The following is a 115,343-nucleotide window of genomic DNA, read 5'->3' as shown; positions in this document are numbered from 1 at the left end:
AGGGTTCGCTTGAATGACTTTTAGTGTGCTGCTACCGATTGACCCGGTCGCGCCCAAAATGGCAATCTGCTTCATGGTCGACTCAATATCGGTTGATTATGCGAGTAAAAAATAGCACAGCGTAAACATAGGAAACGCTGCCATCAAACTGTCAATGCGGTCCAATACTCCACCATGCCCAGGGATCAAGTTGCTGCTGTCTTTAATATTTGCAACACGTTTAAACATGCTCTCAACCAAATCACCCATCACCGAGATAACAACTGTAGCCAAAATAATCACCATCATGGCAGGTGTGCTAGAGAAATCGAGAGACAGCAGATCCGTAAAGACAAAACCAACAATGATCGCAGCAATGATGCCCCCGACTAAACCTTCTATGGTTTTATTGGGGCTAACGCGCGGTGCCATCTTATGTTTACCGAGGCTCTTACCGGCAAAGTAGGCGCCACTATCAGCACTCCATACAAGCAGGCAGACAAACAGGACCATCTTGGCGCCGTAATAAACGTTCACGTCGTAATCAATGGCTCGAAGTACCGCTACGCTCCAAAGAAATGGCATAAGTGAAATAAGACCGAAAATGCCTTTAAGTAACGGCGAATCTTGCCAATGCTTTGCTGAAGATGGGTAGGTAATGGTCATCAGGCTCGCGATGAGCCACCAAATAACACCACTTAAGATGAAGCTAAAGCTACTTTGTCCAAAAGCGCCTAATTCGTAGGGTTGCATAGGCATTATCGCTACACAGGCGAGCGCACCAGCCAGTAAAAAGAATAAGCTCTTATTGCGAGCTTTTGGCGTCACAAACTGCGACCACTCCCATAAAGAGAGGCCAACAACACCGAGCAACATCAATACAAAGTAGAAAAAGGGTAACAAGAAAATGCCAGCAATGATGAGCGGCGCAAGAATTAGCGCGGTAATAATGCGTTGTTTCACGTATTAGAATCCTTTTTCTGTGGTCATAAGGGCTTTTACCTGTTCGCCAGTACAACCAAAGCGACGTTCTCGGTTAACAAACCAACTCACGGCTTCAATTAAGGCATCTTCGTCAAAGTCTGGCCAATGGCAAGGGCAAAAATAGAGCTCTGCATAGGCCATTTGCCACAGCATGAAATTGCTGATTCTCGACTCACCACTAGTCCGGATCATAAGGTCCACTTCGGGTAAGTCGCTTAAGCTCATGTGTTTAGACAGCAGTGCTTCGTCAATTTCTTCAACACTGACCTCACCCGTTTCTATCTGTTTAGCGATGCGTTTGGTCGCCTGAGCGATGTCCCACTTGCCACCGTAATTAGCCGCAACGTTGACTTGCATGCCTTTGTTGTTTTCGGTGATTGCTTCAGCTTCTGCAATCTTGTCTTGTAATCGTTGACTGAACGCACTGGTGTCACCGATCACTTTTAACTTTAAGTCATTCTTATGAAGTCGTTTAACTTCATTAGTTAACGCGACCATAAACAGCTCCATCAACAAGCTGACTTCTTCTTCTGGTCGTTGCCAATTTTCACTACTAAACGCAAACAAGGTCACAGCCTTTACACCCAACCGGGCTGCAGTGCGAATGGTTCGTCTAACTGATTTCACACCGGCCCTGTGTCCAAACACACGCGGCTTGCCTTTGGATTTAGCCCATCGACCGTTGCCATCCATGATGAAAGCAATGTGTTGAGGCAGCTGCTGTGATGATAATACTGTGTCTGACATAAGGTTTACGTTAGAAAATTTTAGCTGTGGATAATAACACAAAAACGCTGCCTGTAAGAGGCAGCGTTATACTCAGGTGCAAACATTTGCGCATTGGTTGCTCAATTGAGAAGCACCCAGGCTGTATCGGTCAATAATCCGCCGCAATCAGCAGGTTATCTTACCAATCAGAGAGAGAAAGCTTACACTTCCATCAACTCTTTTTCTTTCGCCGCTAAGACTTCGTCTACTTTTTTAACCGCTGCGTCAGTCAACTTTTGGATCTCATCTTGACCTTTACGATCTTCATCTTCAGAGATTTCTTTGTCTTTAAGCAGTGCTTTAAGATCGCCATTTGCATCACGACGAATGTTGCGAATCGCTACACGTCCACCTTCAGCTTCACCGCGAACGATCTTAACGAGGTCTTTACGACGCTCTTCCGTGAGTGGAGGCAGTGGAACACGGATAACAGTTCCTGCAGACATTGGGTTAAGACCCAAATCAGATTGAAGGATTGCTTTTTCTACTTTTGGAGCAAGCTCTTTGTCGAATACTGTAATGGCCAGTGTACGTGCATCTTCTGCAACAACGTTAGCCACCTGGTTTAGCGGAGTCGGTGCACCATAGTACTCAACCGACAAGCCAGACAATAGGCTTGGGTGCGCACGACCAGTGCGGACTTTTGATAAGCTATTTTTTAGCGCTTCAACACTTTTTTCCATGCGCTCTTGCGCGTCAGTTTTGATTTCGTTAATCACGAGTTCACCTTAAGTTCAAAAATTAGTCTGCGTATTAAGCTTTAGCGCTGCTCGCTGATGCTTGTTCGCTAATCAGTGTGCCTTCTTGCTCGCCCATAACAACGCGGCGAAGTGCACCAGGTTTGTTCATATTGAAAACACGGATAGGCATGTTGTGGTCTCTTGCTAGAGTGAATGCAGCAAGATCCATAACTTTAAGCTCTTTATCCAAAACCTCTGTGAAAGAAAGCTTACCATACAATTCAGCGTCTGGGTTAGCAACTGGATCGGCATTAAACACGCCGTCCACTTTGGTTGCTTTTAGTACCAAATCGGCTTCAATTTCAATGCCACGTAAGCAGGCTGCAGAGTCGGTAGTAAAGAATGGGTTGCCTGTACCAGCAGAGAAGATAACCACTCGACCTTGACGCAATTCACGAATAGCATCTGCCCAGTTGTAATCGTCACAAACACCTTTTAAAGGAATCGCCGACATAACACGTGCATTCACATAAGCGCGATGCAGTGCGTCACGCATAGCAAGGCCGTTCATGACCGTAGCCAACATACCCATGTGGTCACCCACAACGCGGTTCATACCAGCTTCTGCTAGACCAGCTCCACGGAAAAGGTTACCACCGCCGATGACCACACCCACTTGTACACCTAGCTCCACTAACTCTTTAACTTCTTGAGCCATACGATCCAATACAGCTGGATCAATACCAAACCCTTCTTCGCCTTGCAGAGCTTCGCCACTTAGCTTTAACAAAATACGTTGATACGCTGGTTTTGGACTTGTAGTCATGGAGATACCTTTTTTAGTAAAAGTCATATTAACGGTCAGGAATAACAGCGCGCCTATTTTAAGCAAATTAGCCTAATTTGACGCTCTTATTCGTCACAGTTAATCGATTACATCGTTCAATAAAAATAATAGGCCGTTCATAAAAAGACCGCAGCATAGCCACGGTCTTTTTAATTACGAATTCAAAAAGAATTAACCTTTTTGAGCCGCTGCTACTTCGTCTGCGAAGCTCATTTCTTCGCCTTTATCGATACCTTCACCTACTTCTAGGCGAACAAAGGTAGATACAGAAGCACCACGCTCTTTTAGGATGTCGCCTACAGATTTCTTAGGCTCCATCACGAACGGTTGACCAGTTAGAGAGATTTCGCCAGTGAATTTCTTCATACGGCCGATAACCATTTTCTCTGCGATTTCAGCTGGTTTGCCTTCGTTCATTGCGATTTCAACTTGAACCGCTTTTTCTTTTTCTACTACGTCTGCTGGTACGTCTTCTGGGTTAACAAACTCAGGACGAGAAGCAGCAACGTGCATTGCAACGTGCTTAAGTGTTTCAGCATCGCCTTCACCTGCAACAACAACACCGATTTTCTCACCGTGACGGTAAGAAGCGATAGCAGCACCTTCAACGTACTCTACGCGACGGATGTTTACGTTCTCGCCGATTTTAGCAACAAGAAGAACACGCTCTTCTTCAAACTTAGCTTTAAGCTCTTCAGCAGTCGCTTTAGTTGCTAGTGCGTCAGCCGCTACTTTCTCTGCGAATGCAGTGAAGTTTTCGTCTTTCGCTACGAAGTCAGTTTGACAGTTCACTTCAAGAAGTGCAGCAACGCCGTTTTCTTCTTTGATGATGATTGCGCCTTCAGCAGCTACGTTGCCTGCTTTTTTAGCAGCTTTAGCAGCACCAGACTTACGCATGTTCTCGATCGCTAGCTCAACGTCACCGTTAGTTTCAGTTAGAGCTTTTTTACAATCCATCATACCTGCGCCAGTACGGTCGCGCAGTTCTTTAACTAGAGCAGCAGTAACAGCCATTCTCTATTCCTCAGTTGATTCTAATTTGGGTAAAAATCAGGGGCCATTTTACTGGCCCCTTAGCATACTAGCACTTAGTTTGACTTATGCAGTTCTATACTGCGCAAACTAAGAAAGGGCGACAGCCGCTATTACTCAGCTTCTTCTACGAAACCGTCTTTCTCAGAAGCAACAGCAACGTCTTGGTTACGACCTTCGTTTACAGCAGTTGCTGCAGCGTTAAGGTACAGTTGAACCGCACGGATTGCATCGTCGTTACCAGGGATGATGAAATCAACACCGTCTGGATCAGAGTTAGTATCTACTACAGCGTAAACTGGGATACCTAGGTTGTTTGCTTCTTTAACAGCGATGTGCTCGTGGTCAGCGTCGATCACGAATAGCGCGTCAGGAAGACCGCCCATGTCTTTGATACCACCAAGAGATTTCTCTAGCTTCTCCATTTCGCGAGTACGCATTAGAGCTTCTTTCTTAGTTAGTTTCTCAAAAGTGCCGTCTTGAGCTTGAGCTTCAAGATCTTTAAGACGCTTGATAGACTGACGAACAGTTTTGTAGTTAGTAAGCATACCACCCAACCAACGGTTGTTTACGTAGTATTGGTTGCTTGCGATAGCCGCTTCTTTAACAGCTTCAGACGCAGCGCGCTTAGTACCAACAAAAAGAACTTTACCTTTTTTCTCACCGATTTTGCCTAGCTCAGCTAGTGCATCGTTGAACATTGGTACAGTTTTCTCTAGGTTGATGATATGAACCTTGTTACGAGCACCAAAGATGAATGGCTTCATTTTTGGGTTCCAGTAACGAGTTTGGTGACCGAAGTGAACACCAGCTTTTAGCATATCGCGCATTGATACGTTTGCCATTTTAAATTCCTCTATGGGGTTAGGCCTCCACATTCCCCGTAGCTCCGACCTTATTTCAGGCACCCCGGATTACGTGACGAAATGTGTGTGAGTTTAATAAAAATTTAATTATGAAATCATCTGCTAACGCCACAGTGCAAAACTGGATGGAGATAACAGTACAATTTCTGGCGCGCTTTATACCATATTCAGCCAAAAAATCACAGTTTTTATCGAAAATTACTGCCTTGGTTTAAGGAAAGCGACCTTCCTCCTGACACTTAATTAACCCTTTTTGAGCGAGTCGCGTAGATACACAAATTGCACAGTTCTTGATATAGTAGCGCCAACGAAACGAGAATTAGTTACAAACCTATGTCAATTAAGATAAAAACTGAAGCCGAAATCGAACGCATGCGCATTGCTGGTAAGCTAGCTGCCGACGTTCTTGAAATGATTGGTCCCCACGTGAAAGCTGGGGTCACGACTGAAGAGTTGGACCGCATTTGTCACGAATTCACCGTCGAAAATGGCGCTTACCCTGCACCGCTTAATTACGGTGGGTTCCCTAAATCTATCTGTACATCAATCAACCATATTGTTTGTCACGGTATCCCTGCTAGTGTAGACGAAATGGGCACAACAGGTAAAAGTAAGCCAGCCGTTCTTAAGGATGGCGATATCGTCAACATTGACATTACAGTAATCATTCCGGACGAAGACGGCGTAGATTTAACTGAGCGTCCACAAGGGTACCATGGGGATACATCGAAAATGTTCTTTGTTGGTGATGTTAGCCCAGCAGATAAACGCCTCTGTCTAGTAGCCCAAGAAAGCCTTTACTTAGCTATGAAGAAAGTGAAGCCGGGTGCGACAGTCGGTGATATTGGCACCACTATCGAAAAATACATCAAAGAAAACAACAAAAAGAACCCTCGTACTAAGTTCTCTATTGTTAAAGATTTCTGTGGTCACGGCATTGGCAATGAGTTCCACGAAGAACCGCAAGTGGTGCACTACAAAAACAATGACCGCCGCATCCTTAAAGAAGGCATGTGCTTTACCATTGAGCCGATGATTAATGCCGGTAAATTTGGTTGCAGTATCGATGCCGAAGATGACTGGACCGTGTATACGGGAGACGGAAAAAACTCAGCTCAATGGGAACATACCATTCTCGTGACCGCGACCGGTTGTGAAGTATTAACATTGCGCAGTGATGAATCGATCCCTCGCATCATGAATAACGCTTAATCTATTCAGTTAAACACCACGTAATTGGGCGCACTATTGCAGCGAATTACCTTGTAAAATAGTGCGTCTAGTGGCCTTTTCAAAATTATCCACCAAAGATTAACCCACTGAAAAACCTAGGATTCCATTCATAACTCCAATGTGATATTGATCACCGAAGTGCATTTTGTGCACAAGGACTAATCACTCACGGAGACTCTATGACCGATCCGCAATCATCTCAGCAAAGCCTCTTTCAATTTGAACGGGTTACCCGTTTCAACTTCTCTGTCTGGACTGTACTGACTGGCACATTGCTAGCACGAACCAGTTATTTTATGGCTTGGCCATTTCTGATTGTTTTCCTCTACAACGATTATGGCGTGTCGGCTCTCGAGGTCGGTATTATGCTCTCAAGCTCGGCGTTAGTTGGTTCATTAACCGGCCTTTATTCGGGCTATCTGTCGGACAAGTTTGGCCGCAAAAAAATCATGGTGTGCGGGAGCTTGTTAGCATCGTTAACCTATGCGGGCATCGGTGTCGCCACACAAGTGTGGCAATTTTACATATTAGTGCTGATAACAGGGTTAATGCGACCAATGATCGAAGGCCCCGCCAAAGCCGTTTTAGGTGATAACCTTGCTGATAAAAAAGACCGAGAGCTTGCGTTAAACATCCGTTACTTTCTTTTGAACTTAGGTGGAGCAATTGGTCCGCTAATAGGCATAACGCTTGCGCTGCATAAACCTCAAGCACTCTTTATTGCAACGGGTGTGACTTATCTCGTTTACTCGCTATGGCTTTATATTGGTTTAGAGCGAACTCAGTATAAAAGGACCGTTTCCGCTGAGGCTTTACCCAATTTTGCACGGACGCTTGGGATCATTGCGAAGGACTCTGTCTTTATTCGCTTAATGATCGCGAACTTTCTAATGATGTTTGTCTACGCACAAATCGAATCCTCCATTCCTCAAGTTATTGTGCGTTCTGGCATCGAGCAGGCAACGAAAATCATTGCGGGGTTAGTGTTAGTCAACACCATAACGATTATTGTGTTTCAATTTCCAACCCTAAAACTGCTAGAAAAACAGCCTCTATTTTTCCGAGCACGTTTAGGGATGGCGTTGATGGCTGTTGCTCAATTAGGGTTTTTATTTACACCGGAACACTGGCCCGCTGGCTGGCTAATTGCCTGCTTTGTACTGAGCATCGGTGAAGTGATTGCGTTCCCCACGCTCAACGTTCAGATTGATAAACTCGCACCAGAACATTTACGAGGTTCCTACTTCGGCGCCGCCACACTTTGCGCACTCGGTTTTGCTGTCGCTCCTTTGGTCGGTGGATTGATGATCGGAAGCTTAAATTCAAATTGGCTGTTTGCAGGATGCTTTGTTGTCTGCCTCATTATGATATGGCTCTATTTTAAAGCCGAAAACAAGGCAAAAGATCTGCACTTGCAAACCGCAGAGCAATCACTTTAACGGTAACGATTGCTTTGTTCTAACGCTCGCTTTATCTTGACCATATAGATTGATAAAGTGCTTACATTGCATTGCGCGTACAGGGAACGATATGTCACTGGCATTACTAAAAAACATTGATACAACCACGATGGCTCCAGAAGCCATTCGTAACATTCTGGACCAATTTTCTGACTATCAAAAACAAGCATTTTTGAGTTCTGCAAACGTCTCTGAATTAGTGTTAGAACGCAGCCAGTTTATGGATGGACTGCTGCAGTTGATGTGGCAACACTTTGGCTTTGATCAATACAGCGATGCCTGTCTAGTTGCGGTTGGCGGGTACGGCCGTGCTGAGCTGCACCCACTGTCAGATATCGATATATTAATTCTGACACGAAATGCCGCCAATCCGGCCATGTGTGAAAAGGTTAGCGCTTTTATTACCCTACTTTGGGACCTTCGCTTAGAGGTTGGTCACGCGGTGAGAACAGTCGCCGAGTGTGCCAAGATTGGCGGAGAAGACTTAACGGTTGCTACAAACCTTCAAGAAGCTCGTCGGATCTGCGGCAGCGAGCACGCCTTTAGTGAACTCAACGCGGTCATTGAATCGGCAGAGTTCTGGCCTAGCGCAGAGTTCTATAAAGCAAAACTGCAAGAACAGCGCGATCGTCACGCCCGCTATCACGACACAGGCTACAATCTCGAGCCGGACATTAAATCCAGCCCTGGTGGACTGCGAGACATTCATACGCTGAGTTGGATCGCACGCCGCCATTTTGGTGCAACCTCACTGCTCGAAATGAGCCGTTATGGCTTTTTGACCGACGCTGAATACAGAGAGCTTGTTGAGTGCCAAGATTATTTGTGGCGAGTACGTTTTGCACTGCACATAGAACTAAAACGCTACGACAACCGTCTTGCCTTTGGGCATCAAGCGATGGTGGCTGAGCACTTAGGGTTTACTGGCGAGAAAAATCAGCCCGTAGAGCGCATGATGAAAGAGTTCTATCGAACCTTACGTCGAATCTCTGAGCTCAACAAAATGCTGATCAAACTGTTTGATCAAGCCATCTTAAATCGTGGAGTGGTTCCCGAAGCCGAAATCATCAGCGCAGACTTTCAGCGTCGTGGCGCATTGATTGAAGCTCGTAAGCCCGCTCTATTTCAAGCACGTCCAGAAACCATTTTGGATATGTTTATTCACATAGCCAACGATTCAAGCATTACTGGCGTTGCACCAGCAACCATGCGTCAATTGCGCACCGCACGCAGACGGCTAAATCGCTACCTTAACGCCATTCCAGAGGCGCGCGAAAAATTCATGCAACTGATGCGCCATCCCAATGTGCTAACGAAAGCCTTGCCATTAATGCACAGTTTGGGCGTTCTTGCGTCGTATCTTCCCCAATGGAGTCAAATCGTTGGGCAGATGCAGTTTGATCTGTTCCATGTGTACACCGTCGATGAACACAGTATTCGACTGCTCAAACACATTCATGGTTTTAGCTTTGCTAAAAATCACGACAAGCACCCTATTTGTTGCGAACTCTTTCCGCGCATGCAAAAGAAAGAGCTGCTACTGTTAGCGGCGATTTTTCATGACATTGGTAAAGGCCGCGGCGGCGATCACTCTGAAATTGGCGCTATTGAAGCCTATGAATTTGGCATCGAACATGGATTGTCAAAACCAGAAGCCAAGCTTATCTCTTGGCTAGTCAAAAACCACCTTCTCATGTCTGTGACCGCTCAAAAACGCGATATTCATGACCCAGAAGTGATTACCGAATTTGCTAAAACGGTTCGTGACGAAGAGTACCTCGAATACCTCATTTGTTTAACGGTTGCCGATGTAAATGCCACCAACCCAGAGCTGTGGAACAGTTGGAAACGAACCCTGCTTTCAGAGCTGTATTATTCAACCCAGCGCGCTCTGCGTCGCGGGCTTGAAAATCCTGTGGATGTCCGCGACCGTATCCGCCACACGCAGCAACTGGCGTCGGCTAAACTGCGTAAGCTTGATTTTACCCCTCGCGAAATTGAAGTTTTATGGGGTCGATTTAAAGCCGACTACTTCCTACGCCATACCCCTGACCAGATTCGCTGGCACTCACAGGCGATCTTAAATGCCCCAGAGCCACATAATGATCCTCTTGTACTGGTCAGTAAAAAAAGCAGTCGCGGTGGCACCGAAATCTTTGTCTACGCTAAGGATAAACCTGCGCTATTTGCCGATGTCGTGGCAGAGCTAGACCGGCGAAACCTCAGTGTTCATGATGCACAGATCATGACCAGTAAAGATGGATTTGTACTAGATACCTTTGTGGTACTCGATCGCGATGGCAACCCTGTAGACTCAGAGAGGCAATTGGTGATTGCTAACGCGGTTTCAAGCGTTGTCTGCAGCAATACCCCCAAACCGCTACGTGTTAGGCGTACCCCTCGAAATTTGAAGCACTTTAAAGTGAAAACTCGTGTTGAGTTTCTACCGACTAAAACCAATAAACACAGTTTGGTTGAGTTCCAAGCCTTAGACACTCCAGGCTTACTGACTAAGGTCAGTTCTGCTTTTGCCGACTTGGACATTCATCTGCACGCAGCCAAGATCACCACCATTGGAGAGCGCGCAGAGGATCTGTTCATTCTCTCATCCACCAGCGGCTGTAAGCTTAATCAGCAAGAGGAAGAGGAACTTCGCGATCACTTAACCGATGTGGTTGAAGAACTGTCCCCAAGCTAATCGATCCAACGCACAAAAGAACGCCATTTGTAACAAATGTGCTACCTTAAAAGGGTAGCACTTGTTACAGTGTAAGTGTCTGCTTTTATAATAAAAAACACGTCATTCCATTTGACTTCAAAGTGAGGTTTTTATGTTCCAACACCTGCAAGGTCTAGGCATACACAATACCAAAGAGATTGAACGCTACTCAGTACGTCAAGAAGCGCAAAAAGACGTTCTAAAAATCTATTTTAAAAAGCAAAAGGGCGAGTTGTTTGCTAAGAGCGTAAAGTTTAAATACCCACGCCAAGTGAAGAAAGTGCTCATGGATGACGGTAGCGGTCAATATCGCAATAAAACCGAAATCAATCGCAATTTAACCTTGGTGATTGACGAACTAAACCAAATCACTAAACCTATTGCTGCCGCGCCAGTGGACGTTAAACAGAAGATCTTATCTGACCTTCGCCACCTAGAAAAAGTGGTTGCCGGTAAAATTGCCGAGATCGAATCAGATCTTGAGAAGCTCAAATAACATAGCGTGAAATATGGGGACTGAGGCGCTGTTCGCCTCAGTACTCGTCCTGCTCAAATGCGTGTTGCCACCCAAACTCTGTCACCAAACGGTGCCAGGTCTCATCCAATTTAGCTTCTAAACAGAGTTGTACGCCGGTAAATGGATGTTCAAACTCCAATCTTGCTGCATGCAACATCAATCGATGACAGTCGAAGTTATCTCTAAACAACCGATTATGCTTACCATCTCCGTGGGAAGTATCGCCGACGATAGGGTGCTTCAAATGTTTTAGGTGTCGTCTAAGTTGGTGCTTACGTCCCGTTAAAGGCTTTAGCTCGACCAACGCATAGCGCGAAGTTGGGAATCGCCCCGTTGATAAAGGCAACTCAACTTTCGCTAATGGCTGATAATCGGTCACGGCCGATTGGGGCTCTTTGTCTTGTGTGGCAAATTTATCGGCTATTTTATCAAGCTCGACTTTAAGTGGGTAATCGAGTCGGCCCCCCTCTTCTATCCACCCACGCACTAGCGCCAAATAGGTTTTCACCATCTGATGCTCAGCAAACATCGGCATGGTTTTAGAGGCAATCTCACTAGACAATCCAAACACCAATACACCAGAGGTAGGTCTATCCAAACGGTGCAATGGAAAAACATGCTGACCAATCTGATCTCGCAGCGTTTGCATCACAAACTGAGTTTCGTGTTTATCTAACCAAGATCGGTGGACTAACATGCCAGCGGGCTTATTCACTGCAACAAAGTAGTCATCTTGGTAAATTATCTCGAGCATTTAAGCGCACTCTTTATCAATGTGAGACAAAATGAGTAGCAGCTCACGATACTGTGTCTGAGCCTGCCACACCTGTTCAAAGTAAGGGGTAATTTCAAATCCACTTGGCAACGCTTGTTGTGAATGGATGAGCAGCATCATTTTTGGCAAAAATACCCACTGTAACCATTCTGAGGCAGACAATGTATCTACAGCAAAAGGTTGCGAGCTTGCGAGGCGCTCTGCACTCGGCGGAGATTGCTGCCACTCGTCCAACAAAACTAACTGACTCTTAAGCTCTTCGAATAATTGAAGTAAGCGCCGAGACCTATTTGTATCAAATACTACGCTCATCACGTCGTTACCCTTGAATTTTGGCGCAAGATTACCATGTTATAGGGTAGTAATCTAAATCTAACAGCAGCAAACACCATGGACGCCATCAAAACCATTAGCCAACTTCTTACCCAAAGTGGGTGTGACTACGCCATCTACGATCTCGGGCGCCGAATCGAAGTTATTCCCAATCAGGAGTTTGAACAGGTTGAACAAAGCCGGCTCCCATACCCATATCCGGTTCAGCGGCAGGCGCAATTTGCCATTACTTATTGGAATGAAGCTGGCGAGCCTTGGTTTTGGTTCTTAAAATTTGATCTTGACGAGCGCGGGTTGTTAAACAGTGCGGATCTAGGCAACTTCCTAAAATACGTAGTTGATGCCATGGGAAGTCGATTGCAAAAAAACTTGACCGACGAACAACAAGAACAACTGGCCAACAATCCTTACACCGTTAAACCCAAGGAAGATAAGTTGGCGATGTTCAACTCAATAGTTAGAACACGATTGGATCTTCCAGCAAGCCAGTACCTTGATCACGCTGACCACTACTTTCAGGGTCAGTTAGGTTGGGACAACTGGCAAACTGTCGGCCTACAAGGCATTACCGACTTGGCTGCCCGTCTTTCATTTGCTCAAAACGAGCGCACCATAAAAAAAGCGTTGTCTCATCTACCAAACCAACCTTTGTATGCACTGTTGGGCGCGCTAGAGCACTGTCAGATCAGCTCTTCATTGGCGAATAGGTTACTGGATAGGTTTGACGACGAGCTTAAAAAGCCAGAAGTGGATCTCTTTTTGGTCACTGCTTTACTGCGCGCTATGGCCGGCGATAAGAGCGATGCGTTACCCACAGCGCTAAATACCGTTTTGAGCCGCCCAGAGCTGTGTCATCCAGAAATGATGATTGCCATTGCAGGACGTAGCTGGTCTCCCCTTGGCACAGAGTCAGTGGCCGAGCAATACCTAATTCGACTCGCTCAAACCCAACAGCAAACATTGTTTAATCAACTGTTCGCGGATCTGGTCATGATTCCTAAATTACGTTTGGTGCTGCTACCATTGTTAAACCAAGCCCCCTCAGCCGAATTAGAGCAAGCACTGCTTGCTTTACAACGCACAACGACTCAAGGAAGCTAAACGTTGATGTCCGATCTACTCGCCATCCTAGGGGTGGCCTTTGCAGCCTACCTTTTTTGGCAGCAGCGAAAGCAATCCGAATTTGCCAAAAAAGCGGTTGCACATCACTGCGAACAACATGGATTGCAGCTTGTCAGTGTGGCATTTGGCGCACACAAATTTAAGAAGCTACGAGGCAGTTGGCGCTGGTATACTCAGTATCAATTTGAGTTTTCCTCGTTAGGGGATGATTGTTATCAAGGGGAATTGATCATGCGTGGCTTCCACGTGTCGCACTTCCAAACCCCACCGTATCGCATGTAAGGATCCACAATGCTCACCCAAGATGTCACCGATGAATTAAACCGTGTCTTTGAACAGCTCGCAGCGCAGGGCAAAGAACCAACCTTGGCGCTGGTTAAGGCAAGAATGTCCACTAGCGTACCTATGCCAGCCCTTATTGCTGCTATCAAAAGCTGGAAATCGAGTAATAAAGTGCCAAAAATCGAAGTAGCCGCTGAGACTACCACCACCGAGCTTGAGCGCATCGAGAAATTGGAACAACAAATTAATCAACTGCAGCAGCGTATCGCCGCACTAGAAGCAAAACAATAGGCTCCCAATGGCAAAAATATTAGTAGATGCGGACGCGTGTCCCAAGGTTCATCGTGAAACCTTAGTAAGAGCCTCAGAACGTACTGGTGTGCATTGCGTATTCATTGCCAACCATGCTATTCCCTTACCCAAACGTGCCACCATTACTTTTTTGCAAGTCTCTAGTGGCTTTGATATCGCCGACCACGAAATTGTGCAGCGAGCAGAGGCAGGTGACTTAATCATTTCATCGGATATCCCACTGGCCGATGAAGTCATTGAGAAAGGTGCATTAGTACTCAATAGCCGTGGCGAAATGCTGACCAAAGAAGTAATAAAAGCCAAGTTAAACATGCGCGATTTTATGGAAACTATGCGTGCAAGTGGCGTACAAACAGGCGGTCCCAACGCCTTATCACAAACCGATAGACGCGAATTCGCCAATCAGCTCGACCGCTGGTTAGCCAGAAATAAACCATAATTGGGCCGACCTCAGTCGGATTTCATTTTGTGCGGTGCGGGCTGGCCATATTCTTCAATGAACGCTTTAAATATCTCATCGAGTTTATCTTTATCGGCATAGTGATCGAGGTTTTCAAGCAATATGGTCAGCAAATAATTATTGCTAAAATGGTACTGCTCATTAAGCTCTCGCAACGCCTGATACCCTTTTTCAGACGTTGCAGCGCTAAAACGTTTAGGGAGTGGATATCGTTTCGCCATTACTTTAATTGATCCCATGATATGTTTGACACAATACGACAAGCGTCGCACTTAAAATGGAAAATGTCATGGGCGGGCTCTTCAAGTAACCACTCTCCGTCACATTTAGGGCAGCGACGCGCTTTTTCTTCCGCCAAGCTTTTTCCGCCTACGCGATATTGATAGTAGTAAGTCGGGACCTTGGTGATGTATTCGATTCTCCCTCTTAAGTCCCAACCTCGACGAAACAGGTCTGATCCAATATCGGTGATCTCACGCAACGCGGCATGTTCAGCTTTGCATCCACCCGCCATCTGAATCTCATCGCAGGCTTGCCATTCCGTTTGCCACTTAATCACTGCTTTATGATCGCCATTCAGCGTCGGTGGGTTTCGATACAAAGGAATGGGCAACAATGTATCGCCACTGCGAAGCGGCGAGCAGGTGTGCACGTAGGTGGTGTAAAGCAGTTGCCAACTTGGCCGTTCACCTTCGCAAACAGAAGGATCGCTTGCTTGAGAATTGAGGTCTTGACCTACTAGGCGTACTTTAGGCGCCAGTAGCTTGGCCTCGCTGAGCTTATCTACTGCAAAACGCACATAATCAGAGTGATTGCGAGGATGCAAGCTCTCTTGCTCTGGGCACACCACTCGTGTCAAAAATACGCCCTCGCCCATTGCGATAGGAAACTCTCGCCCTAAAATCTGCCCGTTAAATCGTAGTGCTTCGTACAAGCCGTTGATCGCCTTTTCAACCGCAGTAATGGTGGTGTTATCGAAACATTCGAACTCAATATCGACTAAAAACACTTACACCTCGACCTGATCTAAAAAGCTAAGTAAATCGGGGGCAAGGACATCACGATTACTGGTGCCTAAACGCTCCAAAATCACTTCTCCGGTCAAATTGCATATTGAAATAACATCCAGCTCTGCATCAGTAACCCCAATAAACACCGTAGGCTTGAGTTTCAATCTGCGCTGCGTCACTAGATGACCAAGAATATTTTCTTGTAAACGGTCAAAGTCGTCATCACTCCAAACTTGCAACAAAGTGAATGGGTTGCCTTGCCAGGAGAACGCCATGTCCGCGCAGTATTGAACGCCATAAAACGCTTTAATGCTGGATTGTAACTCTAGCTCAATCCCCTCCTCCACATTGCTGAAATCTCGGTGTGGTTGGCAAGGTTTGGGTAACCAAGCATCGCCTGCGAGGCATGGGGAGTCCACACCCTGTAAATCGTCAGGAATAGGCAAACCACTGTCTTTCGCTTGTTTTTTCTCCAATACACGTTGCGTGAGTCGCTGCAATGCAAGTTCTATGTCTTGATTCATGGGAAAGTTTTGTCCTTTGGCTCATCAACAGATGACTTTGAAAGAGGCATTCTGTAAAATTTGACCTTAGTTTAATCCAATTCCCCCATAATGATGAGCAAATATTCAGACGCAGAAGCACTACAAGGTTTAACCTTAGGCCAATCGACCGCCTATACCAGCGAATACGACGCAACGTTACTGCAGTCTGTCCCACGTAGTCTCAATAGAGACGACCTAAATTTGCCTGAACCATTGCCTTTTTTTGGGTGCGATATTTGGACTATGTACGAGCTGTCTTGGCTTAATAATAATGGTTTACCGCAAGTAGCCATCGGTGAAGTGAGACTTCCTGCAACCTCGCCAAACTTAATCGAATCAAAGTCATTCAAGCTTTACCTAAATAGCTTCAATCAGACCAAGTTCGATAGTTGGGACATTGTTCAACAAACCTTACAAAAAGACCTAAGCCAATGCGCCGGAGAATCAGTATCGGTGCAGTTAAGCGCCCTACACTCTTTTACTGGCCAAGGCGTTGCAAATTTTGCGGGTGAATGCATCGACCATTTGCCGGTGGTTATCGATAATTACGACTTTGACCCTGCGCTGCTTAAATTGGACGCATCGGGTGAGAGTGTTGAAGAAACACTGCACAGTCACCTACTGAAATCAAACTGCTTGATCACGAATCAGCCTGATTGGGGTAGCGTAGAGATACACTATCGAGGCGCGAAAATTGACCATGAAAGCTTGCTCAAGTATTTAGTCTCGTTTCGTCAGCACAACGAATTTCATGAGCAATGTGTAGAGCGGATATTTACCGACATTATGGCGTTATGCCAACCGACAGAGCTCACGGTGTACGCTCGGTATACTCGCCGGGGAGGCTTGGACATTAATCCATACCGCTCTACGAGTGAGGAAACACCATCGCACAATATTCGAATGGCCAGACAATAACTCTTATGGTAGCAATCAACGCTCTCATTCAAGGCTTAAAACGTGTAACAGTACGCCATGTAGGTGTGCTTTATATTCTCGTCATCTCAATATCGCTAACACCATTTGCCGCGACCGCGCAGCTTAGTGATGCCAATACACCCAAAATCCTCACGGACGCTAATAAGCTGGTTGTGTTGTCGCCTAGTCAGGCTCGCCACTTCGCCATAACGTATCTTACTGAAAATAATTTATTGTCTCGAGAAAGTCGCGATCGTAAAGAAATGGCATCAGAGCCACAGCAAGTTCGCAATGCTATTTACGCTCATCAAGTACTGGCGATCTCCGAGTACTTATTGCGTAACCCACGCCAATCTAAGTTGGAAATTGATACTGCGATTGAGCTCGCTCAGCAACGTAACACTCAGCCGCACCTCATTGATTCGTTGCTTATAAAAGCGCGCTTACAGTTGGAAATGAACACCAGCAAAGAAGTCGTGCAAGATACCTTGACGCAAGCACAGGAGCGTTACTCGCAATGGAAATCCAGCTTGCCGGCGGGGGCTCTAGTGAGTGATCATTTGGTCTTCAAGTCACAATACCTAAGACAGTCAGCAGAGCTGTACTCCATGATGAATAACTCGACTTCCTCCGATGAGTTATTTGAGCAGCTGAATCAACTGCTAGAACAATCGTCCAATGAGATGCAATCCATTCTATTTGGACTCAGTTACGGTGAGCATTTGCACAGGCATAAACGATACAATGAATCCACCAAAGAGCTGATCGAAGCGTATTGGCGGGCTGTAGAGTTTGATCAGGCTGAGTTTTTAGCGCGAGTAAACTACCAGCTTGGCAAGCTGTATGCCGACAGGGGAACCTACGAGTTGTCGGAGGCTCATTTTGAGCAATCGGCCAGTTTTTACGGGGCCTACGAGACCTCCCCTTATTATGCAGGAGTAATCAATCGGCTGGCTGATGTGTACTTTGTTCAGGGTAAATATAACCTTGCGTTGGTACAGTATTTTAACGTCTTGGAACACCAAATTTCGCAAAGAAATTTGGAGTCGATCATCAATATTCGCTTACGGCTCGCGCGCACTTACATAAACTTATTCAACTACGCATTGGCAGAGCAGTATTTAGAGCGTGCGAAAGAGCTGCTTATATTTAGTAATACCGGCAATGGCCGTTTCGAAGCGAATATCATTGAAGCGACACTCTATAACCTTCAACAGCAGCCAGAGAAAGCGATTCAAGTACTTGCACGTCAATTCGAAGAGGAGCGTGGCTCTTATTCAATTGAGCATCAGGTTGAAGCAGCCCAAGTACTGACAACCGCTTATGACGAAACAGGTCAAGCCGAAAAAGCGCTTGCAGCACTTCAGCTGCACAATCAGCTAGTGAACGCTCAAATCATGGAAAAAAGTGCACTAGCCAAACTCACGCTATTACGCCAAATAGAATCCTATGAAAAAGCGATCCACTACAAATCTCAAGTACTGGAATTAGAAAGCGCACAGACCGATCAGGACAAATTCAGGAAGATAGCATTGGGACTGTCATTTGGAATCCTAATTTTTATTCTTTTCTATATTCAAAAATCTATTGCCTATCACTCAGCAAAAGACAAATTGGAGCTACTCTCTGAAGAGCTATACACGCATCCACGCTCTAAGCTGCAAAACTTAAGAATGATTAACGCCAGTTTGCCACCATCACTGGCCAAAAGTAGCGCCAGCTTTGAGCAGTGGCACTTGGGGGAGCTCATTAACGAGCCACTGAGTGATCGCCTTCGCTTCGCGTTATTGGACGTTTCGATCATTCGAAACGTATACAGTGACAAAGGGTATCAAGTGGGTCTTAAGATCGAAAAAGCGTTTGGTCAGCACTTAAGGGATCAGCTGCAACAAGGAGAACGGTTGTATCACTTCTCTGACGGTATGTTTTTGTTTATTCAATCGAAATCTGAAGATTCTCCGTCTGTAGAAGCACTGTTTGAACGCTTTGTAGGCTGGTTGGAAAGCTTTACTCGCCATTCGACGCAAGAGCCAATGCTTAGAGTCAGTTTTGTTGACTACCCGTTTTTGCCACGCGCATTAACCGCAATTGACGACAAAGAGCTGATTGATATATTGCTGCTCAGTAACAATATTGCTAAGCAAATACAGCTGCAGCAACCAGGAGAGCATTGGGTGCACTTGCAAGCAATCACTCATGCACCTGCGGCCAGCTTTGCTGGCGACAATATTAGAAAATCCTGTGTGCAAGCAATTGCGCAAGGTCTGATCAAAGTTCATTCATCTTGTACATCAGAAGAAATCATAAAGAGCATATCGTACGATTGACGATATAATCTTTGCCCTATACTATTAGACAATTGAGCATGCGGTAGAATAAGTACAACTAACGTTGAATCTTCCTACCAGTGTGACAACCGATGAATACAAGGATATAGCAGTGTAATGGGGATTGTTGAGTCAGACATCCAAAAGCAGATTGCAAAGTTAAGTAAGCAGTTGGAAAGTGCCAAGCTTGCTCAACGTGACGCGACTCTGAAATCCTCACGTGAATCCGCCGCGCTTAAGCGACTTATCATTACTCTAGCGGGTGAATATCGCACCGAGTCAGATGAAACCGAGCAGCAGTTAACTGCGCTGCGTGTCGAGCTAGAGAATAATTCAGACTTGTCAAAAGTCATGGCAAGGCTTGCCATCGTTGAACATGTATTACGACAAGATGCACAGCACTATCATCAGAAGAAAAACCATTTCGATGAAACCGTTCAGCAAAGTGGCGAGTTTTTACAACGCTTTCCAATACTGCCGCGTAATCTAAAACAAGACCTGCGCGCATTGATGACGCGCCCACACTACAGCTCTGGGCATATCGTGGCGACCGCAACGCGGCTACTGCAAATCTATGAGAGCGGTCTAAAGGCCTGCGTCCATAAAAAAGGCGTTCCGCAAACACACCCTGATTTTGACACTGGACTGCTGAAACAACTTAATCAAGAGCTACAAACGTTAATCACCCAAATAGACTTTGCCGGTGATGCAGGAGAAATGCTAGCCGATATTCGAGCCAAACTGATGCTTGGCTGCTCGGGAGAAGAGCTGCTGCGAGTTACGTTAAGCGTACTAAAGCTTGTTTTAGACGGTACCGATTATGAAAGGCGCACTTCAGAAACATTTTTAACGCAAGTGAATGAGTCGCTCACCAGTATTGAAACCTCGACAAAGAACAGTTTAGAGCAAGCACGCTCTTCAGCAACTCAGCGCGAGGAGCTTAATCAAGAGCTTCAAGACACCGTTGGTAAAGCCAAAAAGCTGACCATCTCTTTGGAAGATGGTGCCAAAAAAGTCATGACACCGACGGTTCAGCAACTGGCTAACTTGGCCGACCGATTTGTACAATCCAGTCAACGTGAACAGCATTTAATTGAGCAACTTCAATTTGCAGAGTCACAACTGGCTGCATTAAGTGATGTCACTCAAGACTATCGTCGCCGATTGGATGATCAGCAGCAACGAGCCAAAAAAGATCCATTAACTCAGTTGTACAACCACTCTGCCATTATCGACATTGTGGCGGTGGAATATCAGAAATGGATCCGCTCGCAAAGCTCTATTCATTTAGCACTGCTTGATATTAATCGATTTAAAGAGATCAACGACAGCTTTGGTTTTACCGCTGGCGACAAAGCCCTCACCATCATTGCCCGTACAGTCAGAGATGAAGTCGGCCATATAGGCGAAGTTGGCCGATTTACGGGTGAGAAGTTTTTAATTTTGATCCGCAATCAAAATCATAAACAGTGCCGTGCGATTTTAGAGAGCATTCGCACCTCTATTGCCGCACTGCCGTTTCGATTTAAAACCCAAGATATTCGGATCAGTGCTTCCATCGCTTGTACACAATTCCACGAAAGTCATTCTTCGGAAGAAAGTATCGAACGATTGGCACAAGAAATATCAGCCATTAAAAAACAAGGCTCAAACGATATACACTGGCTCTAATTGCCTCTATCTCAATACTGCACTTTTATAAAACAGTGACTTAGCATATATTGTTAACTAAGGGTTACAAAACCCTAGTTAACAATAGCGATAACTATAATTATAAGGTGCCTTTATGATCACAAGCATTAGTCCTGCCGGAAGCCTCGAGCTTCTCTCGCAACTTGAAGTAGAACGTCTCAAAAAAACCGCCTCCAGCGATCTCTATCAACTCTATCGAAATTGTACCCTCGCCGTCTTAAACTCGGGTAGCCATACTGACGACTCAGAAGCGTTGCTAAAAGAATACCAATCCTTTGATGTTGACGTTGTGCAACGCGAGCGAGGTGTCAAGTTGGTTCTGTCACACGCTCCAACACACGCCTTTGTGGATGGCGTGATCATCAAGGGAATTCAAGAACACTTATTCTCTGTTTTACGAGACATTATTTATGTCAACTTACAGATTGAATCCAACCCTCAGATTAATTTATCCAATGCTGTCCATATCACTAACACCGTGTTTCGGATTTTGCGCAATGCAGGCGCAATGAAGATGGGCGTCGATCCAAATTTAATTGTCTGTTGGGGTGGTCACTCCATAAATCCGGTGGAGTATCAGTACACGCGAGAAGTCGGGAACGAACTTGGGCTTCGCGAGCTTAATGTATGTACTGGTTGCGGACCAGGAGCGATGGAGGGCCCAATGAAAGGAGCAGCCATTGGTCATGCAAAACAGCGATACACACAGCCGCGATACATTGGACTGACTGAGCCTTCAATTATTGCCGCTGAACCGCCAAACCCGATCGTCAATGAATTGATCATCATGCCGGACATTGAAAAACGCTTGGAAGCCTTTGTCCGCCTAGGACATGGCATTATCATTTTCCCTGGTGGCCCAGGCACGGCCGAAGAGCTGCTTTACATTTTAGGTATCATGCTTCACCCAGATAATCGCGATCAACCCATGCCGATTGTGTTAACTGGTCCTAAAGAGAGCGAAGCCTATTTCCGCTCCATTGATCTTTTTATCCGCGAGACCTTAGGCGAGGAAGCAGCAAGTCTTTACGAAATCGTGATTGATGATCCAGCTAAAGCTGCACAAATCATGAAAAACGCGATGCCTAGAGTAAAAGAACACCGCAGAAGCAAAGAAGACTCCTACAGCTACAATTGGTCATTAACTATCGAGCCTGAGTTTCAAATGCCGTTTGAACCTACACACGACAGCATGGCAAACCTCGACTTACATCTGGAGCAAAAGCCTGAAATTTTAGCCGCAAATATGCGCCGTGCATTCTCAGGCGTTGTTGCAGGGAACGTTAAAGCTGAAGGCATTAGAGAAATCAAAAAGCACGGACCGTTTATATTGGATGGCGACAAATCGCTAATGACTAAAATGGATCGTTTGTTGGGTGATTTTGTGGAGCAACAACGTATGAAGCTCCCAGGCTCTACCTATACACCTTGTTATAAAGTAAAGACCTAAAATCACCACTAAAGTCATCCTTACTTAATACTCTGTAACAGGATACAATGGGGCTTCGGCCCCATTTTTCGTAACATAATCATGGCACTACATCTGGTTATAATTGATGCGCTAAACCTGATCCGCCGCGTCCACTCAGCGCAGCCGGATCCTGCGGATATTCAACGAACCATTACCACTACCTCACGGACATTAAATCGAATTTTTGATGAAGCAAAGCCGAGTCACATCATTGCGGTTTTTGATCATCACCAACAGGTACGTGGATGGCGGGCCGAACGATTCCCAGCTTATAAGCAAGACCGAAAACCAATGCCTGTCGAGCTGCAAAATGGCCTCGATGCCATTCAACAAGCCTGGTGGGAGTTAGGGATTGACTCACTGCTGTCTGACGGTGACGAGGCCGACGATCTTGTCGCAACCTTGGCGGTGAAAGTGGCAAGCCAGCAACAACAGGTCACCATTATTTCAACCGACAAAGGCTACTGCCAATTACTGATGCCTACCCTGCGTATCCGCGACTACTTTCAGCATCGTTGGTTAGATGCGAACTACGTAGAAAAAGAGTTTGGCGTCAAAGTATCTCAGTTAACCGATTATTGGGGACTAACAGGCATTAGCGGCACAGGGCTAAGTGGCGTACCCGGTATTGGCCCCAAGGCGGCTCAAGAGTTGCTTGGTTTATGTGAAAACATCGAACACATTTATAGCCACGCCGATATTCCCAACAAGTACCAGAAAAAGTTAGAGGGCCAACAGCAACATGCGTTGCTTTGCCGTGAACTGGCCCAGTTAAATACAGACCTTGAGCTTGGGTTTAATTTGCAGGATTTAAGATGGAAAAAGCCGCACTCATAATGACTGCGGCTTTAGACGATATGTACTGAGCGAAACGACGATTACCAACCTAACTTAGTATGCGCCTGCACATGGACCGTGATCTCTTCTCGGTCGTGGTATAGGTGCTTAGCTTGGAGCGTAAACTTAATGCCGTTTTCTTTTAAGAAAATCTTTAAGTTTTCGATATCTTCTAGCACTTCTTCATAGCGACCTTTCATTGGCAATTTGAGGTTAAAAATCGCTTCTTTACACCAACCTTTAATCAACCATTCTCCCATCAACTGAGCAACGCGAGATGGTTTCTCGATCATATCGCACACCAACCAAGTGACATTCTTACGAGGTGGTTCAAACTTAAACCCATCAACCTGATGATGCTTAACTTGCCCAGTGTCCATCAAGCTATCTGCCATCATTCCATTATCAATAGCGTGAACAAACATAGAACGCTTCACCAATTGATAAGTCCAGCCGCCAGGACAGGCGCCTAGATCGACGGCCCACATACCAGAAGACAACCGTGTATCCCATTCTGACTTGGGTATAAACACGTGAAACGCCTCTTCCAATTTAAGCGTCGAGCGACTGGGTGCGTCTGCTGGAAACTTAAGTCTTGGGATCCCCATAGCGAACGCAGAGTTATTACCATTGTACGAGTAACCAACAAAGCAATGACCCGACGCGACAAAACAGGCGTGCATGACAGGTTTATTGGCATGCTCTTTTTTCATCAGTACCGATTTACCGCGCAACGCTTGTCGAAGTGGCACGGTAAATTTACGACAAAACTTAGACAATTCTTTTGCTTCGTTGGTGTCTGGAGTTTCAACACGTAACTCGCCACACAGTGGAATGTTATCGTGCTCGGAAAGTGCATCCAAAATCGGGCTAATACGATCATCAGCAGGCAGCTCTTTAAGCTCAGCTAATACCGCAAAAATTTGCCGTGCAAAAATCAGCGTTTGAAACTCAACCTGCTTAGCAAGCTTATCGGCGTCCCCATCTTGATAACATTCAAACAGCACATATCCGCTGTTACGCGTCATACGAGGAAACCCATACACTTCGAGTGACGTCGCTTTATCTTGGATCTCTCCAGCACACTCTTTTTCAAAACCGGGGCGACAATAAAGCATTAAGTGTTTCAAACCACACCTCTTAAACAAATCGATAAATAATAAACAGGCGGAGCATAGCACATTCCGTCATGTACGGACGGCCTAATATCCAAACCGTATACGGCTAGGCCGTCTCTTCTTCACTGCTGAAGGCTTGTAACTCTTTAGCAGCGGTACTAAGCATCCAATCACGAAACGTAGCAACACGCCCCATATCGGCCTGATTAGGATGACACACAATATAGAATGCGTTCTTACTGATTAGATGCTCGTCAAAAGGCGCGATTAGCCGCCCAGCATCAATCTCAGGCTGCGCCAGTACGTTGTTACATAACGCCACACCTTGACCGTGGATAGCCGCTTGCAGCACCATCGTTGAGTGGCTAAAAATCGGCCCTTGATTAATTTTGACCTTATCGAGCTGAAACTGCTTAGCAAACTGCTTCCAATGCTTGCGCGATGTGTCATGCAGTAATGTGTGTTGGCTAAGGTCATCAATCGAGTTTAACGGCTTATTCCCCTTTAGCATCGCTGTGGAGCACAGAGGTATCAAAAACTCTTGATACAATTTATCGGCTCTAACACCAGGCCAATTTCCACGGCCATAGTAAATGGCAACATCCACATCATCGGTTAATGAACCTTCATCCATATCGACCGCTTTTATTCGAACATCGATGTCAGGTTGTTGTGCATTAAAATCGGCTAACCTAGGGACCAACCACTGAATGGCGAAGCTTGGTTGAAGACTAATGGTTAAGGAGCCCTTCTCACTGCGCTCTAGAACCTTGTCTGTTGCCTCAGAAAGTGCGCTAAACACATCTTTTATATCCAGGAAGTAACTCTGTCCTTCTTCGGTTAACAGTAACGATCGGTTTCGCCGACGAAACAGTTTAAGCCCTAGAAATTCTTCTAATGACTTAACCTGGTGACTTACCGCAGCCTGAGTAACGAACAACTCTTCAGCTGCTCGTGTAAAGCTTAGGTGTCTTGCTGCTGCTTCAAAAACACGCAATGAATTAAGTGGTGGTAGGCGCCTAGACATCCGCTTTGTTCCTATTAGTTTTTCTTATGCGAAACATTATAAATTGTCGATTGAGTTCAGGCTATAGAAATTCTATATTTCACCCCAGCAATACTGGTCTGAACGGTTTGTTTTGATTCCTCTGAATCAGCAAATGATGAGTTATTGCAATGTTGTGTTTGCACGCTCGTTATTCGAGCAAGGTAGATTCTACCAACTGTTTTGAACCCTACCGTTCGAGACATACTTCCTGTTTAAAGACTTGTCTGTCTATTATACCGCCATTTTTTGGCGGTATTTTTTTAGCTATTACTTTTGGTTTAATTCTCGTTTGTGGATAAAAAGTAGAATTAAAAAAGCCTTAGCTAGGCTAAGGCTTTTACAAAGCAGATACAATGTACAGAACAGCTCGCTTACGGGCGATATACTTTTACATTGTTAAAGCCCTGCTCCTTGAGATACAGCGCTTGTAAGCGACTCATAACGCCGCGATCGCAGTAGAGCAGATAAGTCTTCGACTGATCCAAGTCGCCAAATTTAGTCGACAATTTAAAGAACGGGATATGCTTCACGTCCACGCCCTCTAACTCTAGCGGATTGTCATCTTCTTCATCCGGGCTGCGGATATCCAACACAATACCGTTGTCTTCAAGTTGTTGAACCTGTTCCACTTCTGGTGCTTGTTCAAGGCTTTCTTTAGCAATATCACGAATATCCATGATGCGAGCATCACGGACAACTTGTTCCAGGATAGATAAGTCAAAATTACCCTCTTCCTTTTCAAGCTTTTCTTTCACCGCTTTAACCGTTGGCTTACGCGAAATAACGCCACAATACTCTGGCATCACTTTGGCAAAATCTTCAGTACCTATTTGACGAGCGACATCGATAATGTCTTCTTTGTCCCAGTTGATCAGTGGACGCAAGATTAATGTATCGGTCACGGTGTCGATGTGACGAAGGTTAGTCAGAGTCTGGCTAGACACTTGCCCTAGAGCTTCCCCTGTAACCAATGCTTCGATGCCAAAGCGCTCTGCCACCATGCCACCAGCGCGCATAAACATACGTTTTAGCACAACACCCATCTGACCGTCGGCGACGTTTTCAAGGATCGCTGCAACCACAGGTTCGAAGTCTACCGAGATGAACTTCACTTTGGCTGAAGAGCCGTATTTTTCCCACAAGAAGTGAGAAACTTGCTTAACACCAATCTCGTGCGCAGGACCGCCAAGGTTGAAAAACAAGAAATGCGTCTTAGAGCCGCGTTTAATGTGTAGGTAGCTCGATACACCCGAGTCAAAACCACCAGAAATCAGACTTAAAACGTCCTCTTGGGTTCCTAATGGGAATCCACCCAATCCTTTATGGCGTGCAAGCACTTGATTCAGTTTGTCACCAGCAACTTCAACGTTGATAGTCACATCTGGGTTCTTCAGCTTCACGCTTGCACTTTCAACCGCTTGATTTAGACCACCACCAACATAGCGTTCAAGCTCGATGGAGGTGAAGTCGTGTTTTCCGCGACGTTTGGCACGTACTACAAAGGTTTTGTTTTCCAGCTTAGAAGCCGACAGTGCATTCACTTGCTCAAAAATGTCATGCAAGTCGGTAAACTCTGACTGCTGAACTTCGAGAACGTGATGGATACCTGGTGTGCGAGTCAAAATTTCTAGAACCTGCTCGCGGTACTCAGCATCGGGTGCTGCGACTTCTATATGATCGCGACGGTTAAAAACGGCCACCGACTCAGTACGGCGCTGAATGATGATTCGAAGGTTACACTCCAATATTTTAGTGAATCGCTTACGCACTGATTCACTTTTCACAAAAATTTCTGGATGTGGCTTTACAATAAATTTCATCTCAACGACCGTTTCATTAGCTAGGAATAAGAACTTCTACTCTGATAGAGCCAGTGTAGTTCAAAATTAAGGCGCGCATTATATACGCAAATTGGTCGCAGATAAAAAAATAAGTGACCAAAGCCACTTATTTTATGTAAATCCTATGCAATTTAGCGAACGCTGACCTCATCACTTAGCTTCGCTTTGCCTTGCATGATGTTGATCTCTACTCGACGGTTCAACGCTCTAAGCTCGCGTGTGCTGTTGTCGTTAAGCGGCTCGGTATCTGCCATGCCACGAACTCGCAGTCTGGCGTGGTCAAACCCTTTCACTTTTTCCATCTCATGGGCAACCGATACAGCTCGCTGCGACGACAAATCCCAATTTGAACGATACAGCTCGGAATCCAACTGGCGATTGTCGGTATGACCCGAAACCATAATGATTCCAGGCACGTCTTTCGCTAGATCGGCAATTTGTCTCACCAGTGGTCGGAACTTGGGTTGCAAATAGGCGGATCCTTCAGGGAATGCACCATTTTCACGAATGCGGATAATCAGCTGTTGGCCAAGGTTTTCAACGTCAATGGCACCTTGCTCTATTTCGCGCGCGAGGGCTTTTTTGATCGACTCTAACAAGTGATTAGTTTCTTCTGACTGAGAGTCGGCCTTATTCTGATTTTGCTGTTGCTGCTGCTGTTGATCTTCGTTGTTTTGGTTCATCTTTGTCGATGACTCAGGAGACTGCCCGCCAGTTAGCGTGCCTGCATCACGGCGTGTTCCACCTGCTCGATCCGACTCCCCTTCGTGAAAATCCAGAGTTTGCCTCGTCATATCGATGGTTTGCTGCATGATCACATCGATAGGAGTCGGCTCTGGACGACCAGGACGAAACTCCTGCGCTATTACGCTGGTGCCTTTAGGGATGTCTTTTACTTCAATTTGATTTTGCACACCAAACGCAAACTTCATCGAGCCTGCGATCTGTTTGAACTTCAGTACGTCCATCTCAGAAAATGAGAGCAGCAGTACAAAAAAGCACATCAACAGTGACATTAAGTCAGAAAACGTCGCCATCCATAATGGCGCGCCTGGTGGTGGGCATTTACACTTCTTTTTTGCCATAATTTGGCCTACTCAGCATCAACGTCAAGTGCGCGTTTAGTCTCATTCAAATAGTTCTTAAGGTATGAATCAATAACGCGAGGGTTCTGACCATCTTGAATGGCTAATACCCCATCCATAATCAGATTTCGATTGAGCACTTCTTGTTCACGGCGCAGAGTCAATTTATCGGCAATAGGAATAAAGATCATGTTTGCCAGCATTGCACCGTAAAGTGTGGTTAAAAGGGCGATTGCCATCGCAGGACCAATTGATTTGGGATCATCCATGTTTGACAGCATTCCCACCAAACCGATCAAGGTGCCGATCATTCCCATCGCTGGGGCAACATCACCAAACGCCTTAAACACTCTCGCGCCTTGATCATGTCTGGCATCGGTTAAATCAATGTCTTTTTCTAACGCGGTACGCACTACATCGGCGTCGTGACCGTCCACCAGCATGTCGATGCCTTTTTGCATAAAAGAGTTAGTGATTTCCATCTCTTCAAGCGCCAAAAAGCCACCTTTACGCGCCGCATCTGCCATCTCTACAATACGAGTAATGAGATCATCAGGGCGATCCACTTTAAACATGAAGGCTTTAACTGCGATTTTCGCCGCTGCAAAGAACTGACCCATTTCAAATTTCATCATGACGACAAAAAATGAACCGCCCACAACGATCAACACTGATGTGGTATCGGCGAACAGCATCAAGCCCCCACCAATGACCATCGCCATGACGATAAACGCGAACGATCCTAGTAATCCAATTAAGGTTGCTAAATCCACTCTAAACCTCTTTGAAATGGTAACAAAGTTAATTTCCTACTGGTGTTATCGGCCAAAGATCCAATTCTTTAATCCCTTTTTACTCTTTTCCTACCTCTAAAGTGAGCAATACAACATCCTCAATGAAATCACATTGAAATATCAACCACCCACAATGTTCACTTTAGGCTGTGAAAAAGTAACAATTTCAGCACATTCGATTTGACCCTGTCCCTTAGCTCATGTACCTTGCACTGATTCTATTTCGAACCCTAAAAAGTGCTCCCATGGCTGTGAAAAAACCAGAAAACATGTCCTTTGAAGAGTCGCTTGGCGAACTTGATCGAATAGTCAATCAGCTAGAGCAAGGTGACCTAAACTTGGAAGACGCGTTGAAGCAGTTTGAGCGCGGCATTTTGTTGGCAAGAGCCAGCCAAGGAAAGTTGAGTGATGCGGAGCAGCGGGTAGAAATATTGCTCGAAAACAGCGAGCAACTCAGTCAATTTGAATCTAATGTCACACCACAAGATAGCTAATGCCGCACTTTTTAACGCCTTATCAAACTCGCAGTAATCAACAGCTCGAAGCTTGGGTAACGCAGCACCCCTTTGCTGACCATCAACTCCTAAAAGCAATGCAATATGCACTGTTATTAGGAGGCAAGCGTATACGCCCCTTTTTGGTCTATGCCGTCGGCGAAATGCTTGGCACTCAGCCTGAAGATCTAGACACACCTGCGAGTGCTATTGAATGTATTCATGCTTATTCGCTAGTACACGACGATCTTCCCGCTATGGATGATGACGAGCTGCGACGCGGTAAGGCTACCTGTCATATCGAATTTGACGAAGCAACCGCGATATTAGCGGGTGATGCCCTGCAAACTCTTGCGTTTAGTGTACTCGCAGATGGCGAACTTGCCCCATCGGCCGAGCCCTTCAGAATAAACATGATCAGTGAGTTGGCCAAAGCCAGTGGCGCTGCGGGAATGTGTGTTGGCCAAGCGATGGATCTTGAGGCCGAAAACAGAGCTGTAGACATTGCTCATTTGCAAGCTATTCATCAGCATAAAACGGGTACCTTGATTGAATGCGCAGTAACATTAGGGGCGTTAGCCAGTGGCGAAAAAGGCCAACAAATTCTTCCAGCCTTGAGTGAATACTCAAACAAGCTTGGATTAGCCTTCCAGGTACAAGATGACATTTTAGATGTGGTCAGCGATACTGAAACATTAGGTAAACCGCAAGGGTCTGATTTAGAACTGAATAAATCAACTTACCCATCTTTATTGGGTTTGGATGGTGCACAGCAAAAAGCTGACACACTTTTGCAACAAGCGCTTCATGCGCTCGCAACAATCCCTTACAATACCCAACTATTAGAAGACTTTGCTCGATACGTTGTGCAAAGAGAGTACTAAGAAGTATTTTATGAGTTTAGATATTGCCAAATACCCTCTTTTAGCGGCCGCCAACACGCCCGACGAGTTGCGTTCGCTTCCTAAAGAGCAACTGCCACAATTATGTGAAGAACTGCGCACCTACTTACTAAACTCGGTGAGTCAATCTAGCGGCCATCTAGCCTCTGGTTTGGGAGCGGTCGAACTAACCGTAGCAATTCACTATGTATACGAAACGCCCTTCGACCAATTGATTTGGGATGTTGGCCACCAAGCCTACCCACATAAGATACTGACTGGCCGTCGCGAGCAGTTGCCAACGATTCGACAAAAAGATGGCTTACACCCTTTCCCTTGGCGTGAAGAAAGTGAGTATGACGTGCTGTCTGTTGGGCACTCATCGACGTCCATCAGTGCCGGTTTAGGCGTAGCTATCGGCGCCGCCAAAGAAGGCAAAGACAGAAAAGTGGTCAGTGTGATTGGCGATGGCGCGATAACTGCGGGTATGGCTTTTGAAGCCATGAACCACGCCGGCGACATTCATCCCGACATGCTTGTGGTTCTTAACGACAACGAAATGTCGATTTCAGAAAACGTTGGAGCCCTTAACAACCATCTGGCACAAGTATTATCAGGCAACTTGTACACCTCGATTCGAGAAGGTGGCAAGAAAGTGCTTTCTGGTGTTCCACCGATTAAAGAGCTGGTGCGACGCACTGAAGAACATTTAAAAGGCATGGTCGTTCCTGGAACCATGTTTGAAGAATTTGGCTTTAATTACATTGGCCCTATCGATGGCCATGATGTATTAGAGCTCATCAAGACACTAAAAAACATGCGAAACCTAAAAGGCCCGCAGTTTTTACATGTCATGACCAAAAAAGGCAAAGGTTACGCACCAGCGGAAAAAGATCCCATTGGTTACCACGGCGTACCAAAATTCGACCCAAACCACGACTCATTACCTAAAAGCGGCGGCGGCAAGCCAAGCTTTTCTAAGATATTTGGTGATTTCCTGTGTGACATGGCCGCAATTGATCCAAAACTCATGGCGATCACTCCTGCCATGCGTGAAGGCTCGGGTATGGTTCGTTTCTCTAAAGCCTTTCCTGAGCAATACTTTGACGTTGCCATTGCAGAGCAGCACGCCGTCACCCTAGCAAGTGGACTGGCGATATCAGGAAATCATCCCATCGTGGCGATTTACTCTACGTTCTTACAACGAGGGTATGATCAGCTTATTCACGATATCGCTATCATGAACTTACCGGTAATGTTTGCCATAGACCGTGCTGGACTCGTTGGAGCCGATGGCCAAACACACCAAGGTGCGTTCGATCTAAGCTATATGCGCTGCATTCCCAACTTAGTGATTATGGCACCAAGTGATGAAAACGAATGTCGTCAAATGCTCTATACTGGGCATCAGCATCAAGGACCTAGCGCGGTTCGTTACCCTCGTGGTAACGGCATGGGTACCGAGCTGCAAACAGAGTTCACAGCGCTTGAAATAGGCAAAGGCCGAATAATTCGCCAAAGTGACTCAAACAACATCGCAATTTTAAGCTTTGGCACCATGCTGCCTTACGCGCTAGAAGCGGCGGACGCACTTGATGCCACGGTCGCCGATATGCGCTTTGTTAAGCCTCTCGATGAAGCGTTAATCCGTGAACTGGCCGAGCAGTACGACCTGCTTGTGACAGTGGAAGAAAACGCGATAAAAGGTGGTGCAGGCTCTGCGGTAGTGGAATATCTGATGCAGGAGAAGCTGCTCAAGCCAACCCTAAACATTGGTTTGCCAGATCACTTCGTAGCACAAGGCACTCAAGAAGAGATGCATGCCCTACTGGGTATTGATGGCGCGGGTATTATCAAGCAAATACAACAATACCAACAGAAGTAGCACTGACTAAAAAAACAAAAAGGTGAACCGAGGTTCACCTTTTTTGTGTCTGATACTTTTTGTGTCTATCACTTTTTATGATAGTACAGCTCTTATGCTTTGAGGCTTGCTCAAGCTTAGCAACGGATAGTTAAAGCCACCCAGCCGCCAATCCCACGATATAAAGTGAAATACCGGCCATGATTCCAGCGACGATATCGTCAATCATAATGCCCAGCCCACCGTGAATGCGCGCATCCAGCCAGCCTATTGGCCATGGCTTAACCATGTCGAAAAATCGAAATAACACAAACCCTGCGATCAACCACTTCCACTCATCGGCGGGTAATTTAAGTAACGGTACGATCAGCATGGTTAGCCACATACCAACAAACTCATCCCAAACAATAGAGCCGTGATCGTGAACGCCCATGTCGTCAGAAGCGACCTGACAGATTTTTATCCCGATGAAAAAGGTGACAATCAACACCACGATGTAGGCACTGACTGGCAACTGCACCAAGAGCAAGTACAGAGGAATTGACGCAAGTGTCCCCATAGTGCCAGGAACAATAGGCGATAGCCCAGAACCAAATCCTGTTGCGAGCAGGTGCCAGGGGTTTTTAAGTGAAAGTAATGCGATTGGATTAGTCATTATTATTAAAGTGGTCAAAACCGGATAACGTCCAGTTTAGCGGCTCACCGCTAGCATGTAAAACGATGCCTGAGCCCGACTGAATCTGACCAATGCATGTGATATGAGTACCAATATTCGCCAACTCGATTTCTATACTGCCTCGATGAAGCTCAGGCACAATAAAGCACAGCTCGTACTCTTCACCGCTAGTAAGTGCATACTGCTGAGCCTGTTGCGGATCACTGCAGTACTCTTGAAGCTCTGCAGATAATGGCAACGCATCGACATCCAACCGAGCACTGACACTTGAGTGAGACAGTATGTGTGACAGATCCGCATACAGGCCATCTGAAATATCAATTGCAGCCGATGCTCGATTAAGCAGCTGTTGCCCCGCGTAAATACGTGGTGTACTTTCAAAGTGGCGTTTTTCAAGTACCTTTAAAAGCGCACTTGGCTGAGAGGCAACGCCACCGTGAACGGTATTAAGGATGACATCAAGTCCAGCTTTTGCATCACCGAGATTCCCAGTCACGTAAATCCAGTCGCCTACAGAAGCACCACGTCGAGTGAGTGCTTTGCCTTCAGGAAGCAAGCCTTGAACTGTGAGCGTAATGCTCATCGGTCCTTTCGTGGTATCACCGCCAATTAGCTGGATATCATAGTAGTCGGCAAACTGGTGGAATGCGTCACTAAACGCCTTTAACCACTCAGTATCCATTTCAGGCAACGTCAGGGCTAAAGAGACCCATGCCGGCACTGCGCCCATTGCCGCAAGATCAGATAGATTCGAAGACAGCGCTTTTCGGGCTAACCAAGCAGGATCGGCATCAGCTAAAAAGTGTGTACCCGCGACCATGGTATCGGTACTCACGGCTATCTGGCTAAATTCAGGAGGCTTAACTAACGCACAATCATCACCAATGGATAACAGAACGTCCTTTCGAGAGGTTTGTCGTTTGGAAAAGAATTGCTCGATAAGATCGAACTCGCCTGCCATGATTTTCGATTCCTTTGAAATGCAGATAAAAGAAAGGTCAGCAAATGCTGACCTTAGGAATTACTTCTTGCGAACATGCGGTGCGGCTTTATCTAGCACACCATTCACAAATTTGTGACTGTCTTCAGCACCGAACACCTTAGCCAGTTCGATGGCTTCGTTGATCACTACTTTGTACGGCACTTCTTGGCAATGCACCATTTCGAACATTGCTAAACGAAGTAGCGCTAGCTCCATCATATCCAAATCTTGCATAGGGCGAGATAGGTATGGACGCAACTTGCTGTCCAGTTGCTGATGGTTTAGAGCCACGCCGGTGAACAACTCACGGAAATAAGCGACATCGGTCTCTTTTTCGTTAAGAGACGGCTCTTCCGCGTGATGCTGTTCTTCGTCGTACTTTTCGCCAGCTAGAAAGCTTTCTTCTATGTTAGCGATATTTTCTTTAGTAATTTGCCACGAGTAGATCGCTTGTAAGGCAAATTGACGTGCATTTCTGCGTGCGGCTGGTTTCACACGGCCTCCCTTAGGAATCGATTTCAGATAGAACGTTGATCATCTCTAGCGCACTCAATGCAGCCTCTGCACCTTTATTACCAGCCTTGGTTCCTGCGCGCTCGATCGCTTGATCAATGGTATCAACAGTAAGGACACCAAACGCGACTGGAAGACTAAACTCCAACGACACTTGCGCCAAACCTTTGTTGCATTCGCTACACACATAATCAAAGTGAGGTGTACCACCACGGATAACGGTACCTAAAGACACGATCGCATCATAACGACCGGTTTTAGCTACACGTTGTGCCACAAGAGGTAACTCAACCGCTCCAGGACAACGAACAACAGTAATGTTATCTTCGCTGACTTGGCCGTGGCGCTTTAAAGTATCGATAGCACCAGACAATAAGCTTTCGTTAATAAAGCTGTTAAAACGAGAAATAACGATCGCAATTTTCGCGTTTGGAGCTGGGAATCCACCCTCGATCACTTTCATAAGCCTTCCTTAAACCAATTTGATAAAGTGAGAATCGCAGGATTCTAGCACAAATTTGTGAGCGATATCCAAAGATTCTCCGATGTAAATAATAAAAATCGGTGTTAATCGATTACCACAACAAGGCAACTGCACCGATTCGTAAAATCTCACTATGATCTGTTGTGCGACTAGGCAAAACCATTACGTTGTAAAAATTCTAAACTGATGCTGGACTCGGGTTTATCACCTTGCGCTTTCGCGTCTAAAAGTCGTTCCATATAGCGTGCCAACACATCCACTTCCAAGTTCACGCGGTGACCGACAGCAAACCGATCAATAGTGGTTTCGCTCGATGTATGCGGTACAATGGTTAGCTTAAACGCATTCTTTCTTAACGCATTCACTGTTAAGCTTATACCATCGACGGTAATAGAACCTTTCTCGGCAATATAGCGCATAAGTTCGGCCGGTGTTTCAACCCAAAACTCTATGGCTCGACCTACAGCAAGGCGCTCGATAATCGTCCCGACACCATCTACGTGTCCAGAGACAATATGACCGCCAAAGCGAGTGGTCGGTAGCATCGCTTTTTCTAAGTTCACATAATCACCGGCTTGGTAATCTGCAAAGCCCGTCTTATTAAGCGTTTCGACGGAAAGGTCGGCGGTATAGCTGTTTGCATCAAAAGCGGTGACCGTTAAGCAAACACCGTTAGTCGCTATGCTGTCGCCTAATGCGACATCGCTCATATCGAGGCTCGTTGATTCGACACAGATTGAGACGTCTTCACCCGTAGGGGTTAATGAGCGCAATCGGCCGACGGCCTCTACAATTCCAGTAAACATGTTTTTTCCTAGCAAGTTGAGTTAGCGTAGCGAGCAGCTCAGTCGAATATCTTGGCCAATCAACCGAATATCTTCAATATTGAGGTCAATGGTATCTGCCATGTCGCTAATGCCGGTAAGTCCGAGCAACGAACGAGAATCTTGGCCCATGAATTTTGGCGCAAGATAAAGAATGAGTTCATCCACAACTTGGTGCTGAATGCATTGACCGGCAAGCGTAGCACCTGCTTCAACCCATACATCATTAATTGAGTGCTCAGTGGCTAAAAAGCGAAGCAGCTTAGGCAGGTCAAATTGATGAGCTGCATTAAGTAAGTTGTGTTGCATCGCCAATGTGGAGCCGAGTATAAGTCGATCACCTGCAGATTGGAATAATCTTAGATCATTAGAAAGACGATTATTCGCGTCCAAGATAACTCTGAGTGGCTGCCTTAGAGAAGACTCATCGAGCGTCGAACGAACACCGTCTGGCAGTTCGTCGTAGCGAACATTTAACGATGCATTGTCATCAATCACCGTCTGCGCCGTCGAAAGGATTGCACTTGATTTAGCACGATAGACTTGGACATCCGTACGAGCATTCGCGCCGGTGATCCATTGGCTTTTACCGTTTGCCAATGCTGTTTTGCCATCAAGAGAAGCCGCCATTTTTAATGAAACAAATGGCATGCCTGATTTCATTCTTTTAATGAAGCCGCGATTGAGTTGATTAGCCTGAGGTTCAAGCAAACCCACCTCCACTTCAATACCGGCATCTTTTAACATGGCGATCCCACGCCCTGACACTTGAGGGTTTGGGTCTTGCATCGCGCAGATGACTTTAGACACTTTTGCTTCAATGAGACCTTTTGCACAAGGCGGCGTTCTTCCATAATGCGAGCAAGGCTCTAACGTTACGTATGCAGTAGCACCTTCGGCTTGCGCGCCCGCTTCGCGAAGTGCATGAACTTCTGCGTGCGGCTCTCCCGCTTTGCGATGGTAGCCTTGACCAATGATCTGCTGATCCTTAACGATAACGCAGCCTACATTGGGGTTAGGAGAGGTCGTGTATTGCCCTAGCTTGGCAAGAGAAATAGCTTTGGCCATCATTTGATGGTCAATTGAGGAGAACCTATCGCTCATTGATTAATCTTCCAACCTTGCGATCTCTTCACCAAACTCGCGTATATCTTCAAAGCTACGATAAACCGATGCAAAACGGATATAAGCAACTTTATCCAGTTCTTTGAGTTGCTCCATCACCAAATTGCCGATCATATCGGTTGGGACTTCCCGCTCACCGGTGGCGCGGAGCTTGGATTTAATGGTGCTGATAGCCAGTTCAATCGAGTCGGCGCTCACAGGACGCTTCTCTAAAGCGCGCTGGATCCCACCGACCATTTTATCTTCGTCAAACGGTTCGCGATTGCCGTTGGTTTTAATCACTTTAGGCATGACTAACTCGGCACTCTCAAAGGTGGTAAATCGCTCACGACACGCTAGGCACTCTCTGCGGCGGCGCACTTGATGACCATCAGCCACCAAGCGTGAATCAATCACTTTGGTATCATTTTCTGAACAGAATGGACAATGCATATTCAATAACCTTCGACTTAACGCGTTAACTTGTTGAAACTATAGTACTAGATATTAGTGAACTGTGCGATTTTGTATCAAAAAAACAAAAGGCCCAACAGGGCCTTTAACTACATCATACCGATTTATGGTCTTGGCAGATAATCTGCTTTACCGACCCACTTGTAACTGGTGAGTTCTTCCAGTCCCATTGGACCTCGAGCGTGCAGTTTTTGTGTAGACACTGCAACTTCAGCACCAAGTCCGAATTGTGCACCATCGGTGAAGCGTGTTGACGCATTGACGTACACTGCCGCCGACCCGACTGAATTAATAAAACGCTCTGCATTGTGCAAATTGTTGGTCATGATAGCGTCTGAGTGACTCGCATTGTGAACACGCATGTGTTCAATCGCATGCTCTACCGAATCGACAATGCGAATGCCTAAAGTAAAGCTTAGCCATTCGGTATCAAAATCGCCTTCCGCTACCGCTCGCACATCGCTCGCTTTGGCTGTTAGCGCAAGAGATTCGGGGCACGCCACAATCGCCACATCGTTTTTAATCTTCTCAATAAGTTGAGGGATAAAGCTCTCGGCAATATTTTTATGTACTAGCAACGTATCGAGAGCGTTACACGCTGAAGGTCGTTGCACTTTCGAGTTCACGACCACATCGACAGAACGCGCTAAATCCGCGCTTTCATCAACGAAAACGTGGCTGATCCCAAACCCGCCAATGATGACAGGAATGGTACTGTTCTCTTTACACATTTTATGCAGACCAGCACCGCCACGAGGGATAATCATATCCACATAGTCATCGAGCTTGAGCAGTTGAGACACTAATTCGCGATCAGGTTTTTCGATATATTGAACCGATGCTGCAGGCAATTTAGCTTTAGACAACGCAACTTGAATCACTTTCACCAGTTCCATGTTTGAATGGAAGGTCTCTTTGCCACCACGCAGTATGCTCGCGTTGCCGGTTTTTAAGCACAGAGCAGCGATATCGATGGTGACATTTGGGCGTGCTTCGTAAATAACCCCAACCACACCAAGTGGAACGCGACGTTTGCACAGTGCCATGCCATTTTCCAACACTTTACTGTCAAATTCACTGCCTACTGGGTCAGGCAATGAGATGACATTTCTGACGTCATTTGCAATACCGTGAAGGCGCTGAGGATTCAGCAGCAAACGGTCAAGCAGTGCATCCGTTAACCCGGCAGAACGACCCGCTTCGATATCTTTGGCGTTAGCCGCCAAAATGGACTCAGCATTAGCTTCAAGCTCATCGGCAATCAGCGTCAGTGCCAGGTTTTTGGTGGCCGTCGTGGCCGTCGCAAGTTCAAAAGCAGCGTCTTTGGCAGCGATGCCCATTGATGTAAGTTCGGTTGTCATAGTCTATTCCTGTATCACCACGAGGTCGTCGCGGTGGATCACTTCCGATCCATAATTGTAGCCAAGGGCTTGCATGATGTCTTTACTATGCATCCCTTTGATCTTGTGTAAATCTTCGCTTGAGTAACTGGCAATCCCTTTTGCAACGAGCTGAGCGTCGCCATCAACGATGCGAGTCACTTCCCCCCGCTCAAAATGCCCTTTCACTTGGATAACGCCTTTAGCCAATAAGCTGCTACCCGACGCTTGAACCGCTTTAACAGCGCCATCGTCAATCACCACTTCTCCAGTCGCTGCGGGGCCCGCTAATATCCAGCGTTTACGATTTTCCAGCGAGTCTGGCAACGCTAAGAACTTTGTCCCTTGTGGAGAATTGCCAACGGCATCCAGTATCACGTCATTAGCACTGCCTGCGGCAATCACCACTTCAATTCCAGCTCGCCTCGCGATGTCTGCGGCTTGCAACTTAGTCGCCATACCGCCCGTGCCCAAAGAGGTTCCACTGTCGCCCGCGATGCTTCTGAGGGTTTTGTCGATCGTGGTGACTTCTTTAATCAGCTCAGCATCTGGATTGTTACGAGGATCCGCGGTGAATAAGCCAGGTTGATCGGTGAGTAAAAGTAGCTTGTCAGCGCTGCACAGTATGCCAACCAGCGCCGATAAATTGTCGTTATCACCAACTTTTATCTCGGTGGTGGCAACGGCATCGTTTTCATTCACGATGGGCAGTATTTTGTTATCGATAAGTGCATTGACTGTATCGCGAGCATTGAGAAAGCGCTCTCGGTTATCCAGATCGGCTCGTGTCAGTAGCATTTGACCCGTTTTTACACCATAAATAGCAAACAGCGATTGCCAAACTTGAATAAGCTGAGACTGTCCAACAGCCGCCAGCAACTGCTTGCTCGCCATAGACTTAGGCAGTTGTGGGTAGTTTAAATACTCGCGACCCGCGGCTATCGCGCCAGAAGAAACAAGCACCACTTTGTGCCCGTCTTTTTGCAACTGTGCACATTGCCTAGCGAGCTCCACCATATGGGCACGGTCGAGGGCGAGTGTGCCTCCCGTTAAGACACTGGTTCCTAATTTAACGACTATGGTTTTTACTTTCATCTAGTACTCGACTTGATTTACCTTGCTCAGCGCACGCTGAGTAGTTATTCACGTAGGTTGATAATTCACTTTTTATCAGGCTGAGGCGGCTTCCACAAGTAAAAAGGCGCCTTTTCAGCGCCTTCGATATCAATTACGTTCAAAATCTCTAAAATAGAGAGTTACGCTTACGCGAATTCACTCAGCTCTTGTGTGGTCGTATATTCAATACCATGAGGTTCTAGAGCGGCGGTTAGTTTACTTAAAAAGTCCTGCTGCGTTTTTTCAATTTCTGATTGATGCGCTTTATCAACTGGGCTGGCTTCCCACTCACCGGCTTTGTTGTATACCCCAAGATAAAACTTGGCTTCACATTTATCTTCTGACAATCGCGATAACTCCATCCACCAACCGTAAAACTCTCTCAGCTCAGGGGATTTTTTTTCGTCGACACACACCGCTAAACAGTCGAAGAAATAGTGCAGTTCATTACACTCTCCTTCACGCAAGTAGGGGCCGATTTTTTTTAGCGCAGATTGAAGACGAAAATGAGTAGGGTTTTGAAACTTTCCTGCCATACCTTTTACTCCACTTATAAGAATTATTATGCCACTGATTGACTCAGCTAAGCTCTATAATTCAACAAGTTGAATAAAAAGTCACCTATTTAATTCTTCTTGGAGCCATTTTGCGGCCAAATCCAGCGATTCTGCATAGCCTTTGAACAGCTCTTTAGACGATATTTTTTGCGCCTTTCCATATTGGCTATAGGTGGCAATTAACTGATTATCGCTATGTGGTGAGACCGGATCGCCTTCCATAGACATAGCTAAAATAGGCACTGTTGTCCGTCGGCTAGAAAGAATACCTTGAACTTTCAATGACCAAGCCATCATTTGAGAAGATAAGCTACCAATGTCTACCGCCCCTTTACCCAATCGAGACGCTAACACGTCCAAGTACATCTTTGACATGGACGCGACTTTTTGCGGCGACGACAACACATCGTGTACCGGTGCACCAATCGCTACACAGGCTTTAATTTTTTTAGGCTCTAGAAACGACAGTCTCACCAACGCATTACCGCCAAAACGAAATCCAAGCAGACCGACTTTAAAATGATCGATCCAAGGCAAGTTCGGCAGGTAATTTAACACTTCCTGATGCAATACACTGGTATTTTGAGTCAATTCCCAATGGGAATTTTGTCCCACAGAAGGCATATCAACCGTCAACATACCAATGTTATAAGGCGCGAGATAATCTCTATAAAAACGCCACAGATCGGTTTGTAAACTATCCAGTCCCGCACTGACTAACACGACCGGTAAGGGTTTTTCAGTATGTGGTAAATGCAAGTGACATTGAATCGTTCGCCCTTCATATGGCACCTCAATTTTTTTATGCCAATGAGAGCTTATTTCTGCTGCTTCCATATACGCGTGACTGGCCAATAATTGCGCCTGAATCGCTAAGTTGTCCCCTTTTAAGTGAGGGTAGCCGGCGACACTAAAGCTAAGGGACGCTTTAAATAACCATTCGGCAGCCTCATCACCGTTTAATTTGGCTGCCTTTTTTTGATACTCGACACCCAATTGCGTCCACTCGTAAGCCCAATTACCAGAGCGATATCCGGTAACAGTATCAAGCCATTCATCTTTACTGCGCTCATGCTTGGACGATGTAATCCGCGCCAGCACTTGCTCTTGGTCGATGGGATCAAGCCCTTGCCACGCCCATTGCAAACGACGGTTGTTACGATACCAGGGGTATTGAGGTTTCTGCTCTAGCTGGGTAAGGCTGCTTGGTAAGTACGGCGTTAAGATTGAGGTTTCTTTCGCTTGAAGGTTCTTTGCAAACAGTTTTTCTGAAAGGTTTTTACTCGAATCTTGGGTCATATTGCGCTCTGTACCTATGGCCAATGAAGTTCTACATAGTGTAACAAATAAGCCCCGCATTTGCGGGGCTTTTGATTATTTGCGTTTGCGGTTAACCGGCTCTACATATTGTAGCGTCATGTCCCACGGCTGCTCTATCCAAGTATCTTGAGCAATATCAACCACATAGTCATCTAGCAACTCAGCTCCTGACGGTTTAGCACACACCGCGATCAATTTCGCTTTAGGGTACAATTCGCGCAGCTTACGTGCTGTGTCACCACTGTCGACAAGATCTTCTACGATCAAATAACCTTCGCCATCGCCCTCAGGGGCTTTAAGCACAGTCATGTCTTGTTGATGATCATGATCGTAACTAGAGATACAGATGGTATCTACATAACGGATGCCCAGTTCACGAGCTAGGATTGCACCAGGTACAAGGCCACCACGACTTACTGCCCAAATACCTTTCCACTGCTCTGCTGGCATCTGGCGCTCGGCCAAAGTGCGGCAATGCATGTGCATAAGATCCCAACTGATGATGAATTTTTGAGTCATATCTCAACCTACAATTTTTAGTTAGCCAGCAAAAACATATTTTAGTACGAAAATAGCCGCCAATACCCAAACACTGATGGATACTTCGCGTCCTTTACCGCTAAATGCTTTGATAGCAGCATAAGAAATAAAGCCCAGTGCGATACCTTCCGCAATTGAATAGGTTAAAGGCATCAATAGACAAGTGACAACAACCGGTGCGGCTTCAGTAAGGTCGTGCCAATCGATATTAACCAGACCCGACATCATTAGAATCGCGACGTAAAACAGAGCACCTGCTGTTGCATAGGCAGGGATCATACCTGCTAATGGTGAGAAAAACAGTGCTAGTAAGAATAAAATTCCGACAACAACTGCGGTTAGACCTGTGCGGCCACCGGCAGCAACACCAGCTGTCGACTCTACGTATGACGTTGTGCTTGATGTACCTAGAAGAGCACCGATAGAGGTTGCCGTAGAATCAGATAGTAGCGCACGGTTTAGACGAGGCAACTTACCATCTTTTTCAAGCAGTTCGGCTTTCGTCGCAACGCCGACCAAGGTACCCGCAGTATCGAAGAGGTCGACAAACAAAAACGCGAAGATAACCGAAATCATACCAATTTCAAAAACGGCAGAAAAATCAAGTTGCATAAGCGTTGGAGCAAGGCTTGGCGGAGCAGACATGATGCCCGTATATTGCACATCACCTAATAAAAGACCAATGCCTGTCACGATCAAAATAGCAATCATCACCGCGCCACGAACATTTCGGTAAACAAGACCAATCGTCAGAAAGAAACCAAGAGCGGCTAGAGCTGGCTTTAGTGACGCCACGTGACCTAGTGAAACCAATGTCGCTGGATTATCTACAACGATGCCCGCATTTTGTAGACCGATGAACGCCAAAAACAGACCAATACCTGCTGAGATACCAATACGTAGCGCTTGAGGAATAGAATTGATGATCCACTCGCGCACTTTAAACACGCTAAGTAGCATAAAGATGATACCAGAGACAAAAACAGCGGCCAGTGCAACCTGCCACGTATGCCCCATACCCAGAACAACGCCATAGGTAAAGAAGGCGTTCAGTCCCATACCTGGTGCTTGAGCGATTGGGTAATTAGCATAAAGACCCATAATGAAACAGCCGATAGCTGCAGCCAAACAGGTAGCAACAAAAACAGCACCACGATCCATACCTGCATCTGACAGCATTGCCGGATTCACAAATATGATGTACGCCATGGTTAAAAAGGTCGTTAGACCGGCGATGACTTCCGTGCGCACTGAGGTGTTGTGTTCACTGAGTTTAAATAGCTTCTCAAGCATCTCTAATTATCCCAAAAATTGTGTAAGAAAACGTTTGCGTGTAACGATTGCGCGAATTATAGAAGCATAAAGATTGAATTTCCACTGACTTTTTACTCAAATCTTAGTTTCTTACAGTTTAAATTGTCAGATGAGCATAACTAAAGATTAATAGTCTTTATTTTCATTAAGTTAGAAAACAACAGAGATTGAATAACCCGGTGATATTTCGCACTACTCTAAGATGATGTCGCAAAAAAATGGGCAAATTGATATCACTAGAGTGTAATTAGCCCAATGTAATCGATTGCAGAGATGATAAGCGCTAAAAGTGAGTATTATGGAATAAAAAAACGCCACCCCAAATGGGATGGCGTGGAATCGATTCGATGTAATACATCGCAATTCTAACAAATTAGGGGGTGAACTTTCGTTCGCATCACATGAACGGATAAACCATTCATAAGATTGTCTCGTCGCACAACTATCTAAATTAAGACAAGGTGACCAGATGAGAGCATTCTATCAAACTGAAAGTTAATTACAAGATTTTCGTGAGAAATGGCCAAATTATCCGCTTTTAGGCGTTCCTATATATTTTATTCGGTAAATTAATTACATTTATCCCGGCTAGTCTCGAGAAGTTTATTGGTTTGTTGTTTTAAAAATGTTGTAAAAAGAGTTAATATCAGTCGTTAATTTCATCCAATGCGCGCATCAATAGCATCAGATGTTGTGCTAAGCGACATCTAGCACTACAACCAATAATTAGGAGTACCCAAATAGGGTGCCCACACTATAAGGAGATTGTGATGACAGACTTTCTGGCGTCAATTCAACAACGCACCACCAACCCAATCTGGCCATTTTTCTCAACGATCTGCTCTATTCCGCATCCTTCTAAGCATGAAGAAGCACTGGCACAACACATTATTACTTGGGCAACAGGAAAAGGGTTTGATGTCTCTCGCGATGAAACAGGCAATGTGCTCATTAAAAAGCCAGCCACAGCGGGCAACGAGAATAAGAAAACTGTAGTACTTCAAGCGCACATCGACATGGTGCCGCAAAAAAATGAAGACACTGACCACGATTTTGCCGCTGATCCAATCAAACCATACATTGACGGGGAGTGGGTAACGGCTACTGGAACAACCTTAGGTGCGGACAACGGCATTGGCATGGCGTCATGCTTAGCGGTGTTGGACTCTGAGGAAATTGCCCACGGCCCTATCGAAGTATTGCTTACCATCGATGAAGAAGCTGGAATGACAGGCGCATTTGGCCTTAAAGAAAACTGGCTATCGGGTGACATTTTGCTTAACACCGACTCTGAACAAGAAGGTGAAGTTTACATGGGCTGCGCGGGCGGCGTGGATGGTGCTATGACACTGTCCATCTCACGCCAAGATCCTGCGGTAAATAGCACAGCCTTCAAATTGATAGTCAAAGGCTTAAAAGGTGGCCACTCTGGGTGCGACATTCACACTGGCCGTGGCAATGCAAACAAATTGCTGGCACGTTTTTTGGCAGGGCACGCGGACGAGCTTGGACTGCAACTAAGTCAATTTAACGGCGGTACCTTACGTAATGCGATTCCTAGAGAAGCGTCTGCTGTGGTATCTCTACCTACGGCAAATGAAAGTCAGCTCAACGCGCTTGTTGAGCACTACCAATCGCTGCTTTCCCAAGAACTAGGCAAGATAGAAACCGATATCCAAGTATTGCTTCAGCCATACACAGAGTCTTATGACGTGCTAGACAGTACTTCGCAAAAGCAACTCATCGCTACGCTAAACAGCGCCCCTAACGGAGTCGTTCGCATGAGTGATGACATAGCAGGAGTGGTTGAAACCTCACTAAACCTAGGCGTCATCACCACCGATACAGACAAAATTAATGTACTGTTTTTGATTCGCTCATTGATTGACTCGGGTCGTGAACAAGTAGAAAGCCATCTTGCCTCACTGGCAGAATTGGCTGGTGCACACATTGAATTCTCTGGCACGTATCCGGGCTGGAAGCCGGATCCTGACTCAGAGATCATGGCATTATTTAGAAGCATGTACCAAGGTATATACGGTCATAAACCTAACATCATGGTTATCCATGCTGGACTTGAATGTGGTCTTTTTAAAGAACCGTACCCAGAGATGGATATGGTTTCATTTGGCCCAACAATCAAATTCCCTCACTCTCCCGACGAGAAAGTAGAGATTGCGTCAGTAGACCTATATTGGCAGCAAATGCAGGGTATTTTAGAAGCGATTCCAACCAAAGCGTAGAGATTGCGACTAGCAATAATACTCGCAAAGCAAAAGGGCTTACTTTTAAAGTAAGCCCTTTTTGATTCTGCTTAGCGCGCTAGAACAGTCTAAATTTGACCATCAGCTAACATTTGCAGTTGACTCATTGTGGTTTGAGAGATCAATACGCCATCCATATAGTAACTGACATTTTCACCGCGGCGAACCCCCATTAAGGTTGCCTCTGCACCATCGTTGTAGACAATATCCATGATGAAGGTATTTTCATCAATTTTCTGCATGGTGCCTTTTTCAATCATACGATTGTTCGAAATCGGATCCAAAGGTGCATCTGTTAGCGTCGGAGCGAGATCATCATTAATGTCCATCATGGTATCGACTTTCATATCAAAAATATGCGGCTTACCATTTAATGGGTTTTTTCCCGTCCAAAATTCGATGGAGTTAACTACGACATAGTCCACTGCAACCGTAATGGCGTAGACAGGTGACAGTAATAAGTTGACCCCTGCACGGGCATAGCGGTTATCAACCACTTCAACGTTAAACATCATCAATTTTTCGGTAACCGCATTTGAACCCACACACCCTGCAAGTGATCCTGCGATAACCAACGTTCCCACTGCTTTCAATGTCATTTTCTTCATTTTACTCGTCCCTTTTGAATTAACGCTCTCAATAACAGTAGACGAAATAATTTGTTTTTTACTACTTTCTTAAAAAAAAATGCCACTCATAAGAGCGGCATTTCTATTTTAGAATTAGGCATCTAGCCTAAATTCTTGCGTGCATTTTGGAACATACGCATCCACGCACTATTTTCACCCCAATCTTCTGGGTGCCATGAGTTAGCAACCGTACGGAAAACACGCTCAGGGTGAGGCATCATTATAGTAATGCGTCCATCCGTTGTGGTTAAACCGGTGATCGCGTTTGGCGAACCATTTGGGTTATTTGGATATTGCTGTGTTGCATTGCCATGGTTATCGACGTAACGCAGTGCCACAGTACCTGATTGCTCTATCGCCGAAAGGTGCTGCGAATCGCGCACTTCTACTCGGCCTTCACCGTGAGAGACGGCGATAGGCATGCGAGAGCCTTCCATGCCGTTAAAGAACACAGAGTCTGACTTTTGCACCTCTACCAAGCTAAAGCGCGCTTCAAAACGCTCAGATTCGTTGCGTACGAAACGTGGCCACAGGTCTGCGCCTGGAATAAGTTCACGCAAGTTTGACAGCATTTGACAACCGTTGCACACCCCTAGAGAGAAGGTATCTTGACGGTTAAAGAAGCTTTCAAATTGGTCACGAGCCGATGCGTTAAATAGCACCGATTTTGCCCAGCCTTCACCGGCGCCCAACACGTCGCCGTATGAGAAGCCTCCACAGGCTACCAGCCCGTTGTACTCGTCGAGTACAGCCTGAGCCGATAGGATATCGCTCATGTGAACATCAATGGCATCAAAGCCAGCGCGGTTAAACGCAGCCGCCATCTCAACATGAGAGTTCACCCCTTGCTCACGCAAAATAGCCATTTTAGGCTTGGCACCTGTAGCAATAAATGGTGCCGCGATGTCTTCGTTGACGTCAAAGCTTAGCTTAACATTTAGGCCTGGGTCGGTGTTGTCTTGCTTAGCTGCAAACTCTTGGTCTGCACACGAAGGATTGTCACGAAGCGCTTGCATTTTATGGGTGGTTTCAGCCCAAATGGTTCTTAGCTCAGTACGGTTACGTTCCAATAGGGTGTTAGAGCCTGCAGTGATCACTAATGAATCAGATGCTTCAACCGCACCAATCACATGTGAACAGTCTTCCAGACCGTGAGCTGCCAATACCGATTTCACGCTCTCAAGTTGGCTATTAGTCACCTGAATGACAGCGCCTAGCTCTTCGTTAAACAGCGCTGCAAGCGTATCGTCACCGAGTGCCGAGATGTCAGCGTTAACGCCGCAATGTCCTGCAAACGCCATTTCGGCCAATGTAACAAATAAACCACCATCACCTTTATCGTGGTAAGCCAGTAACTTATCTTCACGAACTAGGGTCTGCATAGCGTCAAAGAAGCCTTTAAGCTGCTCTGCATTATCAACGTCAGCAGGTTTATCACCCAACTGTTTGTACACTTGAGCCAGCGCTGTTGCGCCTAAACGGTTTTTGCCATTACCTAAATCAACCAACAATAGACTAGAGTCGCCTTTGTCTGTTCTTAGCTGAGGCGTCACTGTTCTGCGTACGTCTTGCACTCGTCCAAACGCGGTAATAACCAGAGACAATGGTGAAGTGACTTCTTTATCTTCACCGTTTTCGTTCCACTTGGTTTTCATTGACATTGAGTCTTTACCAACTGGAATAGTTAGGCCCAGTGCTGGACACAGCTCTTCACCTACCGCTTTAACCGCTTCGTATAATCCAGCGTCTTCACCTGGGTGGCCCGCTGGGGACATCCAGTTAGCCGACAGTTTGATTCGCTTAATATCGCCAATATCTGTACCGGCGATATTGGTCAGAGATTCACCTACTGCGAGGCGCGCAGACGCACCAAAGTCGAGGAGTGCAACGGGTGTACGCTCGCCCATCGACATCGCTTCACCATGGTAAGAGTCGTAACTTGCAGCGGTCACTGCACAGTTAGCGACAGGTACCTGCCAAGGGCCAACCATTTGGTCACGAGCAACAAGACCGGTTACTGAACGGTCGCCAATGGTAATTAGGAAGGTTTTTTCAGCCACTGTTGGCAAACGAAGTACGCGATCGACCGCTTCATTAAGTTCGATGCCGTCACGTTCTAGCGCAGGGCTATCAACTTTTAATGTTTTAGCATCACGATGCATCTTAGGCGTTTTACCTAATAAGATGTCCATCGGCATGTCGATAGGTGTATTCTCGAAATGGCTATCTTCTAGTGTAAGATGACGCTCTTCTGTTGCTTCACCTACGACTGCGTAAGGAGCGCGTTCGCGCTTACAGATAGCATCAAATGTCGCCATGTCCTCTTGCGCGACAGCCATAACATATCGCTCTTGAGATTCGTTACACCAAATTTCGAGTGGGCTCATGCTCAACTCATCATTTGGCACGTCACGCAGTTGGAATTTACCCCCGCGCTCACCATCGTCACACAATTCAGGTAGAGCATTAGAAATACCACCCGCGCCCACGTCATGAATAAAGGCAATTGGGTTGGCATCGCCAAGCTGCCAACAGCGATCGATCACTTCTTGACAGCGGCGCTCCATTTCTGGGTTTTCACGCTGCACGGAAGCAAAATCAAGATCTTCTGCCGACTGGCCAGAAGCCATTGACGACGCGGCGCCACCACCAAGGCCGATGTTCATTGCAGGACCGCCGAGTACAATCAGCTTAGCGCCTACTGGGATCTCTTTCTTTTGAACATGCTCGTCACGAATATTACCCATACCACCAGCGATCATAATCGGCTTGTGGTAACCACGGATCTCTTCGCCTGCATGTGACGTCACTTTCTCTTCGTATGTACGGAAGTAACCCAGAAGGTTAGGACGACCAAACTCGTTGTTAAATGCAGCGCCACCTAACGGGCCTTCTGTCATTATATCTAACGCGTTGACAATACGGCCTGGCTTACCAAAGTCGGTTTCCCAAGGCTGTTCAAATCCTGGGATACGTAGGTTAGAGGTAGTGAAACCCACCAAACCAGCTTTAGGTTTGCCACCAATACCGGTTGCGCCCTCATCACGAATTTCACCACCAGAGCCTGTCGATGCGCCAGGCCAAGGAGATATCGCGGTTGGGTGGTTGTGTGTTTCCACCTTCATTAGGATATGAGCGGCCTCATGATGGTAGTCATATTCACGAGTTTCTGGGTTCGGAAAGAAGCGCCCCACCTTTGAACCTTCCATTACTGCCGCATTATCTTTGTACGCAGACAATACGTGGTCAGGAGTCACCTCAAAGGTGTTTTTGATCATTTTGAACAGAGACTTATCTTGCTTCTCGCCATCGATAGTCCAGTCAGCGTTAAAAATTTTGTGGCGACAGTGCTCTGAGTTTGCCTGCGCAAACATCATTAGCTCGATGTCATTCGGGTTACGGCCCAGTTTAGTAAAGTTTTCGACTAAGTAATCAATCTCATCTTCGGCCAACGCAAGTCCAAGTGATACGTTCGCCTCAGACAATGCTTGGCGACCACCAGACAAAATGTCCACTTGCGCTACTGGAGCGGGCTCTGCTGTTGTAAACAGCGCTGTTGTTGCCTCTAGCTCACCAAACACAACTTCCATCATTCGGTCGTGGACCAACGCTTTTATTGCGTTAGTCTGCTCTGCGTCTAACGGCTGTGATGACTCGATGTAATAAGCGGTGCCGCGCTCTAGACGAGTGACTTTAGCTAAACCGCAGTTGTGTGCAATGTCGGTCGACTTAGAAGACCAAGGCGAAATCGTCCCGGGACGAGGTGTTACCAGTAGGAGAAGACCTTGAGGCTCGTGCTCTTCAATGGTTGGGCCATAGGTTAGTAGCTTTTCTAGCTTGTCTAACTCAGCCTCATCGAGCTCGGTGCTTAAGTCAGCGAAGTGCATAAACTCAGCGTAAAGACCAGTAACTGGCAGGTCTTGCTCACGGCAAAGTTCAAGTAGCTTGTTAACGCGAAACTCAGAAAGAGCTGGGGAACCACGCAAAATTCTCATGTGCTTAGGTCTCTTATGCAATTGATTAAGAAAATATTGGAATAAATTCAGGCACTTAGTGTCGGGCCTAAACCTATACCAATAATAGACTGCTTAATTTTTCGCGTATTATAGTGCAGTTTATTTGTGAACTAAACCCATAAAGCAACCGTTTGCGCAAATAATTGCTTTCGGCTGACCTTTGCGGCGAAGTGCGTACACGAGCAAACTCTACGGCTTAGATTTCCACGCATTAAAGAGTTTGCTAAACTGAGCCCTCATTTGACAACTGAAGTGTATCAATGCCGTTCTCTGTTTTGTCCAAGCTCATCACCACTGTGGTTCTGTCGCTCGCTGTATTTAGTCTTACTGGTTGCCAAATCGACTCACAAGATACCAGTCAACTCGAACAAATCCAAAAACGTGGTGTGTTGCGAGTCGGTACACTGAATAATCAGCTTTCTTACTATATCGGTCCTGATGGTCCAACGGGCCTAGAGTATGAACTTGCCGATCGTTTTGCCGAAAGCATAGGCGTGAGTTTAGAAATTAAACCGGCCTATCGTTTATCGGGACTATTTCCAGCCTTAGAAGCGGGCCAAGTTGACGTTGTTGCGGCAGGTATAAGCCAATCACCAGAACGACTTACTCAGTTCCGATCAGGGCCGGCCTACTACTATGTGAGCCAACAAGTTGTGTACCAAAACGGCACCAACCGCCCCAGAAACCTGGCTCAATTAAGTGAAAGCGATGCCCCTGTTTATGTCGTTGATGGCAGTCACTTTGAGTCGACTTTAAATCAACTTGCTGACACGCACCCAGATATCAATGTCATCTCCAGTGATGCCGATACCTATGACTTACTTAGACAAGTGTCCACGGGAGACATTCAGTTTACTGTGGCGAACTCTGTCGATTTGTCACTGGCACAGCGTGTATACCCAAACTTGTCGATTGCGTTCGATCTCACCGAAGATAAACCTATTACTTGGTACACCAATAAATCCGATGACGAAGGCTTATATGCGTTAATGATTGAGTTTTTTGGCCAACTCAAACAGAGCGGAGAACTGGCTCAGTTAGAAGAAAAGTATCTGGGTCATATCTCGCAGTTTGATTATGTTGATACTCGGGCTTTTGTTCGCGCCATCGACAGCACTTTACCCAAATGGGAACCACTTTTTAAAAAGCACGCCGGAGAGTTTGACTGGCGACTTATAGCGGCGGTAGCGTATCAAGAGTCGCACTGGAATCCATCAGCGAAATCTCCCACTGGTGTTCGTGGCATGATGATGCTGACACTTCCTACCGCTAAAAGCGTCGGGGTGACCAATCGCCTAGACCCCGAGCAATCCATAGAAGGCGGCGTGAAATACCTTCGTCAAATGGTCAAACGTATTCCTGATTCCATCGCAGAGCATGAAAAAACCTGGTTTGCCCTAGCCTCCTATAACGTCGGCTTCGGTCATATGATGGATGCAAGGCGCCTCACTAAAGCTCAAGGTGGAAACCCTGATCTTTGGAGTGATGTTAAAGAGCGTTTACCCTTGCTTAGACAAAAAAAATACTACTCGCAAACTCGCTACGGATTTGCCCGTGGAGATGAGGCGATGAACTACGTCGAAAACATTCGTCGCTACTATCAGAGCATCATTGGTCACGTCGATAAAACGCCGGCCAACGAAGAGGAGATCGATCTTGATAATATTCAAGTGATCCAGCCTCTTGTGCCTGCCCAGTCTGAGGCTGTCGGGACCGAAAATGCGCCTATAGAGTTAGGTGACGAGGTTTCCGCGGCCACCACAAATGAGGCCTCTGCCACAAAATAGATAGAGTTCACACGAATGCGTCAACTTTTACATTATTGTTACCGTAGAATGTGATTAAGATCCTTTGGTTCTTATTCATCCTTTCGTAACATTTGTGCTTTAAAACGTGTTCTTAAGCCCATACAAATGGGTGAGGATTATCGATCGACTACATTGTTGGAGGCTGTATTATGAGAATGAAACGCAAGCTATCAAAGCGTCTCGTAAAACAAAGCGTATCTGCCAATCGTCGTAAACGTATGTTAGCTAATAATAAGAAAAAAGTTATTATGCGCACTCGCGCTTACGCCTCTCTGGCAGAGTAAAAAAATAAGCAAACATCGGTGAAAGACTGATGTTTGCTAAAGTTCCCCTTTCTTTAGTTTATCTCTCAATTCCTTTTTCTCTTTTCGTCTGCGCTTAAAAAATGCTTGCAGTTGCGCTTTACACTCAAGTTCCAAAACGCCCCCTTCTATCTCAGCATAGTGATACGCAGCCTGAGACTCGAATAAATTTAACACACTCCCCGCAGCGCCTGCTTTTCCATCAAAAGCGCCAAAGACTATTCGTCCTACACGACTATGAAGCAACGCCCCTGCACACATAGGACAAGGCTCTAATGTTACGTACAGCGTTGTATCTGTAAGGCGATAGTTCTCAAGCTTCTCCCCTGCGGAGCGAATGACCTGTATCTCTGCGTGCGCGGTGGCATCGTGCTGCCCTATGCTTCTATTCCACCCTGTCGCAATGATTTCATTATTGCGAACCAACAACGCTCCTACAGGAACTTCCCCCTCTTGCTCGGCTAGGGAGGCTAAGGACATGGCTTTTCGCATGTACTCGTTATCTTGTTCACTTTGCTTAGTCATGACTGCTCATTTCGCTTAGTTGATTTCAGGCGTTAAAAAGTGCCTCTAATACTCTGTTCACCTAATTATAAAGGTACCTATTTAATCAAGTACCGGCATAAAAAAAGCCCCGCGTATGCAGGGCTTAATTAAATGATTAGCACTTACATGGTGTAAGTGTAAGGCGCTTGGATGCCCAATGGAATACCTAGAGCCCAGTAAGCCAGTAGGAAGATACTCCAACCGATAAGCATCGCTATCGAGAACGGCATCATCAGTGATGCGAGCGTACCGATACCCGTTGATTTCACGTAACGCTGACAGTACACAACCACTAATGGGAAGAATACCATTAGTGGCGAGATGATGTTAGACACAGAATCACCCACACGGTATGCCGCTTGAGACAATTCAGGTGAAATACCAACAGCCATCAACATAGGAACAAGAATAGGACCGATCAATGCCCATTTTGCAGAGGCAGAGCCAACTAACAAGTTCACCATAGCGGTCAAGAGAATCATGCCGACTACGGTTGCTTGTCCTGGAAGGTTAAGAGCTTTAAGACCTTCCGCACCATAGAGTGCCAACATGGTACCAATGTTTGATTGGCCAAAGGCCACCAAGAACTGTGCACAGAAGAATGACATAACCATGTACGCACCCATGGTGCCCATAGTGTCAGACATTGCTTTAATAACGTCATTGCTGTTAGAGAACTTACCCACCACACGGCCATATACGATGCCAGGAATGATAAATAGAATGAAGATTAATGGCACAATCGATTTCATCAGTGGTGCAGAGAAGGCTGTAATTTCGCCGTCAGGAGAACGAAGCGCAGAGTTTTCAGGCATGATTGCAGCAATCAATAGCGCGATGCCCGCCATCATAGCCCAACCAGCGTATTTGAATGCTTTTGCTTCTTTGTCAGAAATTGAACCAAGATCCGGCGCTTCCTCAGCATCTGCATCTACTGGCGTTTTGGCTAAACGTGGTTCGATAATACGCTCAGTCACAAACCAACCAATGGCAACAATAATAATTGAAGACAAGCCTGTGAAGTAGATGTTAGCAAGAGGGTTTACTACATAATCAGGGTCAAGAACTTGAGCCGCTGTTTGAGTAAAACCTGCTAATAGAGGATCAATTCCCGATGGGATAAAGTTGGCAGAGAAACCACCCGATACACCGGCGAAGGCAGCAGCAATACCCGCTAGAGGGTGACGACCTGCAGCGTGGAAGATAATACCACCCAGAGGGATGACCAGAACGTAACCTGCATCTGCTGCTGTGTGCGAAACAATCGCCACCAAAATCAACATTGGCGTCAGGAATTTGGCTGGCGTTACATTCAGCATTTTTTTCAATGCGGTTGTAATAAAACCAGAAGAGTCGGCAACACCGACACCCAACATTGCGACAAGCACGATACCTAGAGGAGCAAAGCTAGTAAAGGTGGTGACCATGTTGGCAAGAAAGTGTGCGAGAGCTTCACCTGTGAGGAGGTTATTGATGACCAATGCATCGCCTGTACGCGGATTGACCAAATCAAAAGAAACTTGAGAAAGAACGGCAGAAAAAACCCAAACGGCGATCAGGGCCCAAAAGAACAATATGGCTGGGTCAGGAATTTTGTTTCCGACACGCTCAATCACATTTAGGAAGCGGTCCATGCCACTTGCTTTTTGTACTGTTGTGTTAGTTGTAGCTTGGTTACTCATGGTAACTCCGTAATTTTATATTTATTGGCGGTAGACGATTGAACTACGTCCGGCACAGATTTTAACGTCATTGCAATTAATTAATAGAAAAAGTCAGCATAATATTGACCTTAATTATCAATTTGAGAAGTTTTTTCCTGTTTTGATATTTATAAGAAAACAAGCCGTTCACTTTTCATACAAAGCACACCAAAAATGTGCTTCAATTATAGCCAAGATTGATCACAGATTTACTTTAGGGAATAAAAAAGCAGCTTTCACTATCCACTTCCGGTAGTCAAAACTGCTTATTTATACTTAAGAAAGGTGTTTACATTAAGAGACGTGCTTTACCTTTAGCTCTTTAGGAACTTCGAAAAACATATTTTCTTCACGCCCAAGGACTTCTTCAACGTCGGTAGCGCCGAGCTCTTGAATCCGAGCCAGAATTTGATTGACTAACTCTTCTGGTGCAGACGCACCTGCGGTCACTCCAACAACATTCACATTATCTAGCCAATGTGTTTCGATGTCTTCTGGGCAATCTGTTAAGTAGCCAGGTGTACCTAATTTTTCTGCTAGCTCTTTGAGGCGAGTTGAGTTTGACGAATTTTTCGAGCCGACTACAATCATTGCATCGACTTGCGGTGCCAAAACGCGAACCGCATCTTGACGGTTTTGCGTGGCGTAACAAATATCGTCTTTTCGAGGCCCTTGAATGTGCGGGAACACACTGCGCAATTTTTCGATTACTGATGCGGTTTCATCTACCGACAATGTAGTTTGGCTAACAAAGTGCAAATTAGTCGGATCAATAATTTGTAGCTTTTCGACATCTTCTGGTGTCTCAACAAGATACATTCCACCTGTTTCACTAGCATATTGTCCCATTGTCCCTTCGACTTCTGGGTGACCAGCATGACCAATCAGCACCACTTCAGTGTCTTTACGGCTGGCGCGAGCCACTTCCATATGTACTTTTGTCACTAAAGGACATGTCGCATCAAATACCGTTAAATGCCTCGCTCTTGCTTCGGCTCTCACTGCTTGAGATACACCATGAGCCGAAAAGATCACAATGTTATCGTCAGGGACCTCATTGAGCTCTTCAACAAATACTGCACCGCGGGCTTTAAGTCCTTCAACGACAAAACGGTTATGAACAACCTCATGGCGAACGTAAATCGGTGGCTGATAGATTTCGAGCGCTCTCTCAACAATAGAGATGGCTCTATCTACGCCTGCACAGAAACCGCGTGGGTTTGCTAAAAGTATTTTCATGGTTTGGCTCATAGTACACCGAGTAGCTTAGCAATGGAGGCACAGTGTACCTTGCCAAAATTGAACGCTCAACTCTCGAAAGGGCTTAAAAAATTATTCGACACCGAGTATTTCGATATCGAAAATCACGTCTTGTCCTGCGAGCGGGTGATTAAAGTCCACGGTGACAGAGTCGCCTACAAGCTCAGTAACAATTCCTGGTATCTCTTGGCCATCTGGACCCGCAAAGGCCATGATGACGCCAACTTCGAGCTCATCAGCATTATTGAAACGGCTTCTTTCTAAATGGTGAATATTATCTGGATTAGGAGCACCAAACGCGTCTTCTGCGCTAAGTTCTACCGCTCGCTTGTCGCCTGCGGTTAATCCCAACAAATGGGATTCAAAGTTATCACTAAGACTACCGTCACCGATGATGAGTTTAGCGGGTTTTCCCATCTGGTGAGTACTGTCTGCAACTGAGCCGTCTTTTAACTTAATTTCAAAATGCAGCGTTACGGCGCTGTTTGCTTGAATGGTTTGAGTCACTTTCGAATCCTTTTGTGTAAAAAAGCGATCAGAGGGTAACTCTGATCGCTCTTGATAATTCCATTACTTATGTGAATTTACGGCATTTCGTCAAATTCAGCGCCTTCTTTATCCACTTGTGGTGGCATTAAGTGTTCTTTGTTGATACCCAGTTTTAGGGCCAACGCAGAAGCAACGTAAATCGAAGAATAGGTACCAACAATAATACCTAACAGCAACGCTGTTGCAAATCCATGGATATTCGCACCACCTTGAGTAAAGAGTGCAATCACAACAAACAAAGTTGTTGCTGAGGTGATCAGGGTACGACTTAATGTCTGGCTGATTGAGCCATTAATGATTTCAGCAGGCTCACCTTTACGCATTTTACGGAAGTTTTCACGAATACGGTCAAACACAACAATGGTATCGTTGAGTGAGTACCCCACTACCGTCAACAAGGCTGCAATGATGGTTAGGTCCACTTCAATCTGCAAGAACGAAAACACGCCGATAGTGATAATAATATCGTGTGCCAATGCCATTACAGCACCTGCAGCAAGACGCCACTCAAAACGCATAGAGACGTACAGCAAGATACAGATCAGCGATACAATAATCGCCATGCCGCCTGCTTCAGCCAGTTCGTCACCCACGTTAGGGCCAACAAACTCGATTCGGCGCATCTCTACACTCTCACCAGTACCTTCTTTAATTGCATCGAGAATCTGGTTACCTAGCACTTCACCTTGAACGTCATCACGAGGACGTAGGCGAACCATAACGTCACGTGAAGAACCAAAGTTTTGCACTGTGGCATCACCAAATCCTTTCGCTTCTAGCGAACTACGAATTTGCTCAAGATCAGCAGGCTGTTCAAAGCCTACTTCAATTAACGTACCGCCTGTGAAATCCAAGCCCCAATTTAGCCAATTGGTAGACAGGGAAAATAACGCTGCACCGATTACCACAACCGATAATACAAATGCACCTTTTGACCAACGCATGAAGTCGATCATCATGTCTGGTTTCAATATTTGAAACATCAATAACTCCTAGATCGACAGCTTATCAATACGCTTACCACCATACATAAGGTTCACCACACAACGGGTGCCTATGATGGCTGTAAACATTGAGGTTAGAATACCGATTGACAGTGTCACGGCAAAACCTTTAATTGCCCCTGTGCCCACTGCAAATAGTATGGTTGCAGTGATCAACGTAGTGACGTTTGCGTCGGCAATGGTACTTAGCGCATTCGCATAACCTTGGTGAATAGCTTGTTGCGGGTTGCGACCGTCTCTAAGCTCTTCACGTATCCGCTCAAAGATCAGTACGTTCGCATCCACTGCCATACCAACGGTCAGTACAATACCTGCAATACCCGGTAGGGTCATAGTCGCACCTGGGATCATAGACATGACACCTACAATCAACACTAGGTTAACGACAAGGGCAAGGTTTGCCACTAGGCCAAACTTACGGTAGTAGAACGCGGTAAATAGCATAACCGCAAGCATACCCCACAAGCAGGCTTGGATACCCATATCGATGTTTTGCTGTCCCATTGAAGGACCAATGGTACGTTCTTCAACAATGGAGATAGGGGCAATCAGTGCACCTGCACGCAATAACAAGGCTAAGTTGTGCGCTTCAGCAACAGAATCGATGCCGGTAATACGGAAGTTACGACCCAATGCGGTTTGGATAGTGGCTTGGTTAATCACTTCTTCGTGTTTATCCAAGATCACTTTACCTTCATCAGTACGCTTACCACTGTCTTTGTATTCTGCAAAGACCGTCGCCATTAGCTTGCCCACGTTTTGACGTGAGAACGCAGACATCTTACTGCCGCCATCGCTGTCCAATGAAATATTCACCTGAGGGCGTCCATATTCATCGGTGCTTGAGCTTGCATCTGTGATGCTCGAACCGCCAAGAATAATGCGTTTCTTCAATACAGCTGGACGACCGTCACGATCATACTTAATCTCACTACCCGCAGGTACACGACCATTGGCTGCGGCTACAAGGTCTGCTGTGTCATCCACTTCGCGGAATTCAAGCGTCGCGGTAGCGCCCAAGATCTCTTTAGCACGAGCCGTGTCTTGAACACCTGGTAGCTCGACCACAATTCGGCTGGTCCCCTGACGCTGAACCAATGGTTCGGCAACGCCAAGCTCGTTAACACGATTACGAAGGATAGTGATGTTCTGTTCGACAGCGTAGTTACGCACTTCTTGTAAACGCGCTTCCGTGAACTCAGCTTTTAACACAAAGTTGCCGGCAGAAGTTTGCTCGGTGAAAACCATATCTGGGTGATTGGTTTTCAACAATCTTGCCGCTTGGTCTAGCTGATCTTGATCGCGAAGAATCACTTCCACAGAGTCAGAATGAGCACGAACCGCGCGATAGCGAATTTTGTCTTCGCGTAATTCACTGCGAAATGCTTCTTCCTGTTGACCCACTAACTTAGACATTGCCGCATCCATATCCACTTCCATCAGGAAGTGAACACCGCCACGTAAGTCCAAACCGAGTTTCATTGGGTTGGCACCAATTGACTCAAGCCAAGTAGGGGTTGCAGCCGCCAAGTTAAGCGCCACAATCAAATCAGAATCAAGTGAGCTGGATAGCACGTCTCTTGCAGCAATTTGAGTGTCGGTATCGAGGAAGCGAACAAGAATAGAACCGTCTTCTAAGGCAACGGACTTGGTAGCAAGGCTTTCTTTTTCAAGTACTTCGGTAATGGTATCCAACGTGGCCAAATCAACAGAGGCACCACGTGCCCCTGTTACTTGTATCGCTGGATCTTCACCGTAGATATTTGGAAGCGCGTACAGTGCACCGATCATAATGATCAATGCCACCATAATATACTTCCATAGTGGGTATCTGTTTAACACAGCAAGATCCTCTAGCTGTTCTTATAGAGACTTAAGCGTACCTTTAGGCAGTACGTTAGACACGAAATCCTTTTTAATCATGATTTCATTGTTTTGGTTAAGCTCGATTGAGATGAAGTCGTTGTCATCAGCAATCTTAGTCACTTTACCCACAAGGCCACCCGAGGTTAGGATCTCATCGCCTTTTGAGATAGACGAGATTAGGTTCTTGTGCTCTTTCACACGCTTTGATTGTGGACGGAAAATCATGAAGTAGAAAATCAGGCCAAACATACCAAGCATGATTAGCATTTCAAAACCGCCACCTGCTGGTGCGCCTTCAGCTGCTGCGTGAGCATTAGAAATGAAGAAACTCATTGGGTTGTTCCTTTTATAATATTTAAGTAGAAAACTAAAAAGTGAGGCCAAGCATACCAGATTTCAAGGTCTAGCCCGCTTCGCCTCAATTTTATTTAATAACGTAATGTGAATTTGATCACTTACTTTCCAAGCGGTGGCACGTCGCGATCGCGTCTTGCGTAAAACTCGCTCACAAATTCATCAAATCTATCTTCATCAATTGCTTTGCGAATACTTTCCATCACACGCTGGTAGTAACGTAAATTGTGGATAGTATTTAGTCGAGCACCTAAAATTTCATTACAACGATCCAAATGATGCAGGTACGCTTTAGAGTAATTTTTACAGGTGTAGCAATCACACTCAGGGTCTAGCGGAGTCGTATCTGTTTTGTGTTTTGCGTTACGAATCTTAATGATTCCGCCTGTGACAAATAGGTGACCATTTCGAGCATTTCGCGTTGGCATCACACAGTCAAACATGTCGATACCACGGCGAACACCTTCCACTAAATCTTCAGGCTTGCCCACGCCCATCAAGTAACGAGGCTTGTCTTCTGGCAATTGCGGACAGGTATGCTCCAAAATACGGTGCATGTCTTCTTTAGGCTCACCGACAGCAAGACCACCAACCGCGTAACCGTCATAGCCAATTTCCGTGAGGCCTTTTACTGATACGTCGCGTAAGTCTTCGTAGACACCACCCTGCACAATACCAAATAGAGAGTTAGGGTTTTCAAGCTTGTCAAAATGATCGCGCGAACGCTGAGCCCAGCGCAACGACATCTCCATCGACTTTTTCGCTTCATCATGGGTCGCAGGGTACGGCGTACATTCATCAAAAATCATCACGATATCAGAGCCAAGATCTTTCTGGATTTCCATCGATTTCTCGGCATCCATAAAGATTTTATCGCCATTGACTGGGTTTCTAAAGTGCACCCCTTCTTCAGTGATCTTACGAATATCGCCTAAGCTAAAGACCTGAAAACCGCCTGAATCCGTTAAGATTGGACCATGCCAGTGCATAAAGTCATGCAAGTCACCGTGCATTTTCATCACTTCTTGACCAGGGCGTAGCCACAAGTGGAAGGTATTACCGAGCAGGATTTCTGCACCTGTACCTTTCACTTCTTCAGGAGTCATGCCTTTTACAGTGCCGTAAGTGCCCACTGGCATAAAAGCGGGGGTTTGAACCGTGCCACGTTCGAAGGTCAATTGACCACGACGCGCATTACCATCGGTTTTGTTTAGATTAAATTTTAACTTCACGAAGCCTCCAATGTCAGAGAAACAGTCTGACGATTAACCAAAGGGAAGACCGAAGGTCTACCCTCGTTCGTGAGCGGTCGCATTCCTTGCGAAAAGTGCTACAACCAAGTTGTAGCGATACTCTCTAGCATGCTGCTAGCACTCGAATAATTGAGCAAAGCTTAGTTGCTGTGCTGTTTTTCCACAAACATCGCATCGCCATAACTGAAGAAGCGATATTGTTGTTCGACAGCATGTCGGTAAGCGTTCAGTACGTGGTCGTAACCCGCAAATGCACTCACCAACATGATTAATGTAGATTCTGGTAGGTGGAAGTTCGTCAATAACGCATCCACCACTTGAAATTGATAACCTGGAAAAATAAAGATTTCGGTGTCATCGAAGTATGGTACCAACTCAGTACCGTTTTTTAATGCACTCTGTGCGGCACTTTCTAGTGAACGCACTGAAGTGGTTCCTACAGCGATCACTCGACCACCTCGCGCTTTCGTTTGCGCGATGGCTTGCACAACATCTTCTGGGACTTCAACGTACTCAGCGTGCATATGGTGGTCATTAATATTGTCCACTTTTACCGGCTGAAATGTCCCGGCACCGACATGCAATGTAACGTAAGCAAACTCGGCGCCTTTAGCGTTGATTTTTTCTAAAATTTCATCGTCAAAATGCAAGCCAGCTGTAGGCGCAGCGACTGCACCAGGCACCTTGTTATACACCGTTTGATAACGTTCTTTATCGGCGTCTTCATCAGGACGGTCTATATAAGGGGGCAATGGCATGTGCCCTACCTCATTCAATATTTGCAGGACCGCTTTATCACAGGTAAACCGGATTTCGAACAGCGCACCATGTCGCTGAACCATTTCCGCTTCATACTGTTCTTCATCACCGAGATACAACAATGTGCCGGGTTTTGGTGATTTTGAGGAACGAACATGCGCTAGCAGCGAATGCTCATCCAACATGCGCTCAACCAAAACCTCGATTTTCCCACCACTGGCTTTTTTACCAAACAGTCTGGCTGGGATCACACGTGTGTTGTTGAACACCAATAAATCACCTTCATTGACAAGGGATAAAATGTCGGTGAAGTGCTTATCATCCAATTGCCCACTGTTGCCTTGCAGGTGCAGTAAACGACTGGCTGTACGGTCAGCGGTCGGATAGCGAGCGATCAGCTCGTCAGGGAGATCGAAATGAAAATCAGATACTTGCATGGTGTTAAAATCTGGTTGGTTAATTAAGCGATGGGCAGTATACCCATTTTCAATTTGATGTTCATCAAAGAGTGGTTCGATTACGACAAATTTACTCTTATCACTGTGATCCGTTTCCAACCTTGTTGGCGCTAAAAACACTATAGTGGAAATATCTCCCAATACTAAAACGTTTGGTTTTAGTGTCGATGGAAGTGATTTAGGAGGTTGAGATGATCAAAATTGAAGAGCTCATGACTCGTAATCCTCATTCATTGCTGCGTTCAAATTCTTTAGCCGACGCAAAGCAGCTCATGCATGAGAAAGATATTCGTCACGTACCTGTTGTGACTGCAGAAGGAGAATTATTAGGTCTAGTGACTCAGCGAGACATCCTCGCAGCTCAAGAGTCCAGTCTTCACGAAGACGAATCCTTGAATAAGTACACACTCAGCACGCCTCTAGGTGAAGCAATGTGTAAAAGCGTAATGACCGTCGCCCCTCAAGCTGGATTAAGAGAAAGCGCAACGTACATGCAAAAACACAAAGTGGGTTGTTTACCTGTGGTATCTCATAAAAAACTGGTCGGAATCATCACAGACTCAGACTTTGTTACCATCGCGATTAATCTTTTAGAGCTCCAAGAAGAAGTAGAACCCATTATCGATGAAGTGACTGACAATGAGTTCTAAGGGTCTATGTTCGCGTCATCGGGTTTAAGTCCCGAACCAACACTATGCTAGGTAGACTGACTACTTAGCATCATATTGATAGGTATAATCGACATCGATCATGCCTTTGTAGGCTGGCACGCCACCATTAGAAAGATCAATTACGGTAATAATCTTAGTATTGGTGAGCGAAAAGGAGTCAACGTCGATTCCACCGTGGTAATGCGGAAGTTTTTTACTCAACTCAGCCCCACTCATCGCGCTCAGTGACGCCACATATTCAGCCGCTAGAGCCCTAGCTTTGGCTTGAGATGCCACTGTATGAGTGGTTAAGTCTGCACTCGAACTGGTCGATTGCAGACTGGCGAACGAAGAAGTACTAGCAACCAAACTGGCTGCCAAAATCATAGCTATTTTCATATCATTTCATCCTCTGAAATTCATATAAACGGCCATTGATTTAATGGCCACATTCACAATGGTGATAACACTGCAACGATCCCTCAGTATTGATACCGTGCTAACCCATCGAGTTAACTTTAGTACTAATTACTCAATAAAGCATTAATCCACATCTGAATGACCACGTGAAATAATTGCTGCTACCACCACTGAGTGTCGAGTTTAGTAGCCCACTTGACTCTGCTTCTTACACAACTACTTCTTAGCGCGATAGGTGTAGGTGTACTTAACATCAATCACACCTTGCACAGCCGGGACCTCTCCATGACTTAAATCAGTTTTGTATTGGACACTAGTGCTGGTAATTTCAAAAGTTCGCTTATCTGCTCGTCGGTGACGCGTTGGAAGTTTCTGGCTAAGGGCAAGGCTATCTTTTTCATACATCTCAGCGACAAATTTATTGGCTAATTCCTCTGCTTTAGCTTCAGAAGACACCGAATCAGTCACAAACTGAGCACGTTGATGAGTCGTTGCATCTTTAAAACTGCTGGCATAACTGAGCGTTGAGCTCAATGCTAAACCTGCTACGATTAAACTTAGTACTTTCATAATCTACCCACCTAATTTAACAGGTAATGACCATAAACCAGCGAAGATTTATGGCACTAAACGAAGCAGAGCTCTTTAACGCTCATGGTTCGAATCTATATTCTTTGTACGCACTCAAATGCGACACGGATCACAACGAATAGAGTAATAAGTCATTTTAGCTTATGAATTTAGCGTGAAATTTGTTCGTACCTATAAACAAAAAAAGCCCCGCAAATGCGGGGCCTTTCTAATGGAGTTCGAATTAGCTTTTATCAGCTCGGTAGTTGTAACTGTAATCTACATCGACAACTGCGCGATAGCTCACTGACCCATCAGCTGCTTCTTCTGTTACAAAGCTTAGCTCAGTATCTGTCACTTCCATGCTGCGCTTATCCATACGTAAGTGCGGAGTAGGCAGTTGCTGGCTTAGTTCAAAGTTGTCTTTACTGTCTAGCTCAGTGACAAAGTTGGTTGCCAATTCTTCTGCTTCTGCGTGAGTAGAAACTGCATCGGTAACATACTGCGCCGTTTGATGAGTGGTAACATCTTTGTATTGAGTAGCTGCAAACGCTGAAGTGCTTAGTAGAAGTGCTGCTGCTAGTGTGATTACTTTTTTCATAACGATCCCTTACTGAAATAGTGTGTCTCTAAAATGGTGAGACAATTTAATTTGTTAGTGCTGTCTTGCTGCGTTGAACACAAATTAACAATTTGATCTGCGTCACGCTAGCGGGTTTACATTTGCTTACTTTTAGCCTGTTTTTATTTACGTTTCTTTACGTGCTACAGGTTTACATCGACACTTATCACCTCAATGACGCCTCGCGGCTTAACAATGCCCCTCGCGGTGTAGAGCTCACCGCTTCCAAAAAACGACGGGGTGTTATTAGGATTTCCATGGCGCAACACTTAGGCAGAACAATAGAAGTTAAAAGGTTTACTAAACACGTTATGGTTATTTCTTTAATCATTATGAATCGCCGTCCATTTGACTCCATCTGTGCGTGATCCAGAAAATCAATGTCAATACTATAGCCAGCTAATTGCCAGCTCTTGGGCTGATCACTTTTAAGCACCTATATTTGGCGCAAGCAAGCCCAATATTTTTCTACGAGCACAAAAAAGCCCCGCATTTCGCGAGGCTTTGAAGCTAAGAGTGGGCTTTTGGTCTTAAAGCACTACTCAGATAAGGAAGAAAACTCAATTTCTAGTGACGCAAACCCATCGGTGTCTCCACGTAGCTCTGGAGTAGGACGTTGTTGACTAAACGACAAGTCTTTTTTTTCATCCAGTTGAGTAGTGGCGTTAGTGATTTGAGTGCTAGAGATTTCCTGTGAAGATACAGTGTTGAGGAAAGTATCATCACTTTGATTGGAAACCTCATTAGTGAATGAGGTTGCTGCCATGGTTGAACTGCTTACCAATAGCGCGGCTAATACGATTGCTTTGTTCATAATTACCCCTTACCTATTTAAAGCCCCAATCGGGGCTTATAGAGCGTCGGTTATTCACTGATAGTGATTAGCTTTTTGCTGAGCGGTAGCTGTAGTTGTAATCTACGTCAACCACGGCGCGGTAGCTCACTGAACCATCTTCAGCTTCTTCAGCAACAACACTCAGCTCAGTGTCTGATACTTCCATGCTACGCTTGTCCATACGCAAATGTGGAGTTGGCAACTGTTGGCTAAGCTCTAGACTGTTTTTCGCTTCAAGTTCAGTGACAAAGTTTGTCGCCAAAGATTCAGCTTCAGCTTGCGTTGACACGGCATCAGTTACATATTGAGCGGTCTGATTGGTAGTGACATCTTTATATTGTGTTGCTGCGAATGCTGACGTACTAAGAAGAAGTGCTGCTGCTAGAGTGATAACTTTTTTCATAACGATCCCTTACTTTAAAAAAGTGTCTCTCAATAAGGAGACAAAATGTGTTTGCTAATGCTTGTTTGCTGCGTTGAATACAAAGTACCAATTTGATCTGTGTCACACCAGTGAGTTTACACTCGCTTACTTAACCGCTCATTTCGCTTACGTTTCTTTACGTTTCTAGCGTTTAAATTGACACTTTGCACCTCAATGGAGCCTTGTTTCATCAATGCTTTAGAGCCAAAGACCACAATGTCCTCGTTCTCATGACTGCTTGCACCTATTAATACGTAGCGCACAACCTAATTGGATCACTTATTAATTAAGAAATTTTTAGCTATTAAGAAACATCGTGAAATAATCGACTTCATTTCCGCCGAGAGCATCAACAGCTGTGACAGCTCAACGCCCAAACGGTATTAGGTAAGCCGTAATCGTGCGACCTACTCGCCAACTTTAATCTTTATAGGTAAATGACCAGGCTCAAAATGAAAAAAGCCCCGTAAGTGCGGGGCTTTTAGTGCTAGCGAAATATTAACCTTTGCTAGAGCGATATTTATATGAGTAATCTACATCGACTACAGCGCGATAGTTTACCGTGCCATCTTCGGCTTCTTCAGTCACAACACTCAGTTCGGTGTCTGTCACTTCCATGCTTCGTTTGTCCATGCGAAGGTGCGGTGTTGGCAACTGCTGGCTAAGCTCAAAATTGCTTTTTTCTTCAAGCTCACTAACAAAAGTTGTGGCGAGTGCTTCAGCTTCAGCTTGAGTTGACACTGCGTCAGTTAAGTAACGCGCCGTCTGGTTAGTCGACACATCTTTGAATTGGGTGGCTGCCAGAGCTGATGTGCTAAGAAGTAGTGCTGCTGCTAATGTGATTACTTTTTTCATAACGATCCCTTACTTAATTTGAGTGACTCAAAAGGTGAGTCATAAACTGTGTTAATCGCGACATCTCTCTGCGTTGAAATAAAGGTAACAATTTGATCTGCATCACGCGAGCGAGTTTACACAGGCTTACTTATAAGGCTTTTTCGTTTACACATCTTTACGGAAACTGCTAACAAATTGACACTTCTTGTGCTGCGCCCTTTCAATATCGCCTATATTTTTGCTTTTTTTACGGGAACTTAGAAATGAAAACGCCTCGCGTATGAGCGAGGCGTTGTATTGTAAAAGTTCAATTAACTCTTATCAGAACGGTAGTTGTAGGTGTAATCCACATCGACAACTGCTCTATAGGTGGTGCTACCATCTGTTGCTTCTTCAGTAATGAAGCTCAATTCAGTATCTGTCACCTCCATACTGCGCTTATCCATACGAAGGTGTGGTGTTGGCAGTTGTTGGCTCAGCTCGATGTTACTTTTGCTGTCCAACTCATCGACAAACGTACTTGCTAATGCTTGCGCTTCTTCCTGGCTACTCACGCCTTCTGTGATAAAGCGAGCAGATTGATTAGTCGACACATCTTTATATTGGCCAGATGCAAACGCAGTAGTACTAACGAGAAGAGCGGCTGATAGAGCGATTAATTTGTTCATAACGATTCCTTACTTTTTAAAAATAAGTCTCTAAGCTGCGAGACCAAAATGTTGTTTGCTAGATTCACAGAGTTCTACGGCAAGGCTTATAACAACAGATCACTCTTGACCAAAAAAAAGACAAAAAAACCGGCCTAGTTTCCTAGGCCGGTTCATTTTATTCGTTACAGAGGCTATTGCTGAGGACGCATAGCTGGGAACAAAATTACGTCACGAATAGTATGGGTGTTAGTAAATAGCATCGCTAATCGGTCGATACCAATACCTTGTCCTGCTGTTGGCGGAAGACCGTGCTCGAGTGCCGTAATGTAATCGGCGTCGTAGTACATCGCTTCATCATCACCAGCGTCTTTCGCTTCAACCTGCGCTTTAAAGCGAGCGTCTTGGTCTTCTGCATCGTTAAGCTCAGAGAACCCATTAGCAACTTCACGGCCGCCGATGAAGAATTCAAAACGATCGGTAAAGAAAGGATTGTCATCACTACGACGAGCCAATGGTGAAATATCTGCCGGATAGCCAGTAATAAAGGTTGGCTGGATAAGCTTAGGCTCAGCGGTTTCGCCAAAGATCTCTTCAAGTAGTTGGCCACAAGTCCAGAACGTTTCTACATCTACGTGCACAGATTTTGCAATCGACACCATCAAATCACGGTCTTGTAGATCGGCTTCCGTCAGTGCTTGAATTTGCGCGTGGTCTGGATTGTACTGCTTGATCGCTTCAAACATGCTCAAACGTGCATAGGTTCCACCGAACTCAACGGTTTCATCACCGTAAGGCATTGAGGTTGAACCCAGAACGTCCATAGCAACCGTGCTAAGCATTTCTTCGGTCAAATCCATCAAGTCTTTGTAGTCTGAGTACGCTTGGTAGAACTCCATCATGGTAAATTCTGGATTGTGACGAGGTGACAAACCTTCGTTACGGAAGTTACGGTTGATTTCAAATACGCGATCAAAACCACCCACAACCAAACGCTTCAAATACAGCTCTGGAGCTACGCGCAAATACATATCGATATCGAGCGCATTATGATGGGTAATAAAAGGACGCGCCGTTGCACCGCCAGGGATCGCGTGCATCATCGGAGTTTCCACTTCCAAGTAGCCTTTTGAACTCATAAAGCTACGAATAGAAGAAACCAGCTTAGAACGAATGATAAACGCAGAGCGAGAGTCTTCGTTTACAATCAAGTCAACGTAACGTTGGCGGTAGCGCATCTCTTGGTCAGTAAGGCCGTGGAATTTCTCTGGCAGCGGACGAAGTGCTTTCGTTAGCAACTCGTACTCTTCCATGTTCACGTAAAGATCGCCTTTACCTGATTTATGAAGAGCACCTTTAACGCCAACGATGTCACCAATGTCTAGACCTTGGTATTTCGCTTTTAGCTCTTTTTGAACGTCTTTTGCTGCGTAAGCTTGAATGCGACCCGATGTTTCTTGGATCACCAAGAAAGGACCACGTTTTGCCATGATGCGACCTGCAATCGCAACCACGTGGTTTAGCTCTTCAAGTTCTTGTTTGCTTTTTTCACCAAACTTCTGCTGTAGATCTCCCGCTAGGCTGTCACGACGAAAATCGTTTGGGTGGCCGTTTGAGCTACAGTTTTTGCGGATTTCGTCGAGCTTAGCGCGACGCTCTGCAATCAGTTTATTTTCTTCTTGAGCACTTTGTTGTGCCGCTTGATCATTTTGAACAGCATCAGTCATTGTCGATCTATCCTGTTGTGTTAAGTCGGTAAAAAAAGCTTACAGCCCTGATTTTAGGCTGGCTTCAATAAATTTGTCTAAATCGCCGTCAAGCACCGCTTGGGTATTGCGGTTTTCAACGCCAGTGCGTAAATCTTTAATGCGTGAATCATCCAGCACGTATGAACGGATCTGGCTGCCCCAACCGATGTCGGATTTCGCGTCCTCGTTGGCTTGCTTCTCTGCATTTTGTTTTTGCAATTCCAGCTCAAACAGTTTTGCGCGAAGCTGTTTCATCGCTTGGTCTTTGTTTTTGTGCTGAGAGCGATCGTTTTGACACTGCACCACTGTATTAGTAGGCAAGTGAGTAATACGCACAGCTGACTCGGTGGTGTTTACATGCTGACCACCCGCACCAGATGCTCGGTATACATCAATTCGTAAATCGGACGGGTTAATGTCGATATCGATGTTGTCATCAATCTCAGGGTAGATAAACGCAGAAGCGAACGACGTATGACGGCGACCGCCAGAATCAAACGGAGACTTACGAACCAAACGATGCACGCCGGTTTCGGTGCGAAGCCAGCCATACGCGTACTCGCCACTGATGCGAACCGTGGCCGATTTAAGACCCGCAACTTCACCTTCAGAGACTTCAATCACTTCCGCTTTAAAGCCCTTTGACTCAGCCCAACGCAAATACATGCGTAGCATCATATTGGTCCAATCTTGAGCTTCGGTGCCACCAGAACCCGACTGCAAGTCGATGTAAGCGTCGCTTCCGTCGTGATCGCCTGCAAACATACGACGAAACTCAAGCTTCTCTAGCTTGGCTTCCAAATCGCACAATTCGGCTTCAACTTCGTCAAAGGTCTCTTGATCTTCTTCTTCAACCGCAAGCTCCAGTAGCCCTTCAACATCCTCAACACCTTGGTCGAGTTGGTCGATGGTTTCTACTACGGCTTCCAATGATGAACGTTCTTTACCCAGTGCCTGCGCACGATCAGGCTCGTTCCAGACATCAGGCTGCTCTAATTCTGCATTAACCTCTTCTAGACGCTCTTTTTTGGCGTCGTAGTCAAAGGTACCCCCTCAGGATATTTGTGCGTTCAGACACATCCTGGATACGGTTTTTAATCGGATTGATTTCAAACATATAATTGATTTATTTACGCGTAGAAAAACTCTCGGATTTTACTTGAAAATGTGACCGAGATACAGGTATTTTTTGAACGATTATAAAGCGGCCACTCCCAAGGAAGTGGCCGGTAAATTCGCTTTATTGTGATGAATGGTTAAGGCGCTTCTAATACTTCTACCATCAGTTGCAACGACTGATTGCCACGAAACTCATTGATGTCAAGACGATATGCCATGCGCACACTTTTCGCTGACGCGTCCGGCCAGCGTCTAAGATCCACATTAAACGCAATGGCATCTAACATGACATTGCTGTTGTGACCTTTAAAAATAGGCTCCACGATGAGTTTTAAATGCTTCTCTCCCACCAATTTTTGGTTGAGTACTTTAAATTCGCCATCGAAAATCGGCTCGGGAAAGGCTTGTCCCCATGGCCCGCCAGAGCGAATGTCGTGGGCGGTATGCATAGAAAACTCTTCTGGCGTCAGTTCGCCGTCGGACAATACCACGCCTCGCAGCGCATCTTCGTCGATCTCTTGTCGTACCGCTTGGTCAAACAAGGTGCAAAAACGGTCATAGTCCACTTCGTTTATCGACAGCCCTGCTGCCATTGCGTGACCGCCAAATTTCAAAATCAAACCAGGGTTTTGCACATCGATACGATCCAAGAGATCACGCATATGTACCCCAACAATCGAACGGCACGACCCTTTGATGATCCCGTCGCCACCACTTGCAAAAGCTATGACGGGGCGATGGAACTGATCTTTAATGCGTGAGGCTAAAATGCCAATGACACCTTGATGCCAATCGGCTTGAAACAGCGCTAAGCCAAACGGCATTTCTTGCTTGTCGTCAAATTGCAATCGCTCACAAAATGCCATCGCTTCTTGCTTCATGCCCTCTTCAATCTCTCGACGAGTATGGTTGAGACCGTCCAGTTCGCTGGCCATGCGACGCGCCGCATGAATGTTATTACACATGAGCAGCTCAACCCCAAACGACATATCATCAAGACGTCCAGCGGCGTTGATCCGTGGCCCCAATGCGAAGCCGAAATCAGAGGCAACTAATCGACTAGGATTACGTTTTGCGACTTCTATAAGCGCTTGTATGCCGGGGCGAACCTTACCTGCCCGAATGCGCTGCAGACCTTGATGAACCAAAATACGATTGTTCTGATCTAAAGGAACTACGTCGGCCACCGTACCCAACGCCACCAAATCGAGCAGTTCTGACAGATTGGGTTCAGCAATGCCTTGCGCTTGGAACCACCCGCTCGTGCGCATTTGTGCTCGTAACGCTAGCATCAAATAGAATGCGACGCCCACTCCGGCTAACGCCTTCGACGGAAAATCGCATTCGTGGAGATTGGGGTTAACGATCGCATCTGCAATGGGAAGTTCAGCGCCTGGCAAATGGTGATCGGTCACCACTACCACCAGCCCTTTCTCTTTGGCGTACTTCACCCCCGATAGTGACGACACTCCGTTGTCGACCGTCATGATAAGTTCAGCGTTTAGCTCCAACGCTTGATCCACTACTTCCGGTGACAGGCCATAACCATCTTCAAAACGATTCGGCACTAAGTAGTCGACGTTGGACATACCAAGCATGCGAAGTGCCAACACCGAAAGTGCTGAACTGGTGGCACCGTCAGCATCAAAGTCACCCACAATAATGATTCGTTGTTGCCGCTTTACTGCATCAAACAGCAATGAAGCTGCACGTTCAATGCCGAACAACTGTTTAGGGGCAAACAACCCTTTGGCGCTACGCTCAAGCATTGACATAGAATCGATGCCACGAGCTGCGTATATACGACGCAATAACGGGGACATAGAGTCAGGGAGTTGACCTATATCGGTTAAAGGACGACGTTTTATTTCAATCATGATCAAAAAAACGGATGCTATGCATCCGTCTCCAATTTGAGTGGTGGTTAGTTTTGTAGTCGATTTAGCATGACGTCTGGGTCGAGGTAGCCACCAATATTGATGCCGCTTTCAGTATAAATGGCAGGGGTACCATTCACACCAATAGTGCGACCCAATTGATACTGCTCACTGACCATAGCGCGACAATCTTTGTCTTTTACTTCGGTTTCAGAAATGAACTCGCTACGTAACTTAGAGTGATTCATCGCTTGTTTTGGATCGGTCGCACACCAAATATTGGCCATTGCTGCGCCTACATCACTGGTATCTCCAGCGCGAGGGAACGCAAGGTAACGAACAGTGATCCCAAGATCGTTGTACTCTTTCATGTTACGATGAAGCTTGGTGCAATACCCACAAGTGATATCGGTAAACACCGTCACCACATGTTTCTCGTCTTCGGCTTTATACTCAATCATATTGTCCGTTTGTGCGCCAAGAAGCTTAACAATCTTTGGTCCGCGCTTGGCAGCGATAACATCGTCATAATTGCCATTTTCGTCGAGAGAAAACAGAGTGCCCGGGACAAAGTAACTGCCGTCTGTGGTTGCGAAGAAGGTGCCCTGATTGGTGGTTAACTCAAGCAGTCCTGGCAGTTCTTGCGAAGGCTCAATGTCACTAATAACCACACCAATTTTAAGAAAGCGAGTTAAAAGCTGCTCGTGATCCATCTCAGCCGAGCTTTCCACTGACTCGACCACGGCGACAGGCGCTTCGGCCACTTGAGTAGACTCTTGAGCTTCACCTTGTTTGCCACAGGCAGCGAGAAAAAATGTAACCAATGCCAGAGAAGTAACTTTAATTTTGTTCATAGTATTTCCAAGTTGACGCCCTAGGATGCGCGCGGATGATGGGCTTGATGAATAGACTTGAGCCTTTCGGTTGCCACATGAGTATAAATTTGTGTCGTAGATAAGTCACTATGTCCCAATAGCAACTGAACCACACGTAAATCGGCCCCGTGATTGAGTAAATGAGTCGCAAATGCGTGCCTTAGCACGTGCGGTGACAAACTGTCACTGTCGATGCCGGCAACCACTGCATAGTGTTTTATACGGTGCCAAAAGGTCTGTCGGGTCATTTGCTTAGCGCGTTTAGATGGAAAAATTACATCAGAACTCGTCTCACCTAATAAACCAGACCGGCCTTGCTGTAAAAATCGTTCAATCCAATATATAGCGTTATCACCCATGGGTACAAGGCGCTCTTTATTACCTTTGCCTATCACTCTCACCACGCCTTGACGAAGACTGAGGTTCTCGGCGGTGAGGCTCACCAATTCGGTCACTCGTAACCCTGTTGCGTAGAGCAGTTCAAGCATTGCTTTATCGCGCAGCTCAACAACATCATTCACGTTTGGCGCAGCCAATAGCGCCTCTACCTGGCTCTCCGACAAATCTTTAGGGAGTCGCTTGGGCATCTTGGGGCTAACCAACAGCGCGCTAGGGTCATCCGCTCGCAGGTTTTGCTGATATAAGTACTGAAAGAGTTTTCGCAGAGAAGAGAGCATCCGAGCGCGTGAACGGTTTTGATAGTTTTGCTCGGTCAAAAACGCTTGGTACCCCACTAAGTCTTCCTTAGTGACGTGCAATAACGAGAGTTCTTGGTCGCTCAGCCACCGTAAAAGCCGTTTAAAGTCTTGGCGATAAGAAGAGAGCGTATTATCTGACAGTCCTCTTTCCATCCACAAGGCATCTAAAAACTGGTCGATTAAGGGTTGATCTTGATTAGGCAATGGAGGCTCACTTTCCGCGGTTTGGGTTAGGGTAAAACAGCCCCTATGGAAATGCCACAATTTTGCTGATCCTGCTGCGTTTTGTGAGTACACTGACCGACAGTTTTGTCCCCCTTCTCTATATTCCTAGCCGAGGTTGTATGAAAATCGGATTGTTTTATGGCTCGACCACCTGCTACACCGAAATTGTGGCAGAAAAGATTCGCGAGCTTATTGGCCCTGAAACCGTAGACATATTTAATGTCAAAGAGTCCCCCCTTTCTCTTATCAGCGACTATGATTTCATCATACTTGGGATCTCTACATGGGATTTTGGTGAAATCCAAGAAGACTGGGAAGCAATATGGCAGGACATCGCTGGCGCACCGCTAAAAAACAAGTTCGTCGCATTGTACGGCTTAGGCGATCAAGAAGGTTATGGGGAATGGTTTCTGGATGCCATGGGACTTTTACACGACCAGATCAAACCGCTCGGCGCTAACATCATTGGCTATTGGCCGAACCAAGGTTACCAATTTGATGCGTCAAAAGCGCTCACCGACGATCAGAGTCACTTTGTCGGTTTGGCACTGGATGAAGATTCTCAATACGATCTTACCGACGACAGGCTAAACGACTGGGTAACCCAAATACTCACCGAGTACAGTGAGAAGCTGTAAGCTATGTCACGCGCCCCATTTAGGTTTAAGCAGTTTGCGATATCCGCGCACGATGCTGGCATGGCTGTGAGCACCGACGGTGTGTTATTAGGGGCGTGGAATTCTCTAAGTGGTGTTGAGTCTGTACTAGACATAGGTACCGGAACTGGGCTTCTTGCTCTAATGACGGCGCAGCGAATTCCACACGCATCTATAGTAGCTATAGATGTTGAGCCTAGCGCCATACAAGCAGCAACCCACAACATTGAGATAAGCCCTTGGGCACAAAGAATCGAGCTTTATCAGCAAGACGTAACGGCGCTGACCTTACCTGCATTGTCTTTGCCTAATGCAGGCGTTGACTGCATCATTTGCAACCCGCCGTATTTCGATGCTGGTGAATCATCCAAAAATGCAGCCAGAGCCAGTGCAAGGCACACTGTGTCACTATCGCACACTCGTTTAGCACAGGCTTGCCAGCGCTTGCTCAATGAGCGCGGTCACGCCAGCTTTATTTTACCTCATAGCGAAGGGCTTAGGTTTATCGACAACCTAAAGGATACTGGCCTGAGCCTCTCGCGCATCACCCATGTAAAAACGACGCCGACAAAACCTATTTCACGCCTTCTCATCGAGTGTACTAAACAGGCAGCACAAACCATCGAGAGCCAATTAATCATCCAAGAAAATGGCCACTATACCGACGCATTTATTGACTTAACTCGTGCCTTTTATCTCAAGATGCCGAATTAGCATGTGACCCTACTCACAAAACCTCCTATAATGCGCCAGCGTTTTCAGTATGAACCGCCTTATACTCTATTTGACCCAATGTCCCAATCCATACTGTGGAGAGATTCTGTGATAAAAAGCTTCGCCGACCTAGACCTAGATCCTGTATTACTTAGTGCAACTGAGGCCATGGGCTTTACTCGCCCAACTGTAATTCAAGGTGAAGTGATCCCTCACGCTTTAGACGGACGCGACGTGCTTGCCTCAGCCCCAACGGGGACCGGTAAGACAGCCGCATTCGTGCTTCCTGCTCTACAGTATTTGTTAGACTTCCCTCGCCGTAAAGGTGGACCTGCGCGCGTGCTAATTTTGACACCAACACGAGAGTTGGCGCTTCAAGTGACTGAGCAAGCCATTGCGCTGGCGAAAAACACGCCACTTAAGGTTATTTCAATTACCGGTGGCGTTCAGTATCAAGATCACGCTGATGCACTGGCTGATACGCAAGACATAGTGGTAGCAACACCAGGTCGTTTAATGGAGTACATTGAGGGCGAACGCTTTGATTGCCGTGCGATTGAGTGGCTGATTCTCGATGAAGCTGACCGTATGTTGGATATGGGTTTTGGCCCAACTGTCGACCGTTTGTCTGCTGAGTGCCGCTGGCGTAAGCAAACACTGCTGTTTTCCGCAACGTTGGAAGGCCATGGCGTTGACTCCTTTACCGCCGACCTACTAAAAGATCCGGCGCAAGTTGAAGCGACACCGTCTACTCGCGAGCGTAAAAAAATTCTGCAGTACTACCATCGAGCGGACAGCGCTGAGCATAAACTGGCACTGCTGAAGTCTATTTTAGAATCAGATACACGTAGCATTGTGTTTATTAAAACGCGCGAACGCCTGGGCGATCTGCGCAATCAATTAGATTCTGCCAACATCACCTGCAGCTGGATCCAAGGTGAAATGCCCCAAGAGCGACGCAACAATGCAATTCGCCGCTTTAGAGAGGGTGAAGTAAATATCTTATTAGCGACAGATGTTGCTGCACGCGGTATTGACCTTCCAGACGTTACCCATGTAATTAACTACGACTTGCCGCGCACTGCCGATGTCTATTTGCACCGAATTGGCCGTACTGGACGCGCCGGTAAAAAAGGCACCGCAATCTCGCTGGTAGAAGCGCACGATCAATCAATGATGGAGCGCATCGAGCGTTACACGAAAGAGCTGATTAAAGAGCGCTTCATTGAAGGCTTGCGTCCAACACATAAAAAAGCCAAGACCGTGAAGAAAAAGAAAAAGCCAACGGACAAAAAGAGCGCTGTTGCCAAGAAAAAACCGAAAAAGAAATAAGTTACCCTGATAAAAAAGCCCAAGGTGCAACGTGCAACTTGGGCTTTTTTTGCTTGTAGCTTTTTCTATTAGGGATTAAGCCTGCTCTTCTCGCTTAAAGACCAGCTCTGACTCTGTGGAGTCTGACTCTGAGAAGTAATACCCTTCGGCATCAAACTGCTTCAGCTTTTCTACATCGGTGATCTGGTTTTGAGTAATGTAGCGCGCCATCATTCCGCGCGCTTTTTTGGCAAAGAAGCTAATCACTTTATAATTGCCATTCTTACAATCTTTAAACACCGGTGTGACCACAGGAACCGTTAACGACTTTGGCTTAACCGCTTTAAAGTATTCGTTAGACGCTAAGTTAATCAACACTTTATGATCATGTTGCTCAATTTCTTGATTGAGTTTATCGGTCAACTTAGTGCCCCAAAACTGGTAAAGATTGGTACCGCGCGTGTTGGCGAGCTTGGTGCCCATTTCAAGGCGGTATGGCTGCATCAAATCTAGAGGACGCAATAATCCATACAGACCAGACAGCATTCGCAGATGGGTTTGGGTGAATTCAAAGTCCTGCTCAGTAAAACTTTGTGCATCAAGCCCAGTATAAACATCGCCTTTAAAGGCCAAAATCGCTTGGCGAGCATTTTCGGTAGTGACGGTTTCACTCCACTCTTCGAAACGAATGGCATTCAGTGACGCAATCTTGTCGCTCACCTTCATTAATCCCGAAATATCGGCCGGTGTCAGCGTTTTGCACACCGAAATGAGCTCGGCTGAGTCACTAATAAACTCAGGTTGAGTATGTTTGCTTGTCGCCAATGGCGATTCATAATCAAGCGTTTTGGCTGGTGAAACAACAACTAACATAGAAAAATCCTTTCAACTTGTCACTGAAGACGGTCTTTATACGATGTAGGATATAAAAAAAGCCAAGCGAAGTCAGCTTGGCTTTTTCTATTGATGTCATTGGCGACATCAATTGTAACCACTATTTCGAGGGAATATCTTTACCAGCGTTATCCCAAACACCTTCTTCAAGCTGAGTTTTTAGCTCTGGGTAGTCGTCAGGGTTAAAGGTTGGCACTTTGCCCGCTTTTAACTGTTTATTATAGTCGTTGGCAAGCTTCACCACGACTTTTGACAGTAGCAGTATGGCGATAATGTTAACAATGGCCATTAGCCCCATTGATACATCTGCAAGTGACCATACGACAGGCAAACTAGCTAATGATCCAAACATCACCATACCCAGCACTATACAGCGAAACACCATGATGCCTTTCTTGTGGTTGTGCTCTAAGAAAATCAGATTGGTTTCGGCGTAAGAGTAGTTAGCAATGATCGATGTAAACGCAAAGAAGAAAATCGCGACGGCAACAAAAATACCGCCCCACTCGCCCACTTCTGCACTTAACGCGCGCTGTGTCAGCTCAATACCTGTCACATCCGTTTGCATACCTAGGTATTCACCAGAAATAAGAATGATAGCGACGGTAGAGCTACAAATGACGATGGTGTCCATGAAGACACCTAGCATTTGCACGTAACCTTGTGATGCTGGGTGAGGTGGGTATGGCGTTGCAGATGCGGCCGCATTCGGCGCCGAACCCATACCGGCTTCGTTAGAAAATAGACCTCGTTTAATACCGTTAATCATCGCTTGAGCGATCATGTAACCCAAACCGCCACCGGCGACTTCTTCAAGGCCAAAAGCGCTGCGGAAAATCAACGAAATAACACCTGGCACTTGCTCGATGTTGGTCGCAACCACATACAGTGCTAGAGCAAGATAGGCCAGAGCCATCACTGGTACAATCAACTCGGCGGTGCGCGCTATTTTTCGAATACCGCCAAAGATGACGAACGCAGACAATACGACAATCGCGATACCCACATACATTGGCTCCCAACCAAAGGCCGTTTTCATGGCGCCAGTAATTGAGTTTGCCTGCACGGCGTTGAACACCAAACCAAAGGCAATGATTAGGAAGATGGAAAATAGAACCCCCATCCAACGCATCCCAAGACCACGTTCCATGTAGTAGGCTGGACCACCACGGTAGTTGCCGTCGTCGTCTTTGGTTTTATATAACTGAGCTAGCGAGCTTTCAGCAAACGATGTTGCCATACCCAACATGGCGATAAGCCACATCCAGAATATGGCTCCTGGACCACCGACGGTAAGCGCGACGGCAACACCTGCCATGTTACCTGTACCTACACGCGCCGCTAAGCTAGTACACAGTGCCTGAAAAGACGATATTCCCGACTCGTCCGATTTACGGCTGTTCTTCAGTACGCTAAAAGTGTGACCAAAATGTCTGAACTGAATAAAGCCTAAACGCACGGTAAAAAAGACACCTGCCCCGACCAAAAGATAAACAAGAACCGACCCCCACAAGAGGTCATTCATTAAATTAATTAGCTCTACCACATTATCCTCATTATTATTTTGGCTGTTGTGTTTCGCGCAAATAATGGATGCCAACTTCAAAAAAAGCAAATTACGGACTTTTTCGCTCATTTCGCCATCAGCTTTCGTTTCAATTATGTGAAACGCCCAGAATTCCTAAACAAATTCTTCACAAAAGCAACATAAATGAGAAATAGTTCAAAGATATTATGACCTTGTTCATGATACTAATCGATTGCGTTATGCAATGGACTGACTTGAGGAGAGGCTCATGGAAAGCTTTCATCTTGATGACATTTACACGTCAGAACGAACGCCCGCTAGGGCAGCAAGAGCAAAACCCGTCAAGCGCAAATGGCGAGAAATTGAAGCCATTAAAGACAGGCAAAGGCTACAAAGAGAACTCATGGACTTAGGCATCGAAGGCGACTTCGACCTAGACGAGATTAATCTGTAGCTACCATAAAAAAAGCCGCTGTTTCAGCGGCTTTTTTGGTGTTCGGAATACGAGATTATTTCGCAACCATCACCATGGCTGGGCGCAATACTCGACCATTCAACTCGTAGCCTTTTTGCATCACAAACATCACGCTGTTTGCTTCATGATCTGGGCTTTCTTGAATCGACATCGCTTGATGCAACTCAGGGTTGAAGGTTTCGCCTTCTGGGTTAATCACGTTCACGCCAAACTTAGCCAAAACATCGGCAAAGGTTTTGTGGGTAAGTTCAATCCCTTCAACGATAGGCTTAAGCACTTCGCTTTCTTTATCTGCAGCTTCAATGGCACGCTCTAGATTGTCAACAACGGGCAACAACTCTTCAGAAAACTTATTTAGTGCATATTTACGAGCTTTATCAATCTCTTGCTCGGTACGACGACGCATGTTTTCAACTTCAGCCTTCGCACGAAGTACACTTTCTTGTTGTTCTTTGATTTTTGCTTCGCTAGACAACAGTGCTGCTTCTAATTGCGCAATCTTAGACTCTTGAGCGTCATCTTCATCATTCCACTCGATATCACCTTCGTCGCCAATCACTTCAACGTCTTCAGCCGCTAGCTCAACATCTTGTTGCAGCTCTTCGTCTTGTACTTTTTTATCTTGCTCGCTCATGCTTACTCCACATATAGGGTTTTACTACGTAAAATCAGGCGGTTAACCCAAATAATGCAATAAAACTCTCGCATCTTCTAATTACTTGCCATTATTATGGGGATCATGGTGCGTGATTCAAGTACTTTAATCACCACAATCTCAACTGGAATCGCCTTTTATGAGCAAGACATTTTCTGTTATTGGAGTGATTGGTAAGCCGCGAGACCAACTCGCGATGCAAACTCACCAAGAATTGATCCACTGGTTAACTGAAAAAGGTTACACCGTTTTGCTCGATGCACGCCTAAAAGAGCTGATCGATCCAGCCATAAAGGTTCAATTTGCTGAAATCCTGACCATAGGCGAACAGGCTGATCTGGCGATTGTTGTGGGCGGTGACGGTAATATGCTGGGTGCTGCCCGCGTCTTATCTCGATACGACATTAGTGTCATCGGTGTCAATAAAGGGAACTTAGGTTTTTTAACCGACTTAGACCCTGACAACTTTAAGCAGCCTCTAGAAGAAGTGCTATCTGGTGAGTACATCGAAGAGCAGCGTTTTTTGCTTGAAGCGGAAGTACACCGTCATGGCCAGATAAAAAGCAGGAATTCCGCGCTTAACGAAGCGGTACTTCACCCAGGCCAAGTGGCGCATATGATTGAGTTTGAGGTATACATCGACAATCGATTTGCCTTTTCACAGCGCTCTGATGGTTTGATCATCTCAACCCCTACAGGTTCTACCGCCTACTCGCTATCCGGCGGCGGTCCTATATTATCACCAAGCTTAAACACCATTTCACTGGTCCCTAAGTTTCCACACACTCTCTCGAGCCGCCCCTTGGTGGTTGATGGGAATCGCCGAATTTCTCTTATTGTGTCACCCGATAACGCTGGAACGCTTGAAGTGAGTTGCGATGGCCAAGTAGCTCTTCCTGTCTCACCCGGTGATGAGGTGGTGATTTACCAGAGCCCTCATGTTCTTAACCTCGTTCACCCGAATGACTACAGCTACTATCGCGTTCTGAGAAACAAATTGGGTTGGTCGAGCAAATTGTTTTAGTCGCCTTTCAGCGATCACACTTTTTTAACCTGTGCTATTTACTGTATAAAAAAACAGTCTATACTGTTCTTTCATACAGTACTTAATTCTATCCGAAACGCACAGGTGATTTATGCTCGCGCACTTAAGCATCAACAACTTTGCCATTGTAAAAACGCTCCAGCTAGAGCTGGCTCAAGGAATGACCTCTATCACAGGGGAGACCGGCGCAGGTAAATCCATTGCCATCGACGCACTAGGACTTTGCCTAGGTGGACGCGCCGAAGCGGGTATGGTTCGAAATGGCGAAGAGCGAACAGAAATTAACGCGGTGTTCGATATAGACACTAATGTTGCGGCTACCCGATGGTTGGAAGACAATCAGTTACTCGACGGAGAAGAGTGCATACTGCGCAGAGTCATCAATAAAGATGGCCGTTCAAGAGCCTTTATAAATGGCAGCCCTGTTCCTCTATCTCAGCTTAAAGCATTGGCGGGTTTTTTAATCAATATCCACGGCCAACATGCGCACCATCAGTTGATGAAACCCGATCATCAGTTGCACATGCTCGATCAATACGCTGGCCACAAATCGCTTATCGCTCAGAGCAGCGCCGGTTATCAAAAATGGCGCCAAGCAGATAATCATCTCAAGCAGCTCACCAAAAACAGCGAGCAAAACCAAGCCGAAAAGCAACTGTTAGAATACCAAGTGAAAGAGCTGGATGAGCTGGCCATTGCCGAAGGTGAATTCCAACAATTGGAAGAAGAGCACAAGCGATTAAGCAATAGCGGTGAAATTTCCCAATTGTGCCAGGGGGCGATAGAGCAGTTATACGAGTCAGACGATGTTAATGCCACCACATTGCTTCAATCGGTGAGCAGTTCGTTGCAACAACTGGCTGAACTGGACGAGAATTTAAAGGAGCTTCCAGAGCTTATCTCTAATGCCATCATTCATGTCGAAGAAGCCAACAGTGAGATCCGCCACTACTTGGATGACTTAGATCTAGATCCTCAGCGTTTACATTCTGTGGAAGAGCGTTATTCCAAAATCGTGTCCCTATCGCGCAAACACTCTGTGCTTCCCGACGATCTGTTTGAGCATCATCAGCAGCTCAAACAGAGCATCGCTCAACTGGATTGCTCAGACGAAAAACTTGCAGAGTTGCAGGTAGAAGTCGACCAAGCCTTCCAAGGCTTTGTGGCAACCGCTGAAAAGCTGTCTAAATCTCGTCGTCGCTACGCAAAAGAGCTGAATAAACTGATCAGCCAAAGCATGCACGAGCTCAGCATGGAAAAAGCTAAGTTTGAAATCAGCTTCGACAGTGCTAACACGCATGCTTCGCCGTTAGGTATAGATAAAATCGACTTCTTGGTCTCAACAAACCTTGGCCAAGACTTACAGCCTCTTGGCAAAGTCGCATCAGGGGGGGAGCTTTCTCGGATCTCGCTTGCTATTCAAGTGATCACCGCGCAGAAAGTCGATACCCCAAGTCTGATCTTTGATGAAGTTGATGTGGGTATTAGTGGGCCAACGGCCGCAGTCGTTGGTAAGTTGCTGCGCAAGTTAGGAGAGTCGACACAAGTATTGTGTGTGACCCACTTACCTCAGGTTGCTGCGGCTGGGCACCAACAACTGTTTGTTGAAAAGCGCACAGTAAAAGGCGCTACCCTAACCAATATGCGCAGCTTAAACAGCGACCAACGCGTTGAAGAGCTTGCGAGATTGTTAGGCGGCAGCCAAATTACCGACATGACGCTGGCAAATGCCAAAGAATTACTCATCGCGGCATAGATGCTCACGTGTGTGCGTTGCAAGATTGAACTTGTTACTTCTTTTACAGTCAAAATGTCTACAAAAGGAGAAACAAGTTTTTACTTCCATGCAAGGCTTGTTTATTATCGAGCCAGAATTACAGGAAGTCGCGTAAACACATGCAATTACAGTTTAAAAGCGTTAAACGTTGGTTGATCGTCGCTCCATTAGCGGTTGGACTTTTGTCTGGCTGCTCACTATTGGAAAAGTTGGTCTACCGAATCGATATTAATCAGGGTAACTTCGTCGAACAATCGGCAGTCGATCGCCTGAGAGTTGGAATGACCAAAGAGCAGGTTCGCTATCTGCTCGGCTCGCCGATGCTGATCGAAAATGGCAAGCCCGATACATGGTATTACATCTATCATCATACCCACGGGCACAATGACCCTATTCAAGAAAACTTGATCGTGCATTTTGAAGATCAAGGATTGGCTCGATTAGAAGGCGACTTCACGCCAAGCAGCCAATTTGATCAAGGCCTCAACGCCATCAATTAGTCGTGCTTATAAAGTAAAAAAGTCGGTGCTTAGCACCGACTTTTTTACTTTTGGCTGGCCTGTTTTGCTTGCTCAGCGCGCTTTCGCCGTATTTCTTTTGGATCGGCGAGCAGTGGTCGGTAGATTTCTATACGGTCTTTGTCTCGCACAGTTGCATTCAGCTTAACATTGCGGCTGAACACCCCAACCTTGTTAACCTTAAGATCAATCTCTGGATAACTGCTAAGCACCCCAGATTGATTAATGATCTCTTCCACTGTTGAAGCGTTGTTAACCACCAAACTGAAAATCTTTTGCTCGGTAGGCAGTGCATAGACCACCTCTACGTGGATCATATCGGATTCAATACTCATGCATATACCTGCTTGGCTCGCTGAGTAAACGCACTCACCATGTTATTCACCAATTCGTTGAAAACACGCCCAAACGCCATTTCCACCATTTTACTCGAGAACTCAAAATCGAGCTTTAGCTCGACCTTACAAGCGGCATCATCAAGGGGAGTAAAATGCCAGCCACCTCTTAGCAACTTAAAAGGACCGTCCACCAACTCCATAATGATCGCACTGCCCTGTTGCAGCTGGTTGTGCGTAGTAAAGGTTTTCTTAATCCCTGCCTTAGACACTTCCACTGACGCTTTCATGCTGTTATCGGCGCTCTCATGGACTGTTGTCGCAGCGCAACCTGGCAAAAACTCAGGGTATCGCTCAACATCATTGACCAAATTAAACATCTGCTCAGCACTGAACGACACCAGCGCAGAACGATTAACTTGTGGCATAAGGTCTCCTAACTTCAATTACGGTGATCATGGCGGGTGAAAAAGATTTCCTAATATCTCACCATTTCGTATAATGCCGCCATTATGGCAAAGAAAAAATCAAAAACCAAAGCTGGCAGCAATACTATTGCGGTAAATAAGAAAGCCCGCCACGAATATTTCATCGACGACGAGTTTGAAGCAGGTCTGGAGCTTCAAGGCTGGGAAGTAAAAGCCCTACGCCAAGGAAAAGCCAACATCGCTGAAAGCTACGTCTATCTGCGCGACGGTGAAGCCTTCGTCAGTGGTATGAGTATAATCCCTCTTAACCAAGCTTCAACGCACGTTGTGGCAGAGCCTACACGTGTCCGTAAACTGCTTTTGTCTCGCCGTGAACTCGATAACCTATTTGGGCGAGTAAACCGCGAAGGCATGACGCTTACTGCACTATCTCTCTATTGGTCACGCTCGTGGGTCAAAATTAAAATTGGCGTTGCCAAAGGTAAAAAGTTGCACGACAAGCGCACCGACATGAAAGAAAAAGATTGGGCTCGCGACAAAGCTCGCGTCATGAAGAGCAATCTGCGTTAAACTTAAGCAACCAACAGCCTAGCGCTAGACAGCACACTGTTTTCTGGTACTATGCATTCAACACTTGGGGCTGATCTAGGATTCGACGGGAATTCTGACGTCTGAGGTGCATGCCGTGGGGCGGTTGGCCACGTAAAAAGCCGCAAAAAAATAGTCGCAAACGACGAAAACTACGCACTAGCAGCTTAATAACCTGCTGAGAGCTCTCTTGCCCTAGCTTCCGCTTTTAAGACGGGGAATAACAAGAGATCAAACCCAAAAGAGCTAGCCCGGATTCTCCCGCCTGAGAGATGAACGGCGAATTATAATTCAGGATAGTCATTTACTAGCGTGTCGGTTCGCAGGTACTTGGTGAATTTAAAGATCGACTAAGCATGTAGTACCAATGATTAATGGTTTTCGGACGCGGGTTCAACTCCCGCCAGCTCCACCAATTCAGCATTTAAAGACGTCTCAGGACGTCTTTTTTTGTGCCTACAATAATGCAAAATCAATCACTTAGCATCCAATACTATCCCAGGACGTTTCACTGCATCTTTGACTTTTAGTAACCAACGTAGTATCCATAGATTATGGTTACTAAAAAATGGTTACTACGATGCCTAGAGTTACTAAACCTTTAAACGCTACAGAAGTTAAAAATGCCAAACCAAAAGACAAAGAATATCGTTTGTCAGATGGTCAAGGCTTACAACTACGTGTTTCACCTAGTGGCGGTAAACAATGGCAACTCAACTATTACAGGCCAGGCAATGGTAAACGAGCCAATTTTAGCCTAGGCCGATATCCAGAGGTTAAGCTTGAACAAGCACGTAAAAGTGCTCTTTTAGCAAGAGAGCTGATCATTCAGGGCATCGATCCACAATATGACAAAGAACAAAAGAAACAAGCTCATAAAGCAATTCATGAACACACCTTCTTAAACGTAACGAAAGAGTGGTTTGAGATAAAGAAGGATACAATTACCACTGATTACGCAACAGATATCTGGCGCTCGCTTGACCGACACATATTTCCTCACTTAGCTGAAACTCCCGTAAAAGAAATAGCCGCCCCTCTTGTTATTGAGTTGCTCAGACCAATAGAAGCAAAAGGTAGCTTAGAAACCGTAAAACGCCTTACTCAACGATTGAATGAAGTGATGAACTTCGCCACCAACTGTGGCCTGATTCAAGCTAACCCATTAACTGGCATCAAAGCTGCTTTCAAAAAACCGAAGAAAGAGAACATGGCAGCCCTTACGCCTACGGAGCTACCAGAGCTAATGGGCGCGATTGCTAACGCCAGTATCAAACGTACTACCCGCTGTTTGTTGGAGTGGCAATTGCACACTATGACTCGTCCATCTGAAGCTTCCGGTGCTAAATGGTGTGAAATTGATATTGATGAAAAAGTTTGGACCATACCAGCTGAACGAATGAAAAAGCGCAGAGAACACCGCATTCCACTTACTGAACAAGCCCTTGAGTTACTTGAAGTCATGAAACCAATTAGTGGACATAGAGAGTTTGTTTTCCCTTCAGACCGTGATCCTAAAAAGCCATGTAATAGCCAAACCGCTAATATGGCCCTAAAGCGTATGGGGTTTGCAGGAAGACTTGTCAGTCATGGCCTGCGCTCTCTGGCTAGTACAACTCTCAACGAGCAAGGTTTCGAAGCCGATTTAATAGAAGCCGCTTTGGCTCACGTTGATGATAACCAGGTACGTAGTGCCTATAACCGTACCGACTATCTTGAACGACGAATCCCTATGATGTGCTGGTGGAGCGGGCATATAGGAGAGGCCGCCAAAGGCAGCCTCTCTGTTACTGGTACTAAACAATTGAAGGTGATCTAAACAAAGCACAAGTATCGTACTTTAACCATCGCGCAAGCTTTAAATGGTTACTTTGAAATCAACGCTTGGATCTGTTGGCGCACATCACGGCCCTGTCCATCTTGTTCTACTGCCATGATAAATAGACACTTCCCGTTACTAAGATCTGCCCATTTATTGCCAATTGCTCTCTTCTCTGCTGAGTCATCGTTGGTCACATAAGCCTCACCTTTGTATTCAACCACCAGCATTCGACCATCGTTGAGTTCACATACAAAGTCCGGATAAAACTTATTATGCGCTAGAGGTAACCAGAATGAGGCTTGATCTCTACGTACTAAGTTACGAATCCAGTATTTTACTTCCGGTAGTCCATCTATGGCTTTGGCACACTCGTATTCCTCACCTGTAGCTTTCAGATCCTCAATAAGGTTTTGTGGAAAGTAATGCTTAGCGAATTTAAAGCGACCGGAATAGTAAGGTGGGCGCGACGGATAATGGCTCGGTTCGAAATGGTACATGAATTCATCAGATACACATGCTGTGCTCTCAGATCCGAACAGACACGTTTGATATCCAGTCCGTTGAGCTTGCTTACGGTACAAGCGAATAAGATCTCGTATAGCACGGGCTAATGGGAATTTATTACGAACTAAAGCCGTAATTGTTAAATTGGGCTTTTGGAGCAAACTCTTAACTAGTCGGCCTAAGAAGCCCACAAGCTGATGTTGCAACACATCTGGTTGTCGCAGTTCCCTGTCTAGCCAGCGAACGAGATCTTGCTCTGTAACGTCAATAAAGCCTTGGTTGAAAGCAATGACTTCCTTTTGGTCGGCAACTTTATAGGATAGAGACTTACCATCCATATCAATCGCAAAACTATTGCTAGTCTCGTTCATTGCAAAGTTGGTCAACTCTGCTGGGTAGTCGAGCAAATTCCAGCTATGTGAATGAAGGAAAACTTCTGACTCAACCAGCTCCAACTCGCCCTGTTCCATCATGCACAGATATGGAAGCGAGCCGAATTTATCACCACGTTCCGATGGTGCTTTCATGGCTTCGATAGCATGATTATGAACTCGAATATCACGTTCAAATACTTTACGCTTCTTACCTGCTTTTACATGCTTCGTTAGCGCTTTTTGTATGTTTGGTGAAACTTCACCAGTCACTTTGACTACGGCAGTGTCGGTTTGCTCATCCCGAGTCATCGTGATTTGTTTCTTCTCAGATTCGGAAAGCTCTGTTAGGTCTGGTAAATCCTCAACCTCAACAACAATTGCAGCGGGTGATGTCGGTTTTGCTTGAGTTTGCTCCTGCTCACCACCAAATAGATCGCCTTGACCTCCCGACGGAGCCTGCTCACGTAAAAATGCAGCAATCTCCATCTCCTCAAACCCCATAGCAATGAGCTTATCCGTGAGCTCTTGAGCTGCTTTTGCGAACTTCGAAGTAGCAAGATGCGCATAAGCTCGGTTTAAATCTTCAATAACACGACGTTTCGCGTAAGGCATACGAAGCACCCGACCTAGTAGCTGCTCAGCATCTTTACTAGAAGATACTTGCTTAACCGAACAAAATACATAGGCAAAGGAGCAATCCCAACCTTCTTTAAGGGCTTCGATAGTAATGATGTATTCAATCGGACAATTTTGATCAAACAGATTGATCCCATCTAACTCTCGGTGGCTACCGGTAGCTACAGCAATTTTATCTTCATCAATGCCTAGCTGTTTCATAAGGTGGCCTTTTAGTACCTCGACCGTGACCTCACCTTTCTTGTTTTCAGCTTGGAACAAAGCTATCGGACGGATGTAATCCTCATCCTTTTGAGCGTCGGTCTGGAGCTTATTACGAGTGATCACGGTATCCTGAACAGCATCTTGCCAGTTTTGATGCTCTGTCAACACAATCGGTAATTTAATCATCTCTTCGGCTTTCAGTTCGGCTGCCGATACATGAAACAACACGTTACTACCGTTTACGCTAGTGATATTTGGCGTCGCCGTAAACTCAATGACCGCAGCAGGATGCACTCGTCGCAACGTGTCAAACGTTAAGCTGGTACGAGCGTTATGAGCTTCATCCACGATCACCACAGGCCGATACAGAGCTAATAGGTTGGCAAAAGAGCATTTGATATTGCCAATTTCACGACTACTCAAACCATTCTCTTGTACATCAGCCTCAGAAACCGTCTCTAGAAGTGGCAAAGACGGGTGATTTGCTGGAAACTTGGCAAAGTGAGGCTCAAAGTTTTCGTGGTAGGCGTAAACTTTACGTCCAGAGGTGTCGGAAACTCTCAAGTTAGCTAGAGTCGATACCACCACAATAGCCTTGCTGCCTATATCTTGTGGCCGAATTTGAGTCACTTCATCAATATCAAGTACCAGCACTTGACGATTAAAAGCTGCATCAAGCTTTTCACGATAGGGATGACCTGGTGTCTTCAGTGCTTCTACCGTTTGTTCTCGGATCGTAATGCTAGGAACCAGCCACAGTGCAATAGGGGCTTCGGTCTCTAGGTAATAACGTGCGGCAACATCAACAGCATGTGAGCCAAGAACGGTTTTACCACCACCTGTAGGGATACGCATACAGAAATACGGAACTTGCTCGAAGCCATAATCTCTATAAGCATGTGGGGGGAGTTCTTGTTCTTCCAATGCCAACTTGTACGCACCTTCAACACTGTCACTGCTTAGGCAGTGAGAAAGGAAAGATTGCATCACATCAACGGCACGTTGTTGATAACCTTTTAACTTAAACATTCTGTGGATTCCTTATCAAAGAGTGCCGACGTCGTATGGGATTTGCTTGAACGTGATGTTCGCTTGTTTCAAGCGAGCTTCACCTAAACGGCTTGACTCACCGTAAATCACGATGCGTTCATGTTTGTCGATGTCTGGTAAGTTATTGAGTACTTTGCTTGTCAGTACATTGCCACCTGCTGGACGACGATCACCAAGTATGCCGTTGTAGAGCAAGTAGTATGCCGTGTCATTATGGGCACCCAATAACGGAGTATCAGCTTTACTGCCGAGCGGGGTTTTCGTTTCCAAATACCAGATATGTGAAGCTAAGGTTGGGAATTTTATTTCAGAGTTTAAGCAGCCATACTCATCAAAGACTGCATCACCGAGTGTACAGAAGTGGAAACCACCACCTCCTTCCCAGTTAACAGCTTTCGATACCCCACCTTGCTCTCCATCAACAACACGTTTTAATCTTGGTTGGCAGTGAGTAACTGCATGATTTCCCAGCTCGATACCTATAAACCTTCTGCGCATTTTTTGTGCCACAGCCGCGGTGGTTCCGGAGCCAAGAAAGGAGTCGAGTACAATGTCCCCTTCATCTGAGCTGAGTTCAATAACACGTTTGATTAAAGACTCTGGTTTTTTACTCTTAGGAAATACAACATCGCCTTCTTTGTGAAGGTTATTTGAGAGTAAATCTGCCCAAAAAGTTGTGAGTGGTTCCCCAGTTACTAATTTACCATCAATATTTTTGAGCTTCTCTCTATAAAAAATCCAACGCTGTCCTCCTTTGAAATACATATCTGTGAGTCGATTTCTTTCAAGGAGGTGTACCTCGTCAGGGTTCTTTTTTGAAAAGTCGATCGCCTGTTTTATTTCTTCTCCAACATTATTGTAATCGGGTCTCACTGACTGAATTACACGGTGAGCGTTGTCTGTTACGAAGGTGGTTATTTTTCTCTCAAACACATCTCCTAGTGCTTTTTTTAGTTCTCTTTTAGGTATTCCGCAATGATCTGCGAAAGCTTGAGATAACGGTAGTAAGCGCCAAGACTTATAGTCTTCTTCAAAGTTCTCTATAAACTGGTTATATCGGTCATCTCTAAGTCTTTCAGTGAAAACTTTTTTAGGCTGCCATTTGTTTTTATTTTTTGCGTAACTCAAAATAAAATTACATGTATTAACCATACCAGGGTTGATTGCTTTATGACCAGTCGCTGAACCCTGCTTAAATGCCACAGTATGAGTTCTGTTTTTACGACCAAAAATTTCATCAAGGATAACTGTTAAATATCCAAGTTCATTGTCGTCAATATGGACAAACATCGTCCCATCTTCACTCAATAGCTCGCGCAATAATTCAAACCTAGGATATAGCAAGCTTAACCATATTGAGTGCTCCAGATTGTCGTCATAGTTTTCGAATGCTTGCATTGTGTTGAATGGTGGATCAACGTAGATACATTTTACCTTTCCTGCATAATGAGGAATTAGTGCTTTAAGAGCTTCGAGGTTATCACCATGAATCAGCAAGTTTTCGTCATCTTTGTTGCCATAGGAAAGCTCTGGCACCTCCTCTAACAGCCTGTAGGTGCACTTTTGGGCCGTTGTTACAGCTTCTTCTCTATTACGCCAATTTAAAATAGGCATCTTTAATCCTCAAATCTTGTCTACGTCTAAGCCTGCTTGTTTCAATCGGCTAGTAAGGTTTCTCATCTTGCTGAATTCGGTGCCATAGCTGGGCTTGAGGCCGACCTCTTCGCAAAACTCTTTCGCTGTAATATCTTGAAGCTCATCAGCGTACTTGATCATTTGTAGGTGCAACTCTGCCATATACTGGTTACGAGGAGCCTCATCAAGAGCTTGTTTGATTTGTTCAATAATTAATCTTTCCATAAAGCACCATATCAAGCGGTATTAAACACTTTAAGAGAATAGCTATTTTAGCTAATTTAGCTAAATCTTGATACAACAATCCCTATTCTTCCAATGCTGAGCTTGGGTAAACAAAAAAGAGGGGGAAATCCCCCTCAACTCATTGAATATTTTGTTTTCGCCAGTTTTGTATCGCCTTGGCAATACGCCCATGCGTTGCGTGTTGTTGCCACTCATCCCAGAAGTCTACAGTACCGCTGTTTGGTTTGTGGGTTGGCTCATCAATCCTGATACGGCTTGGTAATAAACTGGCGTCACCAACAACCAGCGCTTCACCAGTATCCAATGTAGGTAAGACGTCACTGAACCCTCCTAGGCTATCAGGTAGCAATCTTCTCACAACAGCCTGATCATCGGCATTAGTAAGCCGCATTGATACAAAGTTACTACATTGACTCAGCATGGTTTTGTTTACTTCTGAAGGACGCTGACTGATAACAACTAAGCTGACTCCATATTTTCGTCCTTCCTTAGCAATTCGCTCGAAGATCTCTATAGAAATATCATCAGCGGCACCAGCAGTATTACGTTGTGGCATGTATAGGTGAGCCTCATCACATAGCAAAGCCACCGGGTGTCGCTCCTCACTTGAAGTCCATTGCTGAATAGAAAAAGCTAATCGAGCAACCATAGAAACCATCAATGGCAAAATATCAGAAGGAACCTCAGAGAAATCGATGATTTTTATACCACCTTGACCATTTTCTTCCGTGCTCCCAAGCAAAGCGTCTGTGAGGTGACCAAGCCAGTCAAATTCCAATGTATCTTCACCACCTTGAAACAGAAAGCCTAGTCTTCTATCCGTGACTTTGTTCTCAAGCCTCGCTATAAGTCGAGAAAGTTTCCCATAAAACTCTCCTTGCTTAGGCTTGCCATTTGCTCCAGGAACCATCTCCGAGTTTATTTCATTAAGCCTATTTAACAGTACATCGATATCGAAAGGAACTGGGCTATCTACAGTAAAGCAGTCTAGAATACCAGTATACTCCCCAGCCTCTAAATACTGCTGTTTGGCAGCATTGACTTCCCGAGACATGATCATAGCCTGATTAGGAGCGTTTTGATCAGAGCGATCAACAAATAACGATACTAGAGCTTCGTAAGACAAGAGCCAATAAGGCAAGTAGATTGCTCCGTCAACAATTGTTCTTCCAGTTTCAATCTCCCCTGGCCCCGCAACTTTATAATGTTTCAAGCCTTTATGCTGCAAAGGTGCATATTCTCCGTGGAGGTCAAACACGATTGCGTTGGATGACTCTAAACTAGCCATCTGCTCGATTATTTTGGCTGTCGTCCATGACTTCCCAGATCCAGTACTTCCTCCAATAAATGCATGTCGTTGAAAAAACTTATTGCCATTGAGGTACGCAATGGCATTGTCATCCAAGGTATACTTACCCAACGTAAGGGAGTTACCATCTGCCGCTGCATTGGATAACACACGCATGAAGCCAGTAAGTTCACCCCCCTCTAAAGCAAAGCAATTAGCATCTATTTCTGGGACACTTTCCAACGTTCTTCTAAAAACATCTCGACGAGAACCGTCTCGGTCAAGCATCGTCCCAATTAAAGCTACTTTACAAAGGTTTTGCTCATTAGTCCCTTCCTCATCCCCTTCTTCAAGTTCGAACAACTTTTTACGAGTTACTTGAGATATTAACCCTATCAAGTGCTGCCCCGGCTTAGCACTTTGTAACACAGCAAGTCTATTCACCTGCAAGCGCTTCAATAGTTCGCTATCTTCAACCTCAACAATAACGGTAGTTGTATCAACCGAAGCGACTTTACCAAGTGCTTGATCATCAGTATAAGTAAATAATGGCAATTCCATTCCCCCTAGAGAACTAATTCTAAATAACCGGAAAGGCTCCAAAAATCACCATCTACGGTAATTGGTGCATCCGTTTCTGAGCTGTAAATTATTGATTCGTTGTCGTGCGCCCCACGTTCAATAGCCAAAAAACTCTTGGCTCTTCCCGATAAAAGGAAATCTCTAGCAGTATCACTCAACCCCCAAGTGACTAGAGTTATGCACCCTCCGTCACGGATACATTTTTCTACCAACTTTTCTTGAATATGTTCATCGTTGAAGCCAAAGCCAACGCAAAGGTAAGAATCGCTATTTCTAATCGCATTATCGGCCATCTGAATAATTGTTCTAAATGGTTCATGATAAGTCGTCATGTATTTTGCTATACCTGGCGTTACAATTTGGGGCTTATGTCCCTCTGGGATAGTTTCAACTTGATTCAAACCAATCACATCACCGATAGGGCTTGTGAACCAATCTAGGCTACCGTGCACCTTGAGAATATTAACGACTCTCTCAGCTCGAAGTGATTGAGGTGGGGCCTGTAGTCTTCGATAACCATGAGTAAACCCAGTGTAATGGTGGACACCTGCTTGCTCAGCTGCATATTCAGCAATACGATCATAGTTAGTTGTCACAATATCAATTTGACCTGCTACCGAGCGGAACAAGCCTTTGATCAAGGTTGCTAAAGGAAACTCATCCGTTCCCAAAAGAGAAGATTTAAACACACCTATATCTTGTGGATTGAGTAACTCCCACGTAGCACTAACTACTGCATCTGTTAAAGTTTCAGATAAGCGAACTTCATGTAAAGCTGACTCTAAATCGGTTCCAGACACTAACAACGCTTTAAATCTTTCCCAAGCTTCGAGCTCCGCCCCATCAAGCTCACTAGTATCAACTGTACTTACTAAATGCTTTGAAAGTTCTCCCATCCCCGATAAACCAAACGCAGCAGATGACCCACTGCCAAGGATGATTACCGGAGATTTTTGATAATACTTTTGCGCTTGAGCGTAAAAATCAAACTCGCTCATGAATACTCACCTAATCTCTTAATCTAATTCAGCTACCTATACCACAATCACGCTTCAAACATTGTGTTAAGCATCAGATTTAACTAACAAATCTCTAATCTTTGTTTCAAGCAATGCTCCATCCACTCTTCCACTTCACTTTCAATCCAAGCTACAGCCCTATCACCCAAGCTCACTGATTTAGGAAAACTCCCTTCATCCATCTTTCTGTAAATCGCAGAACGGCTAAGTGCGGTCTTTTTAATTACTTCTTTTAGTTTTAAAAATCTCATGGGTTGTTCTCCTTGTTATTCGTCATAACAGGAGTCCGCCAGTAATTTTTTACCCAGAACGTCTCATGAAACATCAGCTAGTCCCAATCTGTCTCTACTGAATATCAAGCCCTTCATTCAAAATCTTTTCAGATATATTTCATCAATACGCATAGCCCAACATACAAAGCTAAGGAGGCCCCTATGCGTACATCTAGACCAACCATTCCAACGAATAACCACTATCCAGCTCACCAAACCTCAAGTCTTAATGAGCTGCTAGAACATGCCGCCGAAGCCCTTGCTCAAAAGTACAAGCGTGAAGGCACCTTCACTAACCCTGAGAATGTGAAAGAGTACCTACAGTTAAAACTTGGCTCGTATGACCGTGAAGTATTTGCACTGATGCTGCTAGATAACCAGCACCAGCTTATTCGTTTTGAAGAGCTATTCTTTGGCACCATTGATGCGGCAAGTGTTTATTCAAGAGAAGTGGTAAAGGCCGCCCTCAATGCTAATGCTGCTGCGGTTATTCTGGCCCATAACCACCCTTCTGGGATCGCCGAGCCCTCTAGAGCGGACAAGCGTATTACTAGCAGGCTGGTTGATGCGTTGGGGTTAATTGACGTACGAGTGCTCGATCACATTGTGGTTGGTGAACATTGCGTCTCTTTTGCAGAAAGGAGCTGGATATGAATAACCATCAATCAGTCTGTAAGAGTAAGGAGCCGCTTATGCCAACTAAATCACAACTCAACAACACATCAAACAGCTTGTCATTTAACAAAGCCGCTTTACCCATCTCCAATGCGTTATTGAAACGCTTGGCTGATGTGCTGAACCAACATACTGAGGTAGTCGGCGACAATTACATCGTGATTAACTTTAGAGACAAAAGCTACAACGCTGAGAACGGTGGTTATCACCCTGTGGAGATTTCATTGAGCAAAGACGCCCACAATCGCTACACGATATTGTACATCACTGACTTTAGCTACTGCGGTGGTCCTTACCCTGAACTTGAGCGAGATATCGACTTTGATTTTGGTAACTCAGCGGCTTTTACTCGATACGGTGGCTGGACGGGTATTCGTTCACCTGCAATTGTCGAGCTCTACCCGTTGTGGGAAGACAACTTTGTCGCCTACCTCGACACCGACACTTATGACCAAATCGAAGTACGAGGTCATTAGGCGTCAGTTCACCGCAACTCAAACAGCACTTTCCAACAACATCCACCAGCACAGATAACTACTGATACTACTGCTTCCCATATTGTTAAAACGGGAAGCTTGGAACCCTTGCTACATAAGGGTTTGGCGGTATCGGTCTCTCTGTGCTTCCCAAAACACCCTTCTACAGACAAAAAAGGAAGCAGACTATGGCTGAGGTCCAAGCGATCAAAGACGACGACACCATTCGACTCATTGGCCACTTACTCGCTATTCGTTGTAATCCGCAAATGGCTGACGTTTGGCACATTGGGTTAAACCTGGCACTACGAATATCCGATTTACTCTCTATCCGCTTTGAAGATATTAATGATGATCGACTCATTATTCGTGAAAGCAAAACGGGCAAGCTAGCTAATATCCAGTTAAACACTAAGGCAAGAGAACACATTACCAAAGTACGGGAGAAACACCCTGACCATGTTTACCTATTTCAGTCACATCGATGCCAGCAACTAAAACATAAACCGCCGCAGCCGATCTCTCGGCGTGCGGTGTCTATGGCCTTTCAACAAGTAGGACAAGAACTCAAGCTTGCGCTGGGTACTCACTCCATGCGCAAAACACGAGGTTACTTCCTCTATCAATCCACAAAAGATATCGGTCGCGTGATGAAGATGCTACGCCACACCTCAGAGGGCGTGACGCTTCGTTATATCGGTATCACTCAAGATGAAGTCGACAAAGACTTTGTATCACTCGAACTGTAACTAAGAGAGGTTCTATCATGGAACACTTACAACCTGGCGATCACCTGGTGGTGAACGTTGATGTACTGGGGATTACTGAGCATCACGGTTTATACATCGGTAATGATGACGTCATCCATCTTTGCGCTCACGCTAAGCAAGTCATACTCAGTTGCTTAGCTACGTTTTCTGATGAGAAAGAAATCAGAGTGAAACGACGTGCCCCCTATCCACAAGAAGCCATTGATTACGCAAAGCATCAGTTAGGCATACGTGGTTATGATGTAGGTACGAACAATTGTGAACACTTCGTAAATCGCTGCATTGAACAGCGACATACGTCTAACCAAGTGAGTAACAGTGGTCATGTAATCGTTCATGTTGCAGCTAGGCAAGGTCTACTCGGTCAATCAGCTAAACAGTTTGCTAAAGGTCCACTAGGCACCATCGCTATCGCCTCTACAGGGGCCAAGTACGTGGGTGAATACATTGGCTTGCCTGATAGTGTAAACACCGTTGTTGGGGCTCCTGGAGATCTTGTCGCCAAGCCGATTGAAGCCGCCTACAAGGGTACCGTTGATACACTGAGTAATACTTACGATAAACTGAGTGATGGTGAAATCATCGGTGCTACTGGCGAACTTATATCAGGCACTGTAGAGACTGCGGTTGATGTCGTCTTTGCACCCATTGAAGTAGTGGGTAACACCTGGAATGCCATTACATCATGGTTTGATTAACATACTGGAGGGCTAAACACCCTCCGTCCATCACTACCGATAGCTGGTACCAAAATTACGGCGTCCCTCACCATAATGTTTAGTATCTTTTTTTGCCAGATAGCTTATTCGACGGAATAGATCTCGATATTGTCTATTGAACTCTGGCTTACCGTCCATCAAGTAATAACCATGGTTCTCTGGGAACTCTACTAACCAACGTACATCTTCAAACTCCATACCCAAAGCAGTAGCCCAGGCTTCAATGATTATCGAAGCTAAGCTATCACGACTTTTATACTTCCCTAACGTGTGAAATCGATCTTTATTGAAAAACAACACCAAGTGATAATGGTCATTCTCAGAGGTGCTACGCTCTCGGCACCATGCATACCTTACATGGTTACGATGAACTCTCTTACCTTGGTTTAGCTTACGTTGCGATTGAGCAAAGACCTTTGAGCGTAATGATTCAATAAAGCGTTTCATCAAGCGGGTATAGTTTCGGTTATAACTGACGATTTCATCTCGACTTAACAAGCAATTCGGATCATACCTGATGTTAGGTAGTCTTAAATCAATTCTCGCTGCGTACGTTCTAGGGAACTCCGCAATACTGTCATTCATCACATCGCGTAAGCTACCTAAGTTGTCTAGCTTATAGTCATCTAATGGCCCCAGTATTCTAAGCCCATCAAAGTAGTTGTCTCTCATCTGTAATGCCCTATGTATTATTCATTTCATAGAACAGGTACAGCATTAATTATTTAGATAGTGGGCATGCCATATCACTCTAGTAAAGAGCGTATATATTACCCATACCGACAGGGCCTCATTCACAACTATAAAATGCCTATAACCTCCCTCTGAACATCTCCCCCAAACAACACATTTCTCATACCGCTGCTTTTCGATTGGTGAGGTTCACAACGCAAAAAACATGCAATAGGTTTTCAACTTGATACTCTAAGCACTATGATAAAAACACACTCATGATGCCGTACATGTTTCTGAAGCAACAAGGATGGCAAGCAAGGCATGTCCGCTACTACAGAACATAAAAGTGACTGTAAAACAACGATAAAACCACTATCTGGAACACATTAGTGACCATAAAAGTACAACTTTTTTAGTGTTATCAGATGCCAATACAGGGATAAATGAATGGCACAGTACGCATTTTTAAGTACAAGATCTAAAGGTGAAATCGAATACTACTGGTTTCGAGCTGAAGAAGAATTTGGACGTTGGGCGACTGAGAAGGACAGAGTTGATCACATGCCTTTATCCAAACAACTGGAACATATCAACCTCTTGTTACTGGAAGAAAGAGGTGACAAACATGCTGCTATTCTTGGTGCAAAATGGCGGCTAGATTACGCAATTGAAAATGATGTAGATGAGGATATTTTTGAGTGGATCGACACCCCAAGAATATCTGGATTTTGCTTCATGATGATCGACTTTAACAAAAGAGATTTCACTAAAATCCCTTCTTCGCCAAATCGTGGCTCACTCTCTGAATTCAAACCTAACAACCTTCAGCATATCAGGGCTAATGAATCACTAATCTCGAATACTACGCACCAAAAAACAAGGCCATTAACGCAATATAGAGTTGATAGCAACTCATTTACCACAAAACTAAAGGCTCAAAAAAATCAAAAGCCTATCATTGAAAGTACCATTTCAGCTGATCACCCTAGCCCTATCGACCTTCCAGTTAGCTCCGACGCTGACACTCATAAAAAGCGACTAAATAAAATCATCAACTACCTAAATGATGCGCTGAAAGCTACCAGAGGTGACCTCAGTAATGACGCATTTCGTTTGATACTCAATCTAAAATACAGTTGGCAAAATATTTACCTATATAACAACAACCTAGATTGGGTAGACAGCGACAATGAAGAGCAAGTCAAATGGTTACTTGAAGAGATACAAAAAGAGTTTGAGAATAAGTTCGTTTTACCGTGGATATCTTCCTCAACTACAAAGCTCTATCAATCACTAATAACCTATATGGATGTTCAATGGCATTACGATATCGAATCAACTAAAAGCGTTTGCGATAGATTAAAGAAAGCTTGGGTAAGGCGACAGAAAAACAAAGAAAAGTCTAATGGCTTGCTGTCTTTAACGGCTAAAACAAATAGCCAGCTTTTAGAGTTAGAAACCGAGTTGCAAAAATCAAGCAAAGCCATTATTAAATCTCTTATTGAAGATAAGTATCAACAAGAATGCACTTAACAAACATGAGGAATAGTATCTTACCCACAAGTGATCGAGCAAAGATGGTCACTTTCATAGAGACACTACTAAGCAATGTGGAATCTAAAACATAAAACTAACATGTTGGCCTACAACTTTTAGTAACCAAATTAGTAACCAAGAGTAAAGTCAACAACATTAAAAACATTACAAATCAACAAATTGAATGCTAGATTCAACTTACGCCAGCCCACCAATTAAAAAAGCCTGTAAATCAAAAATTTACAGGCTTTTTCTTTAATTCACCGCGAAGTATCTTAAATATCTCAGGTTTAGTTATTCAGGTGACCCAAACAATGACCACAAAAAATTAAATATATCAACAGATAAAATGTTTTTTACCTTTTGCCAGTGCGCCCACTAAATATTCTAAGCGAAATATCGAGCGCAAAAAAGAACTAAAAAATCAAGATAAGAAGCAAAGGAATCACAACACAACTATGAATTAATACCTTTGTCCTTTTGAAGCTGTTTTGCCTAATAACTATTTAGATATGTGGGCTGTAAAAAGTTTAGATCCTTGACGAAACGAAAAACCCAGCTTTTGATTTTTTCAAGACAAAAGCACAGGCTAATCCAATCAACATAGCAGGCCACAACGTCAACATTCTTGTTAAAAGTGAAGTGATGATTGCAATATCACTGCCAACGTCAACCTTTGTCAAAAGCCAAATCATTCCAACCTCTGTTACCCCAATACCACCTGGGAAAAGTGATGCCGCGCCTATCAACAGACTTAGACAATAAATACTTACTGCCATAGCAATACTGATTTCAACACCGAAGTTAATCAACATTAGATACAAGATCAGCCCTTGGGCTGTCCACGCTACAAGTGTGAAGAGTTGACTCTTCAGAGCGACTGGCAGTCGCCACAAACCTCTCAGTATCACAATTGGAAAAAACCACGATTTACTTGAAGCCAAATTAGGCAGCACGTGTAGCAACAGTACAATAATAAAAGGCAAGAAGAGCATTACAAGTGACAACGAACTAAAAGCAAGATTAAAATGTTTAATAAGAAAATAAGTGCCTAATAGTAAAACGACAATAACATCAAGTAAACGCTCTGACATAAAGCTTAAAAAGGTGTATCGAAATTGAATACCTAACTCATTAAGGTGGGTACCCCTCATTAACTCCCCAGTTTTACCGGGTGATGCTGTAAAAGCAAAGCCTGAAAGATAAATGAGAATATGCAGATATATCGAAGCTTTTTGCTCTATTTGGCGCATATACCCTAACCAACGAAGAGAGCGGCAAGAATAACTCAACCCAGAGAGCATCAAACACAATATCACTAATCCGACTGGAAGCGACTGTATAGAGCCTATCGCACCACTAAAATCTGATGAGTGCGTCCATGCAATATAAATAACAAAGCCTAGAGCCAACCATAAATACAGGCGTTTTAATTTCTGAACATAAAATTTGATTCTCATTGGCTGTATTGCATTACCCTAGACAAAAGTGAATATATTATGCACACACCATGCTGAAGCAATACCAGTGACGATACCTGCTAAAATCTCTAGCCGAGTATGCCCCATCCGCTCTCTTAAAGGCTTTTCCACTTTATCTTTATTCAGTACATTAATGGCTTGAGCGTGCTTACCCACTTGCTGCCTTAAACTACTTGCATCAAGAATGACAATAAATGCAAGTGCTATAGCGACAACTAAAGCAGGCTCTTGAAACCCTTCATTAAATGCAATAATCGCAGCAGCACTACTCACGATACTACTATGATTGCTGGGCATACCACCGTAGCCAATTAAATCGAAAGCTAGTCGTTTTGCTCGAATGGAATTAATAGCAAACTTTACACAGCCAGCCACTAACCACGCAAAAAAAGGCGTAATAAGATAACTCAGGTCCAAAAGATTCTCCTTTATCTAAACCGCAATTGAATAGAAACAAGCACCAATCCAACCGATAATGGTTAATTGGAGCCATAGGTCGGCAAACAAGGCGTCTGTTGGTGATTCACCTGAATCATTTGACTCTACAATAAACCAGTAACGATATAAGCCAAATAAAACGAATGGAATGGTATACACCATATCTGGTTTATCTGAAATAACAAATAAGCTATAGAATAAGATGGCACAAGTTGCTGACATTTCGGCATATTTATCAACTAACTCTATGGTGTAAAACTGCAATACACTTCGTGCTTTGTTACCGCTTTTCATCAACTCTTGTCGTCTCTTTATTGCTGCTAAGAAAAGTGCTAGGGAAAGCGTGGTGATAAACATCCAAGAAGAAAGTGGTACGTCTAATGAAACTGCCCCAGCATATACTCGCAACACAAAACCTGTCGCTATCGTAAAAATATCTAATACAGGTTGATGTTTGAGGTAGAAAGTATACGCTACATTTAGTAGCAAGTACGCTGCAACTACAGCTACTACTTTGGGGTAAACCAATGCTGATAGAGCTACAATACTATACAAAACGATCATCAAAATGCGAGCTTGAGGTTTACTCACTTCGCCCGATGCGAGCGGTCTGGTTCTAGACTTCACAGGATGTTTTCTGTCATTTTCAATATCGTTATAATCGTTTAGCACATAAGTTGCTGATGAAGCTAAACAAAAAATAATAAAGGCAGATAGACAATGCTGAACGGATAGCGCATCAGTGAATAGCCCAGAGAAAAGTAAAGGCGCAAAAACAAAGGTGTTTTTTACCCACTGCTTAGGTCGCATTAGACGTACTAGTGGAGGTAATTTGGACATTTTAATTCTTCTTAATAGCATCTAGGCGAAATCTAGGCGAAATCTAGGCGAAATCTAGGCGAAATCTAGGCGAAATGATATGCTGATAGATTATTAAAATCAATGTAAATATAATGACTAAAAGTATGCTTTATATCGCTTTTGCAATCGTAGCGACCATTGTAAATCTTTTCACACAAGAAATTACATCAATCTTTTTTAAGTATGAACATGAAATCATAGTCAGCATGTTAACGGGCACGTTGGCTGGTTTGGTTGTTAAGTACTTATTAGACAAGAAGTTTATTTTTAGGTTTGAAACTAAAAACCAAAAGCAAGATGTGACTACCTTCTTTTTCTACAGCCTAATGGGTGTTATCACAACTGTCCTTTTCTGGGTTACAGAGTATACCTTTGACCTATGGTTTGGAACCAAAACTATGCGCTATGTAGGCGCAGTGATAGGACTGAGCATTGGTTATATCACTAAGTACTACTTAGATAAAAAATATGTATTTATAGAGCGTTAGAATGAAAAAAATAACTAGTTGGGGAAAATACCCACTCATTGATGCGAATATCAACACACCTTCAACAAGTCACAACCTAGTGAATGAACTGCATTGCGGAATAGCACGAGGCTTAGGTCGTAGCTATGGTGACAGCGCACTTTCGGAAAATATCATAGTCAGCGAACAGTTGAATCACTTTATCTCTTTTGATGAAGATACAGGGATACTCCTCTGTGAAGCTGGAGTTTCACTTGACGAAATATTACTAAACTTCGTCCCTAAAGGCTGGTTCCTGTCGGTTACGCCCGGAACCAAGTTTGTTACCGTTGGTGGCGCAATAGCCAGTGATGTTCACGGAAAAAATCACCACCTTGAAGGCAGTTTTTGTGATCATGTTATTTCAATAACTCTAATTACTAACGAACAAAAAATCACTTGCTCAAAAGAAGATAATCCTGATTTATTCCTAGCCACTTGTGGTGGTATGGGATTAACTGGAGTTATCACAGAGGCAGCATTCAAATTAAAACCGATAACCAGTGCCTACATTAATCAAAAAGTAGTTAAAGCTAAAAATCTTGAAACCGCTTTAGCACTATTTGAGCACTATAGAAACGTGACCTACTCGGTTGCGTGGATTGACTGCTTATCCACAGACGATAACCTTGGTCGTTCATTACTGATGTTGGGTGAGCACGCAGATAAAGGCAAACTGACCACTCATAAAAACGGCTTACTGAATATGCCGTGTGATATGCCTTCTTTTTTGTTGAACAAATACACCATACAGGCATTTAACTCAGCCTATTATAACAAGCAACTGAAAGAGGAAGTGAACAATACTGTTCACTATGACCCCTTCTTCTACCCACTTGATAGCATCAATAACTGGAACCGTATGTACGGTGGCAATGGTTTTACCCAATACCAGTTTGTTATTCCTAAAGAAGCAGGGAAAGAAGGACTGACCGAAATCCTTGCTGCTATTGCCGAATCAAAGCAAGGGTCATTCCTTGCGGTATTAAAGATTTTAGGTGAAGGTAACAGAAACCACTTATCTTTCCCAATGGAAGGCTATACCTTAGCGCTTGATTTCAAGTTAAACGACAAGCTATTTTCTTTGCTCGATCGACTAGACATCATAGTGAGAAAATATAAAGGCCGTTTGTATCTGTCGAAAGATGTCAGAATGTCAGCAGAGATGTTTAAAGCGGGATACCCTCAATGGGAAGAATTCCAAGCAGTAAGAAAAGAATATGGAGTAGATGAACTTTATCACTCGCTCCAGTCTAAACGGATAGGACTATAAATATCGTGCAAAACATTATCATTATTGGAGCAACTTCTGCAATGGCAAGAGAAGTTGCCAAGCTATACGCCAAAGAAAAAGCTAATCTCTATCTTATTGCTAGAGATACTTCAAGACTCGACATAATCAAGCAAGACCTTGTGGTAAGAGGTGCTAACACCATTCATACTGCACATTTTGATGCGAATCAGTTTGACTCGCATCAAGTTCTTATTGATCAAGCGTTCGATGCTTTAAGTCGTGTTGATGTACTGCTTGTGGCTTACGGAAGCCTGCCCAATCAAGAGCTTTGCCAAACTAATTCAATGAAGGCCATTGAAGAGTTAAATACCAATGGTATCAGTGTAATTTCACTTCTCACTTATGCAGCAACGAAAATGGAGCAACAAAAATCAGGAAACATAACGGTTATTACCAGCGTTGCAGGTGACAGAGGTCGTCAGTCAAATTACGTATACGGCGCAGCAAAAGGGATGGTTTCTACTTATTTACAAGGACTCGCTCAGAGGCTTAGTAAATCCGGTGTTCACGTCCTGGATATCAAGCCTGGATTTGTTGATACGCCAATGACAGCTGAGTTTGATAAAGGTGTGCTTTGGGCAAAGCCTGAAAAAGTCGCTCTGATTATCAAGAAAAGAATAAGTAATAAGGTCACTTTTTCTTACACACCTGCTTTTTGGTTTGTCATTATGACGATTATTAAGATTGTTCCAAAAGTAATTTTTAACAAGGTGAAATTGTGAGCGCATCTATAAAATTATTTTTAGTTTTTTTTATCGGGTATAGTTTAATACTTGTATTAGGGCTAATTGTTGATTGGCACTATGTCTGGAGCCATACAGGGTTTAACTTTACATCAATGACTTATCCATTTGGTGATATCAGAAATGTAACTAACTATAATAGCTTTATTGAATCAGGCTTAGATCCTAGATCGGATTTGTTCGTAAACAATGAAGGTCAAACCATCCCACCATTTAACTACCCTTCTTTTTGGTTAACATTTCCAATTTTAAATATAGATAACAAAGACACTATATACTTTGGTGTTTCATTTTTCATTCTATTCGCAATTGGAACATACCTGACACTAAAGATCAGGAACCGAATAGACTTCTTAGTTTATCTACCACTCCTTTTTTCACCAGTTGTGGCACTACTAATAGAAAGAGGAAATAATGACCAAGTTGCTTTCTTTTTCGTATCTCTATTCTGCTATTTTAATAAAAACAGAATAATACAAATGATTGCTTATTACTTTGCGTTCGCTGTAAAATTCTTCCCTGTGGTGATTATTGCGTCATTAACTGAAAAAGTTAATTTAAAGTCTATAAAGATTGGCCTATTAATTTTCTTGCCAGTTTCTTTATATATTTTAACAACTTACCCTGAAATAATAGATTTAGGAAAAGCCACTCCTGTATCCAGTTCATATTATGGGTATGGATGGAAAACCTACAGTTTAACTCTAAGTAACCATTTTAACCAGAACCTATTGAATTTGTTTTCTTTTATTTCTATTGCGTTTTTATTTCTATATTTCATACGTATTAATCCCAAAAAAACTTATACCAATTTTAGCAACCACGAATTGATAATGTTCACATCAGGACTCTTGATATACATAGCAACCTATATAATTGGAACTAGCTATGATTATCGACTTGTTTTTTTACTTCTAACCATCCCTACTTTATTAAAGTTAAATAATAAAGTTTCTATTCTAAGCATTATAATCATAGTTTTTTTATTTTGGAGCCACCAGTTTGTGCTAGCCTCTTTGAATCAAATTATTCACCACAACTCGTTCAAGTATCTAGCAGTTGCAACTCTCATAACTAAAGTAATTGCTCACTATGCTTTAATTTTACTTTTAATCTATAACTACAGAACGATTTTTGAACCTGTTTTTTTTAAGTGGAAATTAAATAATATGGCTTAGTCTATAGACTGCCATTATAAATATTAGTAATGGCAGTCTATTTAAAAGATAAACATTCAGATGAGTTGGAGTTAGTTACAAAATTATTAATAATAAAGTAGTGAACATTTTCTTTTTAACTTTACAGTTCTTTTAGCCTTTAATGACTTCGGCACAATTTAATAACAGGAACAAGAAAAGCTAAAACGAAATTTAGCTCTTATACACTACAGTAAAATAGATGAATTTCAGTATTTAATAATCTTTGTGTATTACGAAAAATCATTGAACCAACGACTCTTTTTAATCTAAGTAAATAGTAGGCTCATGTACAATAAATGCACTGACACGCTGAGGTTTCATTATTAAGTAAACTTTACATTGCCGCAAAAATTATTCAGATTGAATTTCTCAGAAACAACATAGAGCAGAACAGTGAAAGAATAAAGTACTATGTATCTAAGTGGGTCTATGAACTTAAAAAACTTTATTATGATACGTTCGTAGAAACACTATTGTTCAACCTGCTTCTATTTGATTATCTAAAATAGTTATTTAAACCTGACAATGCTCACAATGAAGAAGTGGTGATTTTAAGTTTAAACAAAGGTTCTAAAACCTTCAATCAGTTAAAAATGAATGGATATTAAACCATTTTTAGACCCTATCGATAGTTCTTCTTACCTGACAACATTATCTATTAAACAGGGAGTTGAACTACCATACGAAAAATATCACTAAAAAATCTAATAAAAACATTTATTTGAGCCACAATCCAACTTCACCAAACGTTCTAGAAAGTCGCTCAATCAGTACCAAACACCCTCGATTGAACGATTGATTATCTCGTTACCAGCTAGTTCAGAGCGTCGCTCACACCAATGAAATAAGTTAACCAATATCACTTAGCTAATTTAAAATTAGATATTACCTTAAGCTACAAGCAGAAACTAAAAGTAACATTCATGACTTGAGGTAAATATGAAACAAGCTCTGCTTACTCTGGCCGTACTTAGTACAGCTTCTATTACCACCTCTGTAATGGCTGGCAACAACCATGAGTCTAGATATGAAGGCGTGGAAGTAGGAATCCCTACTCTTTCTCACGACTACTATCTAGGTAAAGACTCTGGTGCTACGCATTACTGGCATGGTAATAACCAAGACATGACATGGATTGCAACTTCGGGCAATGACGCCTATCACGCTGACTCTGAAAAAGTTCACCCTGAGCTTACTGCTCACTCGAACAAAATGAAGAAAGGCATTTTCACTTACAAAGACAAATTTCACCAAGTATACGGATACGGGTTAACTTCTCCGATGATCGTTGATGGTGTCGACGGTCTTATCATTCTTGATCCGGTCGAGTCCGTCGACAAGATGCAAGCAGTAATGGAAGTATTTCGCGCAACCACAGGCAATTCGAAGCCTGTAGCCGCGGTTATGTACTCTCACTGGCATCCAGACCACTATGCCGGTGTACGTGGCATTGAAGGCGCTGAGAGCGCAAGCATCATTGCTCACGAAACCTTTATGAAGAATGTCGTGAAAGGATCAATGGGTGGTAATGGCCCTGCACTGGGTTTCCGTGTGGACTATTCGCTCGGTACGCTACTTAACGTAGAAGAAGATGGCCGAATTAACGGTGGTTTGGGTCCTGATTTCGAAATCCGCGAGCACAGCCTTATTGCACCAAACACCTTGGTTAAAGGGACTAATGGCGTTCTAAAAACCGTCATTGCTGGTGTTCAAATCGAGTTCAAACACGTTCCGTCAGAAGCGTCTGATGAAATTACAGCCTACTTCCCAGATTATAAGTTACTGTTTGGTTCTGAAGTGATCCAAGGTGAGAGCTTCCCTAACCTACATACCATTCGTGGTACTCAATACCGCGACCCAAGTATCTGGTACCCAGGAATTGATACGCTACGTGACTACAACGCACAAGCAATGATGCTTTCTCATGGCCGACCTGTTGTTGGTGCTGAGCATGTATCAAACACGCTTACTGCGTACCGTGACGCGATTCAATTTACGTACGACCAGTCGATCAAAGCTATCAATAATGGTGCTACGCAAGAAGATTTGATCCGTCAAATCAAACTGCCAGCGCACCTAGAAAATCACCCATGGTTGGGCGACTTTTACGGCTCTATTCGTCACGCTGCAAAACAGATATTTGTCGGCGAAATGGGTTGGTTTGATGGTGACCCGACGACGCTAAACCCTACCTACTCGGTCGAAGCATCCAAACGTTATGTAGAAATGGTTGGCGGCAAAGACGCAATGATGACACTGGCACAGCAAGCGTGTGACGACCAAGACTACCAATGGTGTGCTGAACTGGCGACTCACGCTGTTCGCATCGATTTGCAAGACATGGCACCTCGTGAGTTGAAAGCACACGCATTGCGTGAACTAGGCTACCGTGAAACCAATAACAACTGGCGTAACTGGTACCTCACCTCAGCTCAAGAGCTTGACGGTACTATCGACTACTCTAAAAAAATTAACCTACAAGCGCCTGACCTTATGGCCGAATTTGAGCCGGGGCAACTCGTAGGTGCGCTTCGCTTTAGCTTAAACGCTGAGCGCAGTGCCGATAAGCACTTCACTGTTGCTTTTGAGTTTAGTGATTACCAAGAAACTCACGCGGTTGAAGTTCGTCGGAGCGTTGCGCAGTTCCACCCTAACTTTGACGGAGACGCAAAAGCGACCGTTAAACTGACTAAGCCTGTTCTTCTTGGGCTGCTCGTTGGAAAAGTGGACTTTGTTAAGGCAATCGAGCAAGTCTACATCAAAGTCGATGGTGATGCCAAAGCAGTGTCTGAATTCTTCAGTCTGTTTGACAAGCCCGCTGAAAATCCAAAAATCACGCTTCGCTAAGCACGCTTAACATGCAGGCCTCGGCCTGCATGTTGTGTTTGTTTGCCAGCTTATCAGGGCAATTCTATGAAAAAATTTATAATCTTATGGGGAGCAATACTGCTGGCAGCAGTCCCCTACGTTTCTCGTGCATGTGGCGATGGTGTCGATATGTCGGTTCCGCATATTCATGATGAGCGCGCAATGCTCATTACATTGGAAAACGCCAAACATGACCCACTCAGAAACATAGATATCAACGACGTATTTGCAGGGCAACTTGCTCGCCCCCCCTCGGAGGCAGCAATAGAGCCCGAAAAAGATAATCAAGCTTCAGAGAAGACAACAGCCGGTTAGACCTAGAGAATCCCATCTTTATGTCTACTGGCTTTTGGTCTTTTATATAGGTACATAAAAAATGAAATTTTTAACGTCAACAATGCGGGTACTGTTTACCATTTTAATGGTTTTACTCAAGTTTTCCGCGTTTATGATTGCGATGTTCGCAGGTGCATATTTACTCGCACCTATGGGCACAATTAACTCCAAAAATGTCGACTTATCGTCCTTTACCAGCACCCCCAACGAAATGATGATGGTGTTGTTTAATTCTGAATATTTCAGTGGCTATTTGTTTTCGGTGACCATCGCGTTAGTGGCCTTTATTGCCTACTTAATGTGGCAGCTTCACGAAGTGGCAGTACACCGAGCAGAAGAGAACCGCAGCGCCCATGTACAATTGGTGTTTGCGCTCTCCTTATGTGGACTCTTCCTGCACAAGGCATGGTGGGTACTGGCCATTATTATCGCCTTCACCAATTGGAGACAGATTGGTATTGGGATGTCGGACGTGATCCGTCGAGGTTACTCTTGGCCGAGCGACCATATTAACACCGACACATCACTGACGGAGCGATAACCGATGAAAGAAGTAATGATCCCTTATATCTTGATCATGTGGATATTGGTTTCAACCGGTGCCATTAAATGGAACTTTCGCAACGGTAGCTGGATTGTATCCAGCGGCATTTTTATCCTAGTGGTTCTTGGCGTGCTTTCGCGACTTTGGGCGCCCGTCGATATGACTTCATCAAGCACAGTAAAAGCGCCACATGCGGTATTATCCCCACTGTTTCGTGAACAGATCGATACCATTCACGTCAATCACAATCAACACGTAAACAAAGGGGATGTCATTTACACCTTGGTCGATGTGAACTCTACAGCCGACCTTGAGAAAATTAATGCCTCCATTGTGCAGCAGCAAGAATCTATTGCTCAAATGAAGAGAGATCTTCAGCGCTCAAAAACGTCGCCGACCATTTTTAAGCAGCGTGATGTAGAGAGTTACAACTCTCAGTTGCGTATTGCCAACGCCAATTTACTCTCTCTACAAGCCGATTTAGAACAGGCTGAGTTTGAGCAAGAGCGCAAAACCATTCGTGCACCATTTGATGGTCAAATTGCCGTGGTCAACGTCGCTGACGGAAGTCGAACAGGTAATATGCACATTTTTGACACTTCACGAAAGTTCATGGAAATGCGCATTCCTGATCAAAGCTACCGCTACGTCGAGGCAGGCCAATTTGCAGAGTTTTACGTGGATGCATTTCCTGGTGAAGTGTTTCGCGCTAGAGTTCACAGCGTAACAGCCGGAACTGGCGAGGCCACTGTATCGGCTATGCAAGGAACACAAAGCGTGCAGCAGCATGTCGCCGCTAATATGGGGACTCATGGCCGAACAGTGATCTTAGAGCTGATAGAGCAAGAAGGTAAAGTCATCCCTATCGGCGCGACAGGCGCGGCATGGATTTCGGCCAATAAGCCGCACCCATTTTTCGGTTTTATTGACGTAATTGGAGCGGCAACAGTCAGGCTTCAGTCTTACAAGTCTTACCTAAACGCTATGTAGATCGTTGCCATGCAATGGGCGACATAATCCATTGAGTTCGCACAACCACTTCACACCCAAAAGCCAGTCATCTCATTGAATGGCTTTTTTAACAGTCTATATCCTTCATTTCAGCCTTAATGTTATGTTCCAAACCCATCTAAAAAATCGATAGGTTCTATTTTTTTCAAAAAAAAGATCACTGCTAAAGTCGCCTCCTCAATCACCACCATCGAAGAACTAGAGGCTTAAATGAAAAAAGCAATCCTGGGAACCACCGTTGTTGCACTATTATCAGCAGGAAGCGTATCAGCAGAAGGACTAACTGGGGGGCTAGAAGTAGACTACAAATCGCAGGCGAAAGAGTCACGCGACGTACAAAAAGATAACAGCGGTGCAAAGCTGTTTATGAAATACAACAATGTTGGCCTTTCAGCAAAAACCAACATTAAAGGGGTTAGCGAATATAACCTCAACTACACCCACAAGCTAAATGACAGTAACGTCTTTGTTAAAGGTGAATACGAACTTGTCGACAAAACCGGCAATCTTTCTAACACCAATAAGTTTGGCCTTACCGTGGGAACCACCTTTGCCGACACCATCAATACCTCTTTCCGTTTTCGTAAAGATCTTGATGAAAAAGCGTCAGCAATGGGCAAACAAAGCGATATCTCACGCGTCGATTTTGCGCTTGGAAATCAGTTTGAGAATGTTCACTTCAACACCAAAATTATTGGGCAACATCAACATAATAAAGCCAGTCTAGGCGCTGGAGCGGACGATCAAATCTTCAACTATGAGGCTCGTATGACGTTTAACGGTATTAGTGATGTCTTCATCCCTTACGTAGAATTGAGCAATGAGGCCAATTTCCAAAACAAAAATCGCGAAACATTTTCTAAAGTAGGTGTAGTGTTTAAGTTCTAAGCGTCTCACTCACTAACTGACCCTTTTTGCCGCCTTTTCATCCGCATAGTCCTTACCCCCAGATGGGGCGGCATCCTAACTCATCGACCTGTTTCCGTGTAAACTTGCTTAGTTCTCACTGTCGAAATCCCCAAGAAATTTGACCTATCCCTCGAACTACAAACTACCCCTTAATGGTTAGCATATGATTGTGCAGCCTGCACAGCGAACATGCACCAAGATCACACCCCGCAAATAGACAAACAGCTAAAGCACTGTTTATTAAGTGATTTCCAAGTTGGCACGCTACTTGTTCTAGTGTAATTAACTTCAGATGCAAACCAGACACCTAGCATCAAAAGATTACTCAACGGTAGCTGCAGCGAAAAGGAGATTTGCTATGCCTAAGACAACTCTTAACACTTTATCCCATTCTCAACACAAGAGCGGACGTATTGCTAAATTTGCACTGTCAACCAGCGCGGTTTTAGGCCTATGTATGCAAGTGGCTTGGGCCGACCTTGGCGAGCCCGAAATCGAAGACCTAAAGTTTGGGTTCATTAAATTAACCGACATGGCGCCACTCGCCGTAGCCTACGAAAATGGTTACTTCGAAGACGAAGGCCTGTATGTCACCCTAGAAGCACAAGCGAACTGGAAAGTGCTATTAGACCGCGTAATCGATGGCGAACTTGACGGTGCACACATGCTCGCGGGACAACCACTTGGAGCAACAATTGGTATCGGTACTCAATCGCCAATCATTACCGCCTTCTCAATGGATCTAAACGGTAACGCGATTACCGTATCTAACGATATTTGGGAACAAATGGAACAGCACGTTCCTAAACAAGCCGATGGTAAGCCGCAGCACCCTATTAAAGCCGACGCCCTTAAACCTGTTGTTGAAAGCTACCTTGACGACGGTAAGGCCTTTAACATGGGAATGGTATTCCCCGTTTCTACCCATAACTACGAACTTCGCTACTGGCTAGCTGCTGGTGGTATTCACCCTGGGTTTTACGCGCCAAAAGCGGGAGACAACAGTGGCCAACTTGAAGCCGATGTTTTGCTTAGCGTAACACCACCACCGCAAATGCCTGCCACAATGGAAGCAGGCACGATCTATGGTTACTGTGTAGGCGAACCGTGGAACCAACAAGCCGTGTTTAAAGGCATTGGCGTTCCTGTCGTTACCGATTATGAAATTTGGAAAAACAACCCTGAAAAAGTATTCGGTGTATCGAAAAGCTGGGCTGAAGAAAATCCAAACACCCATATTCGCGTCGTAAAAGCGATGATTCGAGCTGCTCATTGGTTGGATGAAAATGACAACGCAAACCGTCCAGCGGCGGTTGAAATACTCGCGAAAAGTGAATACGTAGGAGCGGACGCCGAAGTTATTGCCAACAGTATGACGGGTACCTTTGAATACGAAAAAGGTGACAAGCGAGACGTACCTGATTTTAACGTGTTCTTCCGTCATAACGCGACTTACCCGTACTACAGTGATGCTATTTGGTACCTAACCCAAATGCGCCGCTGGGGACAAATCCCAGATCAGAAATCGGATGAATGGTACATGGATATCGCGAAAAGCGTTTATCGTCCAGACATCTACCAACAAGCTGCCGAAGCACTTATCGACGATGGCGTATTGAGCGCGAGCGATTTCCCTAACTTCACAGAAGAAGATGGTTTCCGCGCACCGCAAACGCATTTCATCGACAACATAGTTTACGATGGCAAGCAACCTAACGCCTACCTAGAGAAGTTCTCTATCGGTCTAAAAGGAAAAGATGAGGTGTAATCACCCTCATTGATACAGAGGCTCATGATGAGCCTCTCAAGGAAAGAATTTAGGAGTAAATTATGGCGAGCAATGTCATTTCATTAATGCCCTTTAAAGGGGCGGTAACAAGTCGCTCAAAAGTGTTACTGTTACCCATCATAGGTATTGCGTTGTTCTTGATGATTTGGCATATGTCCGCCAAACAAGTACAAACATCATTGGGTACACTTCCAGGCCCAATACAAACCTTCAGTCAGTTTTCTAACTTAGTCGATGAGCACTTTGCAGAGCGCGAAAAAGAAGTCGCGTTCATAGAGAGACAAGAAGTTCGCAACGCTGCTAAGCTTGAAAAAGATCCTAATGCGACGGTAAAAATTCGTCCGTATACCGGAAAGCCGACGTTCTTCGATCAAATTCTCACCAGTTTGTTTACTGTGGCTTGTGGATTCATTTTGGCCTCTGTGATTGCCATTCCGCTGGGAATACTGCTTGGCCTAAACCAGTCTCTCTACCAAGCATTTAACCCCATAATCCAGTTGCTCAAGCCGGTTTCACCTCTAGCTTGGTTACCTATTGTTACCATGGTTGTGAGTGCCACGTATGTAAGTAGCGATCCGCTGGTTGCCAAATCGTTTGTAAACTCATTGCTTACGGTCGCTTTATGTAGCCTATGGCCAACTTTGATCAACACCGCAGTGGGTGTAACTAGCGTGGACAAAGACCTAGTGAACGTCAGTCGCGTACTGCGTCTATCATGGTGGAAACACATCACCACCATCGTTTTGCCTTCAGCCATTCCTATGGTGTTTACCGGCCTTCGACTGTCGTTAGGTATTGCGTGGATGGTATTGATCGCCGCAGAAATGCTGGCGCAAAACCCAGGCCTTGGTAAGTTTGTATGGGACGAGTTCCAAAACGGAAGCTCTGCGTCACTTGGCCGAATTATGGTTGCGGTGATCACCATCGGTTTCATCGGTTTGTTGCTAGACCGAGGGATGCTTGCACTTCAAAAACGAATGTCATGGGATAAGAGCCAAGACTTGCGCTAGGTAAAAGGAATTATTATGTCAAAGTTAATGTTAGATCTTGCGCAACTTGGAATGCGTTTCCCCACCCCAAAGGGCGAGTTTGTTGCGCTGCGCGATGTAAACCTAAAGATTAAACAAGGTGAGTTCGTCTCGCTCATTGGTCACTCGGGCTGTGGTAAATCAACGGTGCTGAACTTAGTGGCTGGCTTGCTCGACGCAACAGATGGTGGCGTGATTGTCGATGGACGCGAAGTGGATGGACCGGGTCCTGAGCGCGCCGTCGTCTTTCAAAACCACTCACTATTGCCTTGGTTAACGGTATATCAAAACGTCGAACTTGCCGTTAAACAAGTGGCGAAAGGAAAAAGCAAAGCTGAAGTAAAAGAGTTGGTAGAGCACTATTTAGAGCTTATCCAAATGCAACATGCGTCGGACAAAAAGCCTGATGAAATCTCGGGCGGAATGAAGCAGCGTGTTGGTATCGCCCGCGCTTTGGCCCTCCAGCCCAAAGTTCTGCTTATGGATGAACCTTTTGGTGCACTCGATGCGTTGACTCGCGCGCACTTACAAGACTCACTAATGCGGATCCAAGCGGAACTTAACAACACCGTAATCATGATCACTCACGATGTCGACGAAGCGGTCTTGCTGTCGGATAAAATTGTGATGATGACCAATGGACCTGCAGCGACTATCGGGGAAGTTTTGGATATAGAACTAGACCGTCCTCGTAATCGAGTGGTGTTGGCCGAAGATGCTATGTATCAGAAATATCGCCAATCGGTACTCAAGTTCCTTTACGAGAAGCAAAGCAAGGTGGAGCCTCTTGTCACTAAAGAGCCCGCTAAAAGCGAAACCAAACCGACTGCTAAAAGCGCTTAATACCCGTTAATGGTCTTTCGATAATCTTGCTCCTCCCCCTATATCGAAGACCTAAAAAAACCTATTACTTGAACTGACCCCCAATAGTTGGACACCAATTATTGGGGGTCTTTTTATGTCCAAATACAGCAGAGCATTAAAATGCTCTATAGCTAAACAATATCTACAAGGCGAAGGTTCATCTGAAGAGC

114 protein-coding genes and 1 other RNA gene (1 of these 115 running past the window's edge) are annotated in these 115,343 nt (G+C 45.0%); 47 read left to right on the top strand and 68 right to left on the bottom strand.

Features of this window, described 5'->3' with window-relative positions:
- The 7 genes from ispC to rpsB form a co-directional block, all read right to left on the bottom strand.
- Positions 1 to 75, bottom strand: the 5' end (the start) of a protein-coding gene (ispC, locus tag JQC93_RS17345) for a 1-deoxy-D-xylulose-5-phosphate reductoisomerase (protein WP_205159635.1). Its footprint begins 1,131 nt before the window's first position; only the first 75 of its 1,206 coding nucleotides appear in the window; its start codon is at positions 73 to 75; its stop codon lies beyond the left edge, outside the window.
- Positions 76 to 96: 21 nt separating this feature from the next.
- Positions 97 to 942 (bottom strand): phosphatidate cytidylyltransferase, encoded by an 846-nt coding sequence (locus JQC93_RS17340; protein ID WP_205159634.1) that lies wholly within the window; start codon positions 940 to 942, stop codon positions 97 to 99.
- A gap of 3 nt (positions 943 to 945) precedes the next feature.
- Positions 946 to 1,710, bottom strand: a complete 765-nt coding sequence (gene uppS, locus JQC93_RS17335; RefSeq protein ID WP_205159633.1) for a polyprenyl diphosphate synthase — start codon at positions 1,708 to 1,710, stop codon at positions 946 to 948.
- 182 nt (positions 1,711 to 1,892) lie between these two features.
- Positions 1,893 to 2,450, bottom strand: coding sequence for a ribosome recycling factor (gene frr, locus JQC93_RS17330; RefSeq protein WP_084886396.1), 558 nt, complete (start codon positions 2,448 to 2,450; stop codon positions 1,893 to 1,895).
- Positions 2,451 to 2,484: 34 nt separating this feature from the next.
- The gene (pyrH, locus tag JQC93_RS17325) at positions 2,485 to 3,237 is read right to left on the bottom strand and encodes a UMP kinase (protein ID WP_205159632.1); all 753 of its coding nucleotides are present in this window, start codon (positions 3,235 to 3,237) and stop codon (positions 2,485 to 2,487) included.
- A 192-nt stretch (positions 3,238 to 3,429) separates the two neighbouring features.
- Entirely contained in the window at positions 3,430 to 4,272 is an 843-nt protein-coding gene (gene tsf, locus JQC93_RS17320; RefSeq protein ID WP_205159631.1) for a translation elongation factor Ts, read from the bottom strand.
- Between the two features lie 131 nt (positions 4,273 to 4,403).
- Positions 4,404 to 5,135 carry a 30S ribosomal protein S2 gene (rpsB, locus tag JQC93_RS17315; RefSeq protein ID WP_205159630.1) on the bottom strand — a complete coding sequence of 244 codons (732 nt, stop codon included), beginning with the start codon at positions 5,133 to 5,135 and terminating at the stop codon, positions 4,404 to 4,406.
- A 354-nt stretch (positions 5,136 to 5,489) separates the two neighbouring features.
- On the opposite strand from rpsB, the gene map reads away from it, so the two are divergent.
- The 4 genes from map to JQC93_RS17295 all read left to right on the top strand — a co-directional run bounded on the left by map (position 5,490) and on the right by JQC93_RS17295 (position 11,064).
- The gene (gene map / locus JQC93_RS17310) at positions 5,490 to 6,368 is read left to right on the top strand and encodes a type I methionyl aminopeptidase (protein WP_205159629.1); all 879 of its coding nucleotides are present in this window, start codon (positions 5,490 to 5,492) and stop codon (positions 6,366 to 6,368) included.
- Between the two features lie 200 nt (positions 6,369 to 6,568).
- Positions 6,569 to 7,828 carry an MDR family MFS transporter gene (locus tag JQC93_RS17305; protein WP_205159628.1) on the top strand — a complete coding sequence of 420 codons (1,260 nt, stop codon included), beginning with the start codon at positions 6,569 to 6,571 and terminating at the stop codon, positions 7,826 to 7,828.
- 130 nt (positions 7,829 to 7,958) lie between these two features.
- Positions 7,959 to 10,547: a bifunctional uridylyltransferase/uridylyl-removing protein GlnD gene (gene glnD, locus JQC93_RS17300; RefSeq protein WP_408068617.1), complete on the top strand. Its 2,589-nt coding sequence runs from the start codon at positions 7,959 to 7,961 to the stop codon at positions 10,545 to 10,547.
- A 133-nt stretch (positions 10,548 to 10,680) separates the two neighbouring features.
- Positions 10,681 to 11,064 (top strand): DUF3461 family protein, encoded by a 384-nt coding sequence (locus JQC93_RS17295; protein WP_205159626.1) that lies wholly within the window; start codon positions 10,681 to 10,683, stop codon positions 11,062 to 11,064.
- A gap of 37 nt (positions 11,065 to 11,101) precedes the next feature.
- On the opposite strand, the gene truC is transcribed toward JQC93_RS17295, so the two are convergent.
- Positions 11,102 to 11,839, bottom strand: coding sequence for a tRNA pseudouridine(65) synthase TruC (gene truC, locus JQC93_RS17290; RefSeq protein WP_205159625.1), 738 nt, complete (start codon positions 11,837 to 11,839; stop codon positions 11,102 to 11,104).
- Positions 11,840 to 12,172 (bottom strand): YqcC family protein, encoded by a 333-nt coding sequence (locus JQC93_RS17285; RefSeq protein ID WP_205159624.1) that lies wholly within the window; start codon positions 12,170 to 12,172, stop codon positions 11,840 to 11,842.
- Positions 12,173 to 12,250: 78 nt separating this feature from the next.
- Between JQC93_RS17285 and JQC93_RS17280 the strand changes: the two genes are divergently transcribed.
- Genes JQC93_RS17280 through JQC93_RS17265 form a run of 4 tightly spaced genes read left to right on the top strand, consistent with a single transcriptional unit; the run spans position 12,251 to position 14,348 of the window.
- Entirely contained in the window at positions 12,251 to 13,294 is a 1,044-nt protein-coding gene (locus tag JQC93_RS17280; RefSeq protein WP_205159623.1) for a DUF3549 family protein, read from the top strand.
- 3 nt (positions 13,295 to 13,297) lie between these two features.
- The gene (locus JQC93_RS17275; RefSeq protein ID WP_205159622.1) at positions 13,298 to 13,597 is read left to right on the top strand and encodes a DUF3301 domain-containing protein; all 300 of its coding nucleotides are present in this window, start codon (positions 13,298 to 13,300) and stop codon (positions 13,595 to 13,597) included.
- A gap of 9 nt (positions 13,598 to 13,606) precedes the next feature.
- Positions 13,607 to 13,888 carry a hypothetical protein gene (locus JQC93_RS17270; RefSeq protein WP_205159621.1) on the top strand — a complete coding sequence of 94 codons (282 nt, stop codon included), beginning with the start codon at positions 13,607 to 13,609 and terminating at the stop codon, positions 13,886 to 13,888.
- A 7-nt stretch (positions 13,889 to 13,895) separates the two neighbouring features.
- Complete coding sequence (locus tag JQC93_RS17265; protein ID WP_084886429.1) at positions 13,896 to 14,348, top strand: YaiI/YqxD family protein; 453 nt, start codon at positions 13,896 to 13,898, stop codon at positions 14,346 to 14,348.
- Between the two features lie 11 nt (positions 14,349 to 14,359).
- Here the strand turns inward: JQC93_RS17265 and JQC93_RS17260 are convergent, their stop codons facing one another.
- From JQC93_RS17260 to syd, 3 genes are read right to left on the bottom strand one after another with little or no spacing between them, the layout of a single operon-like run.
- A complete protein-coding gene (locus JQC93_RS17260; RefSeq protein WP_205159620.1) occupies positions 14,360 to 14,590 on the bottom strand; it encodes a hypothetical protein in 231 nt (76 codons plus the stop codon).
- Positions 14,590 to 15,378, bottom strand: a complete 789-nt coding sequence (locus JQC93_RS17255; RefSeq protein ID WP_205159619.1) for a Zn-ribbon-containing protein — start codon at positions 15,376 to 15,378, stop codon at positions 14,590 to 14,592. The genes JQC93_RS17260 and JQC93_RS17255 overlap by 1 nt, the downstream gene beginning before the upstream one ends.
- On the bottom strand, positions 15,379 to 15,903 hold the full coding sequence (gene syd, locus JQC93_RS17250; protein WP_205159618.1) for a SecY-interacting protein: 525 nt from the start codon (positions 15,901 to 15,903) through the stop codon (positions 15,379 to 15,381).
- 93 nt (positions 15,904 to 15,996) lie between these two features.
- Here syd and queF point away from each other — a divergent pair, with 93 nt between their 5' ends.
- The 5 genes from queF (at position 15,997) to xni (ending at position 23,169) form a co-directional block, all read left to right on the top strand.
- Positions 15,997 to 16,842, top strand: a complete 846-nt coding sequence (gene queF / locus JQC93_RS17245) for an NADPH-dependent 7-cyano-7-deazaguanine reductase QueF (RefSeq protein ID WP_205159662.1) — start codon at positions 15,997 to 15,999, stop codon at positions 16,840 to 16,842.
- Positions 16,843 to 16,847: 5 nt separating this feature from the next.
- Positions 16,848 to 19,169: a tetratricopeptide repeat protein gene (locus JQC93_RS17240; protein WP_205159617.1), complete on the top strand. Its 2,322-nt coding sequence runs from the start codon at positions 16,848 to 16,850 to the stop codon at positions 19,167 to 19,169.
- 117 nt (positions 19,170 to 19,286) lie between these two features.
- On the top strand, positions 19,287 to 20,840 hold the full coding sequence (locus JQC93_RS17235) for a GGDEF domain-containing protein (RefSeq protein WP_205159616.1): 1,554 nt from the start codon (positions 19,287 to 19,289) through the stop codon (positions 20,838 to 20,840).
- 115 nt (positions 20,841 to 20,955) lie between these two features.
- Positions 20,956 to 22,311: a nucleotide 5'-monophosphate nucleosidase PpnN gene (ppnN, locus tag JQC93_RS17230; protein WP_205159615.1), complete on the top strand. Its 1,356-nt coding sequence runs from the start codon at positions 20,956 to 20,958 to the stop codon at positions 22,309 to 22,311.
- A gap of 81 nt (positions 22,312 to 22,392) precedes the next feature.
- Positions 22,393 to 23,169 carry a flap endonuclease Xni gene (xni, locus tag JQC93_RS17225; RefSeq protein WP_205159614.1) on the top strand — a complete coding sequence of 259 codons (777 nt, stop codon included), beginning with the start codon at positions 22,393 to 22,395 and terminating at the stop codon, positions 23,167 to 23,169.
- Between the two features lie 41 nt (positions 23,170 to 23,210).
- On the opposite strand, the gene rlmM is transcribed toward xni, so the two are convergent.
- From rlmM to pomA, 5 genes are all read right to left on the bottom strand, one after another.
- Complete coding sequence (gene rlmM / locus JQC93_RS17220; protein WP_205159613.1) at positions 23,211 to 24,299, bottom strand: 23S rRNA (cytidine(2498)-2'-O)-methyltransferase RlmM; 1,089 nt, start codon at positions 24,297 to 24,299, stop codon at positions 23,211 to 23,213.
- A 94-nt stretch (positions 24,300 to 24,393) separates the two neighbouring features.
- On the bottom strand, positions 24,394 to 25,314 hold the full coding sequence (locus JQC93_RS17215) for a transcriptional regulator GcvA (RefSeq protein ID WP_205159612.1): 921 nt from the start codon (positions 25,312 to 25,314) through the stop codon (positions 24,394 to 24,396).
- A gap of 392 nt (positions 25,315 to 25,706) precedes the next feature.
- Positions 25,707 to 27,155, bottom strand: coding sequence for a tRNA uracil 4-sulfurtransferase ThiI (thiI, locus tag JQC93_RS17210; protein ID WP_205159611.1), 1,449 nt, complete (start codon positions 27,153 to 27,155; stop codon positions 25,707 to 25,709).
- A 152-nt stretch (positions 27,156 to 27,307) separates the two neighbouring features.
- Positions 27,308 to 28,261 carry a flagellar motor protein MotB gene (locus tag JQC93_RS17205; RefSeq protein WP_205159610.1) on the bottom strand — a complete coding sequence of 318 codons (954 nt, stop codon included), beginning with the start codon at positions 28,259 to 28,261 and terminating at the stop codon, positions 27,308 to 27,310.
- An 8-nt stretch (positions 28,262 to 28,269) separates the two neighbouring features.
- Positions 28,270 to 29,034, bottom strand: coding sequence for a flagellar motor protein PomA (gene pomA / locus JQC93_RS17200; RefSeq protein WP_205159609.1), 765 nt, complete (start codon positions 29,032 to 29,034; stop codon positions 28,270 to 28,272).
- 266 nt (positions 29,035 to 29,300) lie between these two features.
- On the opposite strand from pomA, the gene xseB reads away from it, so the two are divergent.
- The 3 genes from xseB to dxs are packed head-to-tail and all read left to right on the top strand — an operon-like array spanning position 29,301 to position 32,315.
- A complete protein-coding gene (gene xseB, locus JQC93_RS17195) occupies positions 29,301 to 29,549 on the top strand; it encodes an exodeoxyribonuclease VII small subunit (RefSeq protein ID WP_084886467.1) in 249 nt (82 codons plus the stop codon).
- Complete coding sequence (ispA, locus tag JQC93_RS17190) at positions 29,549 to 30,433, top strand: (2E,6E)-farnesyl diphosphate synthase (RefSeq protein WP_205159608.1); 885 nt, start codon at positions 29,549 to 29,551, stop codon at positions 30,431 to 30,433. The genes xseB and ispA overlap by 1 nt, the downstream gene beginning before the upstream one ends.
- 10 nt (positions 30,434 to 30,443) lie before the next feature.
- Positions 30,444 to 32,315 carry a 1-deoxy-D-xylulose-5-phosphate synthase gene (gene dxs, locus JQC93_RS17185; protein ID WP_205159607.1) on the top strand — a complete coding sequence of 624 codons (1,872 nt, stop codon included), beginning with the start codon at positions 30,444 to 30,446 and terminating at the stop codon, positions 32,313 to 32,315.
- A 130-nt stretch (positions 32,316 to 32,445) separates the two neighbouring features.
- On the opposite strand, the gene pgpA is transcribed toward dxs, so the two are convergent.
- The 13 genes from pgpA to JQC93_RS17120 all read right to left on the bottom strand — a co-directional run bounded on the left by pgpA (position 32,446) and on the right by JQC93_RS17120 (position 43,556).
- A complete protein-coding gene (gene pgpA, locus JQC93_RS17180; RefSeq protein WP_205159606.1) occupies positions 32,446 to 32,949 on the bottom strand; it encodes a phosphatidylglycerophosphatase A in 504 nt (167 codons plus the stop codon).
- On the bottom strand, positions 32,942 to 33,931 hold the full coding sequence (thiL, locus tag JQC93_RS17175) for a thiamine-phosphate kinase (protein WP_205159605.1): 990 nt from the start codon (positions 33,929 to 33,931) through the stop codon (positions 32,942 to 32,944). Before thiL ends, pgpA begins: the two co-directional genes overlap by 8 nt.
- A 60-nt stretch (positions 33,932 to 33,991) precedes the next feature.
- A complete protein-coding gene (gene nusB, locus JQC93_RS17170; protein WP_408068616.1) occupies positions 33,992 to 34,465 on the bottom strand; it encodes a transcription antitermination factor NusB in 474 nt (157 codons plus the stop codon).
- Positions 34,458 to 34,928 (bottom strand): 6,7-dimethyl-8-ribityllumazine synthase, encoded by a 471-nt coding sequence (gene ribH, locus JQC93_RS17165; protein WP_084886485.1) that lies wholly within the window; start codon positions 34,926 to 34,928, stop codon positions 34,458 to 34,460. The genes nusB and ribH overlap by 8 nt, the downstream gene beginning before the upstream one ends.
- A 170-nt stretch (positions 34,929 to 35,098) precedes the next feature.
- A complete protein-coding gene (locus tag JQC93_RS17160; protein WP_205159603.1) occupies positions 35,099 to 35,755 on the bottom strand; it encodes a riboflavin synthase in 657 nt (218 codons plus the stop codon).
- A gap of 21 nt (positions 35,756 to 35,776) precedes the next feature.
- Complete coding sequence (ribD, locus tag JQC93_RS17155; protein WP_205159602.1) at positions 35,777 to 36,877, bottom strand: bifunctional diaminohydroxyphosphoribosylaminopyrimidine deaminase/5-amino-6-(5-phosphoribosylamino)uracil reductase RibD; 1,101 nt, start codon at positions 36,875 to 36,877, stop codon at positions 35,777 to 35,779.
- 3 nt (positions 36,878 to 36,880) lie between these two features.
- Complete coding sequence (gene nrdR / locus JQC93_RS17150) at positions 36,881 to 37,330, bottom strand: transcriptional regulator NrdR (RefSeq protein WP_205159601.1); 450 nt, start codon at positions 37,328 to 37,330, stop codon at positions 36,881 to 36,883.
- A gap of 125 nt (positions 37,331 to 37,455) precedes the next feature.
- Positions 37,456 to 38,691 (bottom strand): glutamate-5-semialdehyde dehydrogenase, encoded by a 1,236-nt coding sequence (locus JQC93_RS17145; protein ID WP_236009648.1) that lies wholly within the window; start codon positions 38,689 to 38,691, stop codon positions 37,456 to 37,458.
- 24 nt (positions 38,692 to 38,715) lie between these two features.
- On the bottom strand, positions 38,716 to 39,825 hold the full coding sequence (gene proB / locus JQC93_RS17140) for a glutamate 5-kinase (RefSeq protein ID WP_205159599.1): 1,110 nt from the start codon (positions 39,823 to 39,825) through the stop codon (positions 38,716 to 38,718).
- 167 nt (positions 39,826 to 39,992) lie between these two features.
- Positions 39,993 to 40,382, bottom strand: a complete 390-nt coding sequence (gene crl, locus JQC93_RS17135; RefSeq protein ID WP_205159598.1) for a sigma factor-binding protein Crl — start codon at positions 40,380 to 40,382, stop codon at positions 39,993 to 39,995.
- A gap of 81 nt (positions 40,383 to 40,463) precedes the next feature.
- Entirely contained in the window at positions 40,464 to 41,702 is a 1,239-nt protein-coding gene (gene frsA / locus JQC93_RS17130; protein WP_205159597.1) for an esterase FrsA, read from the bottom strand.
- Between the two features lie 75 nt (positions 41,703 to 41,777).
- Entirely contained in the window at positions 41,778 to 42,242 is a 465-nt protein-coding gene (gene gpt / locus JQC93_RS17125; RefSeq protein WP_084886510.1) for a xanthine phosphoribosyltransferase, read from the bottom strand.
- Positions 42,243 to 42,263: 21 nt separating this feature from the next.
- Positions 42,264 to 43,556: an NCS2 family permease gene (locus JQC93_RS17120; RefSeq protein WP_205159596.1), complete on the bottom strand. Its 1,293-nt coding sequence runs from the start codon at positions 43,554 to 43,556 to the stop codon at positions 42,264 to 42,266.
- 791 nt (positions 43,557 to 44,347) lie between these two features.
- Here JQC93_RS17120 and JQC93_RS17115 point away from each other — a divergent pair.
- Positions 44,348 to 45,820, top strand: a complete 1,473-nt coding sequence (locus tag JQC93_RS17115) for an aminoacyl-histidine dipeptidase (RefSeq protein ID WP_205159595.1) — start codon at positions 44,348 to 44,350, stop codon at positions 45,818 to 45,820.
- An 89-nt stretch (positions 45,821 to 45,909) separates the two neighbouring features.
- Here JQC93_RS17115 and JQC93_RS17110 read toward each other — a convergent pair whose 3' ends face one another.
- Together JQC93_RS17110 and purL are read right to left on the bottom strand one after the other, a co-directional pair.
- Positions 45,910 to 46,449, bottom strand: coding sequence for a DUF3332 family protein (locus JQC93_RS17110; protein WP_205159594.1), 540 nt, complete (start codon positions 46,447 to 46,449; stop codon positions 45,910 to 45,912).
- 122 nt (positions 46,450 to 46,571) lie between these two features.
- Positions 46,572 to 50,465, bottom strand: a complete 3,894-nt coding sequence (gene purL, locus JQC93_RS17105) for a phosphoribosylformylglycinamidine synthase (protein WP_205159593.1) — start codon at positions 50,463 to 50,465, stop codon at positions 46,572 to 46,574.
- 281 nt (positions 50,466 to 50,746) lie between these two features.
- Here purL and mltF point away from each other — a divergent pair, with 281 nt between their 5' ends.
- Both mltF and JQC93_RS20420 read left to right on the top strand, forming a co-directional pair.
- Positions 50,747 to 52,273 carry a membrane-bound lytic murein transglycosylase MltF gene (mltF, locus tag JQC93_RS17100; protein ID WP_205159592.1) on the top strand — a complete coding sequence of 509 codons (1,527 nt, stop codon included), beginning with the start codon at positions 50,747 to 50,749 and terminating at the stop codon, positions 52,271 to 52,273.
- A gap of 170 nt (positions 52,274 to 52,443) precedes the next feature.
- Positions 52,444 to 52,578, top strand: coding sequence for a hypothetical protein (locus JQC93_RS20420; protein ID WP_268980185.1), 135 nt, complete (start codon positions 52,444 to 52,446; stop codon positions 52,576 to 52,578).
- Positions 52,579 to 52,614: 36 nt separating this feature from the next.
- Here the strand turns inward: JQC93_RS20420 and tadA are convergent, their stop codons facing one another.
- The 9 genes from tadA to queA all read right to left on the bottom strand — a co-directional run bounded on the left by tadA (position 52,615) and on the right by queA (position 62,327).
- A complete protein-coding gene (gene tadA, locus JQC93_RS17095) occupies positions 52,615 to 53,121 on the bottom strand; it encodes a tRNA adenosine(34) deaminase TadA (protein WP_205159591.1) in 507 nt (168 codons plus the stop codon).
- A 143-nt stretch (positions 53,122 to 53,264) separates the two neighbouring features.
- A complete protein-coding gene (locus JQC93_RS17090) occupies positions 53,265 to 54,824 on the bottom strand; it encodes an AbgT family transporter (protein WP_084886530.1) in 1,560 nt (519 codons plus the stop codon).
- A gap of 315 nt (positions 54,825 to 55,139) precedes the next feature.
- A complete protein-coding gene (gene ispH, locus JQC93_RS17085) occupies positions 55,140 to 56,084 on the bottom strand; it encodes a 4-hydroxy-3-methylbut-2-enyl diphosphate reductase (RefSeq protein WP_205159590.1) in 945 nt (314 codons plus the stop codon).
- A gap of 93 nt (positions 56,085 to 56,177) precedes the next feature.
- A complete protein-coding gene (gene fkpB, locus JQC93_RS17080; RefSeq protein ID WP_205159589.1) occupies positions 56,178 to 56,612 on the bottom strand; it encodes an FKBP-type peptidyl-prolyl cis-trans isomerase in 435 nt (144 codons plus the stop codon).
- Positions 56,613 to 56,689: 77 nt separating this feature from the next.
- Positions 56,690 to 57,637, bottom strand: coding sequence for a protein translocase subunit SecF (gene secF, locus JQC93_RS17075; RefSeq protein ID WP_205159588.1), 948 nt, complete (start codon positions 57,635 to 57,637; stop codon positions 56,690 to 56,692).
- Between the two features lie 9 nt (positions 57,638 to 57,646).
- Positions 57,647 to 59,500: a protein translocase subunit SecD gene (gene secD / locus JQC93_RS17070; protein ID WP_205159587.1), complete on the bottom strand. Its 1,854-nt coding sequence runs from the start codon at positions 59,498 to 59,500 to the stop codon at positions 57,647 to 57,649.
- A 21-nt stretch (positions 59,501 to 59,521) separates the two neighbouring features.
- Positions 59,522 to 59,857: a preprotein translocase subunit YajC gene (gene yajC / locus JQC93_RS17065; RefSeq protein WP_205159586.1), complete on the bottom strand. Its 336-nt coding sequence runs from the start codon at positions 59,855 to 59,857 to the stop codon at positions 59,522 to 59,524.
- A 122-nt stretch (positions 59,858 to 59,979) separates the two neighbouring features.
- Positions 59,980 to 61,110: a tRNA guanosine(34) transglycosylase Tgt gene (gene tgt / locus JQC93_RS17060; RefSeq protein WP_205159585.1), complete on the bottom strand. Its 1,131-nt coding sequence runs from the start codon at positions 61,108 to 61,110 to the stop codon at positions 59,980 to 59,982.
- 161 nt (positions 61,111 to 61,271) lie between these two features.
- Positions 61,272 to 62,327 (bottom strand): tRNA preQ1(34) S-adenosylmethionine ribosyltransferase-isomerase QueA, encoded by a 1,056-nt coding sequence (gene queA / locus JQC93_RS17055; protein ID WP_205159661.1) that lies wholly within the window; start codon positions 62,325 to 62,327, stop codon positions 61,272 to 61,274.
- 212 nt (positions 62,328 to 62,539) lie between these two features.
- Between queA and JQC93_RS17050 the strand changes: the two genes are divergently transcribed.
- The gene (locus tag JQC93_RS17050; RefSeq protein WP_205159584.1) at positions 62,540 to 62,998 is read left to right on the top strand and encodes a CBS domain-containing protein; all 459 of its coding nucleotides are present in this window, start codon (positions 62,540 to 62,542) and stop codon (positions 62,996 to 62,998) included.
- A gap of 60 nt (positions 62,999 to 63,058) precedes the next feature.
- Here JQC93_RS17050 and JQC93_RS17045 read toward each other — a convergent pair whose 3' ends face one another.
- The 12 genes from JQC93_RS17045 to xerD form a co-directional block, all read right to left on the bottom strand.
- Positions 63,059 to 63,397 carry a DUF3316 domain-containing protein gene (locus JQC93_RS17045; RefSeq protein ID WP_205159583.1) on the bottom strand — a complete coding sequence of 113 codons (339 nt, stop codon included), beginning with the start codon at positions 63,395 to 63,397 and terminating at the stop codon, positions 63,059 to 63,061.
- A gap of 237 nt (positions 63,398 to 63,634) precedes the next feature.
- Positions 63,635 to 63,988, bottom strand: coding sequence for a hypothetical protein (locus JQC93_RS17040; protein WP_205159582.1), 354 nt, complete (start codon positions 63,986 to 63,988; stop codon positions 63,635 to 63,637).
- A gap of 244 nt (positions 63,989 to 64,232) precedes the next feature.
- Positions 64,233 to 64,589, bottom strand: a complete 357-nt coding sequence (locus JQC93_RS17035) for a DUF3316 domain-containing protein (protein WP_205159581.1) — start codon at positions 64,587 to 64,589, stop codon at positions 64,233 to 64,235.
- A 559-nt stretch (positions 64,590 to 65,148) separates the two neighbouring features.
- On the bottom strand, positions 65,149 to 65,424 hold the full coding sequence (locus JQC93_RS17030) for a hypothetical protein (protein WP_205159580.1): 276 nt from the start codon (positions 65,422 to 65,424) through the stop codon (positions 65,149 to 65,151).
- A gap of 67 nt (positions 65,425 to 65,491) precedes the next feature.
- Complete coding sequence (locus JQC93_RS17025; protein WP_205159579.1) at positions 65,492 to 65,848, bottom strand: DUF3316 domain-containing protein; 357 nt, start codon at positions 65,846 to 65,848, stop codon at positions 65,492 to 65,494.
- Between the two features lie 519 nt (positions 65,849 to 66,367).
- A complete protein-coding gene (locus JQC93_RS17020; protein ID WP_205159578.1) occupies positions 66,368 to 66,724 on the bottom strand; it encodes a DUF3316 domain-containing protein in 357 nt (118 codons plus the stop codon).
- 293 nt (positions 66,725 to 67,017) lie between these two features.
- Positions 67,018 to 67,374 (bottom strand): DUF3316 domain-containing protein, encoded by a 357-nt coding sequence (locus tag JQC93_RS17015; protein ID WP_205159577.1) that lies wholly within the window; start codon positions 67,372 to 67,374, stop codon positions 67,018 to 67,020.
- Positions 67,375 to 67,547: 173 nt separating this feature from the next.
- Positions 67,548 to 69,080: a lysine--tRNA ligase gene (gene lysS / locus JQC93_RS17010; protein WP_205159576.1), complete on the bottom strand. Its 1,533-nt coding sequence runs from the start codon at positions 69,078 to 69,080 to the stop codon at positions 67,548 to 67,550.
- A gap of 39 nt (positions 69,081 to 69,119) precedes the next feature.
- Positions 69,120 to 70,218, bottom strand: a protein-coding gene (gene prfB, locus JQC93_RS17005) for a peptide chain release factor 2 (RefSeq protein WP_205159575.1) whose coding sequence is annotated in 2 segments (ribosomal slippage) — positions 69,120 to 70,142 and positions 70,144 to 70,218 — 1,098 coding nt in all. Because the reading frame shifts where the segments join, the coding sequence is not laid out codon by codon here.
- Positions 70,219 to 70,357: 139 nt separating this feature from the next.
- Positions 70,358 to 72,097 carry a single-stranded-DNA-specific exonuclease RecJ gene (gene recJ / locus JQC93_RS17000; protein WP_205159574.1) on the bottom strand — a complete coding sequence of 580 codons (1,740 nt, stop codon included), beginning with the start codon at positions 72,095 to 72,097 and terminating at the stop codon, positions 70,358 to 70,360.
- Positions 72,098 to 72,144: 47 nt separating this feature from the next.
- A complete protein-coding gene (locus tag JQC93_RS16995) occupies positions 72,145 to 72,951 on the bottom strand; it encodes a thioredoxin fold domain-containing protein (RefSeq protein WP_205159573.1) in 807 nt (268 codons plus the stop codon).
- Positions 72,952 to 72,971: 20 nt separating this feature from the next.
- Positions 72,972 to 73,823 carry a site-specific tyrosine recombinase XerD gene (gene xerD / locus JQC93_RS16990; RefSeq protein WP_205159660.1) on the bottom strand — a complete coding sequence of 284 codons (852 nt, stop codon included), beginning with the start codon at positions 73,821 to 73,823 and terminating at the stop codon, positions 72,972 to 72,974.
- 191 nt (positions 73,824 to 74,014) lie between these two features.
- Here xerD and fldB point away from each other — a divergent pair, with 191 nt between their 5' ends.
- The 3 genes from fldB (at position 74,015) to srmB (ending at position 76,597) form a co-directional block, all read left to right on the top strand.
- The gene (fldB, locus tag JQC93_RS16985; RefSeq protein WP_084886581.1) at positions 74,015 to 74,533 is read left to right on the top strand and encodes a flavodoxin FldB; all 519 of its coding nucleotides are present in this window, start codon (positions 74,015 to 74,017) and stop codon (positions 74,531 to 74,533) included.
- A gap of 3 nt (positions 74,534 to 74,536) precedes the next feature.
- Positions 74,537 to 75,265 carry a tRNA1(Val) (adenine(37)-N6)-methyltransferase gene (locus JQC93_RS16980; protein ID WP_205159572.1) on the top strand — a complete coding sequence of 243 codons (729 nt, stop codon included), beginning with the start codon at positions 74,537 to 74,539 and terminating at the stop codon, positions 75,263 to 75,265.
- A 108-nt stretch (positions 75,266 to 75,373) separates the two neighbouring features.
- Complete coding sequence (gene srmB, locus JQC93_RS16975; protein WP_205159571.1) at positions 75,374 to 76,597, top strand: ATP-dependent RNA helicase SrmB; 1,224 nt, start codon at positions 75,374 to 75,376, stop codon at positions 76,595 to 76,597.
- Positions 76,598 to 76,672: 75 nt separating this feature from the next.
- Here the strand turns inward: srmB and yaaA are convergent, their stop codons facing one another.
- Together yaaA and JQC93_RS16965 are read right to left on the bottom strand one after the other, a co-directional pair.
- Positions 76,673 to 77,449, bottom strand: coding sequence for a peroxide stress protein YaaA (gene yaaA / locus JQC93_RS16970; protein WP_205159570.1), 777 nt, complete (start codon positions 77,447 to 77,449; stop codon positions 76,673 to 76,675).
- Between the two features lie 121 nt (positions 77,450 to 77,570).
- The gene (locus JQC93_RS16965) at positions 77,571 to 79,016 is read right to left on the bottom strand and encodes an alanine/glycine:cation symporter family protein (RefSeq protein WP_205159569.1); all 1,446 of its coding nucleotides are present in this window, start codon (positions 79,014 to 79,016) and stop codon (positions 77,571 to 77,573) included.
- A gap of 250 nt (positions 79,017 to 79,266) precedes the next feature.
- Between JQC93_RS16965 and JQC93_RS16960 the strand changes: the two genes are divergently transcribed.
- Positions 79,267 to 79,452: a DUF3545 family protein gene (locus tag JQC93_RS16960; protein WP_205159568.1), complete on the top strand. Its 186-nt coding sequence runs from the start codon at positions 79,267 to 79,269 to the stop codon at positions 79,450 to 79,452.
- Between the two features lie 55 nt (positions 79,453 to 79,507).
- Here JQC93_RS16960 and grpE read toward each other — a convergent pair whose 3' ends face one another.
- Complete coding sequence (grpE, locus tag JQC93_RS16955; RefSeq protein ID WP_205159567.1) at positions 79,508 to 80,107, bottom strand: nucleotide exchange factor GrpE; 600 nt, start codon at positions 80,105 to 80,107, stop codon at positions 79,508 to 79,510.
- Between the two features lie 160 nt (positions 80,108 to 80,267).
- On the opposite strand from grpE, the gene nadK reads away from it, so the two are divergent.
- The 3 genes from nadK to bamE all read left to right on the top strand — a co-directional run bounded on the left by nadK (position 80,268) and on the right by bamE (position 83,450).
- Entirely contained in the window at positions 80,268 to 81,152 is an 885-nt protein-coding gene (nadK, locus tag JQC93_RS16950) for an NAD(+) kinase (protein WP_205159566.1), read from the top strand.
- Positions 81,153 to 81,264: 112 nt separating this feature from the next.
- Complete coding sequence (gene recN / locus JQC93_RS16945) at positions 81,265 to 82,929, top strand: DNA repair protein RecN (RefSeq protein WP_205159565.1); 1,665 nt, start codon at positions 81,265 to 81,267, stop codon at positions 82,927 to 82,929.
- Positions 82,930 to 83,069: 140 nt separating this feature from the next.
- Complete coding sequence (gene bamE / locus JQC93_RS16940; protein ID WP_205159564.1) at positions 83,070 to 83,450, top strand: outer membrane protein assembly factor BamE; 381 nt, start codon at positions 83,070 to 83,072, stop codon at positions 83,448 to 83,450.
- Positions 83,451 to 83,494: 44 nt separating this feature from the next.
- Here bamE and JQC93_RS16935 read toward each other — a convergent pair whose 3' ends face one another.
- Both JQC93_RS16935 and JQC93_RS16930 read right to left on the bottom strand, forming a co-directional pair.
- Positions 83,495 to 83,803, bottom strand: coding sequence for an RnfH family protein (locus JQC93_RS16935; RefSeq protein WP_205159563.1), 309 nt, complete (start codon positions 83,801 to 83,803; stop codon positions 83,495 to 83,497).
- Positions 83,800 to 84,231 carry an SRPBCC family protein gene (locus tag JQC93_RS16930; RefSeq protein WP_084886605.1) on the bottom strand — a complete coding sequence of 144 codons (432 nt, stop codon included), beginning with the start codon at positions 84,229 to 84,231 and terminating at the stop codon, positions 83,800 to 83,802. Before JQC93_RS16930 ends, JQC93_RS16935 begins: the two co-directional genes overlap by 4 nt.
- 84 nt (positions 84,232 to 84,315) lie before the next feature.
- On the opposite strand from JQC93_RS16930, the gene smpB reads away from it, so the two are divergent.
- From smpB to JQC93_RS16915, 3 genes are all read left to right on the top strand, one after another.
- Complete coding sequence (gene smpB / locus JQC93_RS16925) at positions 84,316 to 84,801, top strand: SsrA-binding protein SmpB (RefSeq protein WP_084886607.1); 486 nt, start codon at positions 84,316 to 84,318, stop codon at positions 84,799 to 84,801.
- Between the two features lie 66 nt (positions 84,802 to 84,867).
- Positions 84,868 to 85,234: a transfer-messenger RNA gene (gene ssrA, locus JQC93_RS16920) on the top strand.
- A gap of 165 nt (positions 85,235 to 85,399) precedes the next feature.
- Positions 85,400 to 86,638, top strand: coding sequence for an integrase domain-containing protein (locus JQC93_RS16915; protein ID WP_205159562.1), 1,239 nt, complete (start codon positions 85,400 to 85,402; stop codon positions 86,636 to 86,638).
- Positions 86,639 to 86,685: 47 nt separating this feature from the next.
- Here the strand turns inward: JQC93_RS16915 and JQC93_RS16910 are convergent, their stop codons facing one another.
- The 6 genes from JQC93_RS16910 to JQC93_RS16885 all read right to left on the bottom strand — a co-directional run bounded on the left by JQC93_RS16910 (position 86,686) and on the right by JQC93_RS16885 (position 94,430).
- Positions 86,686 to 89,388, bottom strand: coding sequence for a DEAD/DEAH box helicase (locus tag JQC93_RS16910; protein ID WP_205159561.1), 2,703 nt, complete (start codon positions 89,386 to 89,388; stop codon positions 86,686 to 86,688).
- A gap of 15 nt (positions 89,389 to 89,403) precedes the next feature.
- Positions 89,404 to 91,023, bottom strand: a complete 1,620-nt coding sequence (locus tag JQC93_RS16905; protein ID WP_236009637.1) for a site-specific DNA-methyltransferase — start codon at positions 91,021 to 91,023, stop codon at positions 89,404 to 89,406.
- Positions 91,024 to 91,032: 9 nt separating this feature from the next.
- Positions 91,033 to 91,269, bottom strand: a complete 237-nt coding sequence (locus JQC93_RS16900; protein WP_205159560.1) for an HTH-like domain-containing protein — start codon at positions 91,267 to 91,269, stop codon at positions 91,033 to 91,035.
- A gap of 139 nt (positions 91,270 to 91,408) precedes the next feature.
- Positions 91,409 to 93,139, bottom strand: a complete 1,731-nt coding sequence (locus JQC93_RS16895; protein ID WP_236009636.1) for an ATP-binding protein — start codon at positions 93,137 to 93,139, stop codon at positions 91,409 to 91,411.
- 5 nt (positions 93,140 to 93,144) lie between these two features.
- Positions 93,145 to 94,158, bottom strand: a complete 1,014-nt coding sequence (locus JQC93_RS16890; protein WP_205159558.1) for an SIR2 family protein — start codon at positions 94,156 to 94,158, stop codon at positions 93,145 to 93,147.
- An 83-nt stretch (positions 94,159 to 94,241) separates the two neighbouring features.
- A complete protein-coding gene (locus tag JQC93_RS16885) occupies positions 94,242 to 94,430 on the bottom strand; it encodes an AlpA family transcriptional regulator (RefSeq protein WP_205159557.1) in 189 nt (62 codons plus the stop codon).
- A gap of 183 nt (positions 94,431 to 94,613) precedes the next feature.
- Between JQC93_RS16885 and radC the strand changes: the two genes are divergently transcribed.
- The 4 genes from radC to JQC93_RS16865 all read left to right on the top strand — a co-directional run bounded on the left by radC (position 94,614) and on the right by JQC93_RS16865 (position 97,070).
- Positions 94,614 to 95,105, top strand: coding sequence for a RadC family protein (radC, locus tag JQC93_RS16880; RefSeq protein WP_102275984.1), 492 nt, complete (start codon positions 94,614 to 94,616; stop codon positions 95,103 to 95,105).
- 38 nt (positions 95,106 to 95,143) lie between these two features.
- Positions 95,144 to 95,602 (top strand): DUF2787 domain-containing protein, encoded by a 459-nt coding sequence (locus JQC93_RS16875; protein WP_205159556.1) that lies wholly within the window; start codon positions 95,144 to 95,146, stop codon positions 95,600 to 95,602.
- 188 nt (positions 95,603 to 95,790) lie between these two features.
- Complete coding sequence (locus JQC93_RS16870; protein ID WP_205159555.1) at positions 95,791 to 96,351, top strand: tyrosine-type recombinase/integrase; 561 nt, start codon at positions 95,791 to 95,793, stop codon at positions 96,349 to 96,351.
- A 17-nt stretch (positions 96,352 to 96,368) separates the two neighbouring features.
- Positions 96,369 to 97,070 carry a lecithin retinol acyltransferase family protein gene (locus JQC93_RS16865; RefSeq protein ID WP_119909381.1) on the top strand — a complete coding sequence of 234 codons (702 nt, stop codon included), beginning with the start codon at positions 96,369 to 96,371 and terminating at the stop codon, positions 97,068 to 97,070.
- Between the two features lie 33 nt (positions 97,071 to 97,103).
- On the opposite strand, the gene JQC93_RS16860 is transcribed toward JQC93_RS16865, so the two are convergent.
- Positions 97,104 to 97,763, bottom strand: a complete 660-nt coding sequence (locus JQC93_RS16860; RefSeq protein WP_205159554.1) for an inovirus Gp2 family protein — start codon at positions 97,761 to 97,763, stop codon at positions 97,104 to 97,106.
- A 450-nt stretch (positions 97,764 to 98,213) separates the two neighbouring features.
- On the opposite strand from JQC93_RS16860, the gene JQC93_RS16855 reads away from it, so the two are divergent.
- Positions 98,214 to 99,299 carry a hypothetical protein gene (locus tag JQC93_RS16855; RefSeq protein WP_205159553.1) on the top strand — a complete coding sequence of 362 codons (1,086 nt, stop codon included), beginning with the start codon at positions 98,214 to 98,216 and terminating at the stop codon, positions 99,297 to 99,299.
- Positions 99,300 to 99,832: 533 nt separating this feature from the next.
- On the opposite strand, the gene JQC93_RS16850 is transcribed toward JQC93_RS16855, so the two are convergent.
- From JQC93_RS16850 to JQC93_RS16840, 3 genes are read right to left on the bottom strand one after another with little or no spacing between them, the layout of a single operon-like run.
- Positions 99,833 to 100,762, bottom strand: a complete 930-nt coding sequence (locus JQC93_RS16850) for a lysylphosphatidylglycerol synthase transmembrane domain-containing protein (RefSeq protein ID WP_205159552.1) — start codon at positions 100,760 to 100,762, stop codon at positions 99,833 to 99,835.
- An 18-nt stretch (positions 100,763 to 100,780) separates the two neighbouring features.
- Positions 100,781 to 101,200, bottom strand: a complete 420-nt coding sequence (locus tag JQC93_RS16845; protein WP_205159551.1) for a divergent PAP2 family protein — start codon at positions 101,198 to 101,200, stop codon at positions 100,781 to 100,783.
- A 15-nt stretch (positions 101,201 to 101,215) separates the two neighbouring features.
- Positions 101,216 to 102,031 carry a decaprenyl-phosphate phosphoribosyltransferase gene (locus JQC93_RS16840; protein ID WP_205159550.1) on the bottom strand — a complete coding sequence of 272 codons (816 nt, stop codon included), beginning with the start codon at positions 102,029 to 102,031 and terminating at the stop codon, positions 101,216 to 101,218.
- A gap of 143 nt (positions 102,032 to 102,174) precedes the next feature.
- On the opposite strand from JQC93_RS16840, the gene JQC93_RS16835 reads away from it, so the two are divergent.
- From JQC93_RS16835 to JQC93_RS16780, 12 genes are all read left to right on the top strand, one after another.
- Complete coding sequence (locus JQC93_RS16835; protein ID WP_205159549.1) at positions 102,175 to 102,570, top strand: GtrA family protein; 396 nt, start codon at positions 102,175 to 102,177, stop codon at positions 102,568 to 102,570.
- Position 102,571: 1 nt separating this feature from the next.
- A complete protein-coding gene (locus JQC93_RS16830; protein ID WP_205159548.1) occupies positions 102,572 to 103,861 on the top strand; it encodes an FAD-binding oxidoreductase in 1,290 nt (429 codons plus the stop codon).
- 5 nt (positions 103,862 to 103,866) lie between these two features.
- Positions 103,867 to 104,604: an SDR family oxidoreductase gene (locus JQC93_RS16825; protein WP_205159547.1), complete on the top strand. Its 738-nt coding sequence runs from the start codon at positions 103,867 to 103,869 to the stop codon at positions 104,602 to 104,604.
- Positions 104,601 to 105,803, top strand: coding sequence for a hypothetical protein (locus JQC93_RS16820; RefSeq protein ID WP_205159546.1), 1,203 nt, complete (start codon positions 104,601 to 104,603; stop codon positions 105,801 to 105,803). Before JQC93_RS16825 ends, JQC93_RS16820 begins: the two co-directional genes overlap by 4 nt.
- Before the next feature lie 960 nt (positions 105,804 to 106,763).
- Positions 106,764 to 108,671: an alkyl/aryl-sulfatase gene (locus JQC93_RS16815; RefSeq protein ID WP_205159545.1), complete on the top strand. Its 1,908-nt coding sequence runs from the start codon at positions 106,764 to 106,766 to the stop codon at positions 108,669 to 108,671.
- Positions 108,672 to 108,737: 66 nt separating this feature from the next.
- On the top strand, positions 108,738 to 109,007 hold the full coding sequence (locus JQC93_RS16810; RefSeq protein WP_205159544.1) for a hypothetical protein: 270 nt from the start codon (positions 108,738 to 108,740) through the stop codon (positions 109,005 to 109,007).
- A 61-nt stretch (positions 109,008 to 109,068) separates the two neighbouring features.
- Positions 109,069 to 109,569 (top strand): magnesium transporter, encoded by a 501-nt coding sequence (locus JQC93_RS16805; RefSeq protein WP_205159543.1) that lies wholly within the window; start codon positions 109,069 to 109,071, stop codon positions 109,567 to 109,569.
- 3 nt (positions 109,570 to 109,572) lie between these two features.
- Positions 109,573 to 110,562, top strand: a complete 990-nt coding sequence (locus JQC93_RS16800) for an efflux RND transporter periplasmic adaptor subunit (protein WP_205159542.1) — start codon at positions 109,573 to 109,575, stop codon at positions 110,560 to 110,562.
- A 231-nt stretch (positions 110,563 to 110,793) separates the two neighbouring features.
- On the top strand, positions 110,794 to 111,471 hold the full coding sequence (locus JQC93_RS16795) for a hypothetical protein (RefSeq protein WP_205159541.1): 678 nt from the start codon (positions 110,794 to 110,796) through the stop codon (positions 111,469 to 111,471).
- A gap of 478 nt (positions 111,472 to 111,949) precedes the next feature.
- On the top strand, positions 111,950 to 113,260 hold the full coding sequence (locus JQC93_RS16790; RefSeq protein WP_205159658.1) for a CmpA/NrtA family ABC transporter substrate-binding protein: 1,311 nt from the start codon (positions 111,950 to 111,952) through the stop codon (positions 113,258 to 113,260).
- A 62-nt stretch (positions 113,261 to 113,322) separates the two neighbouring features.
- Complete coding sequence (locus JQC93_RS16785) at positions 113,323 to 114,291, top strand: ABC transporter permease (protein ID WP_205159540.1); 969 nt, start codon at positions 113,323 to 113,325, stop codon at positions 114,289 to 114,291.
- A gap of 15 nt (positions 114,292 to 114,306) precedes the next feature.
- Positions 114,307 to 115,152: an ABC transporter ATP-binding protein gene (locus JQC93_RS16780; protein ID WP_205159539.1), complete on the top strand. Its 846-nt coding sequence runs from the start codon at positions 114,307 to 114,309 to the stop codon at positions 115,150 to 115,152.
- Positions 115,153 to 115,343 lie beyond the last annotated feature (191 nt).

The sequence above is a fragment of the Vibrio ulleungensis genome (assembly GCF_016900875.1).
In the GTDB taxonomy this organism is placed as follows: domain Bacteria; phylum Pseudomonadota; class Gammaproteobacteria; order Enterobacterales; family Vibrionaceae; genus Vibrio; species Vibrio ulleungensis.
The sequence above is the reverse complement of the archived record's forward strand: the minus strand, read 5'-3'. Positions and strand labels throughout refer to the sequence as shown.

Coding starts and splice junctions, on each gene's coding strand:
- uppS (WP_205159633.1), bottom strand. CDS start 1,710: ATGTCAGACACAGTATTATCATCACAGCAGCTGCCTCAACACATTGCT.
- pyrH (WP_205159632.1), bottom strand. CDS start 3,237: ATGACTACAAGTCCAAAACCAGCGTATCAACGTATTTTGTTAAAGCTA.
- tsf (WP_205159631.1), bottom strand. CDS start 4,272: ATGGCTGTTACTGCTGCTCTAGTTAAAGAACTGCGCGACCGTACTGGC.
- rpsB (WP_205159630.1), bottom strand. CDS start 5,135: ATGGCAAACGTATCAATGCGCGATATGCTAAAAGCTGGTGTTCACTTC.
- map (WP_205159629.1), top strand. CDS start 5,490: ATGTCAATTAAGATAAAAACTGAAGCCGAAATCGAACGCATGCGCATT.
- JQC93_RS17305 (WP_205159628.1), top strand. CDS start 6,569: ATGACCGATCCGCAATCATCTCAGCAAAGCCTCTTTCAATTTGAACGG.
- glnD (WP_408068617.1), top strand. CDS start 7,959: ATGGCTCCAGAAGCCATTCGTAACATTCTGGACCAATTTTCTGACTAT.
- JQC93_RS17295 (WP_205159626.1), top strand. CDS start 10,681: ATGTTCCAACACCTGCAAGGTCTAGGCATACACAATACCAAAGAGATT.
- truC (WP_205159625.1), bottom strand. CDS start 11,839: ATGCTCGAGATAATTTACCAAGATGACTACTTTGTTGCAGTGAATAAG.
- JQC93_RS17285 (WP_205159624.1), bottom strand. CDS start 12,172: ATGAGCGTAGTATTTGATACAAATAGGTCTCGGCGCTTACTTCAATTA.
- JQC93_RS17280 (WP_205159623.1), top strand. CDS start 12,251: ATGGACGCCATCAAAACCATTAGCCAACTTCTTACCCAAAGTGGGTGT.
- JQC93_RS17270 (WP_205159621.1), top strand. CDS start 13,607: ATGCTCACCCAAGATGTCACCGATGAATTAAACCGTGTCTTTGAACAG.
- JQC93_RS17265 (WP_084886429.1), top strand. CDS start 13,896: ATGGCAAAAATATTAGTAGATGCGGACGCGTGTCCCAAGGTTCATCGT.
- JQC93_RS17260 (WP_205159620.1), bottom strand. CDS start 14,590: ATGGCGAAACGATATCCACTCCCTAAACGTTTTAGCGCTGCAACGTCT.
- syd (WP_205159618.1), bottom strand. CDS start 15,903: ATGAATCAAGACATAGAACTTGCATTGCAGCGACTCACGCAACGTGTA.
- queF (WP_205159662.1), top strand. CDS start 15,997: ATGAGCAAATATTCAGACGCAGAAGCACTACAAGGTTTAACCTTAGGC.
- JQC93_RS17240 (WP_205159617.1), top strand. CDS start 16,848: ATGGTAGCAATCAACGCTCTCATTCAAGGCTTAAAACGTGTAACAGTA.
- JQC93_RS17235 (WP_205159616.1), top strand. CDS start 19,287: ATGGGGATTGTTGAGTCAGACATCCAAAAGCAGATTGCAAAGTTAAGT.
- ppnN (WP_205159615.1), top strand. CDS start 20,956: ATGATCACAAGCATTAGTCCTGCCGGAAGCCTCGAGCTTCTCTCGCAA.
- xni (WP_205159614.1), top strand. CDS start 22,393: ATGGCACTACATCTGGTTATAATTGATGCGCTAAACCTGATCCGCCGC.
- JQC93_RS17215 (WP_205159612.1), bottom strand. CDS start 25,314: ATGTCTAGGCGCCTACCACCACTTAATTCATTGCGTGTTTTTGAAGCA.
- thiI (WP_205159611.1), bottom strand. CDS start 27,155: ATGAAATTTATTGTAAAGCCACATCCAGAAATTTTTGTGAAAAGTGAA.
- JQC93_RS17205 (WP_205159610.1), bottom strand. CDS start 28,261: ATGGCAAAAAAGAAGTGTAAATGCCCACCACCAGGCGCGCCATTATGG.
- xseB (WP_084886467.1), top strand. CDS start 29,301: ATGGCTGTGAAAAAACCAGAAAACATGTCCTTTGAAGAGTCGCTTGGC.
- ispA (WP_205159608.1), top strand. CDS start 29,549: ATGCCGCACTTTTTAACGCCTTATCAAACTCGCAGTAATCAACAGCTC.
- dxs (WP_205159607.1), top strand. CDS start 30,444: ATGAGTTTAGATATTGCCAAATACCCTCTTTTAGCGGCCGCCAACACG.
- pgpA (WP_205159606.1), bottom strand. CDS start 32,949: ATGACTAATCCAATCGCATTACTTTCACTTAAAAACCCCTGGCACCTG.
- thiL (WP_205159605.1), bottom strand. CDS start 33,931: ATGGCAGGCGAGTTCGATCTTATCGAGCAATTCTTTTCCAAACGACAA.
- ribH (WP_084886485.1), bottom strand. CDS start 34,928: ATGAAAGTGATCGAGGGTGGATTCCCAGCTCCAAACGCGAAAATTGCG.
- JQC93_RS17160 (WP_205159603.1), bottom strand. CDS start 35,755: ATGTTTACTGGAATTGTAGAGGCCGTCGGCCGATTGCGCTCATTAACC.
- ribD (WP_205159602.1), bottom strand. CDS start 36,877: ATGAGCGATAGGTTCTCCTCAATTGACCATCAAATGATGGCCAAAGCT.
- nrdR (WP_205159601.1), bottom strand. CDS start 37,330: ATGCATTGTCCATTCTGTTCAGAAAATGATACCAAAGTGATTGATTCA.
- JQC93_RS17145 (WP_236009648.1), bottom strand. CDS start 38,691: ATGGGCATCGCTGCCAAAGACGCTGCTTTTGAACTTGCGACGGCCACG.
- proB (WP_205159599.1), bottom strand. CDS start 39,825: ATGAAAGTAAAAACCATAGTCGTTAAATTAGGAACCAGTGTCTTAACG.
- crl (WP_205159598.1), bottom strand. CDS start 40,382: ATGGCAGGAAAGTTTCAAAACCCTACTCATTTTCGTCTTCAATCTGCG.
- frsA (WP_205159597.1), bottom strand. CDS start 41,702: ATGACCCAAGATTCGAGTAAAAACCTTTCAGAAAAACTGTTTGCAAAG.
- gpt (WP_084886510.1), bottom strand. CDS start 42,242: ATGACTCAAAAATTCATCATCAGTTGGGATCTTATGCACATGCATTGC.
- JQC93_RS17120 (WP_205159596.1), bottom strand. CDS start 43,556: ATGCTTGAGAAGCTATTTAAACTCAGTGAACACAACACCTCAGTGCGC.
- JQC93_RS17115 (WP_205159595.1), top strand. CDS start 44,348: ATGACAGACTTTCTGGCGTCAATTCAACAACGCACCACCAACCCAATC.
- JQC93_RS17110 (WP_205159594.1), bottom strand. CDS start 46,449: ATGAAGAAAATGACATTGAAAGCAGTGGGAACGTTGGTTATCGCAGGA.
- purL (WP_205159593.1), bottom strand. CDS start 50,465: ATGAGAATTTTGCGTGGTTCCCCAGCTCTTTCTGAGTTTCGCGTTAAC.
- mltF (WP_205159592.1), top strand. CDS start 50,747: ATGCCGTTCTCTGTTTTGTCCAAGCTCATCACCACTGTGGTTCTGTCG.
- JQC93_RS20420 (WP_268980185.1), top strand. CDS start 52,444: ATGAGAATGAAACGCAAGCTATCAAAGCGTCTCGTAAAACAAAGCGTA.
- tadA (WP_205159591.1), bottom strand. CDS start 53,121: ATGACTAAGCAAAGTGAACAAGATAACGAGTACATGCGAAAAGCCATG.
- JQC93_RS17090 (WP_084886530.1), bottom strand. CDS start 54,824: ATGAGTAACCAAGCTACAACTAACACAACAGTACAAAAAGCAAGTGGC.
- ispH (WP_205159590.1), bottom strand. CDS start 56,084: ATGAAAATACTTTTAGCAAACCCACGCGGTTTCTGTGCAGGCGTAGAT.
- secF (WP_205159588.1), bottom strand. CDS start 57,637: ATGTTTCAAATATTGAAACCAGACATGATGATCGACTTCATGCGTTGG.
- yajC (WP_205159586.1), bottom strand. CDS start 59,857: ATGAGTTTCTTCATTTCTAATGCTCACGCAGCAGCTGAAGGCGCACCA.
- queA (WP_205159661.1), bottom strand. CDS start 62,327: ATGCAAGTATCTGATTTTCATTTCGATCTCCCTGACGAGCTGATCGCT.
- JQC93_RS17050 (WP_205159584.1), top strand. CDS start 62,540: ATGATCAAAATTGAAGAGCTCATGACTCGTAATCCTCATTCATTGCTG.
- JQC93_RS17045 (WP_205159583.1), bottom strand. CDS start 63,397: ATGAAAATAGCTATGATTTTGGCAGCCAGTTTGGTTGCTAGTACTTCT.
- JQC93_RS17040 (WP_205159582.1), bottom strand. CDS start 63,988: ATGAAAGTACTAAGTTTAATCGTAGCAGGTTTAGCATTGAGCTCAACG.
- JQC93_RS17035 (WP_205159581.1), bottom strand. CDS start 64,589: ATGAAAAAAGTAATCACACTAGCAGCAGCACTTCTACTAAGCACTTCA.
- JQC93_RS17030 (WP_205159580.1), bottom strand. CDS start 65,424: ATGAACAAAGCAATCGTATTAGCCGCGCTATTGGTAAGCAGTTCAACC.
- JQC93_RS17025 (WP_205159579.1), bottom strand. CDS start 65,848: ATGAAAAAAGTTATCACTCTAGCAGCAGCACTTCTTCTTAGTACGTCA.
- JQC93_RS17020 (WP_205159578.1), bottom strand. CDS start 66,724: ATGAAAAAAGTAATCACATTAGCAGCAGCACTACTTCTTAGCACATCA.
- JQC93_RS17015 (WP_205159577.1), bottom strand. CDS start 67,374: ATGAACAAATTAATCGCTCTATCAGCCGCTCTTCTCGTTAGTACTACT.
- lysS (WP_205159576.1), bottom strand. CDS start 69,080: ATGACTGATGCTGTTCAAAATGATCAAGCGGCACAACAAAGTGCTCAA.
- recJ (WP_205159574.1), bottom strand. CDS start 72,097: ATGATTGAAATAAAACGTCGTCCTTTAACCGATATAGGTCAACTCCCT.
- JQC93_RS16995 (WP_205159573.1), bottom strand. CDS start 72,951: ATGAACAAAATTAAAGTTACTTCTCTGGCATTGGTTACATTTTTTCTC.
- xerD (WP_205159660.1), bottom strand. CDS start 73,823: ATGGAAAGAGGACTGTCAGATAATACGCTCTCTTCTTATCGCCAAGAC.
- fldB (WP_084886581.1), top strand. CDS start 74,015: ATGAAAATCGGATTGTTTTATGGCTCGACCACCTGCTACACCGAAATT.
- JQC93_RS16980 (WP_205159572.1), top strand. CDS start 74,537: ATGTCACGCGCCCCATTTAGGTTTAAGCAGTTTGCGATATCCGCGCAC.
- yaaA (WP_205159570.1), bottom strand. CDS start 77,449: ATGTTAGTTGTTGTTTCACCAGCCAAAACGCTTGATTATGAATCGCCA.
- JQC93_RS16960 (WP_205159568.1), top strand. CDS start 79,267: ATGGAAAGCTTTCATCTTGATGACATTTACACGTCAGAACGAACGCCC.
- grpE (WP_205159567.1), bottom strand. CDS start 80,107: ATGAGCGAGCAAGATAAAAAAGTACAAGACGAAGAGCTGCAACAAGAT.
- nadK (WP_205159566.1), top strand. CDS start 80,268: ATGAGCAAGACATTTTCTGTTATTGGAGTGATTGGTAAGCCGCGAGAC.
- recN (WP_205159565.1), top strand. CDS start 81,265: ATGCTCGCGCACTTAAGCATCAACAACTTTGCCATTGTAAAAACGCTC.
- bamE (WP_205159564.1), top strand. CDS start 83,070: ATGCAATTACAGTTTAAAAGCGTTAAACGTTGGTTGATCGTCGCTCCA.
- JQC93_RS16935 (WP_205159563.1), bottom strand. CDS start 83,803: ATGAGTATTGAATCCGATATGATCCACGTAGAGGTGGTCTATGCACTG.
- JQC93_RS16930 (WP_084886605.1), bottom strand. CDS start 84,231: ATGCCACAAGTTAATCGTTCTGCGCTGGTGTCGTTCAGTGCTGAGCAG.
- smpB (WP_084886607.1), top strand. CDS start 84,316: ATGGCAAAGAAAAAATCAAAAACCAAAGCTGGCAGCAATACTATTGCG.
- JQC93_RS16915 (WP_205159562.1), top strand. CDS start 85,400: ATGCCTAGAGTTACTAAACCTTTAAACGCTACAGAAGTTAAAAATGCC.
- JQC93_RS16910 (WP_205159561.1), bottom strand. CDS start 89,388: ATGTTTAAGTTAAAAGGTTATCAACAACGTGCCGTTGATGTGATGCAA.
- JQC93_RS16905 (WP_236009637.1), bottom strand. CDS start 91,023: ATGCCTATTTTAAATTGGCGTAATAGAGAAGAAGCTGTAACAACGGCC.
- JQC93_RS16900 (WP_205159560.1), bottom strand. CDS start 91,269: ATGGAAAGATTAATTATTGAACAAATCAAACAAGCTCTTGATGAGGCT.
- JQC93_RS16895 (WP_236009636.1), bottom strand. CDS start 93,139: ATGGAATTGCCATTATTTACTTATACTGATGATCAAGCACTTGGTAAA.
- JQC93_RS16890 (WP_205159558.1), bottom strand. CDS start 94,158: ATGAGCGAGTTTGATTTTTACGCTCAAGCGCAAAAGTATTATCAAAAA.
- JQC93_RS16885 (WP_205159557.1), bottom strand. CDS start 94,430: ATGAGATTTTTAAAACTAAAAGAAGTAATTAAAAAGACCGCACTTAGC.
- radC (WP_102275984.1), top strand. CDS start 94,614: ATGCGTACATCTAGACCAACCATTCCAACGAATAACCACTATCCAGCT.
- JQC93_RS16875 (WP_205159556.1), top strand. CDS start 95,144: ATGCCAACTAAATCACAACTCAACAACACATCAAACAGCTTGTCATTT.
- JQC93_RS16870 (WP_205159555.1), top strand. CDS start 95,791: ATGGCTGAGGTCCAAGCGATCAAAGACGACGACACCATTCGACTCATT.
- JQC93_RS16865 (WP_119909381.1), top strand. CDS start 96,369: ATGGAACACTTACAACCTGGCGATCACCTGGTGGTGAACGTTGATGTA.
- JQC93_RS16860 (WP_205159554.1), bottom strand. CDS start 97,763: ATGAGAGACAACTACTTTGATGGGCTTAGAATACTGGGGCCATTAGAT.
- JQC93_RS16855 (WP_205159553.1), top strand. CDS start 98,214: ATGGCACAGTACGCATTTTTAAGTACAAGATCTAAAGGTGAAATCGAA.
- JQC93_RS16850 (WP_205159552.1), bottom strand. CDS start 100,762: ATGAGAATCAAATTTTATGTTCAGAAATTAAAACGCCTGTATTTATGG.
- JQC93_RS16840 (WP_205159550.1), bottom strand. CDS start 102,031: ATGCGACCTAAGCAGTGGGTAAAAAACACCTTTGTTTTTGCGCCTTTA.
- JQC93_RS16835 (WP_205159549.1), top strand. CDS start 102,175: ATGACTAAAAGTATGCTTTATATCGCTTTTGCAATCGTAGCGACCATT.
- JQC93_RS16830 (WP_205159548.1), top strand. CDS start 102,572: ATGAAAAAAATAACTAGTTGGGGAAAATACCCACTCATTGATGCGAAT.
- JQC93_RS16815 (WP_205159545.1), top strand. CDS start 106,764: ATGAAACAAGCTCTGCTTACTCTGGCCGTACTTAGTACAGCTTCTATT.
- JQC93_RS16810 (WP_205159544.1), top strand. CDS start 108,738: ATGAAAAAATTTATAATCTTATGGGGAGCAATACTGCTGGCAGCAGTC.
- JQC93_RS16805 (WP_205159543.1), top strand. CDS start 109,069: ATGAAATTTTTAACGTCAACAATGCGGGTACTGTTTACCATTTTAATG.
- JQC93_RS16800 (WP_205159542.1), top strand. CDS start 109,573: ATGAAAGAAGTAATGATCCCTTATATCTTGATCATGTGGATATTGGTT.
- JQC93_RS16795 (WP_205159541.1), top strand. CDS start 110,794: ATGAAAAAAGCAATCCTGGGAACCACCGTTGTTGCACTATTATCAGCA.
- JQC93_RS16790 (WP_205159658.1), top strand. CDS start 111,950: ATGCAAGTGGCTTGGGCCGACCTTGGCGAGCCCGAAATCGAAGACCTA.
- JQC93_RS16785 (WP_205159540.1), top strand. CDS start 113,323: ATGGCGAGCAATGTCATTTCATTAATGCCCTTTAAAGGGGCGGTAACA.
- JQC93_RS16780 (WP_205159539.1), top strand. CDS start 114,307: ATGTCAAAGTTAATGTTAGATCTTGCGCAACTTGGAATGCGTTTCCCC.